General features: G+C 61.8%; 105 protein-coding genes and 1 tRNA gene (1 of these 106 cut by a window edge). 67 read left to right on the top strand and 39 right to left on the bottom strand.

Translation table 11 applies throughout. The features are described 5' to 3' along the window. Positions 1-56: 56 nt before the first annotated feature. Complete coding sequence (locus J2T60_RS10735; protein WP_301288464.1) at positions 57-2,204, top strand: M3 family metallopeptidase; 2,148 nt, start codon at positions 57-59, stop codon at positions 2,202-2,204. 64 nt (positions 2,205-2,268) lie between these two features. Here the strand turns inward: J2T60_RS10735 and J2T60_RS10730 are convergent, their stop codons facing one another. Continuing rightward, positions 2,269-3,168 (bottom strand): fructosamine kinase family protein, encoded by a 900-nt coding sequence (locus J2T60_RS10730; protein ID WP_253449786.1) that lies wholly within the window; start codon positions 3,166-3,168, stop codon positions 2,269-2,271. A gap of 135 nt (positions 3,169-3,303) precedes the next feature. Further along, positions 3,304-3,912 (bottom strand): HNH endonuclease, encoded by a 609-nt coding sequence (locus J2T60_RS10725; protein WP_253449783.1) that lies wholly within the window; start codon positions 3,910-3,912, stop codon positions 3,304-3,306. Between the two features lie 255 nt (positions 3,913-4,167). Between J2T60_RS10725 and J2T60_RS10720 the strand changes: the two genes are divergently transcribed. The 4 genes from J2T60_RS10720 to J2T60_RS10705 all read left to right on the top strand — a co-directional run bounded on the left by J2T60_RS10720 (position 4,168) and on the right by J2T60_RS10705 (position 9,458). After that, complete coding sequence (locus J2T60_RS10720) at positions 4,168-5,292, top strand: Re/Si-specific NAD(P)(+) transhydrogenase subunit alpha (RefSeq protein ID WP_253449780.1); 1,125 nt, start codon at positions 4,168-4,170, stop codon at positions 5,290-5,292. Then, on the top strand, positions 5,289-5,588 hold the full coding sequence (locus tag J2T60_RS10715; protein WP_301288411.1) for an NAD(P) transhydrogenase subunit alpha part 2: 300 nt from the start codon (positions 5,289-5,291) through the stop codon (positions 5,586-5,588). Before J2T60_RS10720 ends, J2T60_RS10715 begins: the two co-directional genes overlap by 4 nt. A 5-nt stretch (positions 5,589-5,593) precedes the next feature. Beyond that, positions 5,594-6,985, top strand: coding sequence for an NAD(P)(+) transhydrogenase (Re/Si-specific) subunit beta (locus tag J2T60_RS10710; RefSeq protein ID WP_253450816.1), 1,392 nt, complete (start codon positions 5,594-5,596; stop codon positions 6,983-6,985). Between the two features lie 97 nt (positions 6,986-7,082). Continuing rightward, a complete protein-coding gene (locus tag J2T60_RS10705; RefSeq protein WP_253449777.1) occupies positions 7,083-9,458 on the top strand; it encodes a putative bifunctional diguanylate cyclase/phosphodiesterase in 2,376 nt (791 codons plus the stop codon). Here the strand turns inward: J2T60_RS10705 and J2T60_RS10700 are convergent, their stop codons facing one another. Together J2T60_RS10700 and hemH are read right to left on the bottom strand one after the other, a co-directional pair. Then, positions 9,459-10,139, bottom strand: a complete 681-nt coding sequence (locus tag J2T60_RS10700; RefSeq protein ID WP_253449774.1) for a hypothetical protein — start codon at positions 10,137-10,139, stop codon at positions 9,459-9,461. A gap of 11 nt (positions 10,140-10,150) precedes the next feature. Next, entirely contained in the window at positions 10,151-11,260 is a 1,110-nt protein-coding gene (hemH, locus tag J2T60_RS10695; RefSeq protein ID WP_253449772.1) for a ferrochelatase, read from the bottom strand. A 91-nt stretch (positions 11,261-11,351) separates the two neighbouring features. On the opposite strand from hemH, the gene tsaA reads away from it, so the two are divergent. Beyond that, entirely contained in the window at positions 11,352-12,026 is a 675-nt protein-coding gene (gene tsaA / locus J2T60_RS10690; protein WP_253449769.1) for a tRNA (N6-threonylcarbamoyladenosine(37)-N6)-methyltransferase TrmO, read from the top strand. 6 nt (positions 12,027-12,032) lie between these two features. Here tsaA and J2T60_RS10685 read toward each other — a convergent pair whose 3' ends face one another. The 4 genes from J2T60_RS10685 to glyQ form a co-directional block, all read right to left on the bottom strand. Further along, on the bottom strand, positions 12,033-12,812 hold the full coding sequence (locus J2T60_RS10685) for a lysophospholipid acyltransferase family protein (protein ID WP_253449767.1): 780 nt from the start codon (positions 12,810-12,812) through the stop codon (positions 12,033-12,035). Between the two features lie 5 nt (positions 12,813-12,817). Then, positions 12,818-13,384, bottom strand: a complete 567-nt coding sequence (gene gmhB, locus J2T60_RS10680) for a D-glycero-beta-D-manno-heptose 1,7-bisphosphate 7-phosphatase (protein WP_253449764.1) — start codon at positions 13,382-13,384, stop codon at positions 12,818-12,820. 69 nt (positions 13,385-13,453) lie between these two features. Beyond that, complete coding sequence (gene glyS / locus J2T60_RS10675) at positions 13,454-15,559, bottom strand: glycine--tRNA ligase subunit beta (RefSeq protein WP_253449761.1); 2,106 nt, start codon at positions 15,557-15,559, stop codon at positions 13,454-13,456. Beyond that, the gene (glyQ, locus tag J2T60_RS10670) at positions 15,552-16,484 is read right to left on the bottom strand and encodes a glycine--tRNA ligase subunit alpha (RefSeq protein WP_253449759.1); all 933 of its coding nucleotides are present in this window, start codon (positions 16,482-16,484) and stop codon (positions 15,552-15,554) included. The genes glyS and glyQ overlap by 8 nt, the downstream gene beginning before the upstream one ends. A gap of 322 nt (positions 16,485-16,806) precedes the next feature. Between glyQ and glnA the strand changes: the two genes are divergently transcribed. The 3 genes from glnA to ntrC all read left to right on the top strand — a co-directional run bounded on the left by glnA (position 16,807) and on the right by ntrC (position 20,836). After that, positions 16,807-18,222, top strand: a complete 1,416-nt coding sequence (gene glnA, locus J2T60_RS10665) for a glutamate--ammonia ligase (protein WP_253449756.1) — start codon at positions 16,807-16,809, stop codon at positions 18,220-18,222. Positions 18,223-18,339: 117 nt separating this feature from the next. Beyond that, complete coding sequence (gene glnL, locus J2T60_RS10660; RefSeq protein WP_253449753.1) at positions 18,340-19,467, top strand: nitrogen regulation protein NR(II); 1,128 nt, start codon at positions 18,340-18,342, stop codon at positions 19,465-19,467. Further along, positions 19,460-20,836 carry a nitrogen regulation protein NR(I) gene (ntrC, locus tag J2T60_RS10655; protein WP_253449750.1) on the top strand — a complete coding sequence of 459 codons (1,377 nt, stop codon included), beginning with the start codon at positions 19,460-19,462 and terminating at the stop codon, positions 20,834-20,836. The genes glnL and ntrC overlap by 8 nt, the downstream gene beginning before the upstream one ends. Before the next feature lie 72 nt (positions 20,837-20,908). Here the strand turns inward: ntrC and J2T60_RS10650 are convergent, their stop codons facing one another. Further along, on the bottom strand, positions 20,909-21,598 hold the full coding sequence (locus J2T60_RS10650) for a hypothetical protein (RefSeq protein ID WP_253449747.1): 690 nt from the start codon (positions 21,596-21,598) through the stop codon (positions 20,909-20,911). Between the two features lie 139 nt (positions 21,599-21,737). Here J2T60_RS10650 and lptM point away from each other — a divergent pair, with 139 nt between their 5' ends. After that, on the top strand, positions 21,738-21,902 hold the full coding sequence (gene lptM, locus J2T60_RS10645; protein ID WP_253449744.1) for an LPS translocon maturation chaperone LptM: 165 nt from the start codon (positions 21,738-21,740) through the stop codon (positions 21,900-21,902). After that, positions 21,899-24,616, top strand: coding sequence for a DNA polymerase I (polA, locus tag J2T60_RS10640; RefSeq protein WP_253449741.1), 2,718 nt, complete (start codon positions 21,899-21,901; stop codon positions 24,614-24,616). Before lptM ends, polA begins: the two co-directional genes overlap by 4 nt. 685 nt (positions 24,617-25,301) lie before the next feature. Here polA and J2T60_RS10635 read toward each other — a convergent pair. The 3 genes from J2T60_RS10635 to yihA all read right to left on the bottom strand — a co-directional run bounded on the left by J2T60_RS10635 (position 25,302) and on the right by yihA (position 27,550). Further along, on the bottom strand, positions 25,302-25,478 hold the full coding sequence (locus tag J2T60_RS10635; RefSeq protein WP_253449738.1) for a hypothetical protein: 177 nt from the start codon (positions 25,476-25,478) through the stop codon (positions 25,302-25,304). Further along, positions 25,478-26,671 (bottom strand): hypothetical protein, encoded by a 1,194-nt coding sequence (locus J2T60_RS10630; protein WP_253449736.1) that lies wholly within the window; start codon positions 26,669-26,671, stop codon positions 25,478-25,480. The genes J2T60_RS10635 and J2T60_RS10630 overlap by 1 nt, the downstream gene beginning before the upstream one ends. A gap of 258 nt (positions 26,672-26,929) precedes the next feature. After that, complete coding sequence (gene yihA / locus J2T60_RS10625) at positions 26,930-27,550, bottom strand: ribosome biogenesis GTP-binding protein YihA/YsxC (RefSeq protein ID WP_253449733.1); 621 nt, start codon at positions 27,548-27,550, stop codon at positions 26,930-26,932. 106 nt (positions 27,551-27,656) lie between these two features. Here yihA and J2T60_RS10620 point away from each other — a divergent pair, with 106 nt between their 5' ends. Beyond that, positions 27,657-28,274: a c-type cytochrome gene (locus J2T60_RS10620; RefSeq protein ID WP_253449730.1), complete on the top strand. Its 618-nt coding sequence runs from the start codon at positions 27,657-27,659 to the stop codon at positions 28,272-28,274. A 170-nt stretch (positions 28,275-28,444) separates the two neighbouring features. Next, the gene (locus J2T60_RS10615; protein ID WP_253449726.1) at positions 28,445-29,056 is read left to right on the top strand and encodes a thiol:disulfide interchange protein DsbA/DsbL; all 612 of its coding nucleotides are present in this window, start codon (positions 28,445-28,447) and stop codon (positions 29,054-29,056) included. Between the two features lie 21 nt (positions 29,057-29,077). Here J2T60_RS10615 and J2T60_RS10610 read toward each other — a convergent pair whose 3' ends face one another. After that, on the bottom strand, positions 29,078-29,422 hold the full coding sequence (locus J2T60_RS10610) for a hypothetical protein (RefSeq protein ID WP_253449723.1): 345 nt from the start codon (positions 29,420-29,422) through the stop codon (positions 29,078-29,080). 313 nt (positions 29,423-29,735) lie between these two features. Continuing rightward, positions 29,736-29,812 (bottom strand) — tRNA-Arg (locus J2T60_RS10605). Between the two features lie 212 nt (positions 29,813-30,024). Here J2T60_RS10605 and J2T60_RS10600 point away from each other — a divergent pair. Beyond that, on the top strand, positions 30,025-30,561 hold the full coding sequence (locus J2T60_RS10600; protein WP_253449721.1) for a c-type cytochrome: 537 nt from the start codon (positions 30,025-30,027) through the stop codon (positions 30,559-30,561). 509 nt (positions 30,562-31,070) lie between these two features. On the opposite strand, the gene J2T60_RS10595 is transcribed toward J2T60_RS10600, so the two are convergent. Then, positions 31,071-33,104 (bottom strand): UvrD-helicase domain-containing protein, encoded by a 2,034-nt coding sequence (locus J2T60_RS10595; RefSeq protein ID WP_253449718.1) that lies wholly within the window; start codon positions 33,102-33,104, stop codon positions 31,071-31,073. An 89-nt stretch (positions 33,105-33,193) separates the two neighbouring features. Further along, entirely contained in the window at positions 33,194-34,828 is a 1,635-nt protein-coding gene (locus tag J2T60_RS10590) for a BCCT family transporter (RefSeq protein WP_253449716.1), read from the bottom strand. A gap of 143 nt (positions 34,829-34,971) precedes the next feature. Here J2T60_RS10590 and J2T60_RS10585 point away from each other — a divergent pair, with 143 nt between their 5' ends. Then, the gene (locus J2T60_RS10585; RefSeq protein ID WP_253449712.1) at positions 34,972-35,295 is read left to right on the top strand and encodes an antibiotic biosynthesis monooxygenase family protein; all 324 of its coding nucleotides are present in this window, start codon (positions 34,972-34,974) and stop codon (positions 35,293-35,295) included. 16 nt (positions 35,296-35,311) lie between these two features. Here J2T60_RS10585 and J2T60_RS10580 read toward each other — a convergent pair whose 3' ends face one another. From J2T60_RS10580 to ubiK, 3 genes are all read right to left on the bottom strand, one after another. Beyond that, on the bottom strand, positions 35,312-36,844 hold the full coding sequence (locus tag J2T60_RS10580; RefSeq protein ID WP_253449709.1) for a YifB family Mg chelatase-like AAA ATPase: 1,533 nt from the start codon (positions 36,842-36,844) through the stop codon (positions 35,312-35,314). Positions 36,845-37,005: 161 nt separating this feature from the next. Next, the gene (locus tag J2T60_RS10575) at positions 37,006-37,956 is read right to left on the bottom strand and encodes a DUF4097 family beta strand repeat-containing protein (RefSeq protein WP_253449707.1); all 951 of its coding nucleotides are present in this window, start codon (positions 37,954-37,956) and stop codon (positions 37,006-37,008) included. Between the two features lie 128 nt (positions 37,957-38,084). Continuing rightward, positions 38,085-38,339 carry a ubiquinone biosynthesis accessory factor UbiK gene (ubiK, locus tag J2T60_RS10570; RefSeq protein WP_253449704.1) on the bottom strand — a complete coding sequence of 85 codons (255 nt, stop codon included), beginning with the start codon at positions 38,337-38,339 and terminating at the stop codon, positions 38,085-38,087. A gap of 203 nt (positions 38,340-38,542) precedes the next feature. On the opposite strand from ubiK, the gene glnK reads away from it, so the two are divergent. Both glnK and J2T60_RS10560 read left to right on the top strand, forming a co-directional pair. Next, on the top strand, positions 38,543-38,881 hold the full coding sequence (gene glnK / locus J2T60_RS10565; RefSeq protein ID WP_253449701.1) for a P-II family nitrogen regulator: 339 nt from the start codon (positions 38,543-38,545) through the stop codon (positions 38,879-38,881). An 8-nt stretch (positions 38,882-38,889) separates the two neighbouring features. Beyond that, on the top strand, positions 38,890-39,288 hold the full coding sequence (locus tag J2T60_RS10560; protein WP_253449699.1) for a DUF4124 domain-containing protein: 399 nt from the start codon (positions 38,890-38,892) through the stop codon (positions 39,286-39,288). A gap of 24 nt (positions 39,289-39,312) precedes the next feature. Here J2T60_RS10560 and speE read toward each other — a convergent pair whose 3' ends face one another. Next, positions 39,313-40,185, bottom strand: a complete 873-nt coding sequence (gene speE, locus J2T60_RS10555; RefSeq protein ID WP_253449697.1) for a polyamine aminopropyltransferase — start codon at positions 40,183-40,185, stop codon at positions 39,313-39,315. 130 nt (positions 40,186-40,315) lie between these two features. On the opposite strand from speE, the gene speA reads away from it, so the two are divergent. From speA to J2T60_RS10505, 10 genes are read left to right on the top strand one after another with little or no spacing between them, the layout of a single operon-like run. Next, positions 40,316-42,211, top strand: a complete 1,896-nt coding sequence (gene speA, locus J2T60_RS10550) for a biosynthetic arginine decarboxylase (protein WP_253449694.1) — start codon at positions 40,316-40,318, stop codon at positions 42,209-42,211. An 11-nt stretch (positions 42,212-42,222) separates the two neighbouring features. After that, entirely contained in the window at positions 42,223-43,110 is an 888-nt protein-coding gene (locus J2T60_RS10545; RefSeq protein WP_253449691.1) for an NAD(P)-dependent oxidoreductase, read from the top strand. Then, complete coding sequence (locus J2T60_RS10540) at positions 43,107-44,174, top strand: sensor histidine kinase (protein ID WP_253449688.1); 1,068 nt, start codon at positions 43,107-43,109, stop codon at positions 44,172-44,174. The genes J2T60_RS10545 and J2T60_RS10540 overlap by 4 nt, the downstream gene beginning before the upstream one ends. A 12-nt stretch (positions 44,175-44,186) precedes the next feature. Next, positions 44,187-44,930, top strand: coding sequence for a LytR/AlgR family response regulator transcription factor (locus J2T60_RS10535; RefSeq protein ID WP_253449684.1), 744 nt, complete (start codon positions 44,187-44,189; stop codon positions 44,928-44,930). A 33-nt stretch (positions 44,931-44,963) separates the two neighbouring features. After that, on the top strand, positions 44,964-45,899 hold the full coding sequence (gene hemC / locus J2T60_RS10530) for a hydroxymethylbilane synthase (RefSeq protein WP_253449681.1): 936 nt from the start codon (positions 44,964-44,966) through the stop codon (positions 45,897-45,899). Next, the gene (locus tag J2T60_RS10525; protein WP_253449678.1) at positions 45,889-46,740 is read left to right on the top strand and encodes a uroporphyrinogen-III synthase; all 852 of its coding nucleotides are present in this window, start codon (positions 45,889-45,891) and stop codon (positions 46,738-46,740) included. Before hemC ends, J2T60_RS10525 begins: the two co-directional genes overlap by 11 nt. Then, positions 46,733-47,929, top strand: a complete 1,197-nt coding sequence (locus J2T60_RS10520) for a uroporphyrinogen-III C-methyltransferase (RefSeq protein WP_253449675.1) — start codon at positions 46,733-46,735, stop codon at positions 47,927-47,929. Before J2T60_RS10525 ends, J2T60_RS10520 begins: the two co-directional genes overlap by 8 nt. Continuing rightward, positions 47,929-49,173: a heme biosynthesis HemY N-terminal domain-containing protein gene (locus J2T60_RS10515; RefSeq protein ID WP_253449672.1), complete on the top strand. Its 1,245-nt coding sequence runs from the start codon at positions 47,929-47,931 to the stop codon at positions 49,171-49,173. Before J2T60_RS10520 ends, J2T60_RS10515 begins: the two co-directional genes overlap by 1 nt. A gap of 9 nt (positions 49,174-49,182) precedes the next feature. Next, positions 49,183-50,064, top strand: coding sequence for a Rossmann-fold NAD(P)-binding domain-containing protein (locus J2T60_RS10510; RefSeq protein ID WP_253449669.1), 882 nt, complete (start codon positions 49,183-49,185; stop codon positions 50,062-50,064). A gap of 56 nt (positions 50,065-50,120) precedes the next feature. Next, a complete protein-coding gene (locus J2T60_RS10505; protein ID WP_253449666.1) occupies positions 50,121-54,389 on the top strand; it encodes a hybrid sensor histidine kinase/response regulator in 4,269 nt (1,422 codons plus the stop codon). On the opposite strand, the gene J2T60_RS10500 is transcribed toward J2T60_RS10505, so the two are convergent. Continuing rightward, positions 54,386-55,015 carry a nucleotide-binding protein gene (locus J2T60_RS10500; protein WP_253449663.1) on the bottom strand — a complete coding sequence of 210 codons (630 nt, stop codon included), beginning with the start codon at positions 55,013-55,015 and terminating at the stop codon, positions 54,386-54,388. The genes J2T60_RS10505 and J2T60_RS10500 overlap by 4 nt on opposite strands. 143 nt (positions 55,016-55,158) lie before the next feature. Between J2T60_RS10500 and ubiD the strand changes: the two genes are divergently transcribed. The 11 genes from ubiD to ubiB all read left to right on the top strand — a co-directional run bounded on the left by ubiD (position 55,159) and on the right by ubiB (position 65,902). Then, on the top strand, positions 55,159-56,625 hold the full coding sequence (ubiD, locus tag J2T60_RS10495) for a 4-hydroxy-3-polyprenylbenzoate decarboxylase (RefSeq protein ID WP_253449660.1): 1,467 nt from the start codon (positions 55,159-55,161) through the stop codon (positions 56,623-56,625). Positions 56,626-56,939: 314 nt separating this feature from the next. Beyond that, positions 56,940-57,365 carry a CoA-binding protein gene (locus tag J2T60_RS10490; protein WP_253449657.1) on the top strand — a complete coding sequence of 142 codons (426 nt, stop codon included), beginning with the start codon at positions 56,940-56,942 and terminating at the stop codon, positions 57,363-57,365. After that, positions 57,366-58,184: a diaminopimelate epimerase gene (dapF, locus tag J2T60_RS10485; protein ID WP_253449655.1), complete on the top strand. Its 819-nt coding sequence runs from the start codon at positions 57,366-57,368 to the stop codon at positions 58,182-58,184. Continuing rightward, a complete protein-coding gene (locus tag J2T60_RS10480) occupies positions 58,181-58,900 on the top strand; it encodes a DUF484 family protein (RefSeq protein WP_253449653.1) in 720 nt (239 codons plus the stop codon). Before dapF ends, J2T60_RS10480 begins: the two co-directional genes overlap by 4 nt. Beyond that, positions 58,875-59,798 carry a tyrosine recombinase XerC gene (xerC, locus tag J2T60_RS10475; RefSeq protein WP_253449651.1) on the top strand — a complete coding sequence of 308 codons (924 nt, stop codon included), beginning with the start codon at positions 58,875-58,877 and terminating at the stop codon, positions 59,796-59,798. The genes J2T60_RS10480 and xerC overlap by 26 nt, the downstream gene beginning before the upstream one ends. 71 nt (positions 59,799-59,869) lie before the next feature. After that, the gene (gene hslV / locus J2T60_RS10470; RefSeq protein WP_253449648.1) at positions 59,870-60,409 is read left to right on the top strand and encodes an ATP-dependent protease subunit HslV; all 540 of its coding nucleotides are present in this window, start codon (positions 59,870-59,872) and stop codon (positions 60,407-60,409) included. Positions 60,410-60,466: 57 nt separating this feature from the next. After that, a complete protein-coding gene (gene hslU / locus J2T60_RS10465; RefSeq protein ID WP_253449645.1) occupies positions 60,467-61,834 on the top strand; it encodes an ATP-dependent protease ATPase subunit HslU in 1,368 nt (455 codons plus the stop codon). Positions 61,835-62,056: 222 nt separating this feature from the next. Next, entirely contained in the window at positions 62,057-62,443 is a 387-nt protein-coding gene (locus J2T60_RS10460) for a gamma-butyrobetaine hydroxylase family protein (RefSeq protein ID WP_253449642.1), read from the top strand. Between the two features lie 443 nt (positions 62,444-62,886). Next, entirely contained in the window at positions 62,887-63,639 is a 753-nt protein-coding gene (gene ubiE, locus J2T60_RS10455; protein ID WP_253449639.1) for a bifunctional demethylmenaquinone methyltransferase/2-methoxy-6-polyprenyl-1,4-benzoquinol methylase UbiE, read from the top strand. After that, positions 63,636-64,262 carry a ubiquinone biosynthesis accessory factor UbiJ gene (locus tag J2T60_RS10450; RefSeq protein WP_253449636.1) on the top strand — a complete coding sequence of 209 codons (627 nt, stop codon included), beginning with the start codon at positions 63,636-63,638 and terminating at the stop codon, positions 64,260-64,262. The genes ubiE and J2T60_RS10450 overlap by 4 nt, the downstream gene beginning before the upstream one ends. Continuing rightward, a complete protein-coding gene (ubiB, locus tag J2T60_RS10445) occupies positions 64,259-65,902 on the top strand; it encodes a ubiquinone biosynthesis regulatory protein kinase UbiB (RefSeq protein WP_253449633.1) in 1,644 nt (547 codons plus the stop codon). The genes J2T60_RS10450 and ubiB overlap by 4 nt, the downstream gene beginning before the upstream one ends. Before the next feature lie 139 nt (positions 65,903-66,041). Here the strand turns inward: ubiB and J2T60_RS10440 are convergent, their stop codons facing one another. The 5 genes from J2T60_RS10440 to gpmI form a co-directional block, all read right to left on the bottom strand. Next, the gene (locus tag J2T60_RS10440) at positions 66,042-66,596 is read right to left on the bottom strand and encodes a DJ-1 family glyoxalase III (RefSeq protein ID WP_253449630.1); all 555 of its coding nucleotides are present in this window, start codon (positions 66,594-66,596) and stop codon (positions 66,042-66,044) included. Positions 66,597-66,604: 8 nt separating this feature from the next. Next, entirely contained in the window at positions 66,605-67,402 is a 798-nt protein-coding gene (locus J2T60_RS10435) for a divergent polysaccharide deacetylase family protein (RefSeq protein ID WP_253449627.1), read from the bottom strand. Positions 67,403-67,410: 8 nt separating this feature from the next. Continuing rightward, a complete protein-coding gene (locus J2T60_RS10430) occupies positions 67,411-68,670 on the bottom strand; it encodes a S41 family peptidase (protein WP_253449624.1) in 1,260 nt (419 codons plus the stop codon). 159 nt (positions 68,671-68,829) lie between these two features. Beyond that, entirely contained in the window at positions 68,830-69,996 is a 1,167-nt protein-coding gene (locus J2T60_RS10425; RefSeq protein ID WP_253449621.1) for a murein hydrolase activator EnvC family protein, read from the bottom strand. 37 nt (positions 69,997-70,033) lie between these two features. After that, positions 70,034-71,569 carry a 2,3-bisphosphoglycerate-independent phosphoglycerate mutase gene (gene gpmI, locus J2T60_RS10420; protein ID WP_253449618.1) on the bottom strand — a complete coding sequence of 512 codons (1,536 nt, stop codon included), beginning with the start codon at positions 71,567-71,569 and terminating at the stop codon, positions 70,034-70,036. A 283-nt stretch (positions 71,570-71,852) separates the two neighbouring features. Here gpmI and J2T60_RS10415 point away from each other — a divergent pair, with 283 nt between their 5' ends. Genes J2T60_RS10415 through J2T60_RS10400 form a run of 4 tightly spaced genes read left to right on the top strand, consistent with a single transcriptional unit; the run spans position 71,853 to position 74,132 of the window. Continuing rightward, positions 71,853-72,293 (top strand): rhodanese-like domain-containing protein, encoded by a 441-nt coding sequence (locus J2T60_RS10415; protein ID WP_253449616.1) that lies wholly within the window; start codon positions 71,853-71,855, stop codon positions 72,291-72,293. Between the two features lie 3 nt (positions 72,294-72,296). Continuing rightward, on the top strand, positions 72,297-72,560 hold the full coding sequence (grxC, locus tag J2T60_RS10410; protein ID WP_253449613.1) for a glutaredoxin 3: 264 nt from the start codon (positions 72,297-72,299) through the stop codon (positions 72,558-72,560). Between the two features lie 51 nt (positions 72,561-72,611). Beyond that, entirely contained in the window at positions 72,612-73,118 is a 507-nt protein-coding gene (gene secB, locus J2T60_RS10405; RefSeq protein WP_253449610.1) for a protein-export chaperone SecB, read from the top strand. A gap of 3 nt (positions 73,119-73,121) precedes the next feature. Beyond that, complete coding sequence (locus tag J2T60_RS10400; RefSeq protein WP_253449607.1) at positions 73,122-74,132, top strand: NAD(P)H-dependent glycerol-3-phosphate dehydrogenase; 1,011 nt, start codon at positions 73,122-73,124, stop codon at positions 74,130-74,132. Positions 74,133-74,152: 20 nt separating this feature from the next. Here J2T60_RS10400 and J2T60_RS10395 read toward each other — a convergent pair whose 3' ends face one another. Then, on the bottom strand, positions 74,153-74,608 hold the full coding sequence (locus tag J2T60_RS10395) for a tRNA (cytidine(34)-2'-O)-methyltransferase (RefSeq protein WP_253449604.1): 456 nt from the start codon (positions 74,606-74,608) through the stop codon (positions 74,153-74,155). A 23-nt stretch (positions 74,609-74,631) separates the two neighbouring features. On the opposite strand from J2T60_RS10395, the gene J2T60_RS10390 reads away from it, so the two are divergent. The 18 genes from J2T60_RS10390 (at position 74,632) to J2T60_RS10305 (ending at position 93,626) form a co-directional block, all read left to right on the top strand. Further along, positions 74,632-75,585, top strand: a complete 954-nt coding sequence (locus tag J2T60_RS10390; protein WP_253449601.1) for a dihydroorotate dehydrogenase — start codon at positions 74,632-74,634, stop codon at positions 75,583-75,585. Positions 75,586-75,908: 323 nt separating this feature from the next. Further along, a complete protein-coding gene (locus tag J2T60_RS10385) occupies positions 75,909-76,862 on the top strand; it encodes a type IV pilus biogenesis protein PilM (protein ID WP_253449598.1) in 954 nt (317 codons plus the stop codon). Next, the gene (locus tag J2T60_RS10380; RefSeq protein ID WP_253449595.1) at positions 76,859-77,482 is read left to right on the top strand and encodes an MSHA biogenesis protein MshI; all 624 of its coding nucleotides are present in this window, start codon (positions 76,859-76,861) and stop codon (positions 77,480-77,482) included. The genes J2T60_RS10385 and J2T60_RS10380 overlap by 4 nt, the downstream gene beginning before the upstream one ends. After that, positions 77,479-78,129 (top strand): type II secretion system protein GspM, encoded by a 651-nt coding sequence (locus J2T60_RS10375; protein WP_253449592.1) that lies wholly within the window; start codon positions 77,479-77,481, stop codon positions 78,127-78,129. The genes J2T60_RS10380 and J2T60_RS10375 overlap by 4 nt, the downstream gene beginning before the upstream one ends. Positions 78,130-78,169: 40 nt before the next feature. Continuing rightward, positions 78,170-78,481, top strand: coding sequence for a hypothetical protein (locus J2T60_RS10370; protein ID WP_253449589.1), 312 nt, complete (start codon positions 78,170-78,172; stop codon positions 78,479-78,481). Further along, positions 78,478-80,220, top strand: coding sequence for a pilus (MSHA type) biogenesis protein MshL (mshL, locus tag J2T60_RS10365; protein WP_253449586.1), 1,743 nt, complete (start codon positions 78,478-78,480; stop codon positions 80,218-80,220). The genes J2T60_RS10370 and mshL overlap by 4 nt, the downstream gene beginning before the upstream one ends. A 59-nt stretch (positions 80,221-80,279) precedes the next feature. After that, positions 80,280-81,221: an ExeA family protein gene (locus J2T60_RS10360; RefSeq protein WP_253449583.1), complete on the top strand. Its 942-nt coding sequence runs from the start codon at positions 80,280-80,282 to the stop codon at positions 81,219-81,221. Beyond that, positions 81,218-82,630 (top strand): tetratricopeptide repeat protein, encoded by a 1,413-nt coding sequence (locus J2T60_RS10355; protein WP_253449580.1) that lies wholly within the window; start codon positions 81,218-81,220, stop codon positions 82,628-82,630. The genes J2T60_RS10360 and J2T60_RS10355 overlap by 4 nt, the downstream gene beginning before the upstream one ends. Continuing rightward, entirely contained in the window at positions 82,627-84,477 is a 1,851-nt protein-coding gene (locus J2T60_RS10350) for a GspE/PulE family protein (protein WP_253449578.1), read from the top strand. The genes J2T60_RS10355 and J2T60_RS10350 overlap by 4 nt, the downstream gene beginning before the upstream one ends. A gap of 3 nt (positions 84,478-84,480) precedes the next feature. Then, positions 84,481-85,698 carry a type II secretion system F family protein gene (locus J2T60_RS10345; protein WP_253449575.1) on the top strand — a complete coding sequence of 406 codons (1,218 nt, stop codon included), beginning with the start codon at positions 84,481-84,483 and terminating at the stop codon, positions 85,696-85,698. Continuing rightward, positions 85,698-86,240: a prepilin-type N-terminal cleavage/methylation domain-containing protein gene (locus J2T60_RS10340; protein WP_253449572.1), complete on the top strand. Its 543-nt coding sequence runs from the start codon at positions 85,698-85,700 to the stop codon at positions 86,238-86,240. Before J2T60_RS10345 ends, J2T60_RS10340 begins: the two co-directional genes overlap by 1 nt. Before the next feature lie 88 nt (positions 86,241-86,328). Next, a complete protein-coding gene (locus J2T60_RS10335; protein WP_253449569.1) occupies positions 86,329-86,919 on the top strand; it encodes a hypothetical protein in 591 nt (196 codons plus the stop codon). Between the two features lie 183 nt (positions 86,920-87,102). Further along, a complete protein-coding gene (locus tag J2T60_RS13355; RefSeq protein WP_301288410.1) occupies positions 87,103-87,483 on the top strand; it encodes a pilus assembly FimT family protein in 381 nt (126 codons plus the stop codon). 73 nt (positions 87,484-87,556) lie between these two features. After that, the gene (locus tag J2T60_RS13350) at positions 87,557-88,069 is read left to right on the top strand and encodes a prepilin-type N-terminal cleavage/methylation domain-containing protein (RefSeq protein ID WP_301288409.1); all 513 of its coding nucleotides are present in this window, start codon (positions 87,557-87,559) and stop codon (positions 88,067-88,069) included. Beyond that, a complete protein-coding gene (locus tag J2T60_RS10320; protein WP_253449566.1) occupies positions 88,066-88,512 on the top strand; it encodes a type IV pilus modification PilV family protein in 447 nt (148 codons plus the stop codon). The genes J2T60_RS13350 and J2T60_RS10320 overlap by 4 nt, the downstream gene beginning before the upstream one ends. A 3-nt stretch (positions 88,513-88,515) precedes the next feature. After that, complete coding sequence (locus J2T60_RS10315) at positions 88,516-89,361, top strand: type II secretion system protein (protein ID WP_253449563.1); 846 nt, start codon at positions 88,516-88,518, stop codon at positions 89,359-89,361. Further along, the gene (locus J2T60_RS10310; RefSeq protein ID WP_253449560.1) at positions 89,358-89,783 is read left to right on the top strand and encodes a hypothetical protein; all 426 of its coding nucleotides are present in this window, start codon (positions 89,358-89,360) and stop codon (positions 89,781-89,783) included. Before J2T60_RS10315 ends, J2T60_RS10310 begins: the two co-directional genes overlap by 4 nt. Before the next feature lie 42 nt (positions 89,784-89,825). Then, the gene (locus J2T60_RS10305) at positions 89,826-93,626 is read left to right on the top strand and encodes a DUF6701 domain-containing protein (RefSeq protein WP_366518306.1); all 3,801 of its coding nucleotides are present in this window, start codon (positions 89,826-89,828) and stop codon (positions 93,624-93,626) included. Between the two features lie 82 nt (positions 93,627-93,708). On the opposite strand, the gene J2T60_RS10300 is transcribed toward J2T60_RS10305, so the two are convergent. The 8 genes from J2T60_RS10300 to J2T60_RS10265 form a co-directional block, all read right to left on the bottom strand. Then, entirely contained in the window at positions 93,709-94,473 is a 765-nt protein-coding gene (locus tag J2T60_RS10300; protein WP_253449555.1) for an SDR family NAD(P)-dependent oxidoreductase, read from the bottom strand. Next, entirely contained in the window at positions 94,470-95,150 is a 681-nt protein-coding gene (locus J2T60_RS10295; RefSeq protein ID WP_253449552.1) for an alpha/beta hydrolase, read from the bottom strand. Before J2T60_RS10295 ends, J2T60_RS10300 begins: the two co-directional genes overlap by 4 nt. A 239-nt stretch (positions 95,151-95,389) precedes the next feature. Next, positions 95,390-96,304 (bottom strand): oxygen-dependent coproporphyrinogen oxidase, encoded by a 915-nt coding sequence (gene hemF / locus J2T60_RS10290; RefSeq protein ID WP_253449549.1) that lies wholly within the window; start codon positions 96,302-96,304, stop codon positions 95,390-95,392. Beyond that, positions 96,304-96,891, bottom strand: a complete 588-nt coding sequence (tsaC, locus tag J2T60_RS10285) for an L-threonylcarbamoyladenylate synthase type 1 TsaC (RefSeq protein WP_253449546.1) — start codon at positions 96,889-96,891, stop codon at positions 96,304-96,306. Before tsaC ends, hemF begins: the two co-directional genes overlap by 1 nt. An 8-nt stretch (positions 96,892-96,899) precedes the next feature. Next, a complete protein-coding gene (locus J2T60_RS10280; RefSeq protein WP_253449543.1) occupies positions 96,900-99,359 on the bottom strand; it encodes a DNA topoisomerase I in 2,460 nt (819 codons plus the stop codon). Positions 99,360-99,423: 64 nt separating this feature from the next. Further along, positions 99,424-99,909: a Smg family protein gene (locus J2T60_RS10275; protein WP_253449540.1), complete on the bottom strand. Its 486-nt coding sequence runs from the start codon at positions 99,907-99,909 to the stop codon at positions 99,424-99,426. A gap of 7 nt (positions 99,910-99,916) precedes the next feature. Continuing rightward, positions 99,917-101,044: a DNA-processing protein DprA gene (dprA, locus tag J2T60_RS10270; protein WP_253449537.1), complete on the bottom strand. Its 1,128-nt coding sequence runs from the start codon at positions 101,042-101,044 to the stop codon at positions 99,917-99,919. 11 nt (positions 101,045-101,055) lie between these two features. Beyond that, on the bottom strand, positions 101,056-102,339 hold the full coding sequence (locus J2T60_RS10265; RefSeq protein WP_253449534.1) for a LysM peptidoglycan-binding domain-containing protein: 1,284 nt from the start codon (positions 102,337-102,339) through the stop codon (positions 101,056-101,058). Between the two features lie 227 nt (positions 102,340-102,566). Here J2T60_RS10265 and def point away from each other — a divergent pair, with 227 nt between their 5' ends. From def to J2T60_RS10235, 6 genes are all read left to right on the top strand, one after another. After that, positions 102,567-103,112 (top strand): peptide deformylase, encoded by a 546-nt coding sequence (gene def / locus J2T60_RS10260; RefSeq protein ID WP_253449531.1) that lies wholly within the window; start codon positions 102,567-102,569, stop codon positions 103,110-103,112. A 5-nt stretch (positions 103,113-103,117) separates the two neighbouring features. Continuing rightward, a complete protein-coding gene (gene fmt, locus J2T60_RS10255) occupies positions 103,118-104,095 on the top strand; it encodes a methionyl-tRNA formyltransferase (RefSeq protein WP_374728485.1) in 978 nt (325 codons plus the stop codon). Then, positions 104,092-105,414 (top strand): 16S rRNA (cytosine(967)-C(5))-methyltransferase RsmB, encoded by a 1,323-nt coding sequence (rsmB, locus tag J2T60_RS10250; RefSeq protein WP_253449525.1) that lies wholly within the window; start codon positions 104,092-104,094, stop codon positions 105,412-105,414. The genes fmt and rsmB overlap by 4 nt, the downstream gene beginning before the upstream one ends. A gap of 122 nt (positions 105,415-105,536) precedes the next feature. After that, positions 105,537-106,118: a DUF4390 domain-containing protein gene (locus J2T60_RS10245; RefSeq protein WP_253449523.1), complete on the top strand. Its 582-nt coding sequence runs from the start codon at positions 105,537-105,539 to the stop codon at positions 106,116-106,118. Continuing rightward, positions 106,100-108,289, top strand: coding sequence for a sensor histidine kinase (locus J2T60_RS10240; RefSeq protein WP_253449520.1), 2,190 nt, complete (start codon positions 106,100-106,102; stop codon positions 108,287-108,289). Before J2T60_RS10245 ends, J2T60_RS10240 begins: the two co-directional genes overlap by 19 nt. Before the next feature lie 64 nt (positions 108,290-108,353). After that, positions 108,354-109,721 (top strand): sigma-54-dependent transcriptional regulator, encoded by a 1,368-nt coding sequence (locus J2T60_RS10235; protein WP_253449517.1) that lies wholly within the window; start codon positions 108,354-108,356, stop codon positions 109,719-109,721. A 24-nt stretch (positions 109,722-109,745) separates the two neighbouring features. Here the strand turns inward: J2T60_RS10235 and J2T60_RS10230 are convergent, their stop codons facing one another. The 4 genes from J2T60_RS10230 to argS form a co-directional block, all read right to left on the bottom strand. Next, the gene (locus J2T60_RS10230) at positions 109,746-110,060 is read right to left on the bottom strand and encodes a branched-chain amino acid transport AzlD family protein (RefSeq protein ID WP_253449514.1); all 315 of its coding nucleotides are present in this window, start codon (positions 110,058-110,060) and stop codon (positions 109,746-109,748) included. Continuing rightward, entirely contained in the window at positions 110,047-110,769 is a 723-nt protein-coding gene (locus tag J2T60_RS13345) for an AzlC family ABC transporter permease (protein WP_301288407.1), read from the bottom strand. The genes J2T60_RS10230 and J2T60_RS13345 overlap by 14 nt, the downstream gene beginning before the upstream one ends. A 70-nt stretch (positions 110,770-110,839) precedes the next feature. Then, a complete protein-coding gene (locus tag J2T60_RS10220; RefSeq protein ID WP_253449511.1) occupies positions 110,840-111,409 on the bottom strand; it encodes an SPOR domain-containing protein in 570 nt (189 codons plus the stop codon). Between the two features lie 9 nt (positions 111,410-111,418). After that, entirely contained in the window at positions 111,419-113,176 is a 1,758-nt protein-coding gene (gene argS / locus J2T60_RS10215; RefSeq protein WP_253449508.1) for an arginine--tRNA ligase, read from the bottom strand. A gap of 211 nt (positions 113,177-113,387) precedes the next feature. Here argS and J2T60_RS10210 point away from each other — a divergent pair, with 211 nt between their 5' ends. Then, positions 113,388-114,069, top strand: partial view of a hypothetical protein gene (locus tag J2T60_RS10210; RefSeq protein WP_253449505.1) — the beginning only. Its footprint extends 2,711 nt past the window's final position; the window shows 682 of its 3,393 coding nt (coding positions 1-682); its start codon is at positions 113,388-113,390; its stop codon lies off the right edge, out of view.

The raw sequence follows: 114,069 nt of genomic DNA, 5'->3' as shown, positions 1-114,069 counted from the left end.
GAGATGCTTGTATCAACGTATGTCTTAGGAGATAAAACGTGAAACTGCGATATTTGATGGGTCTGAGCGCCCTACCGTTATTACTGATTGCCTGTGGTGAAAGCCAGGAATTGGATACCGATGCCAATGGCGAAGCCCCGGCTGCGGAAACCACCACCGCCGACAGCAACCCCCTGCTGATGGAAAGCGAATTGCCCTATGGCATGCCTCCCTTCGACAAAATCGAGAGCGAGCATTTCGCCCCGGCCTTGGAAAAGGGCATGGAAGAGCATATGGCGGAGATTGAAGCCATTGCCGGCAATCCCGAACCGCCCACCTTTGAAAACACCATTGTCGAGCTGGAGCGTGCAGGCCAGCTGCTCAGTCGGGTGAGCCGGGTTTTCTCAGCATTGTCCGGCACCGTGACCGATGACACCCTGCAGGATACCCAGCGGGAAATGTCCCCCAAGCTGTCTGCCCATCAAGACGCCATTAATCTCAATCCTGAACTGTTCGAGCGGGTTGAAACCCTCTACCAGCAGCGAGAAGACCTGGACCTGGATCCCGAATCCCTGCGTTTGCTGGAGCGCTATCACACGGATTTTGTCCGTGCCGGCGCCCGGCTTGATGACAGCGAGCAGGATCGATTGCGGGAGATCAACAGCCGTCTGGCCGAGCTTGGCACCGAATTTAGCCAGAAGGTTCTGGCCGAGGTGAATGATTCTGCCGTTGTGGTGGAAAGTGAAGAAGAACTGGACGGTTTTTCAGACAGTGAGATTGAACGTGCGCGGCGGGAAGCCGAGGAGCGTGAGGTGGATGGCTATGTCATTACCCTGCTCAACACATCCGGCCAGCCGCCCCTGTCCTCACTGAGTAATCGGGAAGTGCGACAGCGGGTCCATGAAGCGTCCCTGAACCGAGGCAGTCGGGGCAATGATCATGACACGCTGGAAATCGTTTCCGAAGTCATGAACCTTCGTGCCGAACGTGCCCGCATGCTGGGTTACGAGAACCACGCAGAATACAGCCTGGAAGAGCAGACCGCCGGCAGTGTGGATGTGGTCAATGAGCTGCATGACGACCTCAACCCCATCGCCGTGCGAAATGCCCGCCAGGAAGGCGACGATATTCAGGCCCTGATTAACGAGACCGAGGAAGAGCCCTTCGAGCTGGCTTCCTGGGACTGGGCCTACTATGCCGAAAAAGTTCGTCAGGACCGTTATGCCTTCCAGGACTCCGAAGTGCGTCCCTACTTCGAGCTGGATAACGTAATGGAAAACGGGGTTTTCTATTCGGCGGAGAAGCTGTTCGGGATTACCTTTGAGGAGCGTACCGATCTGCCCGTTTATCATGACACCGTCCGTGTCTATGAAGTCTTCGAGGAAGATGGAACGCCTCTGGGGCTGATGTTCAGCGATATGTATTCCCGCAGCTCCAAACGGGGTGGTGCCTGGATGAACTCTTATGTGATCCAGTCCGAGTTGCTGGGCGGGCAGCCGGTGGTGGGGATTCATCTGAATATCAGCGAACCATCAGACGGTGATCCCACCTTGTTGACCTGGGATGAAACCACCACCCTGTTCCACGAATTCGGCCACGCCATTCATGGCCTGTTCTCGGACGTACGTTATCCGCGCTTCTCCGGTACCAGTGTGCCGCGGGACTTTGTGGAATACCCCTCCCAGGTTTATGAAATGTGGGCATCCTATCCTGAGGTTCTGGCCAACTACGCTCGCCATCATGAAACCGGCGAGCAGATTCCCGATGAGCTGCTGGAGAAGGTGTTGGATGCTCAGCAGTTCAACCAGGGTTTCCGTACCACCGAATACCTGGCCGCTTCCACCATAGACCAGGCTTGGCACCAGCTGGGCCCGGAGGAAGTGCCGGCCGGAAACGAGGCAATGGATTTCGAGGCCCGTGTATTGGCGGAACACGAAATGGACTACGATCCGGTGCCGCCTCGCTACCGCACACCGTATTTCTCCCACATCATGGGTGGCTATTCCGCAGGCTACTATTCCTACATCTGGAGTGAAGTGCTGGATGCGGACAGTGTGCTCTGGTTCGAGGAGAACGGTGGTCTGAGCCGGGAGAATGGTCAGCATTTCCGTGACACCATTCTCTCCTCCGGTGGTACCATGGATGCCATGGAGCTCTATATGGAGTTTGCCGACCGGGAGCCCGATATTGAGGCGCTGCTGGAGCGTCGTGGTCTGACCGAATAAGACAGTACGGCTTTTGTCTGAAAACCCCCTGTGCGGCTGGTCCGTGCAGGGGGTTTTTTATGGCTTAACGAACTTTTGCGGCTTCGGATAACAGTCCTTCTATCAATCGCGTGGCCTGAGCCGCATAAATCCCGCCGAAGAGATTGGCGTGGTTCAAGGTGTGATAAAGCTGGTAGAGATCGCGACGCAGGGGGTAATCTTCCTTCCGGGGATGGTGGTGGCGATAGGCTTGGTAAAAGCGTGAACTGAAGCCGCCAAACAGTTCGGTCATGGCCAGGTCACAATCTGAATCGCCAAAATGGCTGGCTGGGTCGAAGAGTACCGCTTCTCCGTCTGGCGAGCAGGCTCGGTTGCCGAACCAGAGATCGCCATGCAACAGGCTGGGTGCTGGATGACAATCTGGCAGGAGCCCAGGCAGTGATTCCATCAGGGCCCGCCCCTTTTCCACCATGGCATTGAGGCCTTCCTTCCGGGACAGTTGATCCAGCTGCGGGCCCAGCCTTTGATCCCGAAAGAAAGTGATCCAGTCCGTGGTCCAGCGGTTGCGCTGGAGGGTCAGTCCGATGTGATTGTCCCGATGCCAACCGTAGGCGTCGGCGGTATGACTGTGGAGTTGGGCCAGGCATTCCCCAAGCCGGGCATCCGCATTCTCGCCGGCCGACTGGAGGGGAAGATGCTCACATAAGAGCCAGGCCCGATCTCCGCTAAGCCCTTGACCCAGGGGCCAGGGCACGCGGACGGCACCGGTTTCGCCCAGGGCCATCAGCCCCTCGGCCTCACCCTCGAACATGGCCGCATGGCGTGCATGATTAAGTTTTAGGAAAAGCTGCTCGCCGTCCGGCAACTGAATGCGCCAAGCCTGGTTAATGTTGCCGCCACTGATTGCCTCTGTTGCCTCAACCCGGGGTTTGCGCCCAGCTTCTATAAGAATAGTGCTGAGCAATGCCTCATCAATGCTCGACATAGGCTTGGATCTTTCTCCAGTTCGCCTATCCCAGACCGATCCTTCCGTGCGGGGAGGCAAGCGAGGGTGAATGAATGACCCCGGAATGTTCGGGACGTCCTTTGAAAGGCAGCTTTACTTGACCGTACTGTCGGCTCAGGCCTGCGCCAGCAACCCGCTCAGGCGCTCATGCAAGGGTGATGTCCGCGGAAAATGGGCCAGTAGAAATTCCATTTGGTCCGCCAGTACCCGCCGGCCCTTGAGATAGACATACTCGGCGTGGGTGGGGGTGAAGGGAACTGCCAACAGCTGCATCCCGGACTGCTCTGGTGTGCGGTCCGCCTTGTGGTTGTTACAGCGCTTGCAGGCGGTGACCACATTATTCCAGTGATCACGCCCCCCCTGGGCCACCGGGGTGACGTGATCCCGGGACAGTTCGCCGGTCTGAAAACGTCCCCCGCAGTAAAGACAGAGTCTGGCGTCACGCCGGAACAAGGTGTGGTTGTTCAGGGGCGGGACGTAGCGATAACCCTGTTTCCTGAGATGCTTGCGGTCACCGGGGGTGGCGATAATGGAATGGACGGTGAGTATGGATTGACGTCCGGTTAAGGCGCAGATGCCGCCGTGCAGATCGTAGAGGGCCGATCCGCATTCATAGACCACCTGATCCAGATGGTACAGTCGGGCGGCTTCCTGATAGCCGATCCATTCCAGCGGCATGCCCCCGATATCCGTTCGCAGAACCTGCTGAGCCAGATCATTCATGGGGTTATTCCGGCGTTGCCGGCCTCCTCGAAGCCTGTTGAGGCGGCATCGGCGGTGACTGTGGCCGCTACCGCAGTTGCTTCTCCCCTTCTTTTACATGCAATCCGCCCTGCTTGGCAAATTTTCCAAGCCCAGATCACGAAATCTTCACGTGGGGGCGAATGTGACACGCTCGTGGCACCATGGTTCCATGACTGTGCTGCTACACTCGGACACTGACCCAGAAAAAACATGACAATGGGAGGAAGCAGATCGATGAGTACCATCATCGCGGTACCAAGGGAAACCCGCAAAGGGGAACGCCGGGTGGCCATGGTGCCCAGTCTTGCCGGCAAGCTCGTCAAGGCCGGCGTAACCCTGCGTATCCAGTCGGGTGCCGGGCAATCGGCGGGCTTTGATGACGAGGCCTTTTCCCAGCTTGATGGGGTGGAGGTTGAGTCGGATGTGGATCGGCTCTGGGCAGAGGCGGACCTGGTCTTCTGTGTGCGCCGTCCGGAGGACAAGCGTCTCCAAGAGATGAAATCTGGTGCCGGCCTGGTGGGTTTTCTTGCCCCCTGGGAACGGGATGACTTCATTCGGGCCTTGGCCGAAAAACAGCTGAGTGCCTATGCCGTGGAGCGTATTCCCCGAATCTCCCGTGCCCAGTCCATGGATGCCCTTTCCTCCCAGGCCGCGGTGGCCGGCTATAAGAGCGTATTGATTGCCGCCGAGCATTTGCCCCGCTTCTTCCCCATGCTCACCACCGCCGCCGGTACCATTCGACCGGCCAAGGCTCTGGTGGTGGGTGCGGGGGTGGCCGGCCTGCAGGCGATTGCCACGGCCCGTCGTCTGGGTGCCCGAGTGGAAGCCTTTGATGTGCGTAGTGCGGTGGCCGAACAGGTGGAATCCCTGGGGGCAAAGTTCGTGGACACCGGGGTCAAGGCGGAAGCGGAAGGCGGCTACGCCCGTGAACTGACCCAGGAAGAAAAAGATCAGCAGGCTGCGGTGCTTGCCAAGCATGTGGCCCAGGCCGACATTGTGATTACCACCGCCGCCATCCCCGGACGGGCGGCGCCGCGCATCATCACCGAGGCCATGGTTAAGGATATGAAGGCGGGGGCGGTCTTGGTGGATCTGGCCGCCGAAACCGGCGGAAATTGCGAATTGACCCGTTCCGGCGAGGTTCACCGGGAGGGGGCGGTTACCGTGGTGGGTCCCGAGGATGTGCCCGGGATGCTGGCCGAACATGCCAGTGAAATGTATGCCCGCAACCTCTGGAACTTCGTCTCCCCCTGTATCAAGGATGGCACCCTTAGCTGGGATATGGATGATCAGGTCTATGCCCAGAGTGTGGTCACCCATGCAGGCGAGATTCACTTCCCGGCGGAGGATAAGTCATGATTGAGCTGACCGGCTTTCTGGCGCTGTACATCGTCATGCTCACGGCTTTCGTGGGTATTGAAATCATTTCCCGGGTTCCGGTGATTCTCCATACCCCACTGATGTCGGGTTCCAACTTCGTCCACGGCATCGTAGTGGTGGGGGCCATGGTGGCTCTGGGGCATGCCGAGACCACCCTTGGCCAGGTGATCGGTTTTATCGGGGTGGCACTTGGGGCAGGCAATGCCGTGGGTGGCTATGTGGTCACCGAACGGATGCTCGACATGTTCAAATCCAGTAAAGGGGGCAAGGCGTGAGTGAAATCATCAGCAGAGACACGCTCGACCTCTTGATTCAGGCGAGTTATTTCCTGGCTGTTCTACTTTTCATCCTAGGCATCAAGCGCATGTCTTCACCGGTCACCGCCCGACGCGGTATCCGGCAGGCAGGCCTGGGCATGTTGCTGGCGGTGGCGGTAACCTTCTTCCTGCCGGATATGGGCAATTATCTGCTCATCATCACGGCGCTCTTCTTGGGCAGCCTCCTGGCCTGGATCAGCGCCCGCAAGGTGGCCATGACCGGCATGCCCCAGATGGTGGCCCTCTACAACGGTATGGGGGGTGGTGCGGCCGCCACCATCGGTGCCGTCGCCCTTTACGCCGGTCATGACTATGATCTGGTCATCATGGGCCTGGCTGTTCTGGGCGGCCTGATCGGCTCCATCGCTTTCAGTGGCAGCCTGGTGGCCTATGCCAAGCTGGAGGGGTTGATTGCCAAGACCTTGCGCTTCCCGGGTTTGCAGGTCTTCAATGCCCTGGTGTTTTTCGGGGCCATTGCCAGCGGCATTGCCCTGTTGGCAGTGGACGGTTATCCCTTTGAGCTGATTACCCTGTTTTTCACACTGTCCTTGTTGGCGGGTATTACCATCACCATGCCCATCGGCGGGGCCGACATGCCCGTGGTGATTTCCCTCTACAACGCACTCACCGGTTTGGCAGTGGCCTTTGAGGGCTTCGTACTGGACAACCCGGCCATGATCATTGCCGGCATCGTGGTGGGGGCGGCGGGTACCTTGCTGACCCAGTTGATGGCCAAGGCCATGAATCGACCGCTTTCCAATGTCTTGTTCGCCGGTTTCGGTGATACCGGTGGTAGCGGTGAAGAGGGGCCAGGCGGCACCATGAAGGAAACCGAGGCCTCGGATGCGGCCATCACCATGGCCTATGCCGACAAGGTGATCATTGTCCCCGGTTACGGTTTGGCGGTGGCCCAGGCCCAGCATAAGCTCTGGGAATTCTGCGAGCGCCTGATGGAACGCGGCGTGGAAGTGAAATTCGCCATCCACCCGGTGGCCGGACGCATGCCCGGGCATATGAATGTGTTGCTGGCCGAGGCCGGGGTGCCGTATGACCACATCTTTGATCTGGAGGAGATCAACAGCGAGTTTGATGGTGCCGATGTGGCTTTGGTGATTGGCGCCAATGACGTGGTCAATCCGGATGCCCGCAGCAAGAAGGACAGCCCCATCTTTGGCATGCCCATCCTCAATGTGGATCATGCTGACAATGTGATGGTGGTCAAGCGGGGACGGGGTACCGGTTTCTCCGGCGTGGAGAATCCCCTGTTCTTTGCCGACAACACCCAGATGGTTTTCGGCGATGCCCAGGAAGTGGCTGGCCATTTTATTCAGGGGCTCAAGTCCCTGGATGGCTGATATCCCGGGCAGGGGCCCAGGTTGGCGTGACGCCCGCCAGTCTGGGCCTATTAAGGGCTTTCGGAACCGACAAAGGGAAAGCCATGGGAGGCAGAGCGTGGTTCGCAGCCTGATAAATGCCGCCAGTCTGGGGCGGCGGCTGGAGATTAGCGGGCTGATAGTCGCGCTGTTCCTGATCCTTACCCTGGCTACCGGTTTCGCCCTGTTTCTGGTCCAGACCCAGGGCGCGGCCACTGCTTATATGGCGGGTCAGAGCCACTGGTCTCGTGCCCAACTGGGCACCGTTTTCGCGCTTTATCGCTATGCCGAGTATGGCCGGGCCCAGGACCTGGAAGCTGCCCGGGCCTTGCTGGATATCCCTCTGGGCGACATGGCCGCTCGCCGCGCCATGGATGCCGACGAGCTGGACCGGGAAATGGCGGTGGAGGGAATGCTTCGCGGCGAAAACCACCGCGACGATATCCCCGTCATGATCTGGCTTTATCGCAGCTTCAGTGATCTGCCCCATCTGCGGGAAGCCGCCGAAGTCTGGCGGGAATCCGACAGCCATATTCTGGCCCTGGACCAATTGGCCGACGATCTGGAAACAGCCTGGGCCGAGGGGCCACCGGACGAGGCAATGCAATCACAGCTGCTGACGCAGCTGGAACAGGTCAATGCCAGGAACTACGATCTGACCATCCGTTTTACCAAGGCCTTTACTGATGCCAGTCGCTGGCTGCGCCAGACGCTGATGACGAGTAGCGTGGTGGTCATGACGGTATTGGCGGTGCTGGCTGCTCTGGTGGGGTGGCGTCTGATTCGAATTGTGGATATCTCCCGCCAGCGCTTCCAATCAATTTTTGAGCAGGCGGCCGTGGGCATGGCCGAGATTGATCGGGACGGCTACTTTATCAACGTCAATGCCGCCCTTTGCCAGATACTGGGCTATCCACCCGATCAGCTGATCGGGCAGTCCTATCAGGCATTAACTTTTGAGGAGGATCTTGAGATTGGCCTGGCTCAGGGTAAATCCCTGCTCAAGGGGCGGGAAAGCGCTATCACCGTGGAGCAGCGCTTTCGTCATCGGGACGGCAGCCTTGTGTGGGGTCGGCTGACCGTATCGGCGATCAATGGACGTCAGGGTTCGCCCGAGTCCATGATCGGCATTCTTGAAGATGTGTCCGAGTCCCGTCGCTTGTCGGTGGAACTGCATTACCAAGCTACCCACGATGGTCTGACCGGTCTGATCAATCGCCGGGCCTTCGACCGTGAGCTGGCCCAGGCCCTGCATGCGGTCCGGGAAAAAAAATATAGTCACAGCCTCTGCTTTATTGACCTTGACCAGTTCAAGGTAGTCAATGACACCTCGGGTCATGTGGCGGGGGACCGAATGCTGGTTCAGGTAGCGGACTTGCTAAGGAGCCAGCTACGTGACGGCGATGTGCTTGCACGCCTGGGCGGCGATGAGTTTGGTTTGCTGCTCAAGGACTGTGATTTGAATGCCGCGGCTCGGGTTGCGGAAAAACTCTGTCATGTTACGGAAGGCCTGGTTTTTGAATGGGAGGGCCGTAGTTTCAATGTGGCTTGCAGCATCGGTGTGGTGCCTGTTGAGCAGGACATGCCCAATATCAATGCGGTACTGCGTGCCGCTGATCTGGCCTGCTATGTAGCCAAGGAGAAAGGCCGAAATCGCGTGCATGTGAGCAGCTCGGATGATGAGCACGTGCGGCATCGTCGTGGTGAAATGGAATGGGTTAATCGAATCCGGCACGCCCTGGATGAAGATCGTTTCTACCTGGACGCCCAAAAGATCCTGCCACTGCAGCATGACGAAGGGCTTCGTTACGAAGTCCTGTTGCGATTGCTGGACGAGAATGGCGAAAGGGTGCCCCCGGGGGCGTTCATTCCTGCCGCTGAACGCTTTGATGCCGCCTACCGGCTTGACCGCTGGGTGATCGAGCGGGTCTGTCGAACCCTGGCGGATCATTCCACGCATCTGAAAACACTGCATGCCTGTCACGTGAATCTATCCGGTCAATCCTTTGATCGACCGGAATTTCTCGATTTTGTCCAGCAGCAGTTGAGCTACTACAGCATACCCGGGCAGTGCCTTTGTTTCGAAATCACTGAAACGGCCGCCATCCGGCGTCTGGCGGATGCTACTGAATTCATGGCCGTCCTGGGGCAGAAAGGTTGTCGCTTTGCCCTGGATGACTTTGGTGCGGGTTTGTCTTCCTTCAATTATTTGCGACGCTTACCAGTACAGTACTTGAAGATCGATGGCGCCTTTGTGCGCAACATTCTCACCGACAAGGCAGATCTCGCCATGGTCAAGGCCATTCAGGAAATCGGACAGACCATGGATCGACGAGTAATTGCTGAATTTGTGGAAACCGAGGCCCTGGTGGCGCAACTGCGCAAGATGGGCGTGGATTACGGACAGGGCTTCGGCATTCACCGCCCCGAGTACTGGGAGAATCTTTTTAGGTGATTACTCGAGGGCCTTGAGCATCAGACTCAGGCCATCCGGTGCCGGGATCACTAGCGATTCCTTCTCCCGGCGAATGTTGTGACCGTCATATTCCAGTTTTGCGGCTCGGGCTTCCAGTTCGGGGGTTTCAAAGACCAGGCAGACCTCCGGTCCCCCTTGATCAAACTGCAGGTTGAAGCCTTCGGCACAGACCTCGGTGACGCCGTCTTCATCCGGTGAACGCATCAGGCCCAGGGACTCCCAGAAGGTGGCGGCAGCTTCCGGGTCCCGGCTGCGTCGGCGCAGGGCGCGGAAATAGCCGGGCAAGGCGAAGCTGTCCTGCTGGAAGGGAGGCGGAGAGAAGGTCCGGGCTTCCAGCAGGCAGACGGTCTGGCCGCTGGGATCAAAGAAACCGGCCTCATTGAACTGGTTAGGACCCAACTTGCTGAAGGCCAACTCAATGCCATCCGCTTCCAGTTGGGCTACCCGGGTGGGCAGTTCTGGGGTGACGAAGGTCAGCGAAGGAGAGGGAAAGCGGTAGTCATGCAGGCCCAGGCACAGGCGGCCATCGCTCATGACCCCGTACTTGTGGGGCCAGACATCGCCCACGGGAATGCTGTCAAAACCCAGTCCCTGCCAGTAATGCAGGGAGTCCAGCACATTCTCGCAGTCGATGCTGAGTTCCAGCAGCTTTCCCAGCATGATGGCTCTCCCTATTGCTTGGCCCCCAGGCGGCGGGCGAGACCCAGGCTCTTCTGAGCATCCGCTTCGGCCTGATCATCACTGATGCGATTCAGTTCCGGCCAGCCTGCGGCATGGCGGGTAACCAGCTCCTGCAGCATGTGAAGATGATCCTCGCTGCTGTTGAGCGCCGGGATGTAACGCAGCTTGCCGCCCCCGTGGGACTCGAATAGTTCCGCGTTCTCATAGGCGATCTCGTCCAGGGTTTCCAGGCAATCCGCCGGAAAGCCGGGGCAGGCCACATCAATGTCCCCCACGCCTTCCCGACCCCAGTGTTCCAGGGTCTCATCGGTGTAGGGTTTGAGCCATTCGGCCTTGCCGAAGCGGGATTGAAAGCAAACATGCCACTCATCGTCGGACAGGCCCAGTTTTTCGGCCACCAGGCGGGCGGTCTTGTGGCAATGGCAGTGATAGGGGTCGCCGGCCAGAAAGGTGAACCTGGGGATGCCGTGGAAAGAGAACATCAGCCGCTCTCCACGCCCATTGCGGTACCAGTGTTCGCGAATGCTGTTGGCCAGCGCCTGCACATAGCCCACGTCATCGTGGTAGCTGGTGACCATGCGAAACTCCGGCATCCATCGCCATTGGGACAGAATGCCGGTGATCTTCTCAAAAGTGGAACCGGTGGTGGAGGAGGCGTACTGGGGATAGAGGGGGAGCACCAGCAAGCGGCGTACACCCCGATCACGGAGGGATTCCAGTGCGCTTTCCAGCGAGGGTTTGCCATAGCGCATGCCTAGGGCTAGCGTCACCTTGCCTCTAAACCGCTGCTTGAGCTTCTTCTCCAGGTTCTCGACGATGTCTTCGCAGTGGTAGAGCAGGGGCGAGCCCCGGTCAGTCCAGACCCGGGCATAGGCTTCTGCCGACTTCGCCGGCCGCGTTCTCAGAACTACACCATTAAGGATCAACCACCACAAGGGCCGGGGCACTTCCACTACCCGCCGGTCCCAGAGAAACTCGCCCAGGTAGCGGCGCAGGGCGGGGGCAGTGGGCTCATCTGGCGTACCCAGGTTGGTTATAAGAATGCCCAGGCCAGGCACCTCATCGTGGCGGTAATCGTCGCGGCCTTCGAATCGTTGCATGGTGTGATCGATCCCTCTCTCGGGGGCAAAGTGAAAACAGTCGCATATTGTATCAGCCCGCATTGTCCCGCAGGGCTGGCATAATGGACCGATGAAGCCAATCGCCGATCTCTACAGTGATTTCCCCGAGAAGTTCGGGATTCCCCGCCAATCCGGCCAAGCACCGGCCGCCCGGGCCCAGGTAGTCCTGCGGCCTGCATTCGCCCGGTCGGAAGCGGTGCGGGGCCTGGATGAATGCAGTCATATCTGGCTGCTGTTTCACTGCCACCAGAGCGAGGGCTGGCGACCCACAGTGCGTCCCCCGCGCCTGGGCGGCAATCGCCGTTTGGGTGTTTTCGCCACCCGCTCCCCTTTTCGTCCGAACCCCATCGGTCTGTCCGTGGTCAGGCTGGATGGTGTGGAGATCGATCGGGGCGTGCGTTTGCTGGTTTCCGGCGTGGACATCGTGGACGGCACCCCCATTCTCGATATCAAACCCTACCTCCCCTGGGCGGATTCTCTCCCCGATGCCCGGGGCGGTTTTGCGGATCAGCTGCCGGACGCCTTGCCGGTTCATTTCAGCCCCGAGGCGGAGGCTGCCTTGACGAGTAACGACCGTCGCCGTGCCCTCATTGAGCAGTTGCTGGCCCTGGACCCCCGTCCTGCCTACCATCGAGATCCGGGGCGCTGCTATGTGAACATCGCCGCCGGCATGGAAGTCCATTGGCACGTCTCCCGGAACGGAGTGCAAGTGGATCGTCTGACGCCTTGGAAGGCAGAGTCTTAAGGTGGCTTAGCGTGGCCCATTGCGCCGGCAGGCGGCGACGGCTTCCTCGGCGGTGGGGTACTCGTAGTCTCGATCGGGGCTGATCTGGCGGAGCTGGGTCTCGATCCAGAGTTGGGCTTGCTCATTGATTTCGCGCGGCGACTTGTCGGTCGGATCAATGGGCTCGCCAATGACCATCCGTACCGTGCCCGGTTGCTTGCCGAACTGGACCCGGCCCCAGAAGTCACCGGCATTGTGGCAGACCGGAATGACCGGTACACCGGCCTCCTTGGCCAGCACCGCGCCACTGATCCCGTAGCGACGGGTCTTACCCACCGGCATACGGTGTCCTTCCGGAAAGATCATGACCCACTGCTCGTTGCGTAGCCGTTCTAGGCCCTGTTCAATAACCTGGTCCACGGCCCGGCGCCCGGCGCTTCGGTCAATGGCAATGGTGTGAAAAAAGTACATGGCCCAACCGAAGAAGGGCACGTAGAGAAGCTCTTTTTTCATGACCCAGGATTGTGGTGCATCGAACATCACAATCTGGCCCATGGTTTCCCAGGCTGACTCATGCTTGCACAAGACCACGCAGGGTCCTTTGGGCAGCTTGCCTTCCCATTCCACGCGATAGTCCAGACGACAGACAACCTTCAGCAGCCAGAGCATGGCATGGCCCCAGCTTCGCGCCACTGCAAAACGCCAACGAAAATCAAAAGGCACGGCCAGAAAAAAGACGATGACCCAGATTGGCACGCTCAGTGCCATCAAGGTATTGAACACAGTGCTTCTCAGCAGAACCAGCATTTCCCTTAACTTGCCTCTCTTTCTCCGTGTTCCGACAGTAAGACATTGGCCGCTGCCGCCAGATTGTCAAAGACCTCGATGCCCGACAGTCGATCCTCTGCCTCCAGTTGCTCCCGAGTGGCCCGGCCACGTCCGGTGAGTACCAGGATGGGGCGGGCACCGGCGGCGCGGGCCGCTTCCACATCCTTTTCCGTGTCACCGATCACCGGCACATGTTTGAGCGCGGTCTGAAAGCGCTTGCCGATATCATGCAGCATGCCCGGTTTGGGTTTGCGACAATGGCAACCATCATCCGGGTGATGGGGACAGAAGAAGAAGGCATCGATCTCCCCGCCATGGGTTTTCAGCAGGGCCTGGATCTTCTGATGCACGCCCAATAGATCGCTGGGGGTGAAGTAGCCCCGCCCCAGCCCGGACTGGTTACTGGCCACCACCACTCGCCAGCCACCCCGGTTCAGCCGGGCGATGGCTTCCAGGCTGCCCGGCAGGGCATGCCATTCCTCCGCCGACTTGATGTAGTCGTCGGATTCCTCGTTGATGGTCCCGTCACGGTCCAGAATGACCAGTCTCATTGCGACTACCCGTTGCTTGGTTACGCTTCGTAGGAGCGGATTTATCCGCGATTGCCCGGCAGCGGCCCCTTAGCCTGTCTGCAGACGGGAAATGTCGGCCACACTGGAAAAACCAGCCTTGAGCTCGGCCAGCAGGCCCAGTCGGGCGCGTTTGAGGGTGGCGTCCTCGGCCATGACCAGGACTTCATCAAAGAAGCGATCTACCGGTTCCCGCAGGCCTGCCAGGATCTCCAGGCGCCGGCCGTAATCCGACTCTGACTGGGCCTGCTTCAGGCTCTTTGCCAGGGCCTGGGCCAGGTCCTTCTCGGCCGGTTCGGCCAGCAAGGCGGCATCAAAGCCGGCGATGCTTTCACCCTCCTCCTCGGCCTTGCGCAGGAGATTGCCGATACGCTTGTTGGCGGCGGCCAGGGATTCGGCCGCATCCAGTTTCAGAAAAGCGGTAACCGCATCAATGCGGCGGGCGAAATCGGCCGGACGGGTGGGCCGAACGGCGGCGACCGCCTCAAAAACCTCGGGCCGAACACCCTGTTCCCGATACCAGGCCCGCAGTCGTTCCATCAGAAAATCGAACACTTCACCGGCAACCTCTGGTGCGATTTCTTTCACCGTGCCCTGTTCACCCAGCACCGTCAGGCTGCGCTCGATTTGGGCGTCCAGGTCCAGTTCCAGCTGTTCTTCCACCAGCATACGCATCAGGCCCAGGGCAGCCCGGCGCAGGGCGAAGGGGTCCTTGTTGCCGGAGGGCTTCTGGCCGGTGGCGAAGCTGCCCACCACCGTGTCCAGGCGATCGGCAATGGCCAGGGTCAGACCTTCCGGGCTCCCCGGCAAGGCATCCCCGGCCTGGGCCGGGCGGTACTGGTCACCAATGGCGGCGGCGACCTTCTCATCCTCGCCGTCCTCGCGGGCGTAATGCCCGCCCATGATGCCCTGCAGTTCCGGAAACTCGCCCACCATCTCGGTGAGCAGGTCACAGCGGGCGAGGGTGGCCGCCCGGCGAGTGGCCTTCGTATCGGCGCCGATGGCTTCGGCAACTTCTGAGGCCAGGGATTCCACCCGCCGGCGCTTATCGCCCAGACTGCCGAGTTTTTTCTGGAACAGCACCGCATCCAGGTCGTCCACCCGATCCGCCAGCGGGCGGCCGCGGTCGGTGTTCCAGAAGAACATGGCATCGTCCAGGCGCGGGCCAATTACCCGCTCATTGCCGGACTGCACGGTTTCCGGGTCTCGGGATTCCACATTGGCCACGGTGATGAAATGCGGCATGAGGCGGCCATCCTTGCCCCAGAGGGCAAAATAGCGCTGATGACCTTCCAGGGTGGAAATGATCACTTCATTGGGCAGAGCCAGGAAACGTTCTTCATAACGCCCGGCCAGGGCCACCGGCCATTCCACCAGCGCGGCCACCTCGGCCAGCAGTTCCGGGTTCAGTTCGGCGTGGCCGCCCAGGGATTCCGCCAGGCTCGCCACCTGTTCGCGGATATGGTCCTGCAGGCTGCCGGCCCGGTCGTCGAGAAAGACCCAGGCCTTGCGCAGAACCGCTTCATAGTCCTTGGCGTGGGGGATGTCGATGGCCTCGGGGGCATGGAAGCGATGGCCATAGCTGTGACGGCCGGTGTCCAGACCCAGGATCTGGCCGGGCAGGAACTGATCGTCCAGCAGGCAGACCACCCAGTGCACGGGCCGGGCGAATTCCACATCGCCATCGCCCCAGCGCATGCGACGCTTGGCCGGCAGCTTGCGCAGCACTTCATCGGCCAGGGCCGGGACGATGTGCTCGGCCGGTTCACCGCGAATCACCCGTTGCCAGGCCAGGCGTTGGCCCTTGTCGGTGTCCTTTTTGTCCAGCTCTTCAACACTGGCCCCACAGGAGCGGGCAAAGCCTTCGGCGGCCTTGGTGGGCTGGCCGTCGTCATCAAAGGCCTTGTCCACCGCCGGGCCCAGGCGCTCTTCGTCCCGGTCGGCCTGGCGGGCACGCACATGGGCCAGCCGAACCGCCAGACGGCGGGGCGAGACAAACCACTCGCTTGCCTCCGGATTCGTCTCGGCCACCAGGCCGTTCTCCACCAGGGCGGTGGCCAGCTGCTCGCTGAAATGGCGGGCCAGGTTTCGGGCTTCGCTGGGCGGCAACTCTTCGGTACCGACCTCGATGAGCAGAGTATGGGTCTGTTCAGCCATTGGCTGCCCCTTTGCTGTCTTCTTCTCGGCAGAGCGGGAAGCCCAGGGCCTCCCGACGGGCGTAATAGTTCTCGGCCACGGCCCGGGCCAGGCCCCGGACCCGCAGGATGTAGCGTTGCCGCTCGGTGACCGAAATGGCGTGGCGGGCATCCAGCAAATTGAATTGATGGGAGGCCTTGAGCACCATTTCATATGCGGGCAGCGGCAGATCGACTTCCAGCAGCCGCCGGCACTCGGCCTCGGCATGGTCGAAGCCCGCGAACAGGGCATCGGTTTCGGCCTGCTCGAAGTTGTAGGTGGATTGTTCCACCTCGTTCTGGAGGAAAACATCCCCGTAAGTGACCCGGCCGCCGGGTCCTTCCGTCCAGATCAGGTCGTAGACCGACTCCACCCCCTGCAGATACATGGCCAGGCGCTCCAGGCCGTAGGTCAGCTCTCCGGTCACCGGCCGGCATTCCAGGCCCCCGGCCTGCTGGAAATAGGTGAACTGGCTGATTTCCATGCCGTTCAACCAGACCTCCCAACCCAGACCCCAGGCGCCCAGGGTGGGGGATTCCCAGTTGTCTTCCACGAAGCGGATGTCATGTTCCTGGGGATCGATGCCCAGGGCCGTCAGGGAGCCCAGGTAGAGCTCCTGGATTGCCAGCGGCGAGGGCTTGATCACCACCTGGAACTGGTAATAGTGCTGCAGGCGGTTGGGATTCTCGCCATAGCGCCCGTCGGTGGGCCGACGGCAGGGCTGCACATAGGCCGCCGCCCAGGGTTCCGGACCCAGGGAGCGCAGGAAGGTGGCCGGATGAAAGGTCCCGGCCCCCATCTCCATGTCGTAGGGCTGCATCAAGACACAGCCCTGCTCGGCCCAGTATTCCTGCAGGCGCAGGATCAGGCCCTGGAAAGTCGCGGGTGGCGCGGCCACATTGCTCATGGGAATCGCCCTGATTGATTCGAGTTTACGCAAAACAGCGCATTATAACGCGCACGACGTGGCCTTGCTCGTGGCGACCTCCATTTACTGTAGGAGCGGCTTTAGCCGCGATTGAACCATCCGACGCCCTGAATCGCGGCTAAAGCCGCTCCTACGGTTGATGATTCGCACCAACTTGGTGCGATCGGCGGATGGTACTGGTGCATTCCGGATCGTGCGATTGCGCCGGGCCCGCCCTATTGCGCCTTTCCCCGTCCTGGCATGACTTCTGCTTTATACCTGCCATACTGGTTTCATTGTTCATTCAACAGGAGAGGTCGACATGGCGCAGACCGCCGCAGATGTCATCAAGCTGGTTCAGGAAAAGGGCGTGAAGTTCGTGGATTTCCGTTTCTCGGATACCAAGGGCAAGGAAATGCACGTCACCCTGCCGGCCCGGGAGATTGATGAGGAGGTCTTCGAGGAGGGCAAGATGTTTGACGGCTCCTCCATCCAGGGCTGGAAGGGCATCAACGAGTCCGACATGATCCTGCGCCCGGATCCGGAAACGGCGGTGATCGATGTCTTTCGCCAGGAGCCCACCCTGAATCTGATCTGCGATGTCATCGAGCCGGCGACACTGCAAGGCTATGAGCGGGATCCCCGGTCTCTGGCCCGTCGGGCGGAGGCCTTTTTGCAATCCTCCGGTGTGGCGGATGCCGCCTATTTTGGCCCCGAAAACGAGTTTTTCATCTTTGACGATATCCGCTGGGGCGCCGATATGAGTGGTGCTTTTTACCAGATCGACTCCAAGGAAGCCGATTGGAACTCCGAGCGCATCTACTCTGATGGCAACTTCGGCCACCGTCCCGGGGTGAAGGGCGGCTATTTCCCGGTCTCACCAGTGGATTCCCTGGCCGATATCCGCGCCGCCATGTGCCTGGCCATGGAAGAGATGAACCTCAAGGTGGAAGTCCATCACCACGAGGTGGCCACCGCCGGCCAGTGCGAGATCGGCACCCAATTCAACAGCCTGGTGCGCAAGGCCGATGAGACCCAGCTGTTCAAGTACACGGTGATGAACGTCGCCCAGGGCTACGGCAAGACCGCCACCTTCATGCCCAAGCCCATCGTTGGCGACAACGGCTCCGGCATGCATGTGCATATGTCCCTGATGAAGGACGGCAAGAATCTCTTCGCCGGGGATGAATACGGTGGCCTGTCCGAGACCGCGCTGTACTACATCGGCGGCATCATCAAGCACGCCAAGGCCCTGAATGCCTTCACCAATGCCTCCACCAACAGCTACAAGCGCCTGGTGCCCGGCTTCGAGGCCCCGGTAAAGCTGGCCTATTCGGCCCGTAACCGTTCCGCCTCCATCCGCATTCCCTATGTGCCCAATCCCAAGGGCCGTCGGGTGGAAGTGCGTTTCCCCGATTCCACCGGCAACCCCTACTTCGCCTTCGCGGCGCTGATGATGGCGGGCCTGGACGGCATTCTGAACAAGATCCACCCGGGCGAGGCCCTGGACAAGGATCTCTATGACCTACCGCCGGAGGAGGGCAAGAACATCCCGGAAGTGGCCTTCTCTCTGGAAGAGGCCCTCAACGCCCTGGATGCCGACCGGGACTTCCTCAAGCAGGGCGGGGTCTTCACCGACGATGTGATCGACGCCTACATTGATCTCAAGATGGAAGACGTCACCCGCTTGCGCATGACCGCCCACCCGGTGGAGTTCGACATGTACTACAGCCTTTAATGAAGGCCATTAATGGAAGCGAAGAAAACCCGGCCCTGTGCCGGGTTTTTTTTGGATTTGTTCGGGATTTTTATGGGGAACACGGAGGGCACGGAGAAACACGGAGACCACGGAGGAATGCACGCCTACGGATCCCTGGCATTATTCAAAGCCGTATTGCACAATGTTGGTGCAATGAACCATTCCAGTGCGCCCATGCCGTCCAGCCTGCCCCGGAATCTGCTGGAGTCCGCGGCCACAGCGGTGTTGTGGTTCGATACCCGGCAGCAACTGGGCTGGTTGAATCCCGCCGCCGAGGACTTGCTGGGTATTAGCCTCTTGGGCGGCCGGCGACCCGAGGCCGAGCGCCTGTTTGCCGATACCCCCGCCCTGTGCGAGGCCGTGCATCGGGTTCGTGAGCGCCGCGAGCGGGTCAGCCTGTGGGATTGCCAACTCACCCTGCCGGGCAATCGGGGTGAGCAGCGGGTGGATGTGATCATCACCCCGCTGGAGGATGAAGGTCTGCTGTTGGAGCTGGTCTCGCGGGAGCGGCCCAAGCGGATCATGGATGAACGCCAGCAGCAGGGCCGGCGGGATGCGGCCCGCCAATTGGTGCGGGGCCTGGCCCACGAGATTCGCAACCCCCTGGGCGGCATGCGCGGGGCGGTTCAGCTCTTGGCCCGACGGCTGCCCGATCCCGCCCTCAAGGTCCATACCGATGTGATCCTGGCCGAGGCCGACCGTATCGGCAGTCTGGTGGACCGCCTCCTGGGGCCGGACCACCTCAATCGTCGCCCAGTGAATATCCATGAACCCTTGGAGCATGTCCGCCACCTGGTCGAAGCCGAGGCACCCCAGGGCATCCGCATTCAGCGCGACTATGATCCCAGCCTCCCCGAGTGCCGGGCCGACCAGGATCAGCTGGTGCAGGTCTTTCTCAATATCGCCCGCAATGCCCTCCAGGCCATGGGCGATGAAGGCCATCTTCGTTTCAGCACATGTGCCGTGCGCCAGGTCACCTTCGCCGGCCGCCGCCACCGCATCGCCCTCTGCGTGCAGATTGCCGACGATGGCCCGGGGATCCCGCCGGACTTGCGGGACAGTCTGTTCTATCCCCTGGTCTCCGGCCGCCCTGACGGGGATGGCCTGGGTCTGGCGATTTCCAATGAGTTGGTGGCCCGCCACCAGGGCCTGATCGAAGTCGACAGCCGCCCTGGCGCCACCTGTTTCACCCTCTACCTGCCCCTGGAGACCCTGGATGAGTGACAGCGTCTGGATCGTGGAAGATGACCGTTCCCTGCGCTGGGTCATGGAAGAAGCCCTGGGCGAGGAGGGCCACGCAGTGCGCAGCTTCGCCGATGCCGAAAGCTTCCGCGATGCCCTGGACCGGGAGACTCCGGGCCTGGTGGTGATGGATGTTCGTCTGCCTGGTGCCGACGGCTTAAGCGAGTTGGACTGGCTGGCCGGGGCGAAGCCGGGGCTGCCGGTGTTGCTGATCACGGCGCAGACCGATTTGGACATGGCGGTGACCGCCTACGAGCGGGGGGCCTTCGAGTACCTGCCCAAGCCCTTTGACCTGGATGAGTTCACCGCGCTGGTGGCCCGCGGCCTGCGTGCCGGTCGGGGCAAGGCGCCGGAGCTGGACCGCAAAGCCCGGGCCGGCGATGCCCTGGTGGGTGAATCCCCGGCCATGCAGCAAGTCTTTCGCACCATTGGCCGGCTCTACCAGAGTGAGATGAGCGTACTCATTACCGGCCAGTCGGGCACCGGCAAGGAGCTGGTGGCCCGGGCCCTGCACGAGAACAGCCCGCGGGCCCGGGGCCCCTTCGTGGCCGTGAATTCGGCGGCCATTCCCGCCGAACTGCTGGAATCGGAGCTCTTCGGCCACGAAAAGGGCGCCTTCACCGGCGCCGTGGCGCGGCGCACCGGCCGCTTTGAGCAGGCCCAGGGGGGCACGCTGTTTCTGGATGAGATCGGCGACATGCCCGCCGCCCTCCAGACCCGCCTGCTCCGGGTCTTGTCGGAACGGGAGTACTACCGGGTGGGGGGACGCGAGCCCATTCAGGCCAATGTGCGGGTATTGGCCGCCACCCACCAGGATTTGGGTCAGCGGGTGGCAGCCGGGGATTTTCGCGAGGACCTCTTCCATCGCCTGAACGTCATCCGCATCCATATTCCGCCCCTGGCCGAACGCCCCGAGGACATTCCCCGCCTGGCCGAGCACCTGCTGGACCGCGCGGCGGAGGAGACGGGCTTGCCGCCACGCCGTTTTACCCCCAAGGCCATCCAGGTCCTGCGACGACGACCCTGGCCGGGCAATGTCCGTGAGTTGATGAACCTTTGCCGCCGGGTCACGGTGATGTCGCCCACCGCCAGCGTGGATGCCGAGGGTCTGCCTGCCCCGGAAGCTATTGAAGGCACCCGGGCGCGGGGGGAGGACTGGACGCGGGGGTTGCGCGAATGGGCCGAGCAACAGGCCCAGGCCAAAGCCTCCGGGATTGCCGAGACGGCCCGCGAGCAGCTGGAGCAGACCCTGATGGACTGGGCCCTGGAAAAAACCGGCGGCCACAAGCAGCGCGCCGCCCACCTGCTGGGCTGGGGCCGCAATACCCTGACCCGAAAGCTAAGGTCGTAGGAGCGGATTTATCCGCGATTTTCCAGGAGCCGACCTCGAATCGCGGATGAATCCGCTCCTACGGGGATAAATTCACCAATCGCGGATGGCGCGGCGGGCCGAATCATTCAGCGGCCTAGCCGCCAGCCCGGTCTGGGTCACCACCACCTCGAACTCGGCATCATGGGCCATGGGCAGATAGGTGGCGCTGCCATAGACCGCGTCCACCCAGGGGAATCGATTGGGGTGGCGCCGGGCCAGGGCCCAGGGGTCGAAATGGTTCTCCACCTCGGCCAGCCCGGAGGGCAGGGCGTGGATGCTGCGCGGTCCTTCCCGTTCCCGCCCCAGGTCGGCAAAGCGACCGCTGATGCGTTCCATGCGAAACAGGGCGTCCATGCCGGCGATGATGGCCGGCCCGGTCCAGCGCAGGATACGGGCATCGACCTGCCACTGGTCGCCGTGGAGTTCCAGGCTCTGAAACTGCCCGTCTGGAAAACTCAGATTGGCCCGGTACTGCTGGCTGGCCAATTCCTCGAAATGCAGGGTCACCGCTGCCTGCTCATGGGTGAGGCGGTCATAGGTGTGCAGCACCAAGCCAATGCCGGCCAGAGCGGCGGCAAAACCGCCCACTACCGCCGAGCAGCAGATCTTGAAAGAACCGCCGGCCAGGTGCCGATGCCAGAGACCCTTGAGCCCGGACAGCAGCAGTCCCAGCGCCCCCACCGCCAGAATCAGCCAAGCGCCCAGGGCGATCAGCGTGGACAGGGCATAGGGACCGGGCATGTTCATCTCCATGGATTCAAAGATAGCACTCCCCTGTGCAAATGATCCAAATTTGCCCCCACGAGCCCGCGGCGGATGACTCGGGTCGGTGGCCGGGGGTTATACTGGATGCCTTGTCGATCGGCTTTCCGGAGGATTCATGCGCGCGGCCCTTTTGTTGTTCCTGCTGCTTTTGCTCACCGCCTGTGGCCAACGGGGGGATCTCTTCCTGCCCGAGCCCGAGGAACCGCAGAATCAGGAAGTTGAACAAGACAACGACGAGACCGACAACGAAGAAGAAAACGACCAGGAGACAGAGGGATGAAGCAGCCGGATCTGGTGCTGGTGGACGGCTCCTCCTATCTTTATCGCGCCTTTCACGCCCTGCCGCCGCTGACCACCGCCGATGGCCGGCCCACCGGGGCTGTCTATGGCGTGGGCAATATGCTGCGCCGTCTGCGTAAGGACTACGCCGATGCCCATATCGCCGTGGTTTTCGATGCGCCCGGCAAGACCTTCCGGGACGAGCTGTTCGAAGACTACAAGGCCCATCGACCCCCCATGCCGGACGACCTGCGCGATCAGATCGATCCCCTGCTGAGCATGGTCGAGGCCCTGGGCCTGCCCCTGCTGCGGGAATCCGGCGTCGAGGCCGATGATGTGATCGGCACCCTGGCCCGGGAGGCCGCCAGCCGGGGGCAACAGGTGCTGATCTCCACCGGCGACAAGGACATGGCCCAGCTGGTGGATGAGCACATCACCCTGGTGAACACCATGACCGGCAAGTTCATGGATCGGGCGGGGGTGGAGGAAAAGTTCGGCATCCCGCCGGAGCGGATCATCGATTATCTCGCCCTGGTGGGGGACAAGTCCGACAACATCCCCGGCGTGCCCAAGGTGGGCCCCAAGACGGCCGTCAAATGGCTCAAGGAATTCGGCGACCTGGACCAGATCATGGCCCGGGCCGATGAGGTCAAGGGCAAGGTGGGCGAGAGCCTGCGGGAGAACATCGAGCAGCTCAAGCTGTCCCGGGAGCTGGCCACCATCCGCCTGGATCTGGACATGGGGGTGAGCGAATCCGACCTCAAGCTGGGTGAGGCCGATGTGGCTACCCTGCGCGAGCTTTATCGCAGTCATGAATTCAACAGCTGGCTGCGGGAGCTGGATGAAGGCAGCGGCAATGCCGTCACCGCGAGCCCCGATCAGGCGGGCGCCGGGGCAGCTGAAGAAAACAACGATTACCAGGTCCTGCTCAAGGAAGCCGAGCTGGACGAGTGGATCAAACGCCTCAAGCAGACTGACTTGATGGCGGTGGACACCGAGACCACCAGCATCCACTACCGCCAGGCCGAACTGGTGGGCCTGTCCTTCGCCATTGAGCCCGGCGAGGCCGCCTATCTGCCCCTGGCCCATGATTACGAAGGCGCCCCTACGCAGATCGACCGTGCCACCGCCCTGAAAAAGCTCAAGCCTTTGCTGGAGGATCCCAATCTGGCCAAGGTGGGTCATCACATTAAATACGATATGCATGTGCTGGCCGGTGTCGGCATCCGTCTGGCCGGGGTCCGTCACGACAGCATGCTGGCCTCCTATGTGCTGGATTCCACCGCCACCCGCCACGACATGGATTCCGTGGCCCAGAAGTACCTGGGGATCACGCCCATCAGCTATGAGGCGGTGGCCGGCAAGGGCGTAAAGCAGAAGACCTTCAACCAGATTGAGCTGGACACCGCCGGGCCCTACGCGGCGGAAGATGCCGACATTACCTTGCGCCTGCACCAGGCCATCCAGCCCCGGCTGGAAGCCATTCCCAATCTGGCTCGGGTGTATCAAGACCTGGAAATGCCGTTGGTGCCCATCCTGCAGGGCATGGAGGAACGCGGCGTGATGGTGGATGCCGACAAGCTCCGCGAGCAAAGCGCCGAGCTCAAGGACAGCATGGATGCCATCGAACGCCAGGCCCACGACCTGGCCGGGCAGAACTTCAATCTGGGCTCACCCAAGCAGCTGCAAAAGATCCTGTTCGAAGACCTGGAGCTGCCGGTGGTGCGCAAAACCCCCAAGGGCCAGCCCTCCACCGCGGAAGACGTACTCGAGGAACTGGCGGTCAGTCACGAACTGCCGCATATGATTCTCGAGCACCGGGGCCTGTCCAAGCTACGCTCCACTTACACCGACAAGCTGCCCCAGATGATCGACCCCCGTTCAGGCCGGGTACATACCTCCTATCATCAGGCGGTGGCGGCCACCGGGCGGCTGTCGTCCTCCGACCCCAATCTGCAAAACATCCCCATTCGCCGGGCCGAGGGCCGGCGCATCCGCAAGGCCTTTATCGCCCCCGAAGGTCAGCGCCTGGTGGCCGCCGACTATAGCCAGATCGAGTTGCGGATCATGGCCCATCTCTCCGGCGACAAGGGCTTGCTCAAGGCCTTTGAACAGGACCTGGATATTCACAGTGCCACCGCCGCCGAGGTCTTCGGCGGCAAGGCCGAGGCGGTGGCGCCCGATCAGCGACGGGCCGCCAAGGCCATCAACTTCGGCCTCATCTACGGCATGTCCGCCTGGGGCCTGGCCCGTCAGCTGGGCATCGAACGCCAGAGTGCCCAGGAATACGTGAACCGCTATTTCGAGCGCTATCCCGGAGTGGCCGAGTACATGGATCGGACCCGTCGCCAGGCCCATGAGCAGGGTTATGTGGAAACCGTGTTCGGCCGGCGCCTGTATCTTCCCGAGATCAATTCCCGCAACGGCCAGCGCCGCCAATACGCCGAGCGCACCGCCATCAACGCCCCCATGCAGGGCTCGGCCGCCGACATCATCAAGCGGGCCATGCTTGATGTGGCCGCCTGGTTAAGTGATGAGTGGCCCGAGGTATGGATGATCATGCAGGTTCACGATGAACTGGTCTTCGAGGTGCCGGAACAGCAGACCGACGCTTTCTGCCGGGCCGTTGCCGAACGCATGAGCCAAGCCGCTGAGCTGTCCGTGCCCCTGCGGGTGGATGCCGAGTCTGGTGTGGACTGGGAAGAAGCGCATTAAGCGGTTCCACGCCGGCCCCTGGAGATCGCCCGGCATAAGAGAAAAATTTTTTAGTCCGACCTGGAACTTTTCCAAACCGGCCCCATCATACCCAGTGAGCATCGCAAGGTGCTCGCCCACTCCCCTCCCTGAGTGGGAGACGTTCGGTTCACCCCAAGCCGGACGTCGCCTGGCCCGGTGTTTTTCCCCCTTTTGACACCGGGCCCTTTTTTGCCCCGGCCTCCCCAGGCCGGGGCAATTTTTTTTGCGGTTCCGCCGGTCAGGCGGGACCGCTCGGCTCCGGCCGACCCAATGCCAGGAATTGCCTGCAATCGACATTAGTTAGCTTATTGTTTGCCGGGCGATCACGCTGTTCGGCGCCCGGTGGTCTGAGCGCACGCCTCACTTGCCCTTCCCTCGGCCCGTAGCGCTGCTACGGGCCTCAGTCCAGGGCGGCGCGAGGCGCACGCTCAGACCACCGGCCACTCGAACTGCCGCCAGACCGGCGGAACAAGGCCTCTCTCTACATCCAGAAGCCGTGGGAGCGGCATTCTTGCCGCGACGAAAGCGGCGGGAGCCGCTTCCGGTCTGGAATTCACCGCGACTTCCGGGGCGCACTCCCACAACCAAAATAACCACACCCAAAAAAGGCCGGAGCAGCAAATGCCACCCCGGCCTCGGTTTTACTCGGCGATTGCGACTGTAGCTAGCTCCAGTCGCAATCATCCCATTCGGATTCGCCCCAGACGCAGTTGCTGTCTTCCTCCCCTGGGTCGACTCCGGCCTCATCGTCTAGATCACCATCGGCACAGGCGCCGAGCATCAGCAAGGATGCCAATAGCGCACTTGCCAACAGGGTTCGACTATCGCTTCTGTTACGCATCAGCAATCTCCCAGCGGGTTATCGTCGCTGTCCATCGCGCCCCAGCTTGATGAGCCCGAAACGGTGCAGTCATTACCACCGCCAATTGTTGCGTTAGTTGCCGTGATTTCGTTTCGGATGCCGCCGCTGACTGTCGAGCTCCTATTGCTTACGTGATTGGCTGCACCACCGCTGATGGCTGATCGCAGTCCAGAGGCGATGTTTCCGCCGTCGGAGCCGGTGGAACCGCCACCACTGACCGTGGATTGTCTACCACTGGCCAGATTATTTCCGCCCCCGGTCACGGTTGCATACTCGCTGTTGATCGCATTGTTTGCACCGACCACCAGTCCGCCGGTCTGCGAGAAGGCCGGCTGGTCGCCACCCACAATATTGTGGGAACCGCTCTTGTGGTCGTCCGCCCAGATCTCGCCAGCGGCTTCACAATCGGTCTGATTGTCGTGTTCGCCGTCCGAGCAGATGGACTCGATACCGACAACTGCGGTCTCACGTGCTGTGGCGAAACCAACCACCAGATTACCGGTGCCGTCGGGGGTTTCCTGTTCCTGGGACTCGTTGATGATCTGAAAGTTGGCCCCGGTCAGGCGCAGGATTGGCCCTTCAAGCGCGGTATCGGTGGGGGCGCTGAAGTGGACTTCGAGGAACTCATCCAGATCAACCAGGAAGTTTTCCCGTTCGAACAGTTCACTGTCTTCAATATCGGTGATGCGATCACCCTGGTCAGAGGAGTCGTCCGAAAGCACGGTGACCTCGTCACCCAGGGTGCTCTGCGAACTCTCCAAGGCATCTGTTTCCGCCCAGAGGCTATCGATCTCGTCCGAGTGGCCCGAGACCATGCCGGTCAAATCAGCTTGATTTGACGACAGGCTGGCGATTTCAGCCTCCGCGTCAACCAGTGCTGATTCCAAAGCGGCGTTCTCGGTCTCAAGATCGCTTAACGCATCCTGCAAGGCGGCAACTTCATCGCTCAGCGACTCGTTCTCGCTCGCCAGCGCTTCCAGTTCCGAGGAAAGATCACTAACGGCATCCGCCATGGCCGAGAAGTTCTCGTTGACATCGGCGGCGCTGGCGGTGTCGCCCGCCTGAAAGGTGTTGGGTACATCGGCCATTGTCGGCCCGACCAGGCCGGCTGCCACGATTGCAAGAACGCTCGTGCAAGCCCTTCGCGAGCGAGGTTGGCTGAGATAAGACATGGAAAGCTCCCCATTTTGAAGAATGTCTGTGCCGAGACTGCTCTCCGCTCTCGACCGGCTGACGAGCTGCCGGTAGGCTTGGCAGCCCAAATTGAGTCGAGGCAGGCATCCCGCTCGACTATCGTGAGACAGAGTCGGTAGGGGAGAGAACCCCCCAAACGGAGGGCCGTATGGGGGGCAGTCAGTTCTTTGCGGGCATGGATGCGAGCGTCTGGGGTCGAGACTGGCCCGTGGCCTAGCGCAAAGCCGGCAAGCCTTTCAATCCTCAGGCCTGAATCCTGTCTCTGTTTTCAGCCAGCCAGCGACAATCGATCTGGCTTCCTCCAGACCCTGCCCGTTTTCCGCCGAAAACAATTGAACACTGGCGGCCTCACCCAAAGCATTGCGGACAATCTGGAGCTGACGGGCCTGCTGGCCCCGCTTGAGCTTATCGGCCTTGGTCATGAGGATATGGATGGGGCAGTCGATCTGACTGGCGAAGGCCAGCATCTGCTCATCAAAGGGCTTCATGGGGTGGCGGACGTCCATGATGTGGATAATGCCCGCCAGCTGGGGGCGCTTTTGGAGATAGCTGTCGATCAAGCGCGCCCACTTTTCCTTCACTGCGGGCGGCACTTTAGCGAAGCCGTAGCCGGGCAGATCCACCAGGCGGGCCCCGTTGGCCAGCTGGAAGAAGTTGATCAGTTGGGTCCGGCCGGGGGTCTTGGAGGTCCGGGCCAGATTCTTTTGTTCCGTCAAGCGATTGATCGCGCTCGACTTTCCAGCATTGGAGCGGCCTGCAAAGGCCACTTCCGGGCTGTCCTCATCTGGGAACTGGGCGGCGCGGGCGGCGCTGATCAGGAATTCGGCAGATTTCAGCGGATTGCGATTGGCTTTCATTTCGGTTGCGGTCCCAGGCCGAGGTTTTGTGTACAATACCCGATCTTTGAATTCCCGTTTTGTCTGCCCCGCGGTCGCGCGGGCAAAATCAGGAGCCTGAAGAACGATGAGGACACTGTACCTTCTCGCCGGGGCCTTTGCCCTCTCCCTGGCCGGTTCCGCCAGCGCCGATCCCATGGTGGATGGGGATGCCGAGGCGGGTGAAGCCAACAGCACCGCCTGCGCGGCCTGCCATGGTCCGGATGGCAATAGCAGTAATCCGGAATGGCCCAAACTGGCCGGTCAGCATGCCAAATACACCTATGAACAGCTCAAGGCTTACAAGAGCGGTGAGCGGGATGATGCGGTCATGATGGGTCAGGTCCAGAATCTGGACGATCAGGACATGAAGGATCTGGCCGTTTTCTATGCTCAGCAGGTCCCGCAGGTGGGCAGTGCTGATGAAGAGCTGGGCGAAGCCGGCAAGAAAATCTATCGCGGAGGCAACCTGGAAACCGGCGTGACCGCCTGTATTGCCTGCCATGGTCCGCGTGGTGAAGGTGTGCCCATGGCCAATTACCCCATGTTGAGTGGCCAGCATGCCCAGTACACCATCGAGCAGCTTGAGGCCTATCGTGATGGTGAGCGCAGCACCGACCGGGCCGGCATGATGCGCGATATTGCCGCCCGCATGAGCGACGAGGAAATCGAGGCGGTGGCCGAGTATATTCAGGGCCTTTACTGATCCAGACCGGTTTGTTGTCCGCCTTGAAAGCCCCGGCCAGCTGACCGGGGCTTTTTTTGTGGCGGGCCGACTTGGCCCGAGCACTCTATTGTGGGAACCTTTTATCCTGAGCCGGGGCCTGATACCCGGAGAATCTTTTCCTCAGCTGATCCCTTAATCGAGTGGAAACCATGTTCAAGAATAGTCTCAGCCTGATTGCCGCATTGTTTCTGTTGCCTTCCCTGGCCATGGCCCAGAGCTATCAGGAGGACACCCATTATCAGATCGCTGACCGGGAGCATCGTTTCTCCGATCAGCCAAAGGAAGTGGTGGAGTTCTTCTGGTACGGCTGCGGCGGTTGCTATGCCTTCCTGCCGGCTGCGGAAGAATGGAAGGATAGCCTGCCCGATGATGTCGCTTTCGTCCGGGTACCGGCCGTGCTCAATCCCCAGTGGCGTACCCATGGCAAGGCCTTCTATGTGGCCGAAGCCCTGGATATGGTAGACGATATCCACGGGGCCATGTTCACCGCTCTGCATGAGGAGCGCCGACAGATCAATGATGAAGATTCCATGCGGGAATTCTTCGTGGAGCAAGGTGCCGATCCCGAAGCCTTTGACGAAGCGTTCAATTCCTTTGAGGTGGATTCCAAGCTCCGCCGGGCGGAGAATCTGGCCCGCCGCTTCTCCATTCGCAGCACGCCTTCCCTGGTCATCAACGGCCGCTATGTCACCGACCTGTCCAATGCCGGCGGCGTGGATGGCATGGTGGAGTTGGGCAATTGGCTGCTTGAGCGCGACTGACTGCGAGGATGGAGCCGGGCCCTAGGCCCGGGTATCGATGAGCTGGCCCTGCTCGGCGGGTTCGCGCATGACACCGAAACGGTCCAGGGTATCCACGAGGCGCTCTGAAGATGCCTGGGGTTCGGCTTCGGCCAGCCTGCGGTCGGCCATGGGTGTGTCGGTACGCACCTGAAGTGCCAGGGTGTTGGCCCGAAGCGATTGTTGCGCCTCACCAAGCCCCGGATTGCGCGGGACGTCGATGGCCTGATTGGCATGATCGCTCTGGCGGGGTGGAATGATCTCCGGCGGTTTGGCCACGGGCTGGGCCTGACCCTGTCGAGCCGGGCCGAGATAGTAGCCGCCACCTTGGATACCCTGGATATCCACCGCTCTTTGTGCTCCCCGGAAGGTTCCTAACCCTTATTTTAGCCCCACCCTTCCGGGATGGCGAGATTAGACACAACGAAGCCCCCGCAAATGGCGGAGGCTTCGTTAACAAATCGTGGTGCGCCCGGCAGGATTGCGAGCCCCGTCCTGGGGCTCGTCCCTCCGCTTCGCTGCGGGACAGGGCCTGCGGCCCTGCGACAGCTTGCTCCCGGCAAGCTGTTCGAACCTATCATTGTGAATGGTCGCAGGTTCGAATCCGGGCGTTAGATACAACGAAGCCCCCGCACTGGGCGGAGGCTTCGTCGAAAATACTTGGTGCGCCCGGCAGGATTCGAACCTGCGACCTTCGGCTTCGGAGGCCGACGCTCTATCCAGCTGAGCTACGGGCGCTTTGAGAGCGGCATAGTGTAGCGCCCTGGAGCCTTGGCGTCCATGCCCCCGGCGCCCTGCGGGGCTGAATCTGCCGCCAAATTGCCCTGTCGCTTCCTCCCCGGGACCCTTTCGGTTTATACTTGCGCCTGATTTTCTGGAGCCACGGCTCCCATCGTCCGTCTCCAAACACCGGCCCCGGCGGGCCCCGGAATCTTTCAAGGGTAGCGATCGTGTCCGAGCAAGAAGACCGCAATTTTTTTGATACTTTCATGATGGTGCTGGCCGCACTGATCGTGTTCACGGTGGTGATCTACGCCATCTCCAACATGGTGGCCAACCGCACCATTGCTGACCGCCATGTCCAGACGGTGGATGCTCAGTCCCAACTGGCTGAGCGAATCCGACCGGAGGGTCGGCTCTGCCTGAAGGGGCAGGAAGAAGAATGTGAAGTCGACATTGCCACCGTGGATCCGGTGTCCGATGAGGACGATGCCGTGGCCGAGGCTGAAGGCGAGGTGGATGGCCAGCAGGTCTACAATCAGGCTTGCACCACCTGTCACGGCCAGGGCGTGGCAGGTGCGCCGGTGACCGGCGACGATGGTGCCTGGGCGGCCCGCCTGGACAAGGGCTATGACACCCTCCTGGAGCATTCCATCGAGGGCTTCCAGGGGGATGCCGGCTACATGCCCGCCAAGGGCGGCAATCCCAACCTGAGCGACGAACAGGTCGCCGCCGCCCTGGACTACATGCTGGAGCAAGTCGACTAAAGCGACTCACTGCCCAGCAGCATCAAAACCCCGGCCAATCCGCCGGGGTTTTTTTATGCCTGGCGGATTAGGTTTTGGGGGAAACTGCGGGCTCAAAAAAGCTGACACGAAGGTCACGAAGAAAGGCAGAAGGACACGAAGGAAGAATTGGCTGGCGGTCCCGTCCCCGCAGGAGCGGATTTATCCGCGATTGGGTCCCGGAGTGTATAGAGGGTTTGGTTTTTTTTTAACGCGGAGATCACGGAGAACCACGGAGGGACACGGAGAATAAGAATACAAAAAACGAACCCGTACACTTCAAAGCCTTGAGTCAGTCGGGCCTGGAAAGGCCCTCCCACAAAAAGTCCCCTCCGTGATCTCCGTGCTCCTCCGTGTACTCCGTGTTCCCCAACAAAGCTGGCATTACCCAAATCGCCACGATTGCCGGGATGTTTGCCAGCCATTTTCCCTTCGTGACCTTCGTGTTCGCCTTTAAATCTTTCTAACGCCTAAATCCCTCTACCAAACACTCAAGTCTCCGGGGCTAAAAGACTGCGCAGGCCGGCTACATGGCTGCGGCCGGTTTCCTTCTTTTTCTCCGGGTCTTCCGGGGTACGGCCGGCCCAGTGCAGATCTTCTTCGGGCAGTTCCTCGAGAAAACGACTGGGTGTGCAATCCAGGTCCTCGCCGTAGCGGCGGCGCTTGCGGGCATAGGTGAGGGTGAGTTCCTCCTGGGCGCGGGTAATGCCCACGTAGAACAGACGCCGCTCTTCCTCCAGGCCTTCCCCTTCCAGGTTGTTGCGGTGGGGCAGCAGCTCCTCTTCCATGCCCACTAGATGGACATGGGGAAATTCCAGGCCCTTGGCAGCGTGCAGGGTCATCAGGCTGACTGCATCCCCGGGGTCATCGCCGGATCGGTCCAGCATGTCCATCAGGCTCATGTGATTGAGGATGCCGGTCAGGTCGATATCACCGTCGGCCCGCTTGGCGATATTGCCCATCCAGCTGAACAGCTCTTCCAGATTGTCTTTGCGTCGTTCAAAGGCCTTGGGGTCCCGGGCGGTTTCCTCCAGCCAATCCAGGTACCCTGCTTCCTCAATCAGCCGACGGGCGATCTGGACCGGCTCGTCACTGTGTTCCGCTTCTTCGCCCAGTTTGCCCAGCCAGACCGCGAATTCCTCCAGGCGTTGGGCAGTGCGGGCAGGGAGCACATGATGCAGGCCGAACTCCAGGCAGCTGGAGAACAGGCCGATGCCCCGTTCCCGGGCATAGCCCCCCAGCTTTTCCAGGGTGGTGGCGCCCACTTCTCTCCGGGGTACATTGATGACTCTCAGGAAGGCGCTATCGTCATCCGGATTGGCCAGCAGTCGCAGATAGGCCACGGTGTCCTTCACTTCGGCCCGGTCAAAGAAGCTCTGCCCACCAGAGATGTGGTAGGGGATATTGTGTTCCCGCAGCATCTTCTCGAAGGGTTTGGCCTGGTGATTGCCGCGGTAGAGGATGGCGTAATTGCCCCAGCTGCAACCCCGCTCCATCTTGTGTTGAAGGATTCTTGCCACCACCTGTTCCGCTTCCCCGAAGCCATCCTTGCAGGGCACCACGCGAATATCGTCACCTTCGCCCTTGCGGCTCCAGAGCTGCTTGTCGAACAGATGGGGGTTATTGGCGATCAATTGGTTGGCCACCCGCAGAATCCGGGAGGTGGACCGGAAATTCTGTTCCAGTTTGACCACCGAGAGGGCGGGGTAGTCCGTTTGCAGATTGGCCAGGTTCTCTGGCTGGGCGCCCCGCCAGGCGTAAATGCTCTGGTCGTCATCCCCCACCACCGTAAAAGCCGCCCGGGGGCCGGTGAGCTGGCGGAGCAGTTCATACTGGGCCCCGTTGGTGTCCTGATACTCATCCACCAGCAGATAGCGAAAGCGATTCTGCCAGCGATCCCGAATCTCGGCGTTCTCCGCGAAAAGATGCACCGGCTTGACGATCAGGTCGTCGAAATCCACCGCATTGTAGGCCAGCAGATGCCGTTCATACTGGGCATAGATCCGGGCTGCCATCAGTTCCTGGTTGTTCTCGGCCAGACCCACGGCTTGTTCCGCGCCTACCCGGGCGGATTTCCAGCCGGAAATCCGCCACTGGACCACATCAATCACATCCTGGGCATCCCGGTTATCTCCCTTGAGCAATTCCCGGATCAAGTTGCGGCTGTCTTCGGCATCGAAAATGCTGAAACCGCGTTTGAGCCCCAGGGCCTTGTACTCTTCGCGGATGATTCTCAGACCCAGGGTGTGGAAGGTGCATACCATCAGGTGCTTGGCTCGTTCGGCGGGAATCAGGCGGCCCACCCGTTCCTTCATCTCCCGCGCGGCCTTGTTGGTGAAGGTTACGGCGGCCACCCGTTCGGGGGGCACCTGACACTCACCCAGCAGCCAGGCAATCTTGTGGGTAATGACCCGGGTCTTGCCGCTACCGGCACCGGCCAGTACCAGCACGGGCCCATCAATGGCGGTCACTGCCGCCCGCTGTTCCGGGTTCAGGGTGTTTAATTGTGATTCGAGGGAGGACATGGGCGTGAATTCTACGCCTCCCGCCGTGCCGGCGGGAGGCTTGAATTCAGGTCCGGCTTATGGCCGGGTCCGGTGGGGAGATCTCAGGATCATTTCTCCTGGTCCCTGCGGTCTTCCATAAAGGGTTCCGAGCCACTGTCTTTGCCAATGGGACGGTCCCCCATGGGCTCCATTTTCGGTGTCCGACCTTCGGCCAGATCTTTCAGGGAGTAGCCCAGGTGGTCGGCATGCAGGGCCCGCAAGAGAGAGAAGGCCATGAAGACCAGCAGGGCACAGAAAGGCAGGCCCAGGGTAATGATGACGTTTTGCAGGGCTTCCAGACCCCCACCCAGTAGCAGGGTGGCGGCCACACCCCCGAGCATCAATGTCCAGAAAACCCGCTGGCGAATCTGGGATGGCTGGTCATCGCGGCGGGAAAGCAAGTCCACCACCAGGGCCGCCGAATCCGCCGAGGTGGTCAGGAAAACCGCGATGATAATGACGCTGGCCAGGGAGGTCAGCAGGGCCCAAGGGTATTGTTCCAGGAAGGAAAACAGGGCCACCGGGACATCCTCCTGGACCTGCTGGGCCAGATCCACGCCCCGATCCAGTTCCAGGTTGATGGCTGCCAGGCCAAAGCTGGAAAACCAGAGCACGGTGAACAGCGTGGGTGCGCCCAGGGCCCCCGCCACAAACTGCCGAATGGTGCGTCCGCGGGAGATTCGGGCGATGAAGATGCCCACATAGGGCGCCCAGGCGATGGTCCAGGCCCAGTAGAATACGGTTGCCCCTCGTTGCCAGTCACTGTCCTGGAAGGTTTCGGTCCAGAAGGCCATCCAGGGCAGGTCCTGGATGTAATTGCCCACGCTTTCCACCGCGCCCTTGGTAATGAACAGGGTGGGGCCCACCAGCCAGATGAATAGCATCAGCGCCACGGCGATGGCGATATTGAACTGGGACAGTCGACGAATGCCCCGGTCCAGACCCAGGGCCACCGAGATCGTGGCCAGCACGGTGATCACCACGATAATGCCGAATTCAGACAGCTGGTTGGTGGGCAGCCCCACCAGGTAATTGAGGCCGCTGTTCAGCTGCAACGTACCCAGACTTACGGAGACCGCTACCCCGAAGAGTGTGCCCAGCAGGGCGATGACATCAATGGTCCAGCCCCAGGGGCCATAAATTTTCTCACCCAGCACCGGATAGAAGATGCTGCTGATGCGCATGGGCAATTCATGGCGGTAGGCGAAATAGCCAATGGCCAAGGCCGGCAGGGTGAAGATTGTCCAGGTATGCAGGCCGAAATGGTAAAGCGAAATGCTCATGGCGAGACGGGCCGCTTCCCGGCTGCCCGGGTCCACCCCTTCCAGCGGCGGGGAGGCCAGTCGGGTCATGGGTTCGGCCACCCCCCAGAACATCAGGATGGTGCCGATGCCAGCGGCAAACAGCATGGTGAACCAGGTAACAGTGCTGTACTCAGGCCGGGCATCATCTCCTCCCAGGCGGATGGTGCCGTAACGACTCATGGCCACCCAGATCAGAAAGCCCAGTAGCCCGGTTACACTCAATATGTAGAACCACCCGAAGTAAGTGGAGATCCAGCCGGTTACTTCGTCAAAAAAGGCGGCAACCGGCTCATTGAGCGGTGCGGCAAAAGCGACAAAGACAATGGCCAGAATGGCGGAGGTGAAAAAGACCGCCGGAATCATTTTTAGTCCCAGCTTTTCTTCCAGTTTCTTCAGCATCTAGCCGCCCCTTTGGGATTGAGGTTCGGGTTGCGTTGGTTTTCGACACTCGTACAGGATAGGGCTTGGCAGATGACTTTGCATCCGCTGCAGGGATGCTAAGCTGAAACCCCTGCTACAGCCGGTATTGGAGGAGAGCTCTCATGATTCTTCGGGAATGGCGCGGCGTGACCCCTACAGCCAAGCGGGACGAATACCTCGCTTACATGGAAAAAACAGGCATCAAGGCCCATACCGGTTTGAAAGGTAACCACGGCGTCATGGTCATGACCCGGGATCTCCCGAATAATCGTAGTGAGATTGTGATCCTCACTCTCTGGGATAGCCGTGAAGCGATTGAGGCCTTTACCGGCGGGCGCGCCGACCGGGCCCGTTATCACAGCAAGGAGCAGGACTACCTGGTGGAAATGCCCACCGATGTGACCCACTATGAGGTCCAGCACACGGATGGTTTGCCGGGGGGCTGAGGCCCGCCGGGTGGTTTCAGGCGTCCATCGCCGGGTCCGGGTTCGTGGCTTCTCGACGATCCAGGCTGCGATACTGAATGGCTTCCGCCACATGGCCGGCATGGATCCCCTCGAGGCCTTCCAGGTCGGCCAGGGTTCGCGCCAGGCGCAGGATGCGATGGTAGGCCCGCCCGGACAGCCCAAAGCGTTCGGTGGCCTGTTCGATCAGCTGCCCGCCCGCCGGATCCGGCACACAATGGGCAGCAATACCCCCATTGTCCAGGGCCGCATTGAGACAGCCTTGCCGCTGTTGTTGACGCTGGCGGGCGGCCATTACACGTTCGCGCACGGCCGCGCTGGATTCCCCCGGGGGCGCGTCTGGACGCAGTAATTCCCGTTCCGGGCGCGGCACACTCACCTGCAGGTCGATCCGGTCCAACAGGGGGCCCGATATCCGATTGCGGTAACGTTCCACCTGTTCCTCGGTGCAGCGACAGGCCTTGATAGGGTCGCCCTGGTAGCCGCAGGGGCAGGGGTTCATGGCCGCCACCAGCTGGAAACGGGCCGGGAAGGTGGCACGGCGTGCAGCCCGGGAAATATGAATCTCGCCACTTTCCAGGGGCTCGCGCAGGACTTCCAGTACCTTGCGGCTGAATTCCGGCAACTCATCCAGGAACAGCACCCCACGGTGGGCCAGGGAGATTTCCCCGGGACGTGGTTGCGAGCCGCCCCCTACCAGGGCGACCCCCGAGGCCGTGTGGTGAGGGCAACGGAAGGGGCGTATCCGCCATCGAGCCGGGTCCAGGCCTTCACCGCTTACCGAGGCCACGGCGGCGGCTTCCAAAGCCTCCCCGTCATCCATTTCAGGGAGGATGCCGGGCAGGCGGGCGGCGAGCATGGATTTGCCGGTACCGGGCGGGCCCAAAAACAGCAGCGAATGGCCCCCGGCCGCCGCCACCTCCAGGGCCCGCCGTGCCTGGTGCTGGCCCCGCACATCCTCAAGATCCGCCACCCGGGCCGGCTTGTCGGCCACGGCCGGTTCCGTCTTGGGCAAGGCACTGTCCTTGATCAGGGCATTGGCCACAGTTAGCAAGTGGTCCGCTACTCGACTGTCGGTCTCGGCGGCCAGGGCCGCTTCACTGCCATTACCCTCGGGAACCACCAGTTGCTGGCCGGCCGGTCCGCAGGCACAGGCAGCGGGGAGAACGCCATTGACGGGGCGCAAGGTACCTGACAAGGAAAGCTCCCCGAGGAAGCAATAGGCCTCCAGCGCATCCGCTGGAATCTCGCCTGCCGCCGCCAGAATACCCAGTGCAATGGGCAGGTCGAATCGCGCTCCTTCCTTTGGGAGATCCGCGGGTGCCAGGTTGACCACCACCCGCCGTCGAGGAAATTCGAAGCCGGCATTGCCGATGGCCGCCTTGACCCGGTCCCGGCTCTCCCGCATGGCGGCATCCGGCAAGCCGACAATGGACAGCGAGGGCAGGCCCCGGGCGATGTGCACCTCCACCCGCACCTCCGGCGACTGGATTCCCAGCAATGCCCGTGTTCGAACCGTGGCTAGACGCATGCCCTCCCCCCATTCTTGTTGCTCGTTCAGCCGGGAAGGATTTTGCCAGTCCCATCACGGTGCTGCTGTCCGCTGTAAACGCCCTGTTTTGTAGGAAAAATATGGCAAGCACGAAAAAGGGCCACCGGAAGGTGGCCCTGTAAGGAGCAGCTCAGCCGCCATTACGGTTGCTGGCGTTCGATGTCACCCACCCTGGCATTGTCATCGATCTCCAGCTCGACCCGGTGGTCCAGCAGCAGCCTGCCGTGGATCTCACTGTCTCCATCCACCCGCAGGACCGGCGTCTCGCCGTCATAGTCGGCAGGCAGCAGAATCTTGACCTCGCCGTCCACCACACTGGCGCCGCTGAGCTCGATATTGCCGGCATCGGCATAATTGCTGCTTCTGCCCCACCAGAGGAAGCCACCGCTTCGCTGCCCGCTGTCGGCGTCTATTTCGATGGTCACATCGCCCTGTACATGGCTGCCGGACTGGAGCGAGATGTCGCCGCCCCGACTTTCCACGTCGCGCCCCACTTCCGTGCCGATAAGACGAATGCTGCCGTTCCGCGTCCGAATGGACTCGCCCACCCGACTGTCCTGTGCCAGCTCGATGCGTCCGTTGCGGCTCTCGATCGTTTCCCCGATGTGGACATTCTGCTCGACGGTGATGGCGCCGTTTCGGGTGATGAGTCCCCGTTCCACTTCGCTGTCTGCGCCGAGGGTGAGCGAGCCATTGCGGCTGTCCAGTGAGCGCACTCGACTGTTTGGGCCCACCTGGACGCTGCCGTTTCGGGTTTCAATGTCTTCGCTGCGGGTACCGCTACCCAGAGTGATACTGCCGTTGCGTGTGCTCAGGGAACGAAATTCCCCCTGGTCGCCGACCCGGATATGGCCGTTGCGGCTGCTCAGGTCTCGGGCGGTGACCGAGTTGCCCAGGGTGATGCCCCCGTTGCGGCTGTTGATGTTGCCCTCCACCTGGATCTCATTGCCCAGGCGAATAGGGCTGTTACGGGTCTCCAGGTTGCCCTTGACCTCGCTGCCGTCGTCCAGATCGATGGCTTCATGGGCGGCAGCGGGGCCTGCCAGCAACAGGCCGCCCAATAGACTCAGTGCCAGATAGTGCTTGACCATTCGCTTTCCCTCCGGGATATGGTGTTCAGAATAGCAATACTGCTGTTATAGTTCACCAAATCACCTAAGTCAAGTACGTCTGCTATCGAATGCGGTGGTTGGGCGTTATGCCTTGGGGGCAAGTTCCCTTATGTATCCCGGGATTCCTGCTCCAGGGTCTCCAGGCGTTCACTCAGGCTCTCCAGCTTGGCCCGGGTTCGGGCTAGGACCTCCGACTGGGCATCGAATTCTTCCCGGGTCACCAAATCCATGCGCGACAAGGCGCCCTGCAGGACTTCCCGGAAGTTTTTCTCTGCATCGCTATGCAGGTGACGCAGGCCTTCGGGCAGGCTGCCGGCCAGCTGCCGGGCCAGTTCGTCGAGTTTGCGGGGATCGAAAGCCATATTCCCTCTCCTTTGCCGTTGGTATCGGCCACATGGGCCACCCGGCCATGATCGCTGGGGTCTGCTGGATCAGGCGTCTCTCAGTATAAAGCCAATCCCCCATCCCCGGATATTGTCGGCTTCGTCCAAGCCTTGCTTGCGAAACCGGGACAGAGTTCGCAAAATGAACACACCCTGTTGACAATCTCCGGAGCGTTGAATTTATGAAAATGGTGGTGGCGGTCATCAAGCCTTTTAAACTTGATGATGTAAGGGAAGCGCTGTCGGAAGTGGGGGTCCAGGGGATCACTGTGACCGAGGTCAAGGGTTTCGGCCGACAGAAGGGGCATACAGAGCTCTATCGTGGTGCCGAGTATGTGGTGGATTTCCTGCCCAAGATGAAGATCGAGGTGGCGGTTGCCGACGACATGGCCGAATCGGTGGTGGAGGCCATTACCGACGCCGCCCGAACCGGCAAGATCGGTGATGGCAAGATCTTTATCTATGAACTGGCCCAGGCAATCCGTATTCGCACGGGCGAGACCGATGGCGATGCACTATAGGGGGCATCATGAACAGGCGATTGTTGATAATTGGAATCTTTCTTTGCCTTCTGGCAGGCAGTCTTTCCGCTCAGGAGGTCTATCGCTGGGTAGACGATGAAGGCAATGTGCACTTCACCGATACACCGCCGGAAGATGAACGTGACAGCGAGCGGGTTCAGATTCGCAGCGGTCCGGCCGCCCTGGCCGAGGAAGAGGATGAAGACGAGGATGCTGATAGTGACCGTTCGGGACCCCGTCTGAGCGAGGCCGAATGCGAAGGCATGGAAGAGCGCCTGGCCGAGTACCGCGACGCCGATGTCCTGTATCGAATCAATGACCAGGGTGAGCAGGAAGAGCTGGAAGCTGAAGTGGCCCAGGCTGAGATGGACCGCCTTCAGCGCCAGATTGATGACTATTGTGACTAAGACTTAGGGCCCGCCGTTTACGCCTTAGCGCGCCATGGCCTGACAAAAGAAGGGGGGCATGGCCAGCGCACCGGCATGCACCTCGGCTGAGTAATAGCGTGTCGGGAAGCGGCGCTTTGCTGCGTCTCCCCGCCGGAACTGTTCCAGCCCCTGATCGCCTTTGCGGGCCATGGTGGCCGACCACCAACCGCTGGGGTAGGTGGGCTGGGGGAATTGCAGGGTATGCAGCTGATCAAAGCCGCCGTTACTCATGGCTTCCCGCATGGATTGGATGAGGTCCAGATGCAGCAGGGGAGATTCGCTCTGCTGAATCAGTATCCCGCCATCGGCCAGGGCCCGGTAGCACTGGGTATAGAAGGCGCGATTGAACAGGCCTTCACCGGGGCCCACCGGGTCGGTGCTGTCCACGATGATTACATCCAGGCTGGCATCCGGAGCCTGACGCATCCATTCAATGCCGTCATCAAATAGCAGCCGGGCCCGCGGATCGTTGTTGGATTCGCAGAGTTCCGGGAAATACTGCTCCGACAAGCGTGTTACCCGCTCGTCAATGTCCACCTGGGTCACCGAGTCCACCGTATCGTGGCGCAGGACTTCCCGCAGACTGCCGCAATCACCCCCGCCGATGATGGCCACCTGGCGTGGCCGGGCATGGGTGAACAGCACGGGGTGGGTCATCATTTCGTGATAGACGAAGTTGTCTCGCTCGGTGAGCATCACGAAACCGTCAATCACCATCAGGTGACCGAAGGATTCGGTTTCGTAGATCTCCAGGAACTGAAAATCGCTTTGTTCCTCGTGCAGCTTCCCGCGTATACGCAGCTGCAGCCCCATGCCGGCCTCGTCGGCCCGTTCGGTGAACCAGCGGCTATCATCCTGCTTTTCTTCAATACCCATCATCGACTCCCGAAAGGCCTTGGCCTGTCACCTTATGGCTGCCGGATTATACGCAAGCCACGCCAAAGGCAACACTTCGTTACAATCAAGGCCACGGCCCGTGATAATAGCAGCGCTAACAGGAATGCTCATGTCTAATACACCGTCCAGTTCCGATTACCCAGCGGCGGATGTCTATGCCATTCAACGATGGGGTGATGGCTATTTCAGTGTGGACGGACAGGGCGCGCTTCGGGTCCATCCAGATCGCCAGGGACCGGGGGTGAGTCTGCCGGCGGTGATCGCGGCCTTGCACGAGGCGCAGCTTCAGCTGCCGGTTCTACTTCGCTTTCGCGGTATCCTGCGCGATCGGGTGGATCGGCTTTGCCAGGCCTTCGAGCAGGCCCGTGCCCATGACGACTACCAGGGTCAGTACACGGCGGTGTACCCCATCAAGGTGAACCAGCAACGGGCCGTGGTGGAGGAGATCGTGAGTCATGGCGGTGAACGGGTCGGACTGGAGGCCGGGTCCAAGCCGGAGCTCATGGCGGTACTCGGGGTGGCGCCGGTGGGCTCGGTGATCATCTGCAACGGTTACAAGGACCGGGATTATCTGCGCCTCGCCCTGATCGGTGAAAAGCTGGGTCACCGGGTGTATGTGGTGGTGGAAAAGCTCTCGGAACTGGGTATGCTGCTGGACGAGGCCCGTGCCCTGGGCGTGAAACCACGGATCGGTATTCGGATTCGCCTGGCCAGTGTGGGCAGCGGCAACTGGCAGAACACTGGTGGCGAGAAGTCCAAGTTTGGCCTGTCTGCCACCCAGTTGCTGAGTGCAGTGGAACGCCTGCGTCAGGCGGGTATGGCTGATTGCCTGAAGCTGCTGCATTTCCATCTGGGTTCCCAGCTGGCCAACATCCGGGATATCCAGCGAGGCCTGAGGGAAGCCGCTCGTTTCTACGCCGAGCTCCACGCTCAGGACGTGCCGGTGGAAATCATGGATGTGGGTGGTGGCCTGGGGGTGGATTACGAGGGCACCGCCTCGCGCAGTTACTGCTCAATGAATTACAGCCTCGCCCAGTATGCTCAGGCCATTGTTCGCACCTTCTGGGAGGTTTGCCAGGAGGCTGATCTGCCCCATCCCCATATCATCAGTGAATCCGGCCGTGCCCTGACCGCGCAACATGCGGTCCTGGTCACCAATGTGGTGGACTTGGAGAGCCCCTCCCGTCAGTCCCCCCAGGCACCCGAAGAGGAGGCGCCCCTGATCATCCGGGATTTGTGGGAGTTGTATGAGCAGGCCGGGCAGCGGCCTGCGGTGGAGGTCTATCACGATGCTGTGCATTGGCTGAGCGAGAGCCAGAGCATGTACACCCATGGTGTGCTGGGCTTGCAACGGCGAGCCCAGGCGGAGGCCCTGTATCAGGCCATTTGTCATCGAGTGAAGGATCGGCTAGAGCCCCATATTCGCCATCACCAGGAGCCCCAGGACGAGCTCAACGAGAAGCTGGCCCATCGCCTGTTCTGCAATTTCTCCCTGTTCCAGTCCCTGCCGGATGTCTGGGCCATAGAGCAGGTCTTTCCCATTCTGCCCATTAGCCGATTGAATGAGCCCTTGACCGAACGGGTAGTGATCCGCGATCTGACCTGCGATTCGGATGGGCGCGTGGATCGCTATGTGGATCAGCATGGCCTGGAATCCACCCTGCCATTTCCCGAACCTTGCCGCGAGGATCACATTGCCTTTTTCATGGTAGGCGCCTATCAGGAGATACTAGGTGATATGCACAACCTGTTCGGCGATACCGATTCGGTGGATGTGGAAGTCAGCGGCGAGGCCTTTGGCTTCAGCGGTGCCGAACATGGCGACCGTGCTGATGCCCTGCTGCGCTACGTCCATTTTGATCCCGACGCCCTGCTGGCCAGTTATCGGGACAAGGTGAGCAAAGCTGGGCTGGCCGAGGCGGAGCAGCAAGACCTCCTGGCGCATATGCAGGCCGGTTTGCGCGCCTACACTTACCTGGACAGTTTCGACGATGTCGAATCCTAAGGAGAATGGATATGCAAAATGGCAAATGCGGATTCATCGGACTGGGCAGCATGGGCTGGCCCATGGCGAGGAATCTGCAAAAGGCCGGCCTGCTCGGGGCGGTGTGGAATCGCAGTCCAGAAAAGGCCCGGGATTTCGCCCGGCAGTATTCGGTCACCGTCGCCGAGGATCCCGCCGAACTGGCTCGAAGCTGTCAACTGATTGTTACCTGTATCAGCGCCGATTCGGACCTGGAGGCAATGGTGACGGCCCTTCTGCCGGCGCTGGGGCCGGATCATGTGGTGGTGGATTGTTCCACCGTGCGTCCCGCAACCGCCCGCAGCGTGGCCAGCCGAATTTCGGAGGCCGGAGCCGGTTTTCTGGATGCGCCGGTGTCCGGGGGAACCGAAGGGGCCGAGCAGGGTAGCCTGTCCATGATGGTAGGGGGCGATGCCGATGCCCTGGTGTTAGCCCGGGGCCCGCTGGAGGCCATGGCCTCCAGCATTATCCACATGGGGCCGGCGGGCAGTGGTCAAGCCACAAAGGCGGTCAATCAGGTGGCCGTGGCCGGGGTCAACCAAGCCGTGAGCGAAGCCATGGCCCTGGCTGAAACCCAGGGCCTGGATGCCGACCGGGTAATCCAGGCCCTGTCCGGCGGGGCCGCCGATAGCTGGTTTCTGCGCAAGCGTGGACCCAATATGCGTAACGGGGTCTATCCTTTGGGGTTCCGGGTCAGCCTCCATGACAAGGATCTGGCTATCTGCCAATCCCTGGCGGCGGAACAGGATGCGCAGCTGCCCATCGTGGAGATGACGCGGCTGCACTATCGTCGCTTGATGGATGCCGGGCATGGCGATGAGGACGTCTCCTCCTTGCACCGCATCAAGCAGGCTCAGCTTTCGGGGGAATCCGAATCGTGATCCAGGCATTGCAAGACAGGCGCCAGGCGGACAGCGAGTTCCTGCCGGACTTCTGTGCTGCCCCCGTACTGCTGGTAGTGGTTCTGGCGGCCCAGCTGTTGGCCTTCCTGCTGGTGCTTGCCCGGGGCTTTGTGGGCATGGGTTTCTGGATCGACCTGGGTGTCATCTCTCTTTTCCTGCAGTGGATTGCGCTGAGCAGCGCGGCGCTGATCTGTGCCATGCGGGCCTGGCTGTCACGACTGTCTGGGCCCCAGGCTGCTACGCTGGCCTATGTGGCGCTGGTGAGCGCGACCTTGGCGCTGTCCGTGGTGGCCTGGCTGGTGGCCGAGCGCTCGGGTTTGGGTGTGGACTGGACGCCGGATAACGCCTGGGTCTTTCTGCTGCGCAATACCGCCATTAGTGCCATCGTCAGCGCCGTGGTCCTGCGCTACTTTTATGTTCAGCACCAATGGAAGGAGAATGTGCGCCGGGAAGCGGCCGCACGCATCGAAGCCCTGCAGGCACGGATTCGACCGCATTTTCTGTTTAATAGCCTCAATACCGTGGCTGCCCTGATTGCCATCAAGCCGGAACACGCCGAGCGAGCAGTAGAGGATCTCTCGGATCTGTTCCGTGCCAGCCTCACCGATGATCCGGATGGGGTCAGCCTGGCTGACGAGATTGCTCTGGCGGAACGTTATCTGCATCTGGAGGCCCTCCGGCTGGGGGATCGCTTGGTGGTGGAATGGGATGTTGAGAGCGGTTCCCTGGATCAAGTTCGGGTGCCCAGGTTGATCATTCAACCACTGGTCGAGAATGCCGTCTATCATGGGATAGAGACCCGGCCGGATGGCGGGCGGGTCGAGGTCGTGGTTCGGGACCGGGGGGGTTGGGTGGAAGTGGTGATTCGCAATCCCTTGCCCGAGGACGTGGACCGGAAGTCCACCCGGGAAGGGCATCAAATGGCTCTGAACAATGTCAGTCAGCGGCTCAGCCTGAGTCTGGGCCATGAAGCTCGGCTGGAAACGGAACGAAGTGACGGGGCGTTCATCACCCGCCTGCGTCTGCCCAAATTGCAAGAATAAGGGGAATCGCGCATGAAGGTCCTGATCGTCGATGACGAAGCCCTGGCCCGGAGCCGTATCCGTCACCTGATCGAGGGCATGGATGGCTGGGAAGCGGTGGGCGAGGCCGGCAATGGCCGGGAGGCCTTGGACATGTTTGCCAAGACCGGTGCGGATGTAGTGCTACTGGATATCCGCATGCCCGGCATGGACGGTCTCAGTGCCGCACGCCAACTGGCTGAGCTGGATGCCCCGCCCGCGGTGATCTTTACCACCGCCTATGATCGATTCGCCATGGAGGCCTTTGAAGTGCAGGGGGTGGATTACCTGTTGAAACCCATTCGCGCCGAACGCCTGCACCAAGCGCTGGAACGGGCTGGAAAGCCCAGCCGGGCCCAGCTATCCGCCTTGGAACTCAAGGGCAACAATCAGGGTGGGAGCCGCAAGGGGCGAGCGCATATTCGTGCCCGTATGGGTGACCAGCTCCATCTGATTCCCATTGAAGAGGTGCTTTTCTTCCGCGCAGAGCATAAATACGTGGTGGTTCGGCATGTGAACGGCGAAGTCCTGGTGGAGGAGCCTTTGAAACAACTGGAAGAGGAGTTTTCCGACCGTTTTCAGCGCATTCACCGCAATGCACTGGTGTCGGTGGCCCAGGTTTCCCGTCTGGAGAAGATTGGTCGGGGACGTTTTCGTCTGCACCTGCGGGATTGCGATGATTGCCTGGAGGTCAGTCGCCGCATGTTGCCTTCGGTACGGGAACGCCTGGGCTTGTAGAATGGGGCTCCATCCAAAACGGAAAATACTTTAATGGACCGCCTACGCATTGCCACCCGCCAGAGCAAGCTGGCTCTCTGGCAGGCACAATTCGCCGCTGATGAACTTTGCAAGGCTCATCCCGGGCTGTCGGTGGAGCTGGTACCGCTCTCCACCCGGGGCGATGAATTCCAATCCGCGCCCCTCTCCCAGATTGGCGGCAAGGGGCTGTTCATCAAGGAGCTGGAGCGCGCCATGCTGGCCGGTGAAGCGGATATCGCCGTGCATTCCATGAAGGACCTGCCGGCCCATCTCCCCGAGGGCTTCCTGCTGCCTTCGGTGCTGCCCCGGCACGATCCCCGCGATGCCTTTATTTCCCAGCGCTATGCCAGCCCTGCAGAGATGCCGGCGGGGGCAGTACTGGGCACCTCCAGCCTGCGTCGGCAATGCCTGATGAAGCAGCAGTATCCCCAATTGACCGTCCGGTTCCTGCGGGGCAATGTCCAGACCCGCCTGTCCAAGTTGGATGCCGGCGAGTACGACGCCATTATTCTGGCGGCCTCCGGCCTGGACCGCATGGGCCTGGAAGGCCGGATTCGCCGCCGGCTGAGTCCGGAAGAATCCCTGCCCTCGGTGGCTCAGGGAACCATCGGGATGGAATGCCGGGCCGATGATCATGAAATCGCCGATTTGTTGCGGGCGGTCAATGACCCCGATACCTGGACCCGCACCCTGGCGGAGCGGGCCATGAATGCACGTCTCAACGGCAGTTGCTCGGTCCCGATTGCCGGCTTCGCCCAACTGGCCGATCACTCCATTCATTTGCGCGGCATGGTGGGTTGGCCCAACGGCGAGACCGTGATTCGTGCCGAAGCCCGGGGCCCGGCCGATGATCCGGAAGCCGTGGGTGATCAGGTAGGTCGGGAGATCATCGAGCGTGGCGGCCAGGAAATCCTCGATCGACTTGCCGATGAAGGCCATGGCGCCTGAATCGGAACCTGGACCAGGCCGGAGATTACAGGGTGCCGGGGTGCTGGTGACCCGTCCGGCCCATCAACAGCAAGCCTGTCTCCGTCATATTCGGGCAGAGGGCGGTGAACCGTGGTCATTGCCGCTGATCGAGATCGAGTTTCTGAATCCCGCACCCCAGCACATCTCCGGCTGGGACGCTCTGAGTGATAATGATTGGCTGGTGGCGGTAAGCCCCAATGCCGTGACGGCGCTGCAGCGATGGGTAGCGGATCGTCGATTGCGTCTGCCGGCATTGCGCTTTGCCGCTGTGGGTGAAGGCAGCGCACGGGCCCTGGAAGCGGCCGGCTGGCCCGTCTCGGCTCGACCCCGGCGGGGCGACGGTGCTCAGGCCTTGCTGGACAGCCCCGGCTTTCAGCCCTTGCCCGGGCGGCCGGTAGTGCTTGCTCGAGGGGAAGGGGGGCGTCGCGTCTTGGATGAGGGCCTGACCCAGGCCGGGGCGACGCTGGTGGACTTGCGGCTGTATCGACGGCGCCGTCCGGCCCTGGGTCTGAGTGCCTTGCGCCAGGCCCTGGCGCAAGCACAATGCCAGTTACTATTTTTGACCAGCGGTACTGCCCTGCAACATCTGATGGACGCCAGCGACAGCGCCTTGCGCGAGCAGCTGCAATCCCTGGCAGTGGTGGCCCCGAGCGAGCGTGTGTTAAAACAGGCGCAGACAATGGGCTTTCATGGCCCGCTGCTCGCTGCTTCCGATGCCAGCGATCAGGCCATGGTCGAGCGGGCTGCCCAATGGTGGCGGACCCAGGAACAGGCCATGGGGTCTGGGGTAGACAGGACAACAGGACCCGAGCATGACTGATAAAGGCGATAAGCAGAAACACGATAAGCAGAAACAAAAGACACCGGCCGATGAGGGTGGGCATGATACGGCCTCGTCGCAAGCGGCCCATACTGGCAAGGGCAAAGGGGCAGGCGGGGCCGAATCCACTGCCAAGACGGGCTCGGCCCCCCGGCAGCGCGCCGCGAAGACCGGAGGACGCGGGGCGGCCTTGGCCACGACCTTGTCTCTGATCACCATTGTTTTGCTGGCCGGCTTGATGGCCGCGGCCTGGTGGGGCTGGGCTTGGCTGGATGAACGCCTGGAGCGGCTGGATGCCCTGGAAAGCCAAGTACAAGATCAGCAGGACGCTCGCGAAGAGCAGCGCGAACTGGCTCAGCGGCTGCCCCGTCTCTCCGATCAGCTCTCTGATCTGGAAGACGATCAACGCACGGCAGAGCGTGCGCGACAGGATCTGGAAGACAGCATCGGCCGCCTGGACCAGCGAACCGAATCCCTGCGGGATTTCATCGATGCCGGGCGTTCGGCCTGGCGGGTAGCTGAAGTGGAATATTTGCTGCAGTTGGCCAATGCCGAGCTGCAGCTGGCAGGTCGGCATGACACCGCGGATGCCGCCCTGGCCGCCGCCGATCAGCGTCTGGCGGCCCTGGCCGACCCGGGCTTCACCCCGGTCCGTGAGGCCATTGCCCGGGATCGGGAACGGCTGCGGGCCGCCGAGGATGTGGATATCTCCGGCGCCACGCTGACCTTGGGCAGTCTGATCGAGCGGGTTCCGGCCCTGCCCATCGAGCAAGGCCTCATTCGCGGGGAAGCGGCGGTGGAGCAAGTCCCGGAGGATGCCCAGCGATGGTGGCAACGGTTGCGCGAACGGAGCAGCGAGATTTTCAGTGACCTGGTGACGGTGCGTCACGATGATGTGGCGGTACGGCCCCTGCTGGCACCGGAACAGGAGTATTTTCTGCGCCAGAACCTGCAGCTGAGCTTGGCCACGGCCCGTCTGGCCCTGCTGCAGGAGCAGCCCGAGGTCTGGCGTGCCAGCCTGGACGAGGCCCGTGATTGGTTGGCCACGTATTTTGACCCCGAGGATGAGGCGGTGATTGCCACCGACGAGGCCCTGAGTGATCTGGCTGAAAGCCGTATTCGCCGGGAACGTCCGGATATATCCGCCTCCCTTGAACGCCTGCGCGGCATCCGGGAGACGAGAGACTGATGCGCCGTCTGTTTGCCTTTCTGCTTCTTCTGCTGGTGGCCATTGGCCTGGGTTTGCTGCTGCGCGCCGATAATGGCTATGTCCTGCTGAGCTGGGGCAGCTGGAGCGTGGAAATGAGCCTGGCTCTGTTCGCCATCTTCCTGGTGGTGGGCCTGTTCCTGCTGTTTGTCATTGTTCGTACCCTCCGTGCCATCATGCGCCTGCCCCGGCGACTGCGGGGCGGCATGTCCGGCTGGCGCCGTCGCCGGGCCCGGCAGGGCCTGACCCAGGGCTTGATCGACCTGGCCGAAGGCCGCTGGCAAGCGGCGGAGCGAGGGCTTGGCAAGTGGGCCGACTACAGCGAGACACCCCTGATCAATTACCTGGCCGCCGCCCGGGCGGCCCAGTTGCAAGGGGGGCATCGGCGTCGCGATATCTATCTCAAGAATGCCTATGAGCAGACGCCCTCCGCTACCCTTGCGGTGCTGCTGACCCAGGCGGAACTGCAATTGGGCCACGGCCAGCAGGAACATGCCTTGGCGACCCTGCGTCGGTTGCAGGAGCTGTCCCCCGGCCATCGTTTTGGGCTGCGCATGCTGGCCCGCGCCTATCAGCAGGTGGGTGACTGGTACTCCCTGCATGAAATCCTGCCCCAGCTTCGCCGCAAGCATGTTTTCCATGAGCAGGAAATGAACACCATCGAACGCGACTGCTTCCGGCGCCTGCTTCGACAACGGGGCGAGGAAGGTAATCGCGAGGCGGTGGAGGCGGTCTGGGCCAAGATGCCGCGTCGCCTGCGACGTGACGCCGATATTCAGCTGGCCCGGATCCGGGCCCTGCTGGCGGTGAATGCCCAGTCCGATGCCGAGCATGCCATCGAGGACGGGCTCAAGCGGCATTGGCAGTCCGACATGGTGGTTTTGTACGGCACCCTGTCCGGGGGCGACCCGGCCCGTCGGCTGAAGCAGGCAGAGACCTGGCAGAAACAGCATCCCAACGATCCCATGCTGCTGCTGACCCTGGCACGGCTCTGTATCGTCAATGAACTGTGGGGCAAGGCCCATCAGTATCTGGACGACAGCCTGGCCCTGGAGCCACGACCTGACAGCTATGAGGAACTGGGCCGATTGCTGGAGCACCTGGGTGAACAGCAAAAGGCCGGTGTGGCCTATCGACAGGGCCTGGAAATGGCCGTCAAGCACAAGGCCGAGACACCGGGCGCGAAGATGCCCATTGTGCCCCGTCCGGCCCGGGCACAGGACTGAGCATCCGCCATGGCGTCTGCTCCCCTGCTGATTATCGGCTGCGGTGCCAGCGGCCTGGATCTGGCCCAGTACTGCCTGGCCCAAGCACACCGCCCGGTCATTGCCCATTGCCGTCGCATTGAGCGGGCCGCCACCCTGGAGGCCCAGGGACTGACGGTCTGGCGCCAGGATCTGGACCAGGCGGACGGCGCCCTGCCGATTCTGCCGTCGGGGGGCGATTTGGTCTGGCTGGCGCCGCCGCCCCGCCAGGGAGACGAGGATAGCCGGCTGCGCCAATGGCTGCCCCGTTTGCTGGCGCAAGGGCGGTTCAGGCGTTTGCTCTATGCCTCCACCACCGGTGTCTACGGGAGTCAGCTAAGCGGCTGGGTGGATGAGACCGGCGTCACCGAGCCGGATAGCGAACGGGGTCGGCGCCGTCTGGATGCCGAGCAGGTGGCCTTGACCGAAGGACAAAGGGCCGGGGTTGACGTGATTCGCCTGCGAATCGCCGGGATCTATGGTCCAGGGCGGCTGCCGCGAGCGCGCTTGGAGGCCGGTCGGCCCATTACTCCGGAACTGGCGGCGCGGCCGGGGAACCGGATTCACCAGGCGGATCTGGTCATCAGCCTGTACCAGGCCTTGATCCAAGGGCGGGACGGGGCGGTTTACAACGTTGCGGATGGGTATCCGGCCCCATTTGGGGATTACCTCGATGCCTGTGCCGATGCCCTGGGCCTGGCGAGACTGCCGCGTGATGAAAATGCCGGAGATGATCCCGCGGCGGCCTTTCTTGCCCGCGGGCGTCGGGTTGACAATCGCCGTCTGCGGGAGGAATTGGGCGTGTGCTTGCGTTATCCGGATTTTCATCAGGGCATTGAAGCCAGTCTCGCCAAAGGCGACCATGCCGATTGATTCTGCTTGCCGCCTGTAATGGGGCATAGTCGGCCATGCGTCCAGGGGGAGGGGGCATGATTTTGGGAAGTGATTGCCTGACAAGACGAGTGGCCACTTGGGCCATCTTGCTTGTGGTTCTGTTGTTACTGCTGGCCAGCCCCCGGGCCCAGGCGGAGGCCGACTCCCCCATTCCCGTTTTCCTTACCCTGGATGCCTGGGACGGTCTCCCTGCCAATGCCGTGGAGGCCTTTCATCAGGACCGCCATGGTTTTATCTGGATCGCGACCCAGTCGGGCCTGGCCCGTTGGGATGGTCACCGGATCAAGACCTTTCGCCATGACCCGGGCAATCCCGATAGTTTGCCCGGCAATCACGTGGAGGCCATTGCCGAGGACAGTCGAGGCGGCTTGTGGATCGGTACCGTGAGCGGCGGTGTGGCCCGAATCGATCCGGCCAGCGGTGCCGTGCAGCGGGTCGGGGAATCCCAGGGCCTGGCCAGCAATCGGGTGCTGGATATCGCGGTGGGCCCGAATGACAGGGTCTGGGTGGCCCACCCCGGTGAGGGCCTGTCACTCATCGATGCCGAAACCCGTTCAGCCCGAGCCCATCGTCGTGCCTGGGGCGAGGATGGCCGCCGCCAGGGCGCCTCTGCCCTGCTGGCCACGGAACAAGGGTTGTGGATCGGTGGCCCCCGGGGTCTGGATTTCATGGCCTGGCCCTCAGGCCAGCCGGTCTCTAAACTGCTGCCAGCCCCGGAGGCCATAGCCGACCCTTCGGCTTTCTACGGTATCAATGCCATCCATGAGACGCCGGACGGCGCCATTTTGGCCGCCGGTGTGAGCGGTGTCTGGATCCGCCCATCTGGAGGTGCCGGCTTTGAACAGGTGGAGATGCCCCTCCCGGAGGCAGCCACCCCGTCCTTCAACGGCGTCACCAGTGATGCCGACGGCCGCATCTGGCTGACTTCCCGCCATGGCCTGTTCCACGGCGATGGCCGTCATTTTCACCATATCGAGCCGGATGATCATCCCGACAGCCTGCCCAGTCGTGTCCTCCGGACCGTGTATCGAGACCGCCAGGGTCTGCTTTGGCTGGGCAGTGAGAGTCGCGGGGCCATTCGCCTGCTTCAGGCGCCAGCGGGGATGAGCGTCAGTCCCTTGGCCCATCAGGAAGAGCCGGTATCGGCATGGGCGGTTACCGAGCACGCCGGGCAGCTCTGGCTGGGAACGGAACGTCACGGAGTATTGGCCCTGGATGATGCCGGTGAGGTGGCCGCCAGCAGACTGCATGATCCTGTCAGTGGGGTGGGTGACAATATCTGGTCTCTGGCCTCCGGGCGCCAGGGCCTGTGGGTGGGGACCGACGACCTGGCTCTGTATTACTTCCCGGACGGCGATGAGCGTGGTCAATTGCGGAATCAGGCTTTGGATGAATTGGATCCTGCCCGGGCCGCTGCACTCTGGGATCTGCTCGAAGATCGGGCCGGGCGGCTCTGGATCAGTACCAATGGGGATGGCCTGCACCGCTACGATCCCGGTGACGGCAGTTTGCGTGTCTGGCGGGCCGCTGGGCAGGGTCGTCATGGGCTTGGTGATGACCGGGTCACGGTGTTGATGGAAGATCCGGCTGGTCGGATCTGGGTAGGCACGGAAGGGGATGGGCTCTATGTCTGGATGCCCGAGGCGGATCGCTTCCGGCACATTCCCACCGGCCCGGAGTCCCTGCTCGGTTCGGTGGTGGAGGCCCTGGCCTATGACAGCCGTGGCCGCGTCTGGGTGGGCAGTTACGATGGGGGCCTGACGCGATTGTCTCCGGATGGCGAGATGGAGGTTTTCGGTGCCAATCAGGGCCTTCCTAGCGACAGTATTATTGCCCTGGAAGTGGATGATCAGGACCGGGTCTGGGCAATGACCGATGCCGGCCTGGCCCGCATCAGCGCGGACGGCACTGTCACCCGTCTCGGTCTCACAGAAGGGGTGCCCGCGCTGAGCTTTCACGCCGGTGCCCATGGTCAGAGCCCGTCCGGGGCGTTGCTATTTGCCGCGGCCGAAGGCCTGCTGTCCTTGCATCCAGAGCAGGTTGAATTCTCAGACCAAGCGGCTCCGCTCCGGCTCACCGGCCTTCGGGTGATGGGGCAGGATCGTTGGGGCCCGGGCCGAAGTGATCAATCCAGCGGGGACAATGGTCAATCGTCCGCGGCCATCTGGCAGGACGACGAGCTTGTCCTCAACCACCATGAGCCGGCCTTTTCGGTGGATTTTGCCCTGCTGGATTACCGCGACCCTGGGGCGCAACGCTATCGATACCGTCTCGACGGTCTGGACCGTGACTGGCAGTACGTGGCGGCGGACCGGGCCCAGGCTGCTTATACCAATCTGCCACCCGGCCATTATCAACTGGAGGTCCAGGTCATGGGTCGCGAGGGGGGGTGGCAGGCTCTGGAGCAGTCATTGGCCGTTCACCTGCCGCCACCCCCCTGGCGGAGTACGGCCGCCTACGCCGCTTATGGCCTTGCGACCTTGTTGCTGTTGATCAGCGGGGCTTGGTTCTGGCATGAACGCAGCCGCCGTGAGGCGGCGCTGCAGCAAGAGCGTCGGGAACGCCAGTGGGTGAGCCAGCTGCATCAGATGGCCCGGTGGCTTGGTGAACCCGCCGACCGAAACACTCTGCTTGAGCGCTTTCTGGAGCAGCTGTTGGAAATCCTGCCGGTGGAGGCGGCCACGGTGCGTCTGGAGCGCAGTGCTTCCTTGCCGCCCCTGCGCGTCAAGCGTGCCCGCCCCGGCTGTTCGGGATTGAGCAGTGACGATCAACATCTGGTTTCCCTGCCTCTGGCGACTCGCCGCCGCCGCCTGGGTCTGTTGCATGTGCGGCCCCAGGCAGGCCATGCCTTTAGCGAACGGGACAAGCTGGCCCTGGCTGCCACGGCGGACCAGGCCGCCCAGGCCCTGGATACGGCATTGCTGGTGGACGAGGCGGATGCCGCCAATCGGGCCAAGTCCTCCTTCCTGGCCAAGCTCAGCCATGAGATCCGTACCCCGGTGAGCGGCATGCTGGGCCTGGCCGGACTCTTGCTACGGGAATCCCTGGAACCGCGCAGTCGCGATTACGCCCAGGCGATTCAGAGTTCCGGTCAGGGTCTGATGGCAATTCTCAGCGATATTCTCGACAATGCCCGCCTGGAAGCCGGGCGCATGGAAATCCATCCCGCTCCCTTTGATCTGGTGGCTGCAGTGGAAGATACCGCCGCCCTGCATGCCGCCAGCGCGGTTCAAAAGGCCGTCCCCGTGGTGACCCATGTCAGCCGGGAGCTACCCCGGCGGGTCATTGCCGATGAGGTTCGCTTTCGCCAGATTCTGGGTAATCTGCTGAGCAATGCGGTCAAATTCACCGAAAACGGTGCCATCACGGTGGAAATGGACCGCTACGACGCCAGCCGATTACGCCTGACGGTAAGCGACACCGGCCCCGGCATGAGTGACGAGGCGGTCGAGCGCCTGTTTCAGCCCTTTTCTCAAGTGGAGAGTAAGCGAACCGCTGAGGGTAGTGGTCTGGGTTTGGTGATCTGCCGCGAGCTGGCGCGCCTCATGGGGGGCGATATTCACCTGGATACGGCCCCCGGCGATGGAGCCCGTTTTGAGGTGATCTTTGCGGCTGAAGACGATGGCGGTGAACGGCGGATCACGCAATGCCGCCGGGAGATTACCGTTTTGGCTAGCCCGGGACCGGCCGCTGAACTCGTTGCCATTCGCCTGGCCGAATCCGGTCTGAAAACCCATCTGGAAACCGCGGCCACGGCCATGGTTCGGGATGCCGATGATATTCGCCTGGTCTGCGACTCGCAGGGTGTGCGCTTGGAGGACGATCGGGACTATCTGGACTGGCCGGTGCGAGAGGATCGCCTGGCTGCCCTACTGGATCGGGCCGATGGATTGTCGCCGGAACACCTGCCTGAAGGGTTTGAGCACCATCTGCCCCCGCCAGGCCGTGGGCACCGCCTTCTGGTGGCCGAGGATAACCCGGTCAATGCCCGGGTGGTCAGTGACGTACTGGCCACTGAGGGCTATCAGGTGGTGGTGGTGGAAAGCGGCGAAGCAGTGTTGGAAAGCCTGAAGACGGACAGCTATGCCGCAGTACTCATGGATCGCTACATGCCCGGAATGGACGGTCTGGCCACCACCCGGGCCCTGCGACGGCAGGGTTACCAGGAATTGCCCGTGATCGGGCTTACGGCCGCCGATGCCCCCGGGACGCATGAGGAATGTCGCCGGGCCGGCATGAACCAGGTGGTGGTCAAGGATGGCGATCCCGGCCCCTTGCTGGCCGCTTTGCGGGCCTTGATCTAGGGCCGGCTGCGGGCCGAATCCAGCCATTCAATGATGGGATCCCACTGCTGCCAGTCCTTGTAGCTCATATACGGCGCCATTTCCCAGACGCCCAAGCCCCGGTCGAAGGCGCGGACATAGTTCTGGGTATCCCGCAGGGCGCCGATATAGGGCACACGTTGCTTCTCGAGAAAGCGGTAGAGCGCGGCGGTGATGCGGGTATGGTCCTTGGCCCGATTACCCACCAGCGCCGCCTTGAGCTTGCCGTAACGGGCGTGGTTGCGCAGCTCCTTGACGAAACGGGTACTGGCCTCCATGTCCACCGGCGAGGGCAGCACGGGGATCAGCAGGGTCTCCACCCGCCGCAGCAGATCCGTCAGTTCCGGGCCGCGGGCCCCGGCAGGGGCGTCCATGATGACCATATCCGGCTGGCCCATGGCCTTGAGGCCTTCCTCGTAGGCGGGCAGACCCCGAATTTCCGGCTGATCGGCCGGACGCCGTTCCAGCCAGTCCATGCTGGAACGCTGGGGATCGAAATCCGCCAGCACCACATTTTCGCCTTCCCCGGCGTAATAGGCCGCCAGATTGGTGGCCAGGGTGGTCTTGCCCGAACCGCCCTTGGGATTCAAAACCATGATATGGCGCATGCCCACTCCTTTTATGCTTCGGACTTGGCTGGAAAGTATAGATCATTGAGAGAGAAGCCTGGTTGGGTCAAGTCATCGCCCTACTCCGTTCGGTCTCGCCTGATATCATTCCTCGACCATAATCACCACGCGAGTCATTGAGCATGCAATATAAGGATCTTCGCGACTTCATCAGCCAGCTGGAGAAACGTGAACTGCTGAAACGGGTCAGTCATCCGGTCAGCCCCGAGCTGGAAATGACCGAGGTTTGTGACCGAACCCTGCGAGCCGAGGGCCCGGCCTTGCTGTTTGAAAACCCCAGCGGCCACCAGACACCGGTGCTGGGCAATCTCTTCGGGACCACCGAACGGGTAGCCCTGGGCATGGGTGCCGAGTCCATCGAGTCCCTGCGCGAGATCGGCAAACTGCTGGCCTTCCTCAAGGAGCCCGACCCCCCCAAGGGCATGCGGGATGCCTGGGAAAAGCTGCCGATCTTTCGCCAAGTGATGAATATGGCGCCCAAGGTGGTGAAAAAGGCGCCCTGCCAGGCGGAGGTGATCGAGGGTGATGCGGTGGATCTGGCCAGCTTGCCGATCCAGACCTGCTGGCCGGAGGATGCCGGGCCCTTGATTACCTGGGGCCTGGTGACCACCCGGGGCCCGGATGGCGGGCGGCAGAACATGGGTATCTATCGACAGCAGGTGATCGGGCGCAATCGGGTGATCATGCGCTGGCTGGGGCATCGCGGCGGGGCCCTGGATTATCAGACCTGGCAGCAGAAACGTCCCGGTGAGCCTTTCCCGATCACGGTGACCCTGGGCTGTGATCCGGCCACCATTCTGGCGGCCGTGACCCCGGTGCCGGACCGGATTTCGGAATACGCCTTCGCCGGTCTGCTGCGGGGCGCCAAGACCGAACTGGTCAAGGCCATGGATTCCGATCTGCAGGTGCCGGCCTCGGCCGAGATCGTCCTGGAAGGCCATATCTATCCCGACGACACCGCCCCGGAAGGCCCCTTCGGCGATCACACCGGTTATTACAATGAAGTGGAGCGCTTTCCGGTCTTCACCATTGAACGCATCACCCACCGCTCGGACCCCATATACCACAGCACCTACACCGGCCGACCACCGGATGAGCCGGCCGTGCTGGGCGTGGCCCTGAACGAGGTCTTCGTGCCGATACTGCAAAAGACCTTCCCGGAGATCCTGGATTTCTACCTGCCGCCGGAGGGCTGCTCCTACCGCATGGCGGTGATCAGCATGAAAAAGCAGTACCCGGGCCATGCCAAGCGGGTGATGATGGGCACCTGGTCCTTCCTGCGTCAGTTCATGTACACCAAGTTTGTGGTGGTGGTGGACGAGGACGTGAATCCCCGCGACTGGAAGGATGTGATCTGGGCCATGACAACCCGCATGGACCCGGCCCGGGACACGGTGATGGTGGAGAACACCCCCATCGATTACCTGGATTTCGCCTCCCCGGTCTCCGGCCTGGGCTCCAAGATGGGCCTGGACGCCACCAGCAAATGGCCCGGCGAAACCACCCGCGAATGGGGCCGCGCCATCCACATGAGCGACACCATCAAATCCCGCGTCGACGACATCTGGGATGATCTGGGGATTGATTGACGGTTTGCGGTGGGTAGGGGTTGGGTTTTTGAACACGGAGGGCACGGAGGTTTCACGGAGAACACGGAGGGGATTATTGTTGAGAAGTAGCAGTGCCTTGTGGGAGCGGCGTCCGCCGCGATTGCCAGGGAGCTCTCTGTTTATCGCGGCGGACGCCGCTCCCACGAGCCTCCCCAACCCCCATCGCATTCCTCCGTGTTCTCCGTGAAACCTCCGTGCCCTCCGTGTTAGCAAAAACCAAACTACCTACAGGCTAGCGTGGTTCCGGGCACTGTGCCCATAATGACGGCGTGGTCGTTCAAAGGAGTGCCGGCATGAGTGAGTTTGAAAACCCGAGTGATGAGGCCATCGCCAAGCGATTGGCGGAGACCCGGCGGATTGCCGTGGTGGGCTTGTCGCCCAAGGAAGGTCGGCCCAGTCATGGCGTGGGCTCTGCGCTCAAGCGCCTGGGCTTCGAGTTGCTGGCGGTGCGCCCGGGCACCGATGAGGTGATGGGGGTGCCGGCGGTGCCCACCCTTCGGGATCTGCCTGACAAGGTAGATATGGCGGTGGTATTCCGCCGCCCGGAGCACGTGGCCGAGGTGGTGGATGATGCCATCGCCGCCAATATCCCGGCCCTCTGGCTTCAGGATGGCGTGGTGGATCGTGAGGCGGCAGAAAAGGCCCGCCAGGCCGGGCTCTTTGTGGTCATGGACCGCTGCATTTATCGTGACGGCGTCCCCTTGATGCAGGCGGGCTAAATGGATTTTTTCAAGATGCAGGGCCTGGGCAATGACTTTGTGGTCATTGATGCGGTGAAAACGCCGGTGACCTTGTCGGCGGAGCAGGTCCGCCATATCGCCCATCGCCGTTACGGCGTCGGCTGCGACCAGCTGCTGATCCTGGAAGCGGCCCGGGATGAAGAGAGCGATTTCTACTATCGGGTCTACAACGCCGACGGGGGCGAGGTGGCCCAGTGTGGCAACGGCGCCCGCTGCGTGGCCCGGCTGGCCATGGACCAGGGCCATATCGAGACCGGACCCGTTCGCCTGCGCACCCGCACCGGATTGATGCGGGCCGAGCCCGCCGAAGGTGGCCAGATCCGGGTGGATATGGGGCTTCCCCGATTCCAGCCCGTCGATCTGCCGGCCAAACTGGATGACAACCCGGCCATCATTCAAATCGAGGATCGGGCCCCCATGCTGCACCTGGTGGATATGGGCAATCCTCATGCCGTGATCCGTGTGGATTCGGTGCTTGATGCGCCGGTGGACAGTCTGGGCCCGGCCCTGGAGCACCATGCCGCCTTTCCGGAAGGGGTAAATGTGGGTTTCATGGTGGTGGACAACCCCGAGAAAGTCAGCCTGCGGGTCTGGGAACGGGGCGTAGGCGAGACCCTGGCCTGTGGCAGCGGCGCCTGCGCCGCGGTGGCTGCTGGACGCGTCGCCGGCTGGCTGGAATCCAGCGTAAAAGTAAGGCTGCAAGGCGGCGAACTCATGATAAGCTTTGAGGGAGACGGCAGGCCGCTGTGGATGCAGGGTCCGGCTGAATACGCATTCACGGGAAGCATCCGGCTATGAGCACTGAACGCAAACTGGGCAGTCAGGAACTTCAACCGGAAGAACAGGGTGTGGTGGACTACCTTACCGCCCATCCGGAGTTCTTCGACCAACATCCCGAACTGGTGAGTCGCCTGCGGGTGCCCCACGACAGCGGGGATGCGGTCTCTCTGGTGGAAAAACAGGTGGCCGTGCTGCGCCAGCAAAACCGCCAGCTGGAGCGACGCCTGGTGGATCTGGTGGAAGTGGCACGCAGTAATGACACCCTGATCGACCGCATGCATCATCTGGCCCTGGCCCTGGTAAATGCGGGAGACCGCCAGGAACTGTTGGCTGGAATCGACGAGGTCCTCCGAGCCCGCTTCAGCGCCGACGAGGTCATCATTTGCCTGTTCAGTGAACAGCATTCGGATGCCGGCCAGCTGCCCGCCCGGGTGGTGGCCCCGGATGATCCGGGCCTGTCGGCCTTTCGCAATTTCCTCAAGAATGCCCGTCCCCAGCTCGGTCGCCTGAGTACCGAGCAGCTGGCCTTCCTGTTCGGGGATCAGGCCGAGGGTCGGGTGGGTTCCGCGGCCTTGCTGCCCCTGGGCGCCGATGCCCGCCAGGGGATGATCGCCATCGGCAACCGCACCAAGGATCACTTCACCGCCAACCAAGGCACGGTGTTCCTGGAGCGCATGGCCGATCTCATCGCCACCGCCCTGGCCCGGCATGACGACCGCCGCCACCGCCGCTGAGGCCCTGCGGGCCGACAGTCAGCGCTATCTCGATTATCTGGCCCAGGTGCGGCGGCTTTCGCCGCGCACCCTGTCGGCCTATGGCCGGGACCTGGACGATTTTCTCGCCTGGCTGGACACCCAGGGCGTGGATGACTGGCTGATGGTGGACGCTCAGCATGTGCGGGCCTGGGCGGCCGGACAGCGCCGCCGGGGCCATTCCGGGCGCAGTATTCAGCGCCGTCTGTCGGCCGTGCGCAGCCTTTTTCGTTTCCTGATTCGAGAGCACAAGGCCCAGCACAACCCGGCCGACGAGATTACTGCCCCCAAATCCCCCCGCCGCCTGCCCAACACCCTGGACGCCGATCAGGTGGGGGCCCTGCTGGACATGCCCGCCGAGACGCCCCTGGCGCGCCGCGACAAGGCGGTGATGGAGTTGTTCTACGGGGCCGGCTTGCGGCTGGCGGAACTGGCCGGTCTGGACCTGGATTCAGTGGATTTCGCCGACGGCACCGTGCGGGTCACCGGCAAGGGCGAGAAAACCCGCATCGTGCCCATGGGGCGCAAGGCCGAAGCCGCCTTGAAGGCCTGGCTGCGGGACCGGGCGTCCATGGCGGATGTGGCCGAATCGGCGCTTTTCGTCAGCAATCGCGGTACCCGGCTCAGCCATCGCAATATCCAGGCCCGTTTGGCCCATTGGTCCCGTCAGCTGGGTCTGGATGTGCCCACCCATCCCCACCAGCTGCGACACAGCTTTGCCAGTCATCTGCTGGAGTCCAGCGGCGACCTGAGGGCGGTCCAGGAATTGCTCGGCCATGCCGATATCAGCACCACCCAGATCTACACCCACCTTGATTTCCAGCATCTCGCCCGCACATATGACAAGGCCCATCCCAGGGCCCGCCGCCGCAAGCCTTGAGATCGATCAGCGGAAGGGGCCTTGTCGGCTGACGTACAATCAATGCACTTTCCGGATTCTGGAGCAGACCAATGGAGCAGTATCGAGGCACCACCGTCCTTTGCGTGCGGCGTGGACAGGATGTGGCCATGGCCGGCGACGGCCAGGTCTCTCTCGGCAGCACCATCATGAAGGGCAATGCCCGCAAGGTCCGCCGCCTCTACGAGAACAAGGTGCTGGCCGGTTTCGCCGGCGGCACCGCCGATGCCTTCACCCTGTTCGAGCGTTTTGAGGGCCAGTTGCAAAAGCATGGTGGCAACCTCACCCGGGCGGCGGTGGAACTGGCCAAGGACTGGCGCACCGACCGGGCCCTGCGTCGCCTGGAGGCCCTGCTCTGCGTGGCCGACAAGGAAGTGTCGCTGATCATTTCCGGTAACGGCGATGTGATCGAGCCGGAAGGCGGCATCATGGCCATCGGCTCCGGCGGTGCCTTCGCCCAGGCTGGCGCCACTGCACTGCTGGCCAATACCGAACTGGCGGCCGCTGAGGTGGCCCAGAAGGGCCTGGAGATCGCCGCCGACATTTGTGTCTATACCAACCACAACATCGTGCTGGAGTCGCTGGCCGAATAAGCCCGGCGCGCCCTTGTGATGTCGCGATCAACGCCTTAATTGAGATTGGGAGTATCCATGTCGACCACACCCCCCATGATGACCCCGCGGGAAATCGTCCAGGAACTGGACCGTCACATCATCGGCCAGGACCAGGCCAAGCGCTCGGTGGCCATTGCCCTGCGTAATCGCTGGCGGCGGATGAACGTGGACGAAAAGCTGCGTCCAGAGATCACGCCCAAGAATATCCTGATGATCGGCCCCACCGGGGTGGGCAAGACCGAGATTGCCCGGCGCCTGGCCAAGCTGGCCGATGCCCCCTTCGTGAAGGTGGAAGCCACCAAGTTCACCGAGGTGGGCTATGTGGGCCGGGAAGTGGACTCCATCATCAAGGACCTGGTGGATGCCTCCATCAAGATGACCCGCGAGGCGGCCATGGAAAAGGTGCGTTTCCGGGCCGAGGAGGCCGCCGAGGAACGGGTGCTGGATGCCCTGCTGCCCCCACCCCAGTCGCGCCAGACCGGCTTTACCAACGAGCCCCAGCCGGAACAACGCCCGGCGGAGCGCAGCGAGACCCGGGAGAAATTCCGCAAGATGCTGCGCATGGGCGAGCTGGATGACCGCCAGATCGAGATCGAGGTCTCGGCCATGCCCCCCGGCGTGGAAATCATGGCGCCCCCGGGCATGGAGGAAATGACCAGCCAGCTCCAGAACATGTTTCAGAACATGGGTAATGAGAAGCGCCGCACCCGCAAGGTGCGCGTGCGCGAGGCCCTGCAGCTGCTTACCGATGAAGAGGCAGCCAGCATGGTCAATGAGGAAGAGATCAAGCACGAAGCCCTGGATAACGTGGAGCAGAACGGCATCGTCTTTTTGGACGAGCTGGACAAGGTCGCCTCCGGCCAGGAAAACCGGGGTGGGGCCGATGTCTCCCGGGAAGGGGTGCAGCGGGATCTGCTGCCCCTGGTGGAAGGGGCAGCGGTCACCACACGCCACGGCACGGTGCGCACCGACCATATCCTCTTCATCGCCTCGGGCGCCTTTCACCTGTCCAAGCCCTCAGACCTGATCCCCGAGTTGCAGGGCCGTCTGCCCATCCGGGTGGAGCTCCAGGCCCTGGATACCGCCGACTTCATTCGTATCCTCACCGAGCCTTCCGCTTCCCTGACCCGTCAGTACCGGGAATTGTTGGGCACCGAAGGGGTGGAACTGGACTTCACCGAGGATGGGGTCAAACGCCTGGCCGAGATTGCCTACCAGGTGAATGAAAGCACGGAGAACATCGGTGCCCGTCGTCTGCACACCATCATGGAGCGGTTGCTGGAAGAACTCAGTTTCTCCGCCCCGGACAAGAGCGGCACCCGGGTCAAGATCGACGCCGAGTATGTGGACAAGGCCTTGAAGGATCTGGCCGTGGACGAGGATCTGTCGAGGTATATTTTGTAGGAGCTACAAGCTGCAAGCTTCAAGCTACAAGCGATCCTTCCAGGGTTCTTGATGGTGTTTATAGTGCCTGAGTTGGCGTGATGAGCTTGTTACCTTAATGGTTGGAATCCATGCTCCCGGCAGCTTGCAGCTTGCAGCTTGCAGCTTGCAGCTTGCAGCTTGCAGCTGGCGGGGCTCGAAGCCCCACTCACTGAAACCCGCAACAAAACCACCGGAATCACCATGAGCGACAACACGCCCCAAGCCCCCCGCCCCACCGACATCATCTATCACCGCCAGTCCAAGGTGCTGGAAGTGGCGTTCAATTCCGGGGAACGCTTCGAGATGCCGGCGGAATACCTGCGGGTCTATTCTCCCTCGGCCGAGGTGCGCGGCCATGGCGGGCCCATGATGCTGGTCACCGGCAAGGAGGAGGTGGCCATTGAACGCATCGAGCCGGTGGGCAATTACGCCGTCCGCCTGGTCTTCGATGACGGCCATGATTCCGGCCTCTACGGCTGGCAATTCCTCTACGAGATGGGCCGCGACTTCGAAAAGAACTGGGCCGACTACAAGGAACGCACCGCCAAAGCCGCCAAAGGCGGCGTCGGCCGCCACCCCGGCAAATAAGCCTTCTATCGTCCTGCCGAACAATCGCGGATAAATCCGCTCCTACGGAGACGCATCGGCTCGTAGGAGCGGATTTATCCGCGATTGGGTTTTGGGGGGTAGCGGGTTGGGGGGTTGGAACACGGAGGACACGGAGGAGCCACGGAGAGCACGGAGAGGGGGTGTTGTGGGAGGGCCATTCCTGGCCCGACTTTTCCGCTGGCTTTGCGATTATTCGCTGAGCTGGCTGCGGGAGCGGCGTCCACCGCGACTCCTAGGAAGCTTGCTGTTTATCGCGGCGGACGGCCGCTTCCACACCCCATTGCATTTCTCCGTGTCCTCCGTGCCCCTCCGTGATCTCCGTGTTCCAAAACCCAAACGCCTTCCCGGGAAGGACGCCAAGCGATACCCCACGCCCCGCGTCAGCCTTGCTAGAATGAGGGCCCATTACGGAGGAGGTGGTCATGGCTGAGCAGGAGCGGGAGACCGTTGATTTCGGCTATCAGGAAGTGCCCCTGGGTGAGAAGGCCCGGCGGGTGCGCGGGGTCTTTGATTCCGTGGCCGAGCGCTATGACCTCATGAACGACCTCATGTCCGGTGGCCTGCACCGGGCCTGGAAGGCCTTTACCCTGTCCCGGACGAGCCTTCAGCCGGGCCAGCGGGCCCTGGATCTGGCCGGCGGCACCGGGGATCTCAGCCGCGGCCTGCTCAAGCAGGTGGGCGATGAGGGCCGGGTGGTGCTCTCCGACATCAATGCCGCCATGCTCAGCCGGGGCCGGGATCGTCTGGTGGACGAGGGGGCCGGCAACAATCTCTCCGTGGTCCAGGCCGATGCCGAGCGGCTGCCCTTCCCGGACCACCATTTTCATTGCCTGACCATGGCCTTCGGTCTGCGCAATGTGACCCGCAAGGAAAACGCCCTGGCCGAGATGTACCGGGTGCTCAAGCCCGGCGGGCGGCTGCTGATTCTGGAATTCTCCCGGCCCAATGACCTGATCCGGCCCTTCTACGATCTCTACTCCTTCAAGGTCCTGCCCCGCATGGGGCAATGGGTGGTAGGGGACGGCGAGAGTTACCGCTATCTGGCCGAATCCATTCGCAAGCACCCGGACCAGCCCACCCTGGGCGCCATGATGGAGACGGTGGGGTTTGAACGGGTGAACTGGTTTGATCTTACCGGCGGTGTCGTGGCCCTGCATCGGGGGTACAAGCTATGAAGATTCCGCATATGCTGCTGACCACTCTGGAACGCTCCATCAACCGGGTACTGGCCACTGCGGCCGGCGGGCCGGCGGCGATTCAGGGCCTGGATGGCAAGGTCCTTGAGCTTTATCTCAGTGATCTGGATCTGAGCGTCTGGGTCGCGTCCAATGGCCGTAGCCTGCGCCTGTCCGCGGTGGACCCCGGGCATCAGGATCTCAAGCTCTCCGGTCGGGCGCCGGAATTGCTCAAGGCGGCTCTGGAAGGCCGGGCCGGCGGGCAGTTCCCCAGCGAGGTGACCGTGGAAGGCAATATGGATACCGCCCGCCAGGTCCAGCATCTCCTGAAGGCCCTGGACCCGGATTGGGAAGAGGCACTGGCCGGCATCACCGGGGATGGCGTGGCCCATGGCCTCGGACAAGCGGCCCGGAACGGGCTGCGCTGGGGCCGGGAGACCGGCGATGCCTTCTCCCGCAACCTGGCCGAATACCTGCGTGATGAATTGCGGGTGGTACCCGACCGTAGCGAGATGGATGCCTTCATGGATGCGGTGGACCGCCTGCGGGAGGACGTGGACCGTCTTGCCGCCCGCATCGACCGCTTCGGTTCCGGTGAACGTCGCCGGGGGCCGCGCTCTTGATTCGTCCCCGCCATTTCATTCGCCTGATTCATATCCAGTGGGTCCTGGTCCGCCACGGCCTGGACGAGGTGCTGTTCGCCACCCGGGTATTTCGCCCCTTCCGCTTTCTACTGTTTCTCGCACCCTGGACCTGGTTCGGGCGCCGCAAGACGCCCCGGGCGGTCCGAATTCGCTTGGCCCTGGAGGATCTGGGCCCGATCTTCATCAAGTTTGGCCAGATGCTCTCCACCCGCCGGGATCTGCTGCCGGGGGATATCGCCGATGAGTTGGCCCGCTTGCAGGACCGGGTTCCGCCCTTCTCCGGCGAGCAGGCCCGCCGGATCGCCGAGCAGGCCTGGGAATTGCCCGTGGCCGAAGTCATGCACGACTTCAATGAGACGCCTCTGGCCTCGGCCTCCATTGCCCAGGTCCATACCGGGCGTCTGATGACCGGCGAGGATGTGGTGATCAAGGTGCTGCGTCCCGGCATCGAGCGTCTTATTCGCCGCGACATCGCCCTGATGTATCTGATCGCCCATCTGGCCCAGCGCTACTGGAGTGAGGGGCCCCGCCTGCGGCCGGTGGAGGTGGTGGCCGAGTACGAAAAGACCATCATCGATGAACTGGACCTGATGCGGGAAGCGGCCAATGCCTCCGAGTTGCGCCGTAATTTCAAGGATTCCGCCATCCTTTATGTGCCGGATGTGGAATGGGATCTCTGCCATCCCAATGTGATGGTGATGGAACGCATCAACGGGGTGCCGGTCAGCCACATCGATCGCCTGCGTGATGCCGGCGTGGACATGAAAAAGCTCTCCGAGCGGGGCGTGGAGATCTTCTTCACCCAGGTCTTTCGCGACAACTTCTTCCACGCCGATATGCACCCCGGCAATATCTTCGTGGACATCAGCAACCCGGCCGATCCCAAATACCTGGCGGTGGACTTCGGCATCGTCGGCACCCTCAATCCCCGGGACCAGCATTACCTGGCCGAGAACTTCCTGGCCTTTTTCAACCGGGATTACCGCCGGGTGGCCGAGCTGCATGTGGAATCCGGCTGGGTGCCGGCCAGCACCCGGGTGGATGAATTCGAGGCGGCCATCCGCACCGTCTGCGAGCCCATTTTCGATCGGCCCCTGAAGGAGATTTCCTTCGGCAAGCTGTTGCTGCGTCTCTTCCAAGTGGCCCGTCGTTTTCAGATGGAGGTTCAGCCCCAGCTGGTGCTGCTGCAAAAGACCCTGCTTAATATCGAGGGCCTGGGTCGTGAGCTGTACCCGGACCTGGATCTCTGGCAAACCGCCAAGCCTTTCCTGGAAAACTGGATGCGTCAGCAGGTGGGGCCCCGGGCAGTGTTTTCCCGCTTTCGAGATGCCTTGCCGGAACTGGGCGATGCCCTGCACCGGGTGCCGGTGCTGGCCGAGAGTGTGTTGACCCGCATGGAGAAAGGGGAGCTGGATTTCGCCGCCCACAGCCGCCAGTTCACCGATATCCAGCGGGACAATCGCCGCCAGCATCGGGCTACCCGGGCGGTGATCGGCGGTGGCAGCCTGATCGTGGCCGGTGGTTTCACCCTGGGCACCGTTCCTCTCTGGGCCAGCGTGAGCGGGGGCGTGATCGGCGGCCTGCTGTTGCTGTTCGGCCTTTATCGCGGCGAGAAGTAGGAGTCAGACCATGTGGCGACCCCAGCCTCGAACCATTCTCATCATCGCCATCATCATGGCCGTGCTGTTTGTCTTGGCCCGGGTCGGCAGCGCTTGGTAAGGGCTTGAAACACGGCTACGTTGACCGTCGGGTGTTGATTCAGGGCCGCTGCAGGCGGCCCTCCACTTCATCCCGCTTGGCCTTGCCGGCCAGCTGTTCAATGAGATGCAGGGCAAAGTCCATGGCCGTGCCCGGCCCTCGGGAGGTGATCACCTTGCCGTCCTGGACCACCGACTCTTCCACGTAATCGCCTACCTGATCGGCACTGTCATCCAGAAAGCCGGGAAAACTGGTGGCTTTTTTGCCCTTGAGCAGGCCCGCCTCGGCCAGCACTTTGGGCGCGGCACAGATGGCGCCGGTAAATTTCTTCGACTCGGCCATTTTTTTCAGCAACGTCATGATCCGTTCGTCTTCCTGCAGATGCCCGGCACCGGGCATGCCGCCGGGCAGGACCACCATGTCGTAATCCAGGTTCAGGGCCTCGTCCAGCCCCATGTCCACGCCCAGGCGAATCCCGTGATTGCCGGTTACCGCGGTGGCATCCAGACTGGCAATGGTGACGTCCAGTTCGGCCCGCCGCAGCAGGTCGATGATGGTGACCGCTTCCAGTTCCTCACAGCCCTCGGCCAAGGGCACCAGAATCCGTTTGCTCATAAGCTGATTTATTCCTCCTGATTCAGAATGTAATCATTCATCGGAAATGCGGCCTCTCGACCGATGAGCTCGGTGATGGAGATGAGTTGAATGCCGGTTTCCAGTTCCAGCCAGGGCAAGCGACGGCTCAGCACCTCTACGGTCTCGGGGTAGGGATGGCCAATGACCACTGCTTCGCCGTGGTCGTGGGCGATGCGAATCGCTCTCTCCAGTTCGGCTTCAATGGCATCAATGTCTTGATCGGAATCCAGAAAGATGTCTCGCTGAGTTGCCGGCACGGACTGTTCTTGCGCCATCTTCATGGCCACGCTCTGTGTTGTGGTGCGGCTGTCGACGAAGAATAGGCCCGCCTCATTCAGCTCTTCCATCAGCCAGGTCATGGCGCCGGGATGACGAGTGAGCAGACTGCCCATGTGATTGTTGACGCCGACGGCGCCAGGGACCGAAGCCAGGCTTTCGCGAAAGGTCTCGCGAAAGGTTGCCTCATCCATATCCAGTTCCAGTCGTCCGGGGCCCAATAGTTCATTGAAGGACTCGGCCTGGAGCGGGATGTGCAGCATCACATCCTTGTCCTGCTCCTGGCAGCGCCGGGCGACGAGGGCGCCATGGGGGGTATGAGGCAAAATCGCGCAACTGAGCGGCACCGGCAGATTTACTACCTGAAAGTCCAGGTCTGCCCGATCTCCCAAGTCGTCAATGATCACGGCCAGGCGTGGCTGCGGATGCTGGGCGGGCGGCTGATCGGCCCAGGCGGTGCTGGTAAACAGCCCGCTCAAAAAGAATACCAACGCAGATGCTTGAAACATTCCGTTAATTAGCCATCCTCCGCCAAAGCCAGTCCACTCATGCCGCGCAGAATCCGCAGGGCATGGGCCAGATCCTGATCATCACCAGCATCCGCTTCGCTGCCCCGCTCCCATGCCTCACGGGCCCGTTCCCCCAGAACAGCCCCGTCCCGGAGACTGGGTACACCGTTGGTGAAGCTCAAATCCGGATGCACACCGTCCTTCTCAATGGCCCGGCCGGAAGGGGTCTTGTAACGGGCCGTGGTGAGTTTCATGGCCGCCTGGTCGGGCAACGGCATGATGGTCTGCACCGAACCCTTGCCAAAGGAGGTCTGGCCCAGCACCACGGCTCGGCCATGGTCCTGCAGGGCACCGGCCACGATTTCTGCGGCGGAGGCACTGCCCCGATTTACCAGCACCACGATGGGTGCACCCAGCATCAAGTCGCCCCGCGAGGCTTCACGACTGAGCTGGGAGGAGGGGGCGCGGCCTTCCGCGGTGACGATGATGCCCTCGTCCAGGAACAGGTCCGATACCTCCACCGCACCCCGCAGTATGCCGCCGGGATTGTTTCGCATATCAATCACCAGGCCGTCGAGATGACTACCGTTCTCGCTGGTTAGACGGGCCATGGCGTCCCGGGTCTGATTGCCCACCTGATCCCGGAAATGGGTGATGTTGATGTAGCCGATCCCGGGCTCGATCATCCGCTCCCGGACGCTGCGGGTCTGGATGCGCTCCCGTACCAGCTCCACATCCCGGGCTTCTTCTTCGTCTTCGGAGAGAATACCCAGCACGACGCTGCTGCCGGGCTCGCCGCGCATCTTGCTGACCGCTTCACTCAGGCTCATGCCCTCCAGGGGTTCCCCGTCCACGGTCAGGATGCGATCACCGCTGCGAATGTCGGCTGCAGCGGCGGGGGAATCGGCAATCGGGGCGATCACGGTGATAACCCCGTCCTCTTGGGTGACCTCAATGCCCAGACCGCCGTAGCGACCCGAGGTCCTTTCCTGCATCTGCTGGAACTCTTCCGGGTCCATGAAGTTGGAATGTTGATCCAGGCTCGACAGCATGCCGCGAATGGCATGCTCCATGAGTTCTTCGTCATCCACCGGATCCACATAGCCTTGGCGAACTCGTTCCAGTACTTCGGCCAGCATGCGGGCCTGTTCATAAGGCAGCTCTGCATTGTTGCCCCGGTCCGCGAAAACCGAGTGGGTCACCGATACCAGACTGCCAAGCAGGAAGCCAATGGCCAGAACCAGGCCGGTACGTGCTTTGATCGACATGGGATGCATGGACCTCTTCCGCTTTGCAAATGGGCTGCCAGGACGATTCCCGTTGCCTTCGATACTACCGTCGAGCCGTGTCGGGTCAATGGCGGCTGCTGAATTTGGACCTTTCCCGGCAGTTGGCGTTTCATCCGACTAGCCGCTTCCTCTATCCATTCAGCGGCGTCCCAGCCATCGTGCCGGGTCTTCCGGATCCCGGCCGTTACGAATCTCGAAATACAGCCCGGTATTGTCTTGACCGCCACTGTCACCCACCGAGGCAATCACATCTCCGGCCCCGACCCAGTCCCCCACGTCCTGGTAGAGGGATTCATTATGACCGTAGAGACTGAGATAGCCATCGCCGTGGTCGATGATCAGTACCAGGCCGTAATGCTGTAACCAGCCCGCGTAGGCTACCCGACCATGGGAGACGGCGCGCACATCGCTGCCCAACTCGGCATTGATGAACAGCCCGCGCCAGCGCATCCGGCCGCCGGCCCGCTCGTCTCCAAAGGCCCGGTTGACTCGTCCGGACACCGGCCAGGGCAAGGATCCCCGCAGATCCGCAAAACGCCTGCCTTCGTGCAGGTCTGAGGGGATGTCTTCCAAGGCATCCTGCAGAGAGCGGATCAGGCGTTGCAGTTCGGCTTCATCTTCCTCCAGCTGTTCCAGCCGGGTGCCGCGTTCCTGCAGGCGCTGCTCAATGCGGCTCACCGCCTCTTCCCGTGATTCCCGGGTCTCCTCCATAGCTTCCAGGGCATTGGATTGCCGTCGCCGGGCTTCGGCCAGTTCCGCCAGGGTCTCATCCACTTCCTCGGCCAGGCCGGCCAAGCGTTCCAGATGCTCGCTGATGCGGTCAATCCGATCGCTGCGGGCCTGGTTGAGATAGTCGTAGTACACCAGCATGCGGCCGAAGGCTGCCGGGTCTTCCTGATTCAGCAATAGCTTGATCTGCTCTTCCCGGCCGGTGCGGTATGCCCCTTGGATCTGGCGTGCCAGTGCTTCCCGTTCGGCTTCGATTTCCGATTCCCGTTCCGCCTGCTCGGTTTCCAGTTCCGATAATCGATTGCGATGGGACTGGATATCCGATTCGGTTTGCCGCAATTCCCGGCCCAGGCGGCCCACTTCCTCTTCGGCGGCCTGCAGGGCCCGGCTGGCATCGTCCCGCTGGCCGCGTTCTTCTTCCAGGGTATGGCGCAGGCCTTCGATGCGCTCCTTCAGTTCTTCCAGTTCCGCTTCACGAGCCTCAGCCTGGTCCGATTGCCTGGCATCGGCCACGGGCACGAAAGTCGTGGCCAGCAGGCAGCATGACAGAAGCAGCAGTGGCAGTAGGCGGAACATGAAATGGTCCAGTGTGGTTTCTCGCACCGTGCAAGGCTCAGTGCTTGAGCTTGACCAGAGTGTGGCCGGTCATCTCCTCGGGAAGGGGCTGGCCCATGAGGGTGAGCAGGGTGGGGGCCAGATCGCACAGCCCGCCATCATTCACCATCTCGGCCTCCCGGCCCACGTAGAGCAGCGGTACCCGATTGGTCGTGTGGGCGGTATGGGCCTGGCCGGTGTTGGCATCCCGCATCTTTTCGGCATTGCCGTGGTCCGCGGTGATTAGCATCTCGCCGCCGGCGGCCTGAATGGTCGATTCCAGCCGGCCCAGGCTTTCATCCAGGGTTTCAATGGCCAGGATGGCCGCTTTCATGTCACCGGTATGGCCCACCATGTCGGCATTGGCGTAGTTGCAGACAATCAGATCGTATTGATCCGATTCGATGGCCTCCACCAGCTTGTCGGTGACCTCCGGGGCGCTCATCTCGGGCTTGAGGTCATAGGTCCGGACGTCGGGGGACGGCACCAGAATGCGGTCCTCACCCTCGAACTTGGTTTCCTGCCCGCCGTTGAAGAAGAAGGTCACATGGGCATATTTTTCGGTCTCGGCGATGCGCAATTGTCGCAGGCCGAGCTTGGCGGCGTACTCGCCCAGGTTGTTCTTGGGATGACTGGGGGGGAAGGCCACCGGTACGTCGAAATCCGACTGATACTGGGTAAGGGTCACAAAACCGGCCAGATTCAGGCGTTTGCGCTCAAAGCCCTCGAAGGCCGGGTCGGTAAAGGCCTGGGTCAGTTCCCGCGCCCGGTCGGCTCGCCAGTTCATGAAGATCACCGCATCCCCGTCACGGACGCGGCCCCCCTCGCCATCAATCCAGGTGGGCGCCACGAATTCGTCGTTCTCGTTCCGGTCATAGGCGGCTTGCAGGCCGGCCAGGCCGGATTCGGCCCGGTGTTCGCCCGCGCCTTCGGTCATCAGGCGATAGGCCGCTTTGATTCGATCCCAGCGATTGTCACGGTCCATGGCATAGAAGCGGCCCACCAGGCTCGCAATCCGGCCCCGGCCCAGCTCGGTGAACACCGCTTCCAGGGCTTCAATGGAGGCCTTGGCGCTGCGCGGAGGCATGTCCCGGCCGTCCAGAATGGCGTGGACGAAGATGTCTTTGGCGCCCCGCTGGGCGGCCAGGCGCACCATGGCGTGGAGGTGGGATTCGTGGCTATGGACACCGCCGGGAGAGAGTAGGCCGGTGATATGCACGGCGCGACCTTGGCCCACGGCCCGGTCCACGCTTTCACGGAAGGCCGGGTTGTCGAAGAAGCTGCCGTCCTCGATGGCGCCGGAGATGCGACCGAACTCCTGGGGCACCACCCGCCCGGCACCCAGATTGATATGCCCCACCTCGGAGTTGCCCATCTGGCCGTCCGGCAGGCCTACACGGGGCCCGGAGGTGTGGATCAGGGTCTTGGGATATTGTTGGCTCATGCGGTCCCAGTTGGGGGTCCGGGCCTGGCTGATGGCATTATCCTCGGCGTCCGGGGCCTCGCCCCAGCCGTCCAGAATCACCAGCATGATCGGTCGCTTGCTCTCACTCATGTCGGACACTGCCTGTGATGCGGGTTGGGAGGGGCGTGTAGTGTATTGAAAATAGCCCTGTTTCGGAAGTTTACGGCCCATTGTCGCCTCATGCTTATCCCAGTGCGGCCCCCGAATATCCCGTCCTCGTCCCGATTTGTCCTTTCCAGGCCGGCCAGCCTTCGCCCAGGGTCCGGACTCACCTGGGCTGCGGGCGATTTTCAGGCTGTTATAATGCCCGCTTTTCGTGGCTCCGGCGGTGCCGGATGCCTGGATTTCCTGCAAGCGAGAGTCCCCTGCGGTCATGGACAGAGTTGTCGAGTTTGCCAGCCAGAATCCTTTGCTGGTGATGGCTTTCATCACCCTGCTGCTTGTTTTCATCTTCACTGAAATTCGGCGGGCCAGTCGTGGTTACAAGGATGTGGAAACCGGCCCTGCTACCCGCATGATCAATGATGGTGCGGTGGTGATCGATGTGCGCCAGCCGGATGCCTATCGCAAGGGCCATGTCGCGGGAGCGGCCAATTATCCGGTCGACCGCATCGAGGCCCATGCCGATGACATTGCCAAGCGGGTCAAAAAGGCCAAGGGTCAGCCCATTCTGATTTATGACGACATGGGCATGGGTGCCGGCAAGGCGGCCGCCGCGCTGGTGAAACAGGAGCTGGGTGTGGAGATCTACAACCTCAAGGGTGGCTTGACCGCCTGGCAGCGGGAAAACCTGCCGCTGAAAAAGAAGGGTTGATACATGTCTGAAAAGCCCGTGGTGATGTATTCCAAGCGTAGCTGCCCTTTCTGTGTCAGAGCCAAGGCCCTGATGGAGGCAAAGGGAGTGGCGTTTGAAGAGATCGATATTCTGGTGGCGCCGGAGCGCCGTCAGGAGATGATCGAGAAAGCCGATGGCCGTCGGACCGTGCCCCAAATCTTCATCCAGGGGGAAGGGATCGGCGGCTATGACGAGCTGGCCGCCCTTGAGCGAGTCGGCGAACTGAACAAGCGTTTGGGTTTATAGCGGTCTGTTCCCCAGGTCGGGCCCGGACTGATTTTTTCTCGGGAGGTAATAATGGCAGAAGACAAGCAGGACAACGCCAACAACCAGGCTGGCGGACAGGATGCCGCCGCCAGCAAGGACGTGCAGCTGCATAATATCTATGTGAAGGATTTTTCCTTTGAATCACCGCAGGCGCCGCAGATTTTCACTCAACAGGTGACCCCGGAGTTCAGCATGAATATGGGTAATCGGGCCGCGCAAGTCGCTGAGAGTCTGTATGAGGTCACTCTGAATATCGAAGTGGAAGCACGCCACGAAGACAAAGCCGTGTTCCTGATTGAGCTGCAGCAATCCGGGCTGTTCCAGCTGGATGGTTTCACCGGGGAAGAAAAGGAGGCCGTGCTGGGCGCCTTTTGCCCGGCTCAGCTCTACCCCTACGCCCGGGAAGTGATCACCACCATGGTTACCAACGGCGGCTTCCCGGCGCCACGTCTGCAACCGGTGAATTTCGACCTTTTGCGTCATCGCCAGAAAGAGCAGCAGCAAGCCGCTGCTCAGGAGTCCGGCGGGCAGGCCTGAGCCATGACTTCCCGACCCGACCAACCCATTGCCGTGCTGGGTGCCGGCGCCTGGGGGACGGCCCTGGCCATCCAGATGGCCCGAAGTGGCCGTTCGGTGCGCCTGTGGGGCCGTGACCCGGCACACCTCGCCGAGATGGTTGAGGCGAGGGAAAACCGCCGCCGTCTTCCCGGGGCTGCTTTTCCCGCGTCACTTCAGGCCGAGCCGGATCTGGATCGGGCCCTGGATGGGGTGAGGGATGTGCTGGTGGCCGTGCCCAGTCATGCCTTTCGTGAGATGTTGGGCCAGCTGGCCCAGCGGGCAATCCCTGGTCTGCGCCTGGCCTGGGCCACCAAGGGCTTTGAGCCGGGCACCGGGCGCCTGGCCGAGGCGGTGGTCGCCGAAGTGCTGGGCGATGCCCTGCCCATGGCGGTTCTGACCGGCCCCACCTTCGCCGCCGAAGTCGGCCGGGGCCAGCCCACGGCCATGACCGTGGCCGCCAGCGATACGGCATTGGCCGATGATCTGGCTGCCACGCTTCATGGTGAGCAGTTCCGGGCTTATACCAGTGATGACGTGATCGGTGCCGAGGTGGGCGGGGCCGTGAAGAATGTCATCGCCATCGGGGCCGGGGTCTCGGATGGCCTGGGCTTTGGTGCCAATGCCCGTGTGGCGCTGATTACCCGGGGGCTGGCCGAGATGATGCGATTGGGCGAGGCCCTGGGTGGTCGGGCCCAGACCCTCACCGGCCTGGCCGGCATGGGCGACCTGGTGCTCACCTGCACGGATGATCAATCCCGCAATCGGCGCTTCGGCCTGGCTCTGGCGGCCGGTCGTAGCGTGGAGCAGGCCAAGTCCGAAATCGGACTGGTGGAAGGGGCCCTGGCGGCTGCCGAGGTTCGACGCCTGGGCGAACAGTTGGGAATCGATCTGCCCATCGCCGCCCAGGTTCACGCCATGGTCTATGACGGTGTTAGTCCCCGGTTGGCCGCCGAGTCCCTGCTTAATCGGTCCCGGACCGAGGAAGAGGGCTAGGCCGGCGGATTCTGTAGTGCTTAGGCAAAGCCGTTTTGCCGCCAGGCTTCGTAAACGGTGACGGCCACAGCATTGCCCAGGTTCAGAGAGCGGTTACCAGGTTTCATGGGAATCTTCAGGCATTGGGCGATCGCTGGATGGGCCAGGATCTCCGCGGGCAGGCCGCGGGTCTCGGGGCCGAACAGAAAGGCATCTCCGGGTTTGAAGCGCTGTTCATGCAGGGGGCGGCTGACTTTGCTCGATAGTGCGAAGACGCGTTCCGGCTGGACGGAGTCCATGAAAGCCGCAAAGTCTGCATGTTCCCGAACCACGGCGCTGTCCCGATAATCCAGTCCCCCCCGACGCAGCGCCTTGGCATCCATGGTGAAGCCCAGGGGATGCAGCAGATGCAGGGAGGCGCCGGTGTTGGCGGCCAGCCGCATGACATTACCGGTATTGGGCGGAATCTCCGGTTCATACAGTACAATGTGAAACATTCAGTGTCCCTCAAGGTTGCGAGATGACCCAGACCAGCGAGCCCCGTGTGCCCCAATCCCTGGCCAGCCGTTTCTGCGGACTGGATTTTGCCTCACCCCTGGTGCTGTTGTCCGGTTGTGTGGGCTTTGGCGAGGAATATACCCGGGTGGCGGGGTTTTCCAACCGGGACGTGGGTGGCATCTGCCTGAAGGGCACCACTGGCCAGCCTCGCCTGGGCAACCCGCCCCACCGGATTTACGAGACTCCCGAGGGCATGCTCAATGCCATCGGTCTGCAGAATCCCGGGGTGGATCATGTGGTGGACGAGATTCTGCCCACCCTGGATTTTGCTGAAACCCGATTTATTGCCAATGTCTGTGGCTCCACCATTGAAGAGTATGCCCAGGTGGCGCGGCGTTTTCATGATTCACCCATCGACGCCATGGAGATCAATATCTCCTGCCCCAATGTGAAGGAGGGTGGGGTCCAGTTCGGTAATGTGCCCGAAATGTCCGCCCGGGTGGTGGAAGCGGTTCGTGCCGAGACCGACAAACCCCTGATTACCAAACTCTCTCCCAATCAAACCGATATCGCACGCAACGCCGCCTATTGCATTGAGGCCGGCACCGATGCCCTGGCGGTGATCAACACCGTCTCCGGCATGGCTATCAATGCCGAGGCCCGGCGGCCGGTAATCGGCAATGTCCAGGGAGGGTTGTCCGGCCCCGCCATCAAGCCCATTGCCCTGCTCAAGGTGCATCAGGTCTATCAGGTGGCGGGACCGAAAAACATTCCCATTCTGGGCCAGGGCGGCATTCAAAACGCTCAGGATGCACTGGAGTTCATGATTGCCGGTGCCAGTGCGGTGGGGGTGGGCACCACACTCTTTTATGAGCCTCACGCCTGCCAGCGAATTAATGCCGGCATCGCCGATTATCTGGACCGCCATGGCATGGCCTCGGTTTCCGAGCTGGTGGGGACCCTGCAGCTGCCCTGATGCAAGGTGTGAAGCACGGTTACGGTTTCCCGCCGCTGACGAGAGACGCACTTCCCTGTTCATGACCCGAGAAAATCCCACATTATGGATAAAGAGTGATTTACACTGCAGTCGTGAATGGATTATTATTTCTGCCGTGTGACATCCACATTAAGTTAAATTAACGTGTGAGGCGTCAGGGGGGCGCGCCGACGGCAGGGATGCAAAGCGGCTTCGCGAGGTGATAGATCCACTCGCGGTTACTGCGCGAAGAGTGAATGCCGGTCTGTGGCCCGAATTCCCTCCTTCCCCTCAGCGCCCCGTTGCCACCGGGAGTGTAGGCTTTGCCCCTGCTGTCATTTTTAAGAAACCACAAACGCGACCGGCGACTGGCGGGTGCGGTGGTATCCGAGAGCGGTATCAGCCTGGCCTGCGTCGAGCGTGGCGCGGGGGACGTGCCCATGGTCAAGGCCCTGGCCCAGGCACAGGCCGGACCCAGGGCCGGTGATGACCGCTGGCGCCGACTGGAAAAGCTAGTGGGTGATCATGGTCTGTCCCGGACACCGGCCTCCGTCCTGGCAGACAGTGACCACTACCAGTTGATGCTGGTGGAAGCCCCCGATGTGCCCCCCGAAGAACTGCGTTCAGCCATCCGCTGGCGAATCAAGGACCTGATCCGGTTCCATGTGGATGATGCCACCATTGATGTTTTTGAAATCCCCGACCAGAAGAGTCAGGCCGGACGACTGATGTATGCGGTGGCGGCCAAGAGCCCCCGCCTTAAGGAAATCATCGATGGCGTATCCGGCGCCGGCCTCAAGCTCAAGGTCATTGATCTGCCGGAGATGGCGGTGCGCAATGTGGCGGCCCTGCTGGACGGGGATGTGCGTGGCCTGGCGACTCTTTATATCGGGGTAAATCATGGCCTGATCATTATCAGCCGCCAGGGTACCTTGTTCCTGGCTCGCAGTTTCGAAGTGGGTGAAGATCAATTGGCGGCGGCTTCCGTAGACGAGCGCACCCTGCTGATGGAAACCATCGCCCTGGAACTGCAACGTTCCCTGGATTATTACGACAGCCACTTCAAGCAGCCCCCGGTGGGAAGTATCGCCCTGATGCCCATGGCGGTGGAGCTGCCCTTCGTGGCCGAGCATCTGGAATCCAGCCTCGGGGTCAATGTCCAGCAAGTGGACCTGAATGAACTGCTGGAGTCCGAAATCCCCATGGAAAAGCCCCTTCAGGCGCGCTGTCTGCTGGCCCTGGGCGCAGCGCTTCGAAAAGAGGAGGTGGCGCTGTGAATCAGAACATCAATCTTTACCAGCCCATCTTCCGGCGCCAGCGCAAGGTCTTTTCTGCTGAAACCATGTTAATGATGCTGGGCCTGTTGATCCTGGGTCTGGCTCTGATGACGGTTTGGAGTCAGTGGCGTTATGCCCAGATGGCTGAGCGCGTGGACCATCTTCAGAATCAGGAGACCGAGGCCCTGGCCCGTCTGTCATCATTGGAAGAGACCCTGCCGCCCCGGGAGGAGAGCCCGGCCCTGCGCCGGGCGGTTCAGGACAGTGAGGCCGAGCGAGCAGTCAAGGAACAGGCCCTGAATGTCCTGCGGAACGGGGAGCTGGGTCAGCAGCAGGGATTTTCCCGTTACCTGGAAGCCTTGGGCCGCCAGCGCATTGATCCGGTTTGGCTGACTCATATCAGCCTGGAAGAGGGCGGCCAGCATATCAGCCTGCGGGGGCGCACCCGTCAGGCTGAACAAATGCCCATCTATCTTCAACGTCTGTCCGATGAACCCAGCTATGCCGGCACCGATTTCCGGACCCTGAGAATGGATCGCGCCGAGCTGTCGGAGGGCGGCTCGGTACTGGAGTTCCGCCTCTCCACCCGCCCGGATGAGGACGGGGAGGATCGACCATGAAGGCGCAGCTGGACAAGCTTCGGGACCGGATCAATGCCTTGAGCCTTCGGGAGCGGGTGCTGGTGTTTCTCGCAGCGGCCGCAGTGGTGGCCTTTCTCTGGAATACCCTGTTCATGGAGCCCCTGTCGGAGCGTCAAGCCCAGACTGAGACCGAGATCCAGGACCTGCGCGAGCGCATCAGCCAGGCCAACAATGCCATTGCCGAGATGGTGCGCGCCCGTGAGCAAGACCCGGATGCCGAGTATCGGGCTCGCCTGGCCGAACTGCAATCCGACTTGGCCGAGCTGGATGAGCGCCTGGATGACCTGACTGGTGATCTGGTGGAGCCGGTGCGCATGGCCGGGGTGTTGGAACAGATGCTGGATCGCCAGTCGGGCTTGGAGCTGCGCAGCCTGCAGGCCTTGTCCGCCCGTCCCTTGCTGGATGACGATGAGCTGAGTGGCGTGGGTAATATCTATCGCCACGGGGTTCGCATGGAATTGACGGGCAGTTTCAGTGACACCCTGGCCTATCTGCGGGTCCTGGAAGGTTTGGACTCCAATCTTTTCTGGGGGCGGCTGAAAATCAGCATGGAACGATACCCGGACAATCGTATTGTGCTGGTGGTGCATACCCTGAGTCTGAGGGAGGGCTGGATCGGTGTTTGATATTCCATTCCACAGCCGATGCCTCCGTTGTGTAGCCCTGATGCTTGGCCTCAGTCTGCTCACGCCAATGGCTGCCCTGGCCGAGGTGGATGATCCCATGCGGCCACCGGCCCAGTCTCAGCAGATAGCTGAGCCCAGTCCGCTAAGCGACTGGACTCTCACCTCCGTACTGATTGCCGAGAATCGCCGTCTGGCCGTGATCAATGGTCAGGTGCTGCGGGTGGGGGAATCGGTGGACGGGGCCCGACTGATAAGAATCGATGCCGGTGGCGTGGTGATCCGCCACGCCCGCGGCCAGGAAACACTCAGCCTGAGCAGCAATCTGGGCATTTCCCGGAGTAGCAGCCAATGAAGTATTCGAGGAATGGCATGATCGAACAATACCGTTTCAAGACGGGTCTGGTGGTACTGGGCATTGGCTTAAGCCTGGTGCTGGGCGCCTGCGCACAGCCCTTCGGTGAAGATACCCGCCAGCGCATGGATGACGTGCTGGAGGACAGCCTGCGGGCCACCGAGGAACGCAGTCCGCCGGCGGAAGTTTCCGAGGCCCTGCTGCCCGGGGAGGAGGAACGTCGTAGTCGGCGCGCGCCAGCCGAGGAGGAAGATCGTTTCGATATTTCCGTGCGTAATGTGGATGCGGAAACCTTCTTCATGGGCCTGGTGGAAGACACCGACTACAACATGATCGTGGACGATGCTGTGGAAGGCCGGATAAGCCTCAGTCTTCGCAATGTGACCATCCCGGAAGTGATGGAGGCCGTTGAAGCGGCCTATGGCTATGAATATCGGGAATTGGCCGGTGGCTATCTGGTTCGTCCCGCCGGCCTGCAGACGCGGGTGTTCACCGTGGATTACCTGACCATTACCCGGGAAGGCTCTTCCAGCACCCGGGTGAGCTCCGGTTCGGTCAGTGATGGTCACACGGGCCAGCGCAGTGGTGGTTTTGGCGGCACCCGGGGCTTTGGCGGAAGCGGTGGGGGAGATCAGAGCGATCGCACCACCGGCACTCGCATTGAAACCGAGTCCAAATCCGATTTCTGGGCGGATATCGAATCCACCCTGGAGGCCATCGTGGCCGATCGGGATGGTAGTCGGGTCATACTCAACCCCCAATCCGGCACCGTTGCGGTCCGCGCCCTGCCCGCCGAGCTTCGCGAGATCCAGGAATACCTGGCCACCATCCAGGAAAGTGTGGGTCGTCAGGTGGTGCTGGAGGCCAAGATTCTGGAAGTGGAGCTGCGGGATGAATTCCGTTCCGGCATCAACTGGGGCGGTCTGTACTCGGATGGCGATGATGCCGCCTTCATTGGCCAGACCGGCGGCCCGGATCTCTTCGAGGACGGGGTCTCCTCGATTCGTGGTACCGCTCGAAGCCTTAATCCCGGGGATGCCCTGGAAGGCATGACCACCGAATCCATTGGTGGGACCTTTGCCGCCACTCTGAATATCGGCAATGATTTTCGTGCCTTTGTGGAGTTGCTGTCTCGCCAGGGCGAGACTCGGGTCCTGTCCAGTCCCCGGGTTTCGACGGTGAATAATCAGAAAGCGGTGATCAAAGTGGGCAGTGACGAGTTCTTCGTTACCGGCATTCAGTCCGGTGGCACCTTTGGCGCCGCCGGGGCCAGCTCCCAGCGCAATGTGGAACTCACCCCCTTCTTCTCGGGGATTGCCCTGGATGTGACCCCCCAGATCAGCGCCAACAATGATGTCACCCTGCACATCCATCCCACCGTCAGTCAGGTCACCGACCAGCGCAAGGACCTGACCGTGGGCGGGGAAACCGACAGCCTGCCCCTGGCATTGAGCGAAGTGCGGGAATCGGACAGCATCGTTCGCGCCAGCAGTGGCCAGATCGTGGTGATTGGCGGCTTGATGCAGAACCAGATGCGGGATGAAACGTTCCGCACGCCCATCCTCGGCGATATCCCGGTGCTGGGTCATCTCTTCCGCCAGACCCGTCAGCGGGAGGCCAAGACCGAACTGGTCATCCTGCTGCGCCCGGTGGTGGTGGAAGATGAGCGCCAGTGGGATGACATGACCCGGGAATACCAGGGCCAGATCCGTGACATGCGGCGGCCAGGGCGGCGATGAATGCCGGCCCGGCTGCTCGTGAATGGTGAGCGATTGAACGCAGCGACGTTGGGCGCGCCATGAGTCTCTATCTCTCCCATTTCGGTCTCAAGGAATTCCCCTTCTCTCTGACGCCGGATACTGGCTTCTATTACGACAGCCGGCCCCACCAGGAGGCATTGAATGTTCTGCTGGTGGCCTTGCGTTCGGGCGAGGGCTTTCTCAAGGTCACCGGGGAGGTGGGCCTGGGTAAAACGCTCTTGTGTCGCATGCTGCTGGATGCCCTCAAGGAAGAAGCGGTCACCGCCTACATTCCCAACCCCCATCTCTCGCCCGCCTCCATGCGCCTGAGCCTGGCCCGGGAACTGGGACTGAATCCCGACCAAGACCTGAGCCAGGAACAGCTGCTGCAGGTGATCCAGGACCGCCTCATGGCCCTGGCTGGCGAGGAAAAACCGGTGGTGCTGGTGCTGGACGAAGCCCAGCAGCTGCCGGAAGCTACCCTGGAAGCGGTCCGGCTGCTGACCAACCTGGAAACCGAGAAACGCAAGTTGATTCAGGTGGTGCTGTTTGGCCAACCGGAACTGGAAGAGCGCCTGGCCCGGCCATCGGTCCGCCAGCTGCGCCAGCGCATCACCTTCAGCTATCGGCTCTTGCCCCTGGATCGGGACACGGTGGAGGATTACGTGCGTCACCGTCTGCGGGTGGCCGGCTATCGTGGAGCCCCACTGTTTACCCGTCCGGCCCGGCGGGCCCTGTTTCGCCGCAGCGAAGGCACACCACGACTGGTCAACGTGCTCGCCCATAAGGCCCTGATGGCCGCCTGGGGAGAAGGCAGTGATCAGGTGGAAGGGCGCCATGTGCGCCGGGCTGCGGATGACACCGAGGGCGTGGGCCTCGCCGCCTGGGGGTCCGCCTGCCTGAACTGGCGCACAGCCCTGGGTCTTGTACTGCTGATTGGGGTGGCCGGCGGCCTGATCGCCTGGGGTCTATGGCCGGATTTTGTCGAGGTGGCGCCATGAGCCTGATCAACCAGATGCTGCGGGATCTGGACAGTCGCCGCGATGATGAGCGTGGCAACGGCACTGTGCGTGCCGTGACCGCAGAGCGGCGGCGCAATACAGGCTGGGCCATTGCTTTGGGCGCCCTTGGCGTGGTGGCTCTGGCCACCTGGCTGCTTTGGCCCGCCACCGTGCCGACCGGCACGGACGCCGGTGAAACCCGCCAGGCCGAGGCTCCGGATCCTGTCTCGCCGGTCCGTGCCCGTCTGCGGGAGATGAGTGTGGTCCAGACCCGTGAAGGCAGCCGCCTGCGCCTGGATTTTGAGGGTGAGAGCGGCTATCGCCGTCGTCCGGCCAGCGATCACGAATTGGCGCTGGCGCTGGAAGCCGAACTGCCGGAGGCGGTCATGGCCCTGACCCCGCCCGGGATTGAATCGATAGAAGTAGATTGGGACGAGGATCCGCCGCGGCTTCGCCTGGCATTGGACCCCGTCTGGCAGGCCGGACCCCTGTACCGGGAAAGCACTCCGGACGGGGGTGATCGCCTGATGCTGGTACTTCATCCTGCAGCGCTGCCCCGCGTTGAGGCCGTGTCGGAGGCCGAACCCCCGGCCGAGCCAGACCCAGCGGCGCCCACCTCAGCGGTGCGCGAGGAAACCGCCCCCGCCTCGGAGGACGAGGCCAACGGCGGGGAATCAACGCGCGAACCCCAAGTGGCGGATGAGGCGGCATCATCTGAGAATGAAGTGGTCGAAACCATTGCGGAATCGCCTCAGGCTGACGGCGACACATCGCCGGAGGCCTCGCAGGCCATGTTGCGCGAGCGCCGTGTGCCGGATGCCGGCGAGCAGGCGGAACAGGCCGTTGCCGACGCTGAGCGCGCCTGGGATGACGGTCAGACTGGCGAGGCAGAGACCCTGCTGCGCCACGCCCTGGCGCTTCAGCCGGCCCATGTCACGGCCCGGGATATTCTGGCGGAACTGCTGGTTCACAGTGGCCGCCTGAATCAGGCCGATCAATTGCTGGCCGAAGCCATGACCGTGGCCGACATGGCGCCTGCCGACGTTGGTTATCTGGCCCGCCAGCGGGCCCGGCTGTGGATGGAGGGGGAGGATTCGCACCGGGCCATCGAGGCCCTCCAGGCCGTGTATCCGACCCTGGACGATGCGGATCGCAGCGGGGCCCTTTTGGCCGGCTTGCTGTATCAGGCCGGTCGCCATGAAGCCGCCGTCCGGCATTACGAGACTCTGGTCCGCCGCAACCCCAGCGAGGGAGCATGGTGGATGGGCCTGGGGCTGGCCCGGGAAGGCCTGGCTGATCGCACTGGCGCCATCGAGGCCTACGAAAACGCCCTGGCCGGCGACGGGCTGCGCCCGGCGGTGCGAGACTATTTGCATGATCGAATCACGGAATTGGAGAGCGGACGATGAACCGCAAGCAGAAGATCCGGATTGGCGACCTGCTGGTCCAGCACAAGGCGATTTCCGAAAGCCAGCTGGAGCAGGCCCTGGCCGAGCAGAAGAGCAGTGGCCGCAAGCTGGGCAAGGTGCTGATCGATCTGGGCTATACCACCGAGGATGAAATCCTGGAGCTGCTCTCCAAGCAGCTGGACATCCCTCACATTGATATCCGCCATTTCCGATTCGACCCGGAAACCGCCCGGCGGCTGCCGGAAACCCATGCCCGCCGTTATCGTGCCCTGCCCTTGAGTCAGAATGAAGACGGCAGCCTGCTGGTGGGCATGGCCGATCCCACCGATATCTTTGCTTTCGACGAAGTCTCCCGTCTGCTGAGTGCCTCGGTGAAGATCGGCATTGTCCGCGAGACGGATTTGCTACGCACCATCGATCTGGTCTATCGCCGTACCGAGGAGATCTCCAACCTGGCCGAGGAGCTGGGCGAAGAGCTGTCCGACGGCGACTATGATCTTGATCAGCTGATGTCGGAGGAAGAGGTTAGCGATGCCCCGGTGATCCGCCTGCTGCAGTCCATGTTCGAGGACGCGGTGCAGGTGAATGCCTCCGACATTCATATCGAACCCGACGAGCAGGTGCTGCGCATCCGCCAGCGGGTGGATGGGATCTTGCAGGAGCAGGTGATCGAGGGTAAGCGTATTGCCTCGGCCCTGGTGACCCGGCTCAAGCTCATGTCCCAGCTCAATATCTCGGAGAAGCGCCTGCCCCAGGACGGTCGTTTCTCTATCAACGTCAAGGGCCGAACCCTGGATGTGCGCCTTTCCACCATGCCCATCAGTCATGGTGAATCAGTGGTGATGCGGCTGCTGGATCAATCCGCCGGCACTATGTCCCTGGAGCAGCTCGGGATTCCCAGCGACATGCTCCCCCGTTTCAAGCGTATGATCAGCAAGCCTCAGGGCATGGTCCTGGTCACCGGCCCCACCGGCAGCGGCAAGACCACGACCCTGTATGCCGCCGTCAATTATGTGAACCGGCCCGACAACAAGATCATCACGGTGGAAGATCCGGTGGAGTACCGCCTGCCCCGGGTCAATCAGGTCCAGGTCCATCCCCGCATCGGCCTGGATTTCGCTCGGGTGCTGAGAACCGCCTTGCGCCAGGATCCGGACATCATTCTGGTGGGGGAAATGCGGGATCACGAAACCGTGGATATCGGCCTGCGGGCCGCCATGACCGGTCACATGGTCTTCTCCACCCTGCATACCAATAACGCTGTGGCCACCATCAACCGCCTGCTGGACATGGGCGCGGCCGGTTACATGCTGGCTGCCTCCCTGGATGCGGTGATTGCCCAGCGCCTGGTCCGCCGCGTCTGCGACAGCTGTGGCCGTGACAAGGATCCCGAGCCCCAGCAGCTGGCCTGGTTGCGGGCCAAGGTGGGGCCGGAACAGGCAGAAACGATGCGTTTCAAGGAAGGCCGGGGCTGTCCCTATTGCGGCAATACCGGTTATCGCGGCCGTGTGGGTGTCTATGAACTGCTGGAAATGGATGAAGGTCTGACCGACGCCCTGCGGCGGGAAGACCTGGATGAATTTTCCGAACAGGCCCATCGCCGCAGTCGTTACCGCCCCCTGGTCCTGTGTGCCCTGGATTATGCCGAGCAGGGGGTGACCTCATTGTCCGAGGTAATTCGCCTGGCCGGCGGTATGGAAAACCTGGATTACACCCCGGACTTGCGCCTGGATGTGCATGCTGAAGACGCGGAGGCGCATGAAGACCAGCCCGTGGATCCGGAGACCGGCCTCAGTCTGAGCCCGGAAGGCGAATCCCCCGAAAATAACCCTCAGGGGAGGGGCTGATTCATGCCCATGTATCGCTATAAGGGACGAACCGGACGCGGTGAAGCGGTCAATGGCCGGCTGGAAGCGGAGAGCGCCGATGCCGTGGCCCAGCAGCTGTTCAACACCGGCATCACCCCGATTGATATCGAGCAAAGCGAGGAGAAGCAGGCCGGCGAGGGTATTCGCCATCAACTGCTGAGACCCAAGCCCAAGACCGATGACCTGATCCTCTTCACCCGCCAGATGTATTCCCTCACCAAGGCCGGAGTGCCCCTGATCCGGGGCCTGCGGGGCTTGATCGAATCCACCCGCAATGAAATTCTGGCCGAGGCCCTGGAAGAGGTGGTGGAGCTGCTGGAATCGGGGCGGGATCTGTCCGGCGCCCTGGCCCGACACGCCGATATCTTCGGGCCCTTGTACGTGAATATTGTGCGGGTGGGGGAGAACGCCGGTAACCTGGAAGAATCCTTCCTGCGCCTGTCCCAGTACCTGCAGCTGGACCGGGATACCCGCCGCAAGGTTAAAAGCGCACTCATGTATCCCACCATGGTGGTGGCCGCCATCATGATCGCCATCGGCATTGTCACCATATGGGTGATTCCGGCCTTCTCCAATATGTTCGCCACTTTCGATGCCGAACTGCCCCTGCCCACCCGGGGCATCCTGGCGGTCTCGGGCTTTGCCCAGCAATGGTGGTATGTGATCGTCGGCGGCATTATCGGGGGGCTGATCTGGTTTCGCTGGTGGTCCCGCACCGATACGGGCAGTCGCTACTGGGGGAAATGGAAGCTCAAGATTCCCGCCATCGGCGATATCGTGCTGCGGGCCACCCTGGCCCGTTTCGCCCGCACCTTCGCCATGTGCTTTCGCTCTGGGGTGCCCCTGGTCCAGGCCCTGACCCTGGTTTCCCGGGCCCTGGACAACAACTGGCTGGGTGACCGGGTGGCCAATATGCGCAACGGGGTGGAGCGTGGCGAAAGCCTGCATCGCACCGCCCGTGCCGCCGGGATTTTCACGCCCCTGGTGCTGCAGATGATCCAGGTGGGTGAGGAAACCGGCTCGGTGGATGACATGCTGGAAGAGGCGGCGGACTTCTACGAGCGGGAAGTGGAATACGATATCGAGAATCTGAGCACCATCATCGAGCCCATATTGATTGTTTTCGTCGGTATTCTGGTATTGCTCCTGGCCCTGGGTATTTTCCTGCCCATGTGGGATCTTGCCACGGTCGCCTTCTGATGATGCGCACGACCCATGTTCGCCAGTCCGGCGTTACCCTGATCGAGCTGGTGGTGGTGATCACCCTGGTCATCGTGCTGGTGGCCACCGCCATCGAGAACCTCCTGCCCCTGGCCGGCGAGGCCGAGCGGGTGGCGGTGGAGCGTAACCGGGTAGCAGTGGATACCGCCTTGCGTGGCGAAGCCGCCCAACGTTTGCTGGGGCAAGGTCGGGAGGCAGTGATGGACCTGGAGGGCCACAACCCCGTGTCGCTGCTGGCCCGGCCACCGGCGAATTACCTCGGCGAGCGGGCTAATGCGGACCCCGCGGAGATTCCCCCGGCCCACTGGGTCTGGGACCCGGCTCGCCAAGCCCTGATTTATCGGGTTCGCCATAGCCGCTACTTTCATAGCGAGGCCGGCGAGCCGGCCCACATTCGCTTCCAACTGGCCCGGGAAGGCTCCCAGGATTTGTTCGGCCTCTATTTGCGTCGCAGCCACGATTATCACTGGGAGACCGACGGCAGTGAGCTGGCCCGCTGGCTGCCGGGCGGGGCAGATTGAGCCCGATTGGCGGATGACGGTGCCAATGCTAAAGTTGCCTCTTTAAAGTTATGTCAACTTCATCCGCCGCTGGCAGAAAAGGACCGTCATGGACGTTCAGGCCCTGATTATTGAAGCCCTGACCCTGTTTTTCATGCTGGTAGGCCTGATGGCCGCCGCCCTTGGGCTTATCCTTATGCTCGCCCCCGACGGCTTTGAGCGCATCGCCGCCGGCATGAATCGGGAGTGGTCCACCCGCCGGGCCATGAAGGACCTGGAGATCCCCCGCTACTACGAGCGCTTCTTCTACCGCCACCACCGCTGGACCGGCGGTCTGCTGCTGGCCGCGGCAGCCTATTTCTTTCTGGCCTTCGCCCTGCAGCACAGCCCGGCGGAGCTGGGGGCCACATTGCCGGGCCTGGCTTGGGTCTGGGAAAGCGTTTTCTGGCTTTTGATCGTGGCCAATCTAACCGCCGCTGTCCTGGCCCTGGTAATCCTGATGCGCCCCAGCACCCTCAAACCCCTGGAGCGGGCCGCCAATCGCTGGGTGTCCGTGCGCCGGGCCACCCGCGGTCTGAATCCTGTGTTTCACGGGGTGGAACAGCTGGCCCGCCGACACCACCGGGCCGTGGGTTTCCTGCTGCTGCTGGCCGGGGGATTCCTGTTGGTGAGCTTCGGCGTCCTGTACACGACCGGCTGAACCGAACCATCCATCCTGAAATCACCACCAATTGGCATATTTTGACATAAAACGGCTGTTAATTTAGCCAAAAAACCGCTACTCTCCCATCGTCCCCAGGTGGCGGCTGCGGCTGCCGTCCGGGTGTCTCAAAAGTACGTAACATATGTCGGCTGCGGCCGACCTGAAAGAGGTCATTGAATAATGCGTAATCAAAAAGGTTTTACCCTGATCGAACTGGTCGTGGTGCTGGTCATCCTCGGCATCCTCGCCGCCGTGGCCGTGCCGCGGTTTATTGATTTGAGTGAGGAAGCTTCTCAGGCAGCTGTCGAAGGTGTTGCTGGTTCTTTGAGCTCCGCCGCTGCAATTAACTATGCTGCTTCGCGGGCTGGCTCCGAAGAGGCGACCAATATTGATGCCTGTGACGATGCTGGTGGCTTGTTGCAAGGTGGCCTGGACGAAGACCGGTTTACCCCTTCTGGCCCCAGCGACTTGGATGATGGTGATACTGCGGAATGCACCGTGACAGATGATGACAACGATGTTTCCGCTACTTTCCAACTGATTGCTGTCGATACTGACTGATCAGTATCGGGTCATGCAGTCTGAAGTAGCGAAAACGCCCACTCCGGTGGGCGTTTTCATTCATACTTAGCCCATGTTCCGCTCATTCCAAAATACCTTGGGGTTTTTGCCAACACGGCGGCGCTTCAGGTCTCAAGCCGGCTTCACCCTGGTGGAGCTGGTCATGGTGCTGGTCATCCTGGGCGTATTGGCCGTGGTGGCCGTGCCCCGTTTTACCGGTGGGACCCCCTACGAGGCCCGGGGCTATCTGGACGAGTTAAGCTCGGCCGCCCGCTACGCCCAGCTGCAGGCCACGGTGACCGGCTGTCAGGCCCGTTTTCAGGTGGCCGGCGGTGATTACCGCCTGGATCATGCAGATAACTGTAGCCCCGGCGATTTCGGCAATACCCCTATTCCCCATCCCAGCCGCGGTGGCCCTTTCCAGGGCAGCCTGCCCAGCGGGGTTTCGGCCTCGGATGTGACGGTGGTCTTTGATGCCCTGGGTGTGCCGCTCAGCGGTGGCGGCAGTGCCGTGACGGTGTCCGGTGGCGGTTTCTCGGGCAGCTTTCTTATTCATGATCAGACCGGCCATGTGGTGAGGCAATGAAGGGCCTTCTGCGACAGCGTGGCGTCACCCTGATCGAGCTGATCATCAGCATCGTGGTGATCGGCATTGCCGCTGCCGCCATTCTCGCTGTTTATACCACCGTGATCCGCGCCAGCGCCGACCCCATGATCCGCGCCCAGGCCATCGCCATTGGCGAGGCCTATATGGAAGAGATCCTGGCCCAGCCCATCTCGGGTTCCGCCAGCCCCGGTGATGACCGGGCCGATCTGGACAATGTCCCGGCCTATGACGAGCTGTCGGACAGTGGCGCGCACAATGCCGAGGGTGAGCCCATTGACGGCCTGGAGGATTATCAGGTCGACGTCTTGGTCACGGCCGATAACACCTTTGCCACCGGCAATGAATTTCGCATTGATGTCAGTGTCGCGGATCAGGCCGGTACCGTGAATATCACCCTCAGTAGCTGGCGGGTGGGGGAATAGAGGATGCCGCACTCCCATCGTCCGTCCGCTTTAAGATCAGTTCAGGCTGGCTTCACCCTGGTGGAGTTGGTCATAGTAATTGCCATTACCGGCATCGTGGCCGCGGTGGGGGGTATTCTGATTACCGGTACAGTCGATGGTTATCTGGACCAAACGCGCCGCGCCGAACTGGTGGATACCGCCGACCGAGCTTTGCGCCGCATGAGCCGCGAGATTCGTCCCGCCCTGCCCAACAGCCTGCGCACCTGTGCCGGCGATAGCTGTATCGAGTTTCTGCCCACCGTGGCCGGCGCCCGCTATCGAGTCGGGCCCGGCCCTGCCCCGGTGGGCGGCGACCCGGCGCGGCGGCTGCGCTTCAATCAGGCCGATGATAGCTTCAACAGCACCGGCCCGTTGGGACTCGCTGATGGCAGTTATTCAGGCCTGCGGGTCTCGGTCTACAACACGGGGCAGGCCGGCAATGATGCCTGGCAAAGTGGTCAGAGCATGAGCGCCCCCGGTGTCACCCTAGCGGCCGATCCGAATGTGGCCGGTGAAACCCGCGTGACATTAAACAATGCGCATCAATTTCCCCTGGCCTCGCCCCGCCAGCGTTTCCATCTGGTGGATGCCCCGGTGGCCTTCGCCTGCCAGGGGCGGGAACTGCGACGTTTCAGCGACTATGCGCCGGGTGACGACTTCACTAACGGCGACAGCGCCGTGCTGGCAAGCAATGTGGAAGACTGCCGTTTCGACTACATACCAGGTACGTCCACCCGGGCCGGCTTGTTGAGTCTCAAGTTGGTGTTGGAAGACGAGGGCGAGCAGGTTCGTCTGCTTCATCAGGTTCATGTGGATAACGCGCCATGATGGTCCAACAGCGAAAAGCGGTGGCGCGCGGAGGCGCTGAGGCGCAGAGAGGGGTGGCGCTGATTGCTGCCTTGTTCCTGCTGGTGGCCTTGGGTGCCCTGGCGGTTTATCTGGTGACCATCAGCGGCGTCCAGCAGCAAACCCCCACCCTCTCGGCCGATGCCGCTCGCGCCTACTATGTCGCTCGTGGCGCTGCTGAGGCTGCTGGCTTTCAGGCCTCGGAAAACAATGCCTGTCCGGCCAGCTTTCCCGATTCCCTGAATGACTTCGATTTAGAGATGACTTGCCAGCAAGTGAGTAGTCACCAGGAAGCTGGTGACACTTTCAGTATCTATCGCATTACCACCACTGCCAGTCGTGGCACCTACGGAAGCGGCAATTTTGTATCCCGGTCCGTGGAGAAAACGGCCATTAGTCAGTAATGCCTGGCAAGCTATTGTGTAAGTGGCGTTCACAGTATCAGGATGGTTAATCACCGCCTCAACACAGTGACAATCGTTCACATGACCAGACAGATGCCTGCTCAACAAATTAAGCGATGGACGTTGCTCGCCCTTCTTGGGTGCATGCTCTGTCTGCCCGGAATCGGGACAGCTGGGACCCTGACCCCGGCAACGGGCGGCGAGGCCATTCCCTCAGAAACTGCAGGGGGTGAGTACACGTCATTGACCGGCCCTGTCTATCAAGAAGCCAATTCTCAGGATATCAGCACTGGAACCATTGTCCTCACGGTGCCCAATGGCTTTGAATGGGATACTTCCGCACCGCTTCCTACTGCTCTGGTTGAGCGTACAGGGACAGGGGGGCAGAATATCAACCGGCTTAGTTCGGGTGAGCGAATCACCGCAAGCTCGGTCACCGAAGAACAAATCACCTTCACCATCACCCATGCCAGCAGCGGCGGCAGAAATTCCAATAGGCTGACATTTGAAGGTCTGCGGGTCCGCCCTCAGCAGCTTGATCCTCCTGCTTCCGGTCACATTGTGCATCAAGGCACCTCCCAAATTGACAATGTTCAGGCTGGCACCACTAGCTGGGGCTTCCTGAATCAAGTGGGTATGGATGAAGCGGTTGTCCTAACCGCAAATGGCGCCTTGGAAGAGCTCACCGTGGCCGCGGGTGAGACTGTAGTGTTCGAAGCTCAAGCGAACAATTGTCCAGATTCGGGGCAATGGCGTGATAGTTGGGACTATGGTGACGGAAGCATGGACACGCAACAGCTGGCATCCTCCAGCTGCGAGCGATCACCCATCGAACAATCAAGAGTCTATGATTCCCCGGGAACGTATGAGGCCAGCTTTACTAGTGAGTATTGTACCTTCTGGTTGTTCTTCTTTTGTGCCGGTAGTTGGGCAGAACATGGAAGCGATACCGTTACGATAATCGTCGAAGACGAAGCAATTGATGCAGAAACCGTGATTGACTATCGCATGGAGGCTGAGTCCTGGAACGGCGCAAGCGGGGAGGTGGAAGACAGCTCGGGATATGACAATGATGGGACCGCTTTTGATGGCGCCGATACGGACGACGAGAGCCCGGTTAGATCGGGTGATCCCGGCACCTGCCGATACGCAAGTATTCCCTCCGATGGTCGGATCAGTACGTCGGCCCCTTCGGAGCTACAACAGCCCGATGAATTCAGCGTCGCTTTCTGGTTTCGTGCCCAGGACGTTTCCCCCCAGGATTCCATATTAAGTATCGGCGAGCTGAATGGTACCTATGCTCGGCCGGTGGAAATCCTGCGTAATGCGGATGGCATTCTTCGAGTCGTGATCACCGATGAAGGAAATAATGAGCAGACATTGGGCCATGATGCCAGCGCCTTCAGTGGTGAGTGGGTACATATTGCAGTCACCCGACGTCTCGGTGATGCGCCCGGGGCCAATCAGCAAGTCGTGGAGCAGCTCTATGTGAATGGGGAGTTGGTGGATTTCAATGATGATGAACGGCCTAACCCCCCTTCCTTGATGATGGCTGATGATATCCATATCGGTGGCCTGCCAGGTGCCTACTCGGGGGCAGCAGACTACGATGATGTGGTTTTTGCCGAGGGTGCCTTGGCTCAGGATGGGATTGAATTCCTGAGGGATCGCGACCTTCCCTGCCCCACAGCTCAACTCGATCATATACGCCTGACTCACCCCCAAAGTGGATTGACCTGTAGCCCTTCTGAAGTCTCCGTGCAAGCTTGTGCCGACGCTGCTTGTAATGAATTCTTCGAGGAAGTAGTGGATCTGGCTTTCACTTCACCCGGGGGCAATTGGAGTGACAACCCCATCAGCTTCACGGATACCGCATCCGTACTTCTGCAATACACCCAGGCCGAAACCATCACCGTGTTTGCCGAGGCCACGGAACCGGAGGCGGCCAACCCCACCCGTTGTTTCTCGGCGGGTGTGGAAACAAATTGTGAGATGGACATTGCCAGTGCCGGATTCGTGCTGGATGTCCCCGACCATGTTTCCGATGAGGTAGTCGGCGGCACCGTAACAGCGGTTCGGGAAGATGATGAGAGTCCACAATGTGTGCCCGGCTTTAGCGATGAAAGCAAGTCGGTGGGCTTTTCTCAAAGCTATAGCAATCCGGATAGTGGTTTCCTCTCGGTGCTACTCAACGGCACAGCCTTGGGCGATGATAATGACTACACGCCGCTGAGCCTGGATTTCGATGCCGAGGGGGTGGCCGAGGTGGATTTGCAGTATCCAGACGTGGGGGAAGTGCAGCTCAACGCTCGCTATGAAGGAGATGATCTGGAAGAGGGGCTGGTCATGCTGGGCCAGGGCAGTTTCATCGCTCGGCCGGATCACTTTACGGTGGTGGCGCGGTCGGAGAATATGAGTATTCCCGAAGACAGTGGCGCCAGTGGTCCGGATGGGCCCATCTTTGCTACTGCCGGGGATGAATTCGAGATTGAAGTCTCGGCTCGTAACCTGAGTGGCGATGTGACGCCCAATTTCGGTCAGGAAAGCCCGGCGGAGACGGTTGAGCTTGAGGTGGACCTGGCCGAGCCAAGTGGTGGCAACAATCCCCCGTTGAGTGGGGATCTCAACCCCTTCGGCAGTGATTGCGATGGGGATGAAGCCCCGGGCCTTGCCTGTGGTGAATTCAGTTGGGCGGAAGTGGGGATTCTGGCAATCACCCCGCGCCTGGCTGGCGGGCAATATCTGACCATGCCGGATAGCGATGTGGTGGGGCAGAGCACGGATAATATCGGCCGCTTCGTGCCTGCTTACTATAGTGTCAGCCGTAGCGGCCCCGAGCTGGCCGCTGCCTGCACCCAGGACGAGCCTTACAACTATCTGACCCGGCCCATGTCGTTCAATGACAATGCCGAGCTGACGGTAACCGCGCGTAACAGCGATGGTCTGCTGACCGAGAATGCCGAGGGAGTATGGTGGCGTTTTGAGGACCGAAGCGGCGAGACTAGCCGTTCTGGAGGAGACTTTCGCTACCGGGACTGCCAGATCGAGAACGATGATGACTTTACCGATTGTGATGGCCTGGCTGACACCATCCCGGCCCTGGCGGTGGACCCGGGGGCAGTAAGCATTGCCGAGAACACCGGTGATTCTGTCAGCGGTGGCACGGCTCGTCTGGTTTTTGGTGATGGCGGCGGCAATGGTCTGTTCGGCCACCGCTGGACTTCGGCCAACGGTGCACCGGATATCCCACCGTTTCAGGCCGATTTCCGGACCCGTGTCCGCATTGTGGATGAGGATGATATTCCCTTCCGCCGCTTCGAGAACGACAGTGTGGTGGAAGAGACCTGGTATGAGCTGACCCTGCCGGTGGAAGAGGATGCCGAACAACGGCATGGCCGCCTGGCCATCGGCAATGCCCACGGCTCCGAGCTGCTCGATCTGCAAGCCCGGGTGGTGGTGGAATCCTTCCAGGAAGATACATCGGGTCAGGCGTGGTGGCGCGTTAACAGTGACGATGCCTGTAGTGATGAGGTTGAGCTGACCGTGGAAGCGCAAACCGCCTCCACCCCCGCTACGCTCATTGAGAGCGGTGACGGCTGCGGTTTCCCCGAAGGGTTTGACAAGGTATGGCGCGAGACGGCCCAGGACGGCGATTTCAATGCCTGGTTCCAGTGCAGCAACGAGGTGGGTAGTCACCGTGTGAACGCCGAGACCCTGCCCGAATGGTTGCGATACGATTGGTCCGGTGATGACGATGCCCATGATCAGGCACCCGATGGCATCATTACCTTCGGTATCCACCGTGGCCCGGATCGCCGGATTGATTTCCGGGAAGCCCGTTAGGGAGAGTGTATTGAAACTGTGGGAGTGGAGGTGTCGGCTAGGGCCGTGGGATAGTCATTAAATCGGTGATCAGTTTTTTGGTTTATTGCCTCAGGTGGGAGGCCCCATTCACATCAATAATCGTCCCGGTGGCGAATTCAGCACCAGGCGAGGCTAGCCATAAAACGGCGGCGGCCACATCGGAGGGTCTGGCGGTGCGGCCCAGGGGGCTTTGGGCGCGGATGGCGTCTCCCGTCAGGCTGTTGAGCAGGTCTCGGGTCATGTCGGTCTCCACAAAGCCCGGCGCCACACCCGAGACGCTTACGCCATCACCACCCAGTGCCTGGGCCAGGGATTGGGTCAGAGCATTGAGCCCGGCCTTGCTGGCACCATAGGCCGGGGCTTCGGGCTCACCCCGGAAGGCACCCCGGGAGGAGATATTGATGATCCGTCCCTGGCCGCTCGCCGCCATGGTCTTGCCCAGCAGAAAGCTCAAGTGGGCCGGGCCACTGAGATTGAGCGCCAGAGTTTCGTCCCAGATCTTCTGCCATTCCGTGAAATCCATCTCCGAGACCGGCTTGTGGCGGAAAACGCCGGCATTGTTCACCAGCACATCCAGCGGACCGAGTGTCGTCTCGACTTCATCGGCCAGGCGTTGGCAGTCGGCCACTTCATCCAGACGCGCTTGAAACAGCTGATGGCTGTCGCCGGGCAGGTCCAACAGGGCCGACTCGGCGGCTTCCCGGTCACTGGCATAATGCAGCCCTACCGTGGCCCCGCCCTGGGCGAAGCCGCGGGCACAAGCCAGGCCGATGCCCCGATTGGCGCCGGTGACCAGGACCCGGTAACCCTCGAAGGTGGTGTTCATTCGCCCTTCCCGAACAGACTCAGCAGCCAGGCTCGAATGTGGCCGATCTCCTGGGGGCAGACCGCATGGGGCATGGGGTAGGTGCGCCATTTCACCGGGTAGCCCAGCCGTTCCAGGTGGCGGAAGGAGGCCTCGCCCAGATTGGGGGCCACCACCGGGTCCTGGGCGCCGTGGGCCATGAAGATGGGTAGCTCACGGTTGGCGCTGCTGGCTTCTTCTTCCAGCGATTCGGCCTTGGGCAGATAGGTGGACAGGGCAATCAGCCCGGCCAGGCGATGGGGGTGGCGCAGGGCGGTATGCAGGGCCACCGCGCCGCCCTGGGAGAAGCCGGCAATCACAATGCGGTCGTCGGCAATCCCCCGCTTGCGTTCCTGTTCAATCAGGCGGGTGACGGTGGCGGCGGATTCGTCGATGCCGGCCAGGTCCTGGGGGGAGTTGCGTTCCAGGCTCACCAGGTCATACCAGGCCCGCATGGGCATGCCGCCGTTCAGTGTCACGGGGCGGACCGGTGCGTGGGGGAAGATAAAGCGAGCCGATAAGGCCCCGTCCAGCTGCATCTGGGGCACCATGGGCTCGAAATCATGGCCGTCGGCTCCCAGGCCGTGCAGCCAGATAATGCTCACCTCCGGCTCATCGCCGGTGCTCATTTCCACGCAATCAATGCTCTGCTGATTCATCGGGGTGTCCTGTGTCGAGTGCGTGGGCAGTTTAACAAATGCTGGGGGGTGTAGCGGGTAAGGAAAGGCGGACACGAAGAACACGAAGGAAGGCAGAAGGACACGAAGGATGGAAAAGCCCGTAGGAGCGAATTTATTCGCGATTATGCTTTATGCTGCCACCAAACTATCCAGCCACGCCAATCGCGGATGAATCCGCTCCTACCACGGCCCTCCCACAGCCAGTCTCCGTCAACTCCTCAAACCCAGTCGCGGGGCACCAGATAGTGTGAGTAAAGCTCGGCTTCGGGGGTGCCGGGGTCGGGGTGGTAGTCGTATTCCCAGCGGGCGCGGGGGGGCATGGACATGAGGATGGATTCGGTGCGGCCGCCGGATTGCAGGCCGAACAGGGTGCCCCGGTCATAGACCAGGTTGAATTCCACATAGCGGCCCCGGCGATAGAGCTGGAACTCCCGCTCCCGTTCGCCATAGTCATGGTCACGACGGCGCTGGACGATAGGTTCATAGGCGGGCAGAAAGTGGTCCCCCACCGAGCGCATGAAGGCGAAGCTGTCAGCAAAGCCCAGCTCATTGAAATCATCAAAGAACAGCCCGCCGATCCCCCGGGGCTCATCCCGGTGCTGGATGTGGAAATACTCATCACACCATTGCTTGAAACGCGGATAGAGGGAATCGCCATGGCGCAGGCAAGCGGCCCGGGCCTGTTCATGCCAGTGGCGGCAATCCTCGTCGAAGCCGTAATAGGGGGTGAGATCAAAGCCGCCGCCGAACCACCATACTGGGTCAGCGCCGGCCTTCTCGGCCACGAAGAAGCGGACATTGAGATGGGTGGTGGGCACATAGGGGTTCCAGGGGTGCATCACCAGCGAGACCCCCATGGCCTCAAAACCCCGTCCGGCCAACTCCGGGCGGCGGGCCGAGGCCGAGGCAGGCAGGGAATCGCCCATCACATGGGAGAAGCTCACCCCCCCCCGTTCAAACAGATCCCCCTCGGTCATGACTCGGCTCTCGCCGCCGCCGCCCGCTTCCCGGGTCCAGGCATCGCGATGGAAGCACCCGCCCCCATCCAGGGCCTCCAGAGACTTCGTGATCCGGTCATGGAGGTCGTGGAAGTAGGCCTTGACCGCCTGTTTGTCCACCGGTTCTTGTTTCATTATTCGCCTCGCAATACCTTGCCGCTGGCCAGTTCCCGAATCTCACTGGGCCCGTTGCGCCCGCCCACGGCCCCGTCCAGCAAGTAATCCAGGCCGGAGGGAAACGCGGCGGCCACCTCGTCGGCATCGGTCAGCGCGGGCTGGCCGGACGGGTTGGCGCTGGTGGAGGTGACCGGCCCGCGAAACTGCTGGCAGAGCTCGCGGGCCAGGCTGTGATCCGGTACCCGCACCGCCAGGGTATCGCGGCCGCCGGTGAGCCAGTCGGGGCAATCATCGGCCGCCGGCACAATCCAGGTGACCGGACCGGGCCAGCTGGCGTTAAGGGTGTCCCGGTCACGGCGATTCAGGGGATGGAGCAGGGGCTCCAGTTGCAGCAGGGAGGCCCCGATCACAATCAGGCCTTTGTCGAAGGGGCGTTGCTTGAGGCTCAGCAGTTTTTGTACGGCCTCGCCGTTGAAGGCATCACAACCCAGGCCATAGACCCCTTCGGTGGGATAGGCCACCAAGCCCCCGGGCCTGAGTGCTGCGATCGCGGCATTCAGGTCCGTGCCCCGGGGAGACGCCGAGCTGGCAGACGGGTTCGTCATGGTCGGGGCTAGCTTTCCTTGACCGCCTGTTTCTTGCCGGTCTTTTTCTTTTTGGCGGCCTTTTCCTTCGCCGACTTTTTCTTGCCGGCTTTCTTCTTGCTCGCCTTCTTCTTGGCGGTTTTCTTCGTGGTCTTTTTGCTGGCGGCTTTTTTGCCTGCCTTCTTGCGACGCCCAAAGCGGCCCTTTTTCTCGGGGGCGTTGGCAATCATCTCCCGGCACTGGGGCAGGGTCAGGTCCTTGGGTTCCTGATCCTTGGGCACACTGACGTTCTTGTTGCCGTCGGTGACATAGGGGCCGAAGCGTCCCTTGAGGACGCGAATCCCCTCGTCCTTGAAGTCATGGATGATGCGCTCGGCATCGGCCTTTTTCTTCTCGGCGACGATTTCCAGGGCCCGGTCCAGCTTGATGGTGTAGACATCGTCTTCTTCCCCCAGGGAGGCGAACTTGCGCCCGTATTTCACATAGGGGCCATAGGGGCCGATATTGGCCTGCACCGGCTCACCTTCCGGCGTCTCGCCCAGTTCCCGGGGCAGGTTGAACAGGGCCAGGGCCTCGTCCAGCTCGACGTTGTCGATCTTCTGACCCGGCCGCAGGCCGGCGAACTTGGGCTTTTCCTCATCGTCCTTGGTGCCGATCTGGACGAAGGGCCCGAAGCGGCCCCAACGCACACTGACTGGCCGGCCACTCTTGGGGTCGGTGCCCAGGTCGCGGGCTTGTACCGCTTCTTCCCGACTGACCGATTTTTCCTTGTCTTCCACCCGTTCATGGAAGGGGCCCCAGAAATCCTGCATCAGGGGAATCCAGTCCTTCTCGCCACGGGAGACCGCATCCAGCTCGTCTTCCAGCTTGGCGGTGAAGTCGTAATCCACGTAACGGGTGAAGTGCTTGGTCAAGAAGTCATTGACCACCTTGCCCACATCGGTGGGGAAGAAGCGCTTGCGATCCATTTCCACATATTCCCGGTTCTGCAGGGTGGAGATGATCGAAGCGTATGTAGACGGGCGACCGATGCCGTATTCTTCCAGGGTTTTCACCAGGCTGGCTTCCGTGAAGCGCGGCGGCGGCTCGGTGAAGTGCTGTTCGGTGATCAGTTGCTGCAGTGTCACCGTCTCGCCTTCTTCCAGCGGCGGCAGCAGCTTGTCTTCGTCGTCGTCCGCCTTCTTGTCGTCATAGGATTCCTGATAGACAGCAATGAAGCCGGGCTCCACCAGCACCGAGCCGGTGGCGCGGAAGGTATTGCCGGGCCCGCAGGCCAGATCCACGCCCACGGTATTGAACAGGGCATGCACCATCTGACAGGCCACGGTCCGCTTCCAGATCAGCTCATAGAGACGGAACTGATCCCGATCCAGCACCTGCTTGAGGCTGTCCGGCGTGCGGGCCGCAGAGGTGGGGCGGATGGCCTCATGCGCCTCCTGGGCGTTTTTGGCCTTGGTGCGATAGGTGCGCGGGGCCTCCGGCACATTCTCGCTGCCGTAGCGTTGCTTGATCACGTCGCGGATTTCACTCACCGCCTCGCCGGCCAGGGCCAGGGAGTCGGTACGCATATAGGTAATCAGACCAGTGGCGCCTTCGCCCAGGTCCAGGCCTTCATACAGCTGCTGGGCCAGACGCATGGTGCGCTGGGCGCCGAAACCGAGCTTGCGCGAGGCTTCCTGCTGCAGGGTGGAGGTGGTGAAGGGCGCGGCCGGGTTCCGCTTGCGCTGCTTCTTCTCGACCTTGGCCACTTTCAGCGCGCCGTTGGCGGCGGCCTTCAGCTTCGCTTCCACTTCCTGCGCCTGCTCCCCATTGGTGATGGAGAACTGCTTGACCTTCTCGCCCTGGTATTCGGTGAGCTTGGCCTGGAAGCCTTGACCGTCCTTGTCGGCTTCGGCGTCAATGCTCCAGTATTCCTGCGGTTCAAAGGCTTCGATGTCCCGCTCCCGCTCCACGATCATGCGCAGGGCCGGCGACTGGACCCGGCCGGCGGACAGGCCGCGCTGGATCTTTTTCCAAAGCAGGGGGGAGAGATTAAAGCCCACCAGATAATCCAGGGCCCGGCGGGCCTGCTGGGCATTGACCAGCTCGGCGGAAATCTCTCGCGGGTCCTCAATGGCCTTCTTAATGGCACTCTTGGTGATCTCGTGGAAGACCACCCGATACACCTGTTTGCCCTTGAGTGCGTTGCGTTCCCGCAGCAACTCCAGCAGATGCCAGGCAATGGCCTCCCCTTCCCGATCGGGGTCAGGCGCCAGGTAGAGGGCATCGGCCTTTTTCAGGGCCTTCTCGATGGCATCCACATGTTTCTTGTTGCGCTCGATGACGTCATAGCGCATGGCGAAGCCTTCATCCGGCTTGACCGCGCCTTCCTTGGGGACCAGGTCCCGGACATGGCCGTAGGAGGCCAGGACCTTGAAGTCCTTGCCGAGATATTTCTCGATGGTGCGGGCCTTGGCCGGGGATTCGACGATAACCAGATGACTGCTCATGGCGCCTTTTTGTTGTCAGCTAAACGCAAGTGGGATGACGGGCCCGGAAGCCATCCGAGCCGCTTTAGTGCACGTGGCCCGGGGTGTCGTCAAAGACCAGGTCTTCCATTCGGGCATATTCTTCTTCCTGGCCCGGCTGGTTGAACAGCAGCATCAGCACGATCCATTTCACCTGGTCCAGGTCCACCGAGGGGGACTCCAGGGCCATGATGCGATCAATCACCCGTTCACGCTGCAGGGGATCCAGGATGCCAATCTGTTCAATATAGATGAGAAATCCACGGCATTCCGGGGAAATCCGAATCTGTTCCAGGGGGCTGAATATCCGTACCGACTCCCGGGTCACCGTCTGTGACTCCAGGATTTGGCCCCCGTCGGCCAGATCTTCCAGCCACTGGAAGGCCTTTTGAATCTCGGTGGAAGGGAAACCGGCTTCCTCGAGTTCGCTAAACAGGGTGGCCTGGTCGGTCTCCTGTTCTTCCATTTCCTCGCCCATGTAGTTCTCGAACAAATACATGAGCACGTCGAGGACGTTTTCTTTGGTTCGCATGCTCTTGTCAGCTCCTGCGCGTGTAGCGACCACCCGGGGCGGATTCAATGCGACCTTCCAACTCCAGCATTAGCAGCATGGAGGATACCGTGGCGGCGGTCAATCCAGACCGTTCCACGATCAGGTCCACCGGTGTGGGCGAGTAATCCACCGCTTCCAGCAGGCGTGTGTAAGTCGGATCGCCCTCCGTATGACTGTCAGAGGGTGCCGCCTTTGCCTCAGGGGAGGACGGAGTCGGTGACTGCAGGGACACCACGTCCCGCAGCTCCTCGAAGATGTCGTCAGTGGACTCGACCAGCTTGGCCCCGGCGCGAATCAGGCGATGGCAGCCCCGCGCCAACGGATTGTGAATCGATCCCGGCACCGCAAATACCTCCCGGCCCTGTTCGCCAGCCAGGCGGGCGGTGATCAAAGAACCGCTGCGAAGGGCGGCTTCCACCACCAGGGTGCCCAAGGACAAACCCGCTATTATACGGTTTCTGCTTGGAAAATGCCTCCGGCGGGGCTGGGTGCCCGGCGGATACTCGCTCACCAGACAGCCCTGGGCGGCTATTTGTTCCGCCAGTTCGGCATTGGATCGGGGGTAGGGGATGTCCACGCCACAGCCCAGTACAGCCACCGTGGGGCCGCCGGCCTTGACCGCACCCCGATGGGCGGCGGCGTCCACGCCCATGGCCAGACCGCTGGTGATCACCAGCCCCATGCGGGACAGAGCGGCGGCGAAAGCCTCGGCGGTCTCGCGACCCCCCCGGGTGGGGTTGCGGCTGCCCACCATGGCCAAGCCCGGATCGTGGAGGTGTTCGGTTTGTCCGCGGCAATACAGCAGGGGGGGTGGGTCGTTCAGCTCACGCAGTTGTTGGGGATAGGCCGGGTCCAATTCATGCAGGACATGGTGGTCCTCGGCTTCCAGCCAGCGCAGGTCCGCTTCCACCCCGGCCCAGTCCGGTTCGCCCAGCTGGCGGCGGGTGGCCTCTCCCAGTTGAAAGCCCGACAGCGTCCGCTCCGACGCCTGAAACACGGCTCGGGGCGACATAAAGTGCTCAAGCAGGCGCTCCCTGGCTGTTGCACCCAGGCCCGGTATGCGGGCCAGGGCCAACCAGGCCGCCAGTTCTTCGTCCTTGGATTCCTGGCTCAAATCGCTATCGTTCAGTTGAAACGGCGTTCACGGGTTTGCGGCGTGCGGATCCTTTGACGGGGATTGCGGATCATGTCCCCTTCCGATATTTCCTTTTCGGCCCGCATCACCAAGGCAAAGCTTACTTCCTCTTCTACCCGGTAGATCAGCGCCAGGCCAATGGTCTCGTCCGGCAAGCGAACCTGGCGACTAAAGCGGCCCTGCTCACGATCCCGGACTCGTTCGCCCCGTTCCAGGATCTCCAGGACATGGCCCATGGCCAGGCCATGATCGCTACCGCGATTGAAGACCACCGTCTGGTACTGGCCGATCAGCTCGCCTTCCTCAATAGAGGTGATCACCTGGCCGTCGATTTCATCGTCCGGCGCGCGGGGGTAGAAATCCCGCTCCAACACCCGGTCTTCCACCGAGAAAAGCCGATCCCCTTCCAAGGCTTCCCGATTCGCCTGGGTGACAAAGAAGGTGGCCGGGTCGCCGCCGCGCTGCAGCTCGGCCTGCCCCACGTAAATGGCTTCCTGGCCCAGCAGGCGGCCGGTTTCCGGGTCACGGTAATCCTGGCCCGGGCGCATGATGGTGAAGCGGCGGGCATCGGTATCGTTCAGATTGCGAACATAGATCCGGTCACCGGCGCTGGTCATCAGACGGCCGTCCTCCGAGCGCAGCAGATAGGGGGCATCATCGATCATCTCCCGGGTCATCAGCTGGGGCCGACGCAGCAGGGGGCGGATGGTGTCGATGGGGATGAAGGGGATCGCCCGGGGCAGGCCTTCCACCCGAACCTGCGGGCTCAGCCGTTCAATGGGCAGAGTGGTCTGGTAAATCTCGCCGTCGCGCTCGATCTGCAGATGAGGACGACCATCCCGGTAGAACAGGGTGATGACATCACCCGGATAGATCAGATGAGGGTCCCGGATTTGGCGATTGATGTGCCAGATCTCCGGCCATAGCCAGGGGTCCTGCAAAAACATCTCGGAGATGTCCCATAGGGTATCGCCCCGCTGGACAATGTACTCCCGGGGGGCGGTTTCCGCCGGTTCCACCGGGGCCGGGTCGGAGACAAAGGTCTCTTCCGGCGGTGCTTCTTCGACCGTTTCTTCGGCCTCTTCCGGTGCCGGTTCCGGGGTGCCCCCGCAGGCGGTGGTCAGCGCCAACACGGCGATGCTCGCCCAGGCCAGCCCGCGGATCAGGATCCGGGGCGCGGTGGCGGGAAGGGGGTCGCTCAGGCCTCGGGCGGCATGGATGGAAGAATTCACCGGGTTTGCCGCTGCCGGGCCATGATGGACTGCCTTGGCCATGATCGTTCGCTCCCCTCGTCCTATACTTGCTGATGCTGTGTTACGAAACCGCTCGAGGTGGGCGGTTTCGGCTGCGCCTGTCAGGCTCGGAACCCCCTGCCGCTCGGCTTGTCTCAGGCATTGAGCGGCCTGCAGATTCGGGTCGGTTTCTAGTACAATAGTAACAATAGCAGCAATCTATCTGGAATTGCACGAATTTTACCAATCCGTTTCGCGTCGGAGCCGTCATGTCGAAACTCACTATTCTGCGCTATCCCGACCATCGTCTGCGTCGCAAGGCCGAGCCCGTGGCGGAGGTCAATGATGAGATCCGGCAATTGGCGGATGACATGCTTGAGACCATGTATGACGCTCCCGGCATCGGTCTGGCGGCAACCCAGGTTAATGTCCAGAAGCGCGTACTGGTGATTGATGTCTCTGATGACCGTTCCGAGCCCCGGGTCTTTATCAATCCGGAGATTCTGGAAAAGCGGGGCGAAGAGGTCATGGAAGAGGGCTGTTTGTCCGTCCCCGGGATCTTTGCCGAGGTCAAGAGAGCGGATTGGGTCCGGGTTAAGGCACTGGGCCGGGATGGTGAGTCTTTTGAAATGGAAGCCGATGGCTTGCTGGCGGTGTGCATCCAGCACGAGATCGACCATCTCAACGGCAAGCTGTTTGTGGATTATCTGTCCGAGCTCAAGCGCCGCATGGTCCGGAAACGCCTGGAAAAGGAGCGCCGGGCCATCCAGGCTGGCCGCAAGGAACCCGAAAAACCCGCCCAGCCGGTTATTTGAGCCGGATGTCCTTGCCCGATAACGCCGCCGGCGGCCTGCGCATCGTCTATGCGGGCACGCCGGATTTTGCCGTCCCCGCCCTGGATGCCCTGCATGATGCCGGGCATCAGGTGGTGGGCGTCTTTACCCAGCCGGACCGACCGGCGGGTCGCGGGCGTCGTCTGCAGCCCTCCCCCGTCAAGCAGGCCGCCCAGTCGCTGGATATCCCCGTTTACCAGCCTCAGCGGCTGGACGCCGAGGCGCAGGCCGACCTAAAGGCCCTGGCCCCGGATCTCATGGTGGTGGCCGCCTATGGTCTGATACTGCCCCGGGCGGTGTTGATACTGCCCCGGATGGGCTGCATTAACATTCATGCCTCCCTGCTGCCTCGCTGGCGTGGGGCTGCCCCCATTCAGCGGGCCATTCAGGCTGGCGATGACGAGACCGGCATCACCATCATGCAGATGGATGAAGGCCTGGATACCGGCCCCATGCTGATGCGCCGCCCGCTACCCATCGCCGCCGATGAAACCGGCGGCAGTCTGCATGACAAGCTTGCCGCGCTTGGGGGGAACTGCATTCTGGATGTGGTGGACGGTCTCGCCATGGGACGTATCAAGGCCGAGCCGCAACCCGAGACCGGGGTCTGTTACGCCCGTAAGTTAACGAAGGCCGAAGCCTTGATTGACTGGAATGCGCCAGCGATGAATATCGAACGACAAGTGCGGGCCTTCAATCCCTGGCCTGTGGCTCAGACCCAATGGGGGAAACGCGTACTTCGTATTCATTCTGCCCACCTTCATCAAGGCGATAGGCAGGCGGCCCCGGGGCGAGTGATACGGGCCGGCAAGTCGGGGGTGGTGATTGCCTGTGGCGAGGGGGCGCTGGTACTGGAGACTGTGCAGTTGCCCGGTAAACGCCCCATTTCCGCGCGGGACCTGGCCAATGCCGGGCTAAAGGCCGGGGTGATGTTGGGCCGGGATGCGGAGACGAATACGCGATGAAAAAAGCCGACACCCGGGCCCGGGCCGCCGAATTGATTCACGCTGTCATGGCGGAGCAGGCAAGCCTCAGCGATCGCCTGCCGCGGGCCCGCCAGGGCTTGTCGGCCCGTGATGGGGCCCTGTTGCAGGCCCTGGTGTTCGGTACCCTGCGTCAGGGTCCAAGGCTGGAGTGGATACTGGGCCGCCTGCTGGACAAACCCCTACGTAAGCGGGACCGCATTATCAATGCCGTGATGCTGCTGGGGCTTCACCAACTGGTCGCCACCCGCGTTCCCACCCATGCGGCTCTGTCTGAAACCGTGGAGGCGGCCCGAGCCTTGGGCCGGCCCCGCGCGGCCGGTCTGGTGAATGCCGTTTTGCGCCGTTTCCAGCGCGAAAAGGAAGCCCTCTGGGAGGCTGCTGAAGCCGTTCCCACCGCCCGATGGCAGCATCCGGAATGGTTGATTCGCCAATGTCAGTCGGATTGGCCCGGGGACTGGGAAGGCATTCTGGCGGCGGGCAACGCCCCGCCCCCCATGATTCTGCGAGTCAATCAGCAGCAGGGCGGGCGGGATGCCTTTCTGGCACGACTAGCCGAGGCCGACATCGAGGCTCGCCCTGGACCCCATGCCCCGGACGCGGTCTGGCTGTCACAGCCTTGCAGCGTGGATCAGTTACCCGGCTTTGCCGAGGGCCTCTTTTCTGTTCAGGACGAATCTGCCCAGCAGGTGGCCGGACTGATGCAGTTGGCTCCCGGCCAGCGGGTGCTGGATGCCTGTGCTGCCCCCGGTGGCAAGACCGCCCATATGCTGGAGTCCTGTCCGGACATCGCTCATATGCTGGCCCTGGATGTCGATCCGGATCGACTGGGGCGGGTTCGCGAGAATCTCGATCGCCTTGGCTTGTCGGCGGACATTCGGGCGGGGGATGTGGCCCATCCCGAGTCATGGTGGGATGGCGAGTCCTTTGATCGCATCCTGCTGGACGTGCCCTGTTCCGGCACGGGCGTGATTCGGCGCCATCCGGATATCAAGTATCTGCGCCGGTCGAATGACGCAGCTGGCCTGGCGGAAAAGCAGGCCGCGATCCTGGCGGGGGCCTGGTCCATGCTGGCGCCGGGCGGACGTCTGCTCTATACCACCTGCTCCATTTTTCGGCAGGAAAACGAGGGCGTTCTTGAGCGTTTCCTGGCAGCGCAACCGGATGCCTTGCCCCAATCCCTGACATTGCCTGCGGCCGTGCCAGCCGGCCCCGGAATCCAGTACCTGCCCCGGATCGATGGAGGGGACGGCTTTTACTATGGGGCTCTGGAGAAAACCGGAAAGCCGAAGCGGGCGTGAACATCAGGGCAAGAAAAATTTTCCGGGAACCTATCTTTTTCGCCGTGATCGATACACAATCCTGTATTGATAACGCAACGGTGTCTGTTTCCCGCAACGCCCTTGTAAGACGTGACCGCTCCATGTATCAGGCCTCGCATAAATCTTTTCCTGTATCGGCGCTTAGCTGGCTGCTGGTGATTGTGCTGTGCCTGTTTGCCGCCAAGCTGTACGCCGGCAGCATTACCCTGATTACCGGCTTTACCGAAGAAGTGGATGGCGTCCATTATCTCAATGCGGATGTACGCTATAGTCTCAGCGACGAGGCCCTGGATGCCCTGGAAAACGGCTTGCCCCTGCGGGTCAAGGTGGAAGTGGAAGTGATTCGGCCACGTTTCATGTGGCGGGATGCCACTGAAACCGGCTTTGAGCGTTCCCACAAAATCCAGTTCCAGCCGCTGACGCGTCTGTACGTGGTGGAAAACGCCCAGACTCAGCGACGGCAAAGCTTTCAAACCTACGGGGCGGCCATCTCCGAAGTCAGTCGTATTGAAGATGTCCCGGTCATCGATGAGGCGCGGCTGGATCCGGACACTCGTTACGAAATCCGCATGCGGGTGCATCTGGAGATCGAAGAGCGCCCTGACGGGCTCGGCCTGATTGCCCGCCTGTTCGCCAATTCCCGTCTTTCCAGTGGATGGTATCAGTGGACCCTTCGTTCCTGAGAAAACTCGGTCTTACCCTGCTGACGCTGTTCGGCTTGGCCTTGATGCTGGCCGCGCTCTGGATGCTGGCGGAAACCACCCAGCGGGAGGCCACTGATTTTGATCGCCTGCACGACTGGTTGCTGGGCTTCAATATTCTGGGCGTGGCCCTGCTGGTCATCTTGCTGGGTTTCAATCTCGGTCATCTGATCATTCAGTACCGAGCTCGTCGGCCCGGCTCCCGATTAACCGCTCGTTTTGTCGGCGTCTTTGCGGTACTGGCGCTCGTGCCGGTCATCCTGGTGTTCTATTTCTCCCTGCAGTTCATCACCAAGGGCATTGATTCCTGGTTTGATGTCCGCATCGAGTCGGCCCTGGAGGAATCCCTGGCCCTCAGTCGTGCCGCACTGGAAAGCCGGATGCGGGATCAGGAAGCCCAGACCGAAGTGGTGGCACAGAATGTGGCCGGACTTTCGATGGATGTTCTGGCCTCCCGGCTGGAGTCCTATCGTCGTGAGCTGGAAGCCACGGAACTGACCGTGTTTTCCAGTGATGGACAGATACTGGCCACCAGCGGCGAGTTCGGCCGGGGCTTTCTGCCCAGCCAGCCACCCCGGGAGTTGATCAGCCAGGCCCGTCGCAGCGGCAGTTATGTGGGGCTGGATTCGCCGGAAGCCGAGGGGGAACTGATCCACGTGCGTGCCCTGGTGACTTTGCCGGAGCCGGAGCGACTGGCTTCCCCCAGAATTCTGCAGGCCCGTTTCCCGGTGCCGGCCCGCCAGAGCCAGCTGGCCGAGCGGGTCCAGACCGCCTGGCAGCAATACCGGGAGCTGGATTTCTATCGGGCGCCGATCCGCATCAGTTTCGTGTTGACCCTGTCACTGGTTTTGCTGCTCAGTCTTTTGCTGGCCATCGTCGGTGCCTTTCACTTCGCTCGTCGCCTGGTGGCACCGATCCAGGATTTGGCCGCCGGGACCCGGGCCGTGGCCCGGGGCGAGCTGGACACCCGATTACCGCTACGGGCCCATGATGAGGTGGGCTTTCTCGCCCTGTCCTTCAATGAAATGACCCGTCGTTTGCAGGAGGCCCGGGAGCAGGCGGCGCGCAGCCGCCGGGAAGTGGAAGCAGAGCGGGCTTATCTGGAGGCGGTACTCGCCCGACTCACCTCGGGGGTGATTGCCCTGGACTCCGATCTCAAGATTCGGGCGGCCAATGCTGCCGCCGAGCAGATTCTGGAACTGGAGCTGTTACCGGAGACCGGCCGGCCGCTGATGGAGCTGGCCGGCACCTCGCCCCGCCTGAAGGTGCTGGCCGACCGGGTTATGGCGCATATTCATCAGGGCGATGCCGAATGGCATGAAGAGCTGGCCCTGCCCGGTCGCACCCTGAGGCGACTGCTCATCTGCCGTTGCAAGGCCTTGCCGTTCCCGGGCGAGGACGAGCCGGGTCATGTGATCGTTTTTGACGATATCACCATGCTGGTCCAGGCACAGCGGGATTCAGCCTGGGGGGAGGTGGCCCGGCGACTGGCCCATGAAATTCGTAATCCCCTGACCCCCATCCAGCTGGCGGCGGAGCGGATTCGGCACAAGTATCTGGAGCGGGTGGATGATGCCGGTACCCTGGACCGGGCCACCCACACCATCGTTCAGCAGGTGGAGGCCCTCAAGGCCATGGTCAAGGCCTTTAGCGACTATGCCCGCAGTCCCGACCTGGAGTTCACCCTGCTGGATATCAACCAGTTGATCATGGAGGTGGCGGATCTCTATCGAGGACTGGATGATGGTCCCCATCTCTCCCTTGATCTCGATACGGACTTGCCGCGGGTTCGGGCGGACGCCGGGCGTATCCGCCAGGCCCTGCACAATCTGGTTCGCAACGCCCAGGAGGCTTCCCGGTCCGAGGACGGGGCCCGGGTACGAATTGTCAGCCGCCGTCTGGTATCCGATGTCCAGACCGACCAGGTGGAAGTGGTGGTGGAGGACGACGGGCCCGGTTTCGGCGACGATATGGGCAATACGGTCTTTGAACCCTATGTCACCACCAAGCCCAAGGGAACGGGCCTGGGCCTGGCCATCGTGAAGAAACTGGTGGAGGAGCATGGGGGCCTGATCCGGGCGGGCAACCGTGAGGCCGGCGGGGCCCAGATCATCATGCAGATTCCCATTAATGCACCGATGGAGACTTCCTGACTTCACTTGAGCGTCTCCGCGCTATAAGGTTGTCATCCCAGCGAATCAATAGCGGAGGATCGGCATGAGCGCAGCCCACATCCTGGTGGTGGATGATGAGTCGGATATTCGCGGCATGGTTCGGGATATCCTTGAGGATGAGGGCTACCGGGTTACCGTGGCCGAGGACGCGGCTGCGGCCCGACGGGCCCATGATGCCGAGGAAATCGATCTGATCCTGCTGGATATCTGGATGCCGGATGTGGACGGCATCACACTGCTGCGGGATTGGTCCCGAAGCGGTCAGCTGGATTGCCCAGTGGTGATCATGTCGGGACACGGTACGGTGGATACGGCAGTGGAGGCCACCCGCCTGGGCGCCCATGAGTTTCTGGAAAAGCCCCTGTCCATGGCCAAGCTCCTGCAGATCGTGGGCGAGGCCCTGGAGTCCGGCCGCGAGGAAAGGGAACGGCGCAAGGCCCGCTCCATTCTTTCTCCTCTGGTGGAACCGGTGGGCAAGTCGCCTTTGATGCGCCAGGTCCGGGATCGGGTCAAGAAGGTTGCTGATGAGGGCTCCCCGGTGCTGCTGCTGGGTGAAGCCGGGACCGGACGGGAAACCTTGGCCCGTTTTCTGCACTCGGAAAGCCCCCAGCGGGAGGCGCGTTTTGTCAATGTTATCCTCAGCAGCCTGCGGGATGAGGATGCCGAGAGCCAGCTGTTTGGTCGCCATGCGGGCGATAGTCTGGAACCGGGTTTTCTGGAAAAGGCCCGGGGCGGGACCCTGTTCCTGAATGAGCTGGGTGATATGAGTGAAAAGGTCCAGCGCCTGTTGATGTCGGTGTTGGAATCCAGGCGTTTTACCCCGCTGGGCAGTGAGCAGAGCGAGGCCCTGGATGTTCGTCTGGTGGCATCGGCCCCACCCACTATTGCCCGTCTCGTGGAGGCTGGCCGGTTCCGTCAGGACCTCCTTAATCAGCTGGATGTCCTGCCCGTCCAGGTCCCGCCGCTGCGCCAGTACCGTGAGGATGTCCCCGACCTGATTCGCTATTACGTGGATGTGCTGGTGGACCAGGAAGGCCTGCCCTTCCGGCGTTTTTCCGTGGGGGCCCAGAACCGACTGCGCAATTACCCCTGGCCGGGCAATATCCGGGAGTTGAAGAACATGGTCCACCGCTTTCTGGCCCTGTCGGACCGGGAAGATATTTCACTGGAGGATGTGGAAGCCGAACTGCGACGGGAATCCGAGCGGGAGGTGGAGCCCCTGGTGAAACAGGATCTTCTGGGGCTGAGCCTCCGGGACGCCCGGGAGCGGTTCGAGCGCGCCTACCTGGAACAGCAGCTGGAACTCTGTGGCGGGCGCGTGGGCAAGCTGGCCGAGCGCGTGGGCCTGGAACGGACCCATCTCTATCGCAAGCTCAAGGCCCTGGGTATCGAAATCCAGAAGAATCAGTGACCACTGACGCCGGATATCCTGTCTTCAATAGAGGTAACGCACCAGGGCGGCGGCACCCAGGCCGGCGGCAATGGCCGGCAGAATCCGACCACTGATCAACACCAGTGCCCCGGTGGTAATCAATGCCGCCCGGGCACCCCAATCCCCGGCGACGGCCATGGGCACTACCACCGCGATCAGCACCGATGAGGCCATGGCCGCGATAAAGCGCTCGGTCCTCGGACTCAGGGGAATGTGTTCCATCAAAAAGCTGCCCAGCCAGCGGGTGGCGATGGTTACCACCGTCATCACCGCGATGATGAGGAGAATCCCCAGAGGCGTGGTTTCAATCATGAACATGGGGTTTCTCCCGCCAGAAAAGCCCCACCAGGCCACCGGCCAGGGCCCCCACCACCACATGCACGTGGGGTGGTAGCCAGTACCAGGCCAGCACCGCACTCACCCCCGCCACCAGCCAGACCAGCAGGATCCGTCGTGAGCGCGGACCGCTCAGGGCCATGGCCAGCAGGAAACAGCCCAGCACCATGTCCAGCCCCATGGCTTCGGGGTCGGCCAGCAGTCGGCCGAAATAGGTGCCGAATGCGGTGCCGGCGATCCATGCCAGCCACAGGGCCAGCCCCCCGCCGATAATGGCCTCCAGATTCTCCCGCCCGCTTTGATATTGCTGATAGCTGCGTGCCCAGTTGGCATCGGTCAATAGCAGTAACAGCCCGTAACGGCGGCCGGCGGGCAGCTTTTGCAGCATGGGGAACAGGGCCGCGCCCATGAGGATGTGGCGGGAGTTGATGGCCAGGGTGATGGCGATGATGGCCAGCAGGGCTACCTCACTGCCCCACATGCCCAAGACCGCGAACTGGGCCGCTCCGGCGAAGACCGTGGTGCTCATCAGGGTGGCCTGCCAGGGGGCCAATCCGGTTTGTACCGCGGCCAGTCCGTAGGCGATGCCGAAGATGGCCACGAACAAGCCCATGGGCAAAAGCTGGAGGAATTCCCGGCCGATACGATCGCCCCGCAGATGATAGGGCGGGGTGGGCTGACTGCTTTGCATTGACGCTCCGGACAGTGGTGCAGCTTGGCCGAGCCTGGGAGGCACCGGCCTCCACACGGGAACCGGCTGTCTAGTCTTCCCGCAGGCGAATCAATAGCGGTTCGATGCCCTGGTCTTCCAGCCGTTCCCGCGTCCGTTCCAGTTCCGTGGGGTTCTCGATGGGCCCCACCCGGACGCGGTAATAGGTCTGGCCGTCATCAATGCTGACCCGCTGGATGCGGGATTCGAAACCGGCCAGGCCCAGATTGGCGCGCATGCGCTCGGCATCCGACTCGCTGCGGAAGGAACCCACCTGCAGGATGTAACGGCCTTCCTCTACCGGCTGTTCCTGCTCCCGATCGCTCTCCCGGACCCGGACTTCCTCCTCCGGTACCACCACCTCGAAGCTTTCCAGCATGCGGTAGAAGTTGAAGCGCCCCCGCTCGTCTTCCTCGTCTTCGGTATCACCCCGGGTCTCGCCCTCGGCGGGTTCCAGATCCAGGCGCGGCAACTCGTTTTCCGATTGCTGAAGCCAGGTGACCGCCATGGCGGTGGCAAAACCCAGGGCGAAGCCGACGATCAGCCACACCCAACCGGTGTTGCCTTCATGGCTTTTCTTGCGTCGCTGACTGGCTCCGCTGTGCTTGTAATCGCGAGGCATGGTGGATCCTTACATGCTGTCCGGTGCGGACACACCGATCAGGCGCAAACCGTTGACCAAGACCTGCCGGGTGGCTTCCACCAGGCAGAGGCGGGCATTGCGAATCTCTTCCTCCAGCACCAGAAAGGTGTGGGCGTTGTAATAGGTGTGCAGGTCGTTGGCGAGATCCCGCAGGTATTGGGTCAGCTGGTGGGGAGCCCGATTTCGGGCCGCCGATTCCACCACTTCCGGGAAGCGGGACAGGGTCACCATGAGTTCATCCTCATGGCTTTCATCCAGCTGCTCCAGGTTGGCCAGGCCGGTATCCCGGGAATATTGAAAGCCCTTTTCCTCGGCCTGATCGAAGACCGAGCAGATGCGGGCATGGGCATACTGGACGTAATAGACCGGGTTATCACTGGACTGGGACTTGGCCAGTTCCAGGTCAAAGTCCAGATGCTGTTCATTGGAGCGCATCACATAGAAAAAGCGGGCGGCATCCCGGCCCACTTCCTCCCGCAGTTCCCGCAGGGTCACGAAGGAGCCGGAGCGGGTGGACATCTGGATCTTTTCCTGGCCCCGGTAAAGATTGGCGAACTGTACCAGCCGTACCTCCAGGGCATCGCCGGGATGGCCCATGCCTTCCAGGCCCGCTTTCAGGCGGGCGATATAGCCGTGGTGGTCGGCGCCCAGCACATCCAGCAGGCGGTCATAGCCCCGCTCCCGCTTGTTCAGGTGATAGGCGATATCCGAGGCGAAATAGGTGGGCTGGCCGTTGTCCCGGACCACCACCCGGTCCTTCTCGTCCCCGTACTTCTCGGCGGCAAACCACTGGGCGCCGTCCTTTTCATAGACATCGCCCCGTTCCTTGAGCACATCCAGGGCGTGATCCACCAGCTTGTTGTGAGTCAGGGAACGTTCCGAGAACCATTCATCGAAGGTGGTGCCGAAGTCGGCCAGATCATCCCGGATATCGGCCAGGATCCCGTCCAGCCCGGCCTTGAACACGCACTCGAAATCATCCCCGCCCAACAGATGCCGGGCCCGCTGGATCAGGCCATCAATATGGGCTTCCTTGTCGCCGTCCGGGGCATCGGCGGCAATGCCGTGAAAGACCGCATCCACCGACTGCTCAAAGCGATCTCCGTATTCCTCGCGAAGGGCACGAGCGATGTCGAGGATATAATCCCCCCGGTAGCCGTTGCTGGGGAAGGTGAACTCGGCACCGCCCTGCTCTAGGTAACGGAGCCAGATGCTGGTGGTCAGGATATCCATCTGGCGGCCGGCATCGTTGACGTAGTATTCCCGGTGCACCGGATGCCCGATGGCCTCCAGCAGATTGCCCACAGTGCTGCCGTAGGCCGCGCCCCGGCCATGGCCCACATGCAATGGCCCGGTGGGGTTGGCGGAGACGAACTCCAGCAGGATCTTCTCATCCGCACCCACATCGCTGTGGCCAAAGCGCTCGCCCTGCTCAAAGACCCGCTCCACCACGGCATGCCAAGCCTGCGGGCTCAGAAAGAAGTTGATAAAGCCGGGACCGGCAATCTCCACCCGATCCACCAGGGCCGACCCGGGCAGGTGATCGACAATGGCCTGGGCCAGCGCCCGGGGATTCTTGCGCGCCGGTTTGGCCAGCATCATGGCCAGATTACTGGCGAAGTCCCCGTGTTTTCGGTCCCGCGCCCGCTCTACCTGAATCGCCACTTCTCGGGCATCCAGGGGCAGAAGGTCTTCGGGCAGGGCGGTGAGGGCCTGTTGCAGGAGCTGGCTGATGTCTTCCTTCACGATTGGCGTCCGGGGTCGGGGGTTAAAAGCGCTGATTCTAACATCACCCGGCTTGGGTATCTTCCTTCAGAGTCATTGGTCGTTCACCCTCGTCGGCCCTTTTCTTTCACGATATTTGAAAATTTAAGCCCAATTACGGATTCTTAGCCCGTATTAGTTGGCCTATTGGGGTTTTATTTTGGGCCATTTTGGTGGTCAAGAGGGGAAAAAGATGAAGGTCCAGCTTCCTGCATCCGTCGGGTGCGTGTTTCTGTTTGCCATTCTCGTCGTCGTCACGGTCCCATTCCTGGTTGATGCCGAGCCTGCTATTAGTGCCGAGTATGGCCCTGTGGAAGTCATCGGCAGCGATGCAGACGATTTCATCGTCGGTGGCAGTGAAAATACGGCCTTCTATCCAGGGCTGGGCCAGAACTATTTGGTCGGTGGGCCAGGTGACAACGAATACCACATCAATGCCGGAGACAGCCGCACGGCCATATCCGAAGTGCAGGGTCAAAACATCGTCGCATTCGGATCGGATATCAGTTTTTTCGATATCTCCAGCGGTCTGATGCGCTCCGGCGACGATTTGATCCTGAACGTCGCGGACACCGATCAGCAGATTGTCGTCAAGTACTTCTTTTCCCTGGTCAATACTATTGCGGAGTTCCATTTCTCTGACGCCCAGCCCCTTAACGCCGACCAGCTCTTCGGTGTCTTTGGCGTCAATCCGCCCACTGCGGAGCGCGCACCGCGTAGTTTGCGGCTTGAAGCCGACGGCAGCGGCTTGCTGGAAGGAACGCCCGGCCCCGATATTCTGATTCAGGACGAAGGAATTGACCGTTTATGGGGCCTGGGTGGCGATGACTACCTAGTTGCTGCCAACGGCGATGTCACCTTTGAGTTGGGCGCTA

The organism is Natronospira proteinivora, from assembly GCF_024170465.1.
Classification (GTDB): Bacteria; Pseudomonadota; Gammaproteobacteria; order Natronospirales; family Natronospiraceae; genus Natronospira; species Natronospira proteinivora.
Note: the sequence above shows the minus strand (reverse complement) of the source record. Positions and strands in the feature narration are given on the sequence as shown.

Bases quoted from the DNA above. Each gene is read 5' to 3' on its own strand.
- J2T60_RS10685 (WP_253449767.1), bottom strand. From the start codon at position 12,812: ATGCTGGTTCTGCTGAGAAGCACTGTGTTCAATACCTTGATGGCACTG.
- J2T60_RS10490 (WP_253449657.1), top strand. From the start codon at position 56,940: ATGAGTGAGTTTGAAAACCCGAGTGATGAGGCCATCGCCAAGCGATTG.
- J2T60_RS10440 (WP_253449630.1), bottom strand. From the start codon at position 66,596: ATGAGCAAACGGATTCTGGTGCCCTTGGCCGAGGGCTGTGAGGAACTG.
- fmt (WP_374728485.1), top strand. From the start codon at position 103,118: ATGTCCTTGCCCGATAACGCCGCCGGCGGCCTGCGCATCGTCTATGCG.
- J2T60_RS10515 (WP_253449672.1), top strand. From the start codon at position 47,929: ATGCGCCGTCTGTTTGCCTTTCTGCTTCTTCTGCTGGTGGCCATTGGC.
- hslV (WP_253449648.1), top strand. From the start codon at position 59,870: ATGGAGCAGTATCGAGGCACCACCGTCCTTTGCGTGCGGCGTGGACAG.
- secB (WP_253449610.1), top strand. From the start codon at position 72,612: ATGGCAGAAGACAAGCAGGACAACGCCAACAACCAGGCTGGCGGACAG.
- J2T60_RS10505 (WP_253449666.1), top strand. From the start codon at position 50,121: ATGATTTTGGGAAGTGATTGCCTGACAAGACGAGTGGCCACTTGGGCC.
- J2T60_RS10435 (WP_253449627.1), bottom strand. From the start codon at position 67,402: ATGTTTCAAGCATCTGCGTTGGTATTCTTTTTGAGCGGGCTGTTTACC.
- J2T60_RS10500 (WP_253449663.1), bottom strand. From the start codon at position 55,015: ATGCGCCATATCATGGTTTTGAATCCCAAGGGCGGTTCGGGCAAGACC.
- J2T60_RS10320 (WP_253449566.1), top strand. From the start codon at position 88,066: ATGAAGGGCCTTCTGCGACAGCGTGGCGTCACCCTGATCGAGCTGATC.
- J2T60_RS10585 (WP_253449712.1), top strand. From the start codon at position 34,972: ATGATTCTTCGGGAATGGCGCGGCGTGACCCCTACAGCCAAGCGGGAC.
- hslU (WP_253449645.1), top strand. From the start codon at position 60,467: ATGTCGACCACACCCCCCATGATGACCCCGCGGGAAATCGTCCAGGAA.
- J2T60_RS13350 (WP_301288409.1), top strand. From the start codon at position 87,557: ATGTTCCGCTCATTCCAAAATACCTTGGGGTTTTTGCCAACACGGCGG.
- J2T60_RS10305 (WP_366518306.1), top strand. From the start codon at position 89,826: ATGGTTAATCACCGCCTCAACACAGTGACAATCGTTCACATGACCAGA.
- J2T60_RS10725 (WP_253449783.1), bottom strand. From the start codon at position 3,912: ATGAATGATCTGGCTCAGCAGGTTCTGCGAACGGATATCGGGGGCATG.
- J2T60_RS10355 (WP_253449580.1), top strand. From the start codon at position 81,218: ATGAGCCTGATCAACCAGATGCTGCGGGATCTGGACAGTCGCCGCGAT.
- J2T60_RS13345 (WP_301288407.1), bottom strand. From the start codon at position 110,769: ATGCAAAGCAGTCAGCCCACCCCGCCCTATCATCTGCGGGGCGATCGT.
- J2T60_RS10235 (WP_253449517.1), top strand. From the start codon at position 108,354: ATGAGCGCAGCCCACATCCTGGTGGTGGATGATGAGTCGGATATTCGC.
- J2T60_RS10715 (WP_301288411.1), top strand. From the start codon at position 5,289: ATGATTGAGCTGACCGGCTTTCTGGCGCTGTACATCGTCATGCTCACG.
- J2T60_RS10535 (WP_253449684.1), top strand. From the start codon at position 44,187: ATGAAGGTCCTGATCGTCGATGACGAAGCCCTGGCCCGGAGCCGTATC.
- speE (WP_253449697.1), bottom strand. From the start codon at position 40,185: ATGGGTATTGAAGAAAAGCAGGATGATAGCCGCTGGTTCACCGAACGG.
- J2T60_RS10720 (WP_253449780.1), top strand. From the start codon at position 4,168: ATGAGTACCATCATCGCGGTACCAAGGGAAACCCGCAAAGGGGAACGC.
- J2T60_RS10575 (WP_253449707.1), bottom strand. From the start codon at position 37,956: ATGGTCAAGCACTATCTGGCACTGAGTCTATTGGGCGGCCTGTTGCTG.
- J2T60_RS10415 (WP_253449616.1), top strand. From the start codon at position 71,853: ATGGACAGAGTTGTCGAGTTTGCCAGCCAGAATCCTTTGCTGGTGATG.
- J2T60_RS10310 (WP_253449560.1), top strand. From the start codon at position 89,358: ATGATGGTCCAACAGCGAAAAGCGGTGGCGCGCGGAGGCGCTGAGGCG.
- J2T60_RS10425 (WP_253449621.1), bottom strand. From the start codon at position 69,996: ATGTTCCGCCTACTGCCACTGCTGCTTCTGTCATGCTGCCTGCTGGCC.
- J2T60_RS10700 (WP_253449774.1), bottom strand. From the start codon at position 10,139: ATGCTGGGAAAGCTGCTGGAACTCAGCATCGACTGCGAGAATGTGCTG.
- J2T60_RS10295 (WP_253449552.1), bottom strand. From the start codon at position 95,150: ATGAATCAGCAGAGCATTGATTGCGTGGAAATGAGCACCGGCGATGAG.
- dapF (WP_253449655.1), top strand. From the start codon at position 57,366: ATGGATTTTTTCAAGATGCAGGGCCTGGGCAATGACTTTGTGGTCATT.
- tsaC (WP_253449546.1), bottom strand. From the start codon at position 96,891: ATGACGAACCCGTCTGCCAGCTCGGCGTCTCCCCGGGGCACGGACCTG.
- def (WP_253449531.1), top strand. From the start codon at position 102,567: ATGTCGAAACTCACTATTCTGCGCTATCCCGACCATCGTCTGCGTCGC.
- hemC (WP_253449681.1), top strand. From the start codon at position 44,964: ATGGACCGCCTACGCATTGCCACCCGCCAGAGCAAGCTGGCTCTCTGG.
- lptM (WP_253449744.1), top strand. From the start codon at position 21,738: ATGCGCGCGGCCCTTTTGTTGTTCCTGCTGCTTTTGCTCACCGCCTGT.
- J2T60_RS10280 (WP_253449543.1), bottom strand. From the start codon at position 99,359: ATGAGCAGTCATCTGGTTATCGTCGAATCCCCGGCCAAGGCCCGCACC.
- J2T60_RS10650 (WP_253449747.1), bottom strand. From the start codon at position 21,598: ATGCCCGGTCCCTATGCCCTGTCCACGCTGATCGCCCTGGGCGCTTGG.
- J2T60_RS10735 (WP_301288464.1), top strand. From the start codon at position 57: ATGGGTCTGAGCGCCCTACCGTTATTACTGATTGCCTGTGGTGAAAGC.
- ubiK (WP_253449704.1), bottom strand. From the start codon at position 38,339: ATGGCTTTCGATCCCCGCAAACTCGACGAACTGGCCCGGCAGCTGGCC.
- glnA (WP_253449756.1), top strand. From the start codon at position 16,807: ATGGCGCAGACCGCCGCAGATGTCATCAAGCTGGTTCAGGAAAAGGGC.
- J2T60_RS10590 (WP_253449716.1), bottom strand. From the start codon at position 34,828: ATGCTGAAGAAACTGGAAGAAAAGCTGGGACTAAAAATGATTCCGGCG.
- J2T60_RS10730 (WP_253449786.1), bottom strand. From the start codon at position 3,168: ATGTCGAGCATTGATGAGGCATTGCTCAGCACTATTCTTATAGAAGCT.
- rsmB (WP_253449525.1), top strand. From the start codon at position 104,092: ATGAAAAAAGCCGACACCCGGGCCCGGGCCGCCGAATTGATTCACGCT.
- J2T60_RS10300 (WP_253449555.1), bottom strand. From the start codon at position 94,473: ATGAACACCACCTTCGAGGGTTACCGGGTCCTGGTCACCGGCGCCAAT.
- J2T60_RS10430 (WP_253449624.1), bottom strand. From the start codon at position 68,670: ATGTCGATCAAAGCACGTACCGGCCTGGTTCTGGCCATTGGCTTCCTG.
- J2T60_RS10390 (WP_253449601.1), top strand. From the start codon at position 74,632: ATGACCCAGACCAGCGAGCCCCGTGTGCCCCAATCCCTGGCCAGCCGT.
- glyQ (WP_253449759.1), bottom strand. From the start codon at position 16,484: ATGAGCAATGTGGCCGCGCCACCCGCGACTTTCCAGGGCCTGATCCTG.
- J2T60_RS10220 (WP_253449511.1), bottom strand. From the start codon at position 111,409: ATGCCTCGCGATTACAAGCACAGCGGAGCCAGTCAGCGACGCAAGAAA.
- J2T60_RS10635 (WP_253449738.1), bottom strand. From the start codon at position 25,478: ATGCGTAACAGAAGCGATAGTCGAACCCTGTTGGCAAGTGCGCTATTG.
- J2T60_RS10510 (WP_253449669.1), top strand. From the start codon at position 49,183: ATGGCGTCTGCTCCCCTGCTGATTATCGGCTGCGGTGCCAGCGGCCTG.
- ubiE (WP_253449639.1), top strand. From the start codon at position 62,887: ATGGCTGAGCAGGAGCGGGAGACCGTTGATTTCGGCTATCAGGAAGTG.
- gpmI (WP_253449618.1), bottom strand. From the start codon at position 71,569: ATGAGTGAGAGCAAGCGACCGATCATGCTGGTGATTCTGGACGGCTGG.
- gmhB (WP_253449764.1), bottom strand. From the start codon at position 13,384: ATGAGACTGGTCATTCTGGACCGTGACGGGACCATCAACGAGGAATCC.
- J2T60_RS10375 (WP_253449592.1), top strand. From the start codon at position 77,479: ATGAAGGCGCAGCTGGACAAGCTTCGGGACCGGATCAATGCCTTGAGC.
- J2T60_RS10595 (WP_253449718.1), bottom strand. From the start codon at position 33,104: ATGTCCTCCCTCGAATCACAATTAAACACCCTGAACCCGGAACAGCGG.
- J2T60_RS10245 (WP_253449523.1), top strand. From the start codon at position 105,537: ATGTATCAGGCCTCGCATAAATCTTTTCCTGTATCGGCGCTTAGCTGG.
- J2T60_RS10630 (WP_253449736.1), bottom strand. From the start codon at position 26,671: ATGTCTTATCTCAGCCAACCTCGCTCGCGAAGGGCTTGCACGAGCGTT.
- hemF (WP_253449549.1), bottom strand. From the start codon at position 96,304: ATGAAACAAGAACCGGTGGACAAACAGGCGGTCAAGGCCTACTTCCAC.
- tsaA (WP_253449769.1), top strand. From the start codon at position 11,352: ATGAAGCCAATCGCCGATCTCTACAGTGATTTCCCCGAGAAGTTCGGG.
- J2T60_RS10525 (WP_253449678.1), top strand. From the start codon at position 45,889: ATGGCGCCTGAATCGGAACCTGGACCAGGCCGGAGATTACAGGGTGCC.
- mshL (WP_253449586.1), top strand. From the start codon at position 78,478: ATGAAGTATTCGAGGAATGGCATGATCGAACAATACCGTTTCAAGACG.
- J2T60_RS10230 (WP_253449514.1), bottom strand. From the start codon at position 110,060: ATGTTCATGATTGAAACCACGCCTCTGGGGATTCTCCTCATCATCGCG.
- J2T60_RS10370 (WP_253449589.1), top strand. From the start codon at position 78,170: ATGCTTGGCCTCAGTCTGCTCACGCCAATGGCTGCCCTGGCCGAGGTG.
- J2T60_RS10460 (WP_253449642.1), top strand. From the start codon at position 62,057: ATGAGCGACAACACGCCCCAAGCCCCCCGCCCCACCGACATCATCTAT.
- J2T60_RS10480 (WP_253449653.1), top strand. From the start codon at position 58,181: ATGAGCACTGAACGCAAACTGGGCAGTCAGGAACTTCAACCGGAAGAA.
- J2T60_RS10400 (WP_253449607.1), top strand. From the start codon at position 73,122: ATGACTTCCCGACCCGACCAACCCATTGCCGTGCTGGGTGCCGGCGCC.
- yihA (WP_253449733.1), bottom strand. From the start codon at position 27,550: ATGAAAGCCAATCGCAATCCGCTGAAATCTGCCGAATTCCTGATCAGC.
- J2T60_RS10545 (WP_253449691.1), top strand. From the start codon at position 42,223: ATGCAAAATGGCAAATGCGGATTCATCGGACTGGGCAGCATGGGCTGG.
- glyS (WP_253449761.1), bottom strand. From the start codon at position 15,559: ATGGCTGAACAGACCCATACTCTGCTCATCGAGGTCGGTACCGAAGAG.
- J2T60_RS10450 (WP_253449636.1), top strand. From the start codon at position 63,636: ATGAAGATTCCGCATATGCTGCTGACCACTCTGGAACGCTCCATCAAC.
- J2T60_RS10615 (WP_253449726.1), top strand. From the start codon at position 28,445: ATGTTCAAGAATAGTCTCAGCCTGATTGCCGCATTGTTTCTGTTGCCT.
- hemH (WP_253449772.1), bottom strand. From the start codon at position 11,260: ATGCAACGATTCGAAGGCCGCGACGATTACCGCCACGATGAGGTGCCT.
- glnK (WP_253449701.1), top strand. From the start codon at position 38,543: ATGAAAATGGTGGTGGCGGTCATCAAGCCTTTTAAACTTGATGATGTA.
- speA (WP_253449694.1), top strand. From the start codon at position 40,316: ATGTCTAATACACCGTCCAGTTCCGATTACCCAGCGGCGGATGTCTAT.
- J2T60_RS10520 (WP_253449675.1), top strand. From the start codon at position 46,733: ATGACTGATAAAGGCGATAAGCAGAAACACGATAAGCAGAAACAAAAG.
- J2T60_RS10345 (WP_253449575.1), top strand. From the start codon at position 84,481: ATGCCCATGTATCGCTATAAGGGACGAACCGGACGCGGTGAAGCGGTC.
- J2T60_RS10275 (WP_253449540.1), bottom strand. From the start codon at position 99,909: ATGCGAACCAAAGAAAACGTCCTCGACGTGCTCATGTATTTGTTCGAG.
- J2T60_RS10265 (WP_253449534.1), bottom strand. From the start codon at position 102,339: ATGGCCAAGGCAGTCCATCATGGCCCGGCAGCGGCAAACCCGGTGAAT.
- ubiD (WP_253449660.1), top strand. From the start codon at position 55,159: ATGCAATATAAGGATCTTCGCGACTTCATCAGCCAGCTGGAGAAACGT.
- J2T60_RS10360 (WP_253449583.1), top strand. From the start codon at position 80,280: ATGAGTCTCTATCTCTCCCATTTCGGTCTCAAGGAATTCCCCTTCTCT.
- J2T60_RS10620 (WP_253449730.1), top strand. From the start codon at position 27,657: ATGAGGACACTGTACCTTCTCGCCGGGGCCTTTGCCCTCTCCCTGGCC.
- J2T60_RS10395 (WP_253449604.1), bottom strand. From the start codon at position 74,608: ATGTTTCACATTGTACTGTATGAACCGGAGATTCCGCCCAATACCGGT.
- J2T60_RS10580 (WP_253449709.1), bottom strand. From the start codon at position 36,844: ATGCGTCTAGCCACGGTTCGAACACGGGCATTGCTGGGAATCCAGTCG.
- glnL (WP_253449753.1), top strand. From the start codon at position 18,340: ATGCACGCCTACGGATCCCTGGCATTATTCAAAGCCGTATTGCACAAT.
- J2T60_RS10340 (WP_253449572.1), top strand. From the start codon at position 85,698: ATGATGCGCACGACCCATGTTCGCCAGTCCGGCGTTACCCTGATCGAG.
- xerC (WP_253449651.1), top strand. From the start codon at position 58,875: ATGACGACCGCCGCCACCGCCGCTGAGGCCCTGCGGGCCGACAGTCAG.
- J2T60_RS13355 (WP_301288410.1), top strand. From the start codon at position 87,103: ATGCGTAATCAAAAAGGTTTTACCCTGATCGAACTGGTCGTGGTGCTG.
- J2T60_RS10560 (WP_253449699.1), top strand. From the start codon at position 38,890: ATGAACAGGCGATTGTTGATAATTGGAATCTTTCTTTGCCTTCTGGCA.
- ntrC (WP_253449750.1), top strand. From the start codon at position 19,460: ATGAGTGACAGCGTCTGGATCGTGGAAGATGACCGTTCCCTGCGCTGG.
- polA (WP_253449741.1), top strand. From the start codon at position 21,899: ATGAAGCAGCCGGATCTGGTGCTGGTGGACGGCTCCTCCTATCTTTAT.
- J2T60_RS10335 (WP_253449569.1), top strand. From the start codon at position 86,329: ATGGACGTTCAGGCCCTGATTATTGAAGCCCTGACCCTGTTTTTCATG.
- grxC (WP_253449613.1), top strand. From the start codon at position 72,297: ATGTCTGAAAAGCCCGTGGTGATGTATTCCAAGCGTAGCTGCCCTTTC.
- J2T60_RS10315 (WP_253449563.1), top strand. From the start codon at position 88,516: ATGCCGCACTCCCATCGTCCGTCCGCTTTAAGATCAGTTCAGGCTGGC.
- J2T60_RS10350 (WP_253449578.1), top strand. From the start codon at position 82,627: ATGAACCGCAAGCAGAAGATCCGGATTGGCGACCTGCTGGTCCAGCAC.